At 38.6% G+C, this 115,343-nt stretch carries 111 protein-coding genes, 1 other RNA gene, 3 pseudogenes and 1 riboswitch (1 of these 116 only partly in view); of the genes and pseudogenes, 83 read left to right on the top strand and 32 right to left on the bottom strand.

The window, feature by feature from the left end; all coding sequences use genetic code 11:
• The 7 genes from ADM90_RS16800 to ADM90_RS16770 all read left to right on the top strand — a co-directional run.
• Positions 1–1,388, top strand: the 3' portion of a protein-coding gene (locus ADM90_RS16800) for a tetratricopeptide repeat-containing diguanylate cyclase (protein WP_235473639.1). Its footprint begins 40 nt before the window's first position; 1,388 of the gene's 1,428 nt are visible here — the last part of the coding sequence; its start codon lies beyond the left edge, outside the window; its stop codon occupies positions 1,386–1,388.
• 203 nt (positions 1,389–1,591) lie between these two features.
• On the top strand, positions 1,592–2,074 hold the full coding sequence (locus ADM90_RS16795) for a cell wall elongation regulator TseB-like domain-containing protein (RefSeq protein WP_053996081.1): 483 nt from the start codon (positions 1,592–1,594) through the stop codon (positions 2,072–2,074).
• A 16-nt stretch (positions 2,075–2,090) separates the two neighbouring features.
• Positions 2,091–3,284 (top strand): pyridoxal phosphate-dependent aminotransferase, encoded by a 1,194-nt coding sequence (locus ADM90_RS16790; RefSeq protein WP_053996080.1) that lies wholly within the window; start codon positions 2,091–2,093, stop codon positions 3,282–3,284.
• A 28-nt stretch (positions 3,285–3,312) separates the two neighbouring features.
• Positions 3,313–4,608, top strand: a complete 1,296-nt coding sequence (asnS, locus tag ADM90_RS16785) for an asparagine--tRNA ligase (protein ID WP_053996079.1) — start codon at positions 3,313–3,315, stop codon at positions 4,606–4,608.
• Between the two features lie 77 nt (positions 4,609–4,685).
• Positions 4,686–5,417 carry a DnaD domain-containing protein gene (locus ADM90_RS16780; RefSeq protein ID WP_053996078.1) on the top strand — a complete coding sequence of 244 codons (732 nt, stop codon included), beginning with the start codon at positions 4,686–4,688 and terminating at the stop codon, positions 5,415–5,417.
• Positions 5,418–5,429: 12 nt separating this feature from the next.
• Positions 5,430–6,092 carry an endonuclease III gene (nth, locus tag ADM90_RS16775; RefSeq protein ID WP_053996077.1) on the top strand — a complete coding sequence of 221 codons (663 nt, stop codon included), beginning with the start codon at positions 5,430–5,432 and terminating at the stop codon, positions 6,090–6,092.
• Entirely contained in the window at positions 6,089–6,403 is a 315-nt protein-coding gene (locus tag ADM90_RS16770; RefSeq protein ID WP_053996076.1) for a YpoC family protein, read from the top strand. Before nth ends, ADM90_RS16770 begins: the two co-directional genes overlap by 4 nt.
• An 80-nt stretch (positions 6,404–6,483) precedes the next feature.
• Here ADM90_RS16770 and ADM90_RS16765 read toward each other — a convergent pair whose 3' ends face one another.
• Complete coding sequence (locus ADM90_RS16765) at positions 6,484–9,135, bottom strand: penicillin-binding protein 1A (RefSeq protein WP_053996075.1); 2,652 nt, start codon at positions 9,133–9,135, stop codon at positions 6,484–6,486.
• Position 9,136: 1 nt separating this feature from the next.
• Positions 9,137–9,781 carry a Holliday junction resolvase RecU gene (recU, locus tag ADM90_RS16760; protein ID WP_053996074.1) on the bottom strand — a complete coding sequence of 215 codons (645 nt, stop codon included), beginning with the start codon at positions 9,779–9,781 and terminating at the stop codon, positions 9,137–9,139.
• A gap of 338 nt (positions 9,782–10,119) precedes the next feature.
• On the opposite strand from recU, the gene ADM90_RS16755 reads away from it, so the two are divergent.
• The 3 genes from ADM90_RS16755 to ADM90_RS16745 are packed head-to-tail and all read left to right on the top strand — an operon-like array spanning position 10,120 to position 13,023.
• Positions 10,120–10,314, top strand: a complete 195-nt coding sequence (locus ADM90_RS16755) for a hypothetical protein (RefSeq protein ID WP_053996073.1) — start codon at positions 10,120–10,122, stop codon at positions 10,312–10,314.
• Between the two features lie 56 nt (positions 10,315–10,370).
• Positions 10,371–10,754: a YppE family protein gene (locus ADM90_RS16750; RefSeq protein WP_053996072.1), complete on the top strand. Its 384-nt coding sequence runs from the start codon at positions 10,371–10,373 to the stop codon at positions 10,752–10,754.
• Positions 10,729–13,023, top strand: a complete 2,295-nt coding sequence (locus ADM90_RS16745; protein WP_053996071.1) for a DEAD/DEAH box helicase — start codon at positions 10,729–10,731, stop codon at positions 13,021–13,023. The genes ADM90_RS16750 and ADM90_RS16745 overlap by 26 nt, the downstream gene beginning before the upstream one ends.
• Before the next feature lie 482 nt (positions 13,024–13,505).
• Here the strand turns inward: ADM90_RS16745 and ADM90_RS25575 are convergent, their stop codons facing one another.
• On the bottom strand, positions 13,506–13,799 hold the full coding sequence (locus tag ADM90_RS25575; protein ID WP_200908564.1) for a Uma2 family endonuclease: 294 nt from the start codon (positions 13,797–13,799) through the stop codon (positions 13,506–13,508).
• Here ADM90_RS25575 and ADM90_RS16735 point away from each other — a divergent pair.
• The 24 genes and pseudogenes from ADM90_RS16735 to ADM90_RS16625 all read left to right on the top strand — a co-directional run.
• Positions 13,710–13,991, top strand: a pseudogene (locus ADM90_RS16735) (VWA domain-containing protein); the annotation flags it as partial. The gene ADM90_RS25575 and the pseudogene ADM90_RS16735 overlap by 90 nt on opposite strands.
• A gap of 325 nt (positions 13,992–14,316) precedes the next feature.
• Complete coding sequence (locus tag ADM90_RS16730) at positions 14,317–15,564, top strand: ribonuclease H-like domain-containing protein (RefSeq protein WP_053996069.1); 1,248 nt, start codon at positions 14,317–14,319, stop codon at positions 15,562–15,564.
• A gap of 121 nt (positions 15,565–15,685) precedes the next feature.
• The gene (gpsB, locus tag ADM90_RS16725) at positions 15,686–16,003 is read left to right on the top strand and encodes a cell division regulator GpsB (RefSeq protein WP_053996068.1); all 318 of its coding nucleotides are present in this window, start codon (positions 15,686–15,688) and stop codon (positions 16,001–16,003) included.
• 60 nt (positions 16,004–16,063) lie between these two features.
• An RNA gene (rnpB, locus tag ADM90_RS23960) (RNase P RNA component class B) lies at positions 16,064–16,445 on the top strand.
• A gap of 541 nt (positions 16,446–16,986) precedes the next feature.
• The gene (locus tag ADM90_RS16720; protein ID WP_053996067.1) at positions 16,987–18,732 is read left to right on the top strand and encodes a GGDEF domain-containing phosphodiesterase; all 1,746 of its coding nucleotides are present in this window, start codon (positions 16,987–16,989) and stop codon (positions 18,730–18,732) included.
• 3 nt (positions 18,733–18,735) lie between these two features.
• The gene (locus ADM90_RS16715; protein ID WP_053996066.1) at positions 18,736–19,872 is read left to right on the top strand and encodes a THUMP domain-containing class I SAM-dependent RNA methyltransferase; all 1,137 of its coding nucleotides are present in this window, start codon (positions 18,736–18,738) and stop codon (positions 19,870–19,872) included.
• 85 nt (positions 19,873–19,957) lie between these two features.
• A complete protein-coding gene (locus ADM90_RS16710; protein ID WP_053996065.1) occupies positions 19,958–21,865 on the top strand; it encodes an ATP-dependent DNA helicase in 1,908 nt (635 codons plus the stop codon).
• A gap of 284 nt (positions 21,866–22,149) precedes the next feature.
• Entirely contained in the window at positions 22,150–23,556 is a 1,407-nt protein-coding gene (locus tag ADM90_RS16705; RefSeq protein WP_053996064.1) for a sensor histidine kinase, read from the top strand.
• The gene (locus ADM90_RS16700; RefSeq protein ID WP_053996063.1) at positions 23,549–24,127 is read left to right on the top strand and encodes an ANTAR domain-containing response regulator; all 579 of its coding nucleotides are present in this window, start codon (positions 23,549–23,551) and stop codon (positions 24,125–24,127) included. Before ADM90_RS16705 ends, ADM90_RS16700 begins: the two co-directional genes overlap by 8 nt.
• Positions 24,128–24,210: 83 nt before the next feature.
• Positions 24,211–25,458 (top strand): ethanolamine utilization protein EutH, encoded by a 1,248-nt coding sequence (gene eutH / locus ADM90_RS16695; RefSeq protein WP_053996062.1) that lies wholly within the window; start codon positions 24,211–24,213, stop codon positions 25,456–25,458.
• 21 nt (positions 25,459–25,479) lie between these two features.
• Entirely contained in the window at positions 25,480–25,821 is a 342-nt protein-coding gene (gene eutS, locus ADM90_RS16690; protein WP_053996061.1) for an ethanolamine utilization microcompartment protein EutS, read from the top strand.
• A gap of 10 nt (positions 25,822–25,831) precedes the next feature.
• Entirely contained in the window at positions 25,832–26,329 is a 498-nt protein-coding gene (locus tag ADM90_RS16685; protein ID WP_053996060.1) for a EutP/PduV family microcompartment system protein, read from the top strand.
• Positions 26,330–26,348: 19 nt separating this feature from the next.
• A complete protein-coding gene (locus ADM90_RS16680) occupies positions 26,349–27,770 on the top strand; it encodes an ethanolamine ammonia-lyase reactivating factor EutA (RefSeq protein ID WP_053996059.1) in 1,422 nt (473 codons plus the stop codon).
• Positions 27,771–27,775: 5 nt separating this feature from the next.
• Positions 27,776–29,146: an ethanolamine ammonia-lyase subunit EutB gene (locus ADM90_RS16675; RefSeq protein ID WP_053996058.1), complete on the top strand. Its 1,371-nt coding sequence runs from the start codon at positions 27,776–27,778 to the stop codon at positions 29,144–29,146.
• A gap of 9 nt (positions 29,147–29,155) precedes the next feature.
• On the top strand, positions 29,156–30,154 hold the full coding sequence (gene eutC / locus ADM90_RS16670; RefSeq protein WP_053996057.1) for an ethanolamine ammonia-lyase subunit EutC: 999 nt from the start codon (positions 29,156–29,158) through the stop codon (positions 30,152–30,154).
• A 12-nt stretch (positions 30,155–30,166) separates the two neighbouring features.
• The gene (gene eutL, locus ADM90_RS16665; protein ID WP_053996056.1) at positions 30,167–30,817 is read left to right on the top strand and encodes an ethanolamine utilization microcompartment protein EutL; all 651 of its coding nucleotides are present in this window, start codon (positions 30,167–30,169) and stop codon (positions 30,815–30,817) included.
• A 15-nt stretch (positions 30,818–30,832) separates the two neighbouring features.
• Positions 30,833–32,323 carry an aldehyde dehydrogenase family protein gene (locus ADM90_RS16660; RefSeq protein WP_053996055.1) on the top strand — a complete coding sequence of 497 codons (1,491 nt, stop codon included), beginning with the start codon at positions 30,833–30,835 and terminating at the stop codon, positions 32,321–32,323.
• A 16-nt stretch (positions 32,324–32,339) separates the two neighbouring features.
• Positions 32,340–32,618, top strand: coding sequence for a BMC domain-containing protein (locus tag ADM90_RS16655; protein WP_053996054.1), 279 nt, complete (start codon positions 32,340–32,342; stop codon positions 32,616–32,618).
• 81 nt (positions 32,619–32,699) lie between these two features.
• Positions 32,700–33,290, top strand: coding sequence for a phosphate propanoyltransferase (locus ADM90_RS16650; protein WP_053996053.1), 591 nt, complete (start codon positions 32,700–32,702; stop codon positions 33,288–33,290).
• Positions 33,291–33,302: 12 nt separating this feature from the next.
• On the top strand, positions 33,303–34,172 hold the full coding sequence (locus tag ADM90_RS16645; RefSeq protein ID WP_053996052.1) for a phosphate propanoyltransferase: 870 nt from the start codon (positions 33,303–33,305) through the stop codon (positions 34,170–34,172).
• Between the two features lie 36 nt (positions 34,173–34,208).
• Complete coding sequence (locus ADM90_RS16640) at positions 34,209–34,493, top strand: EutN/CcmL family microcompartment protein (protein ID WP_053996051.1); 285 nt, start codon at positions 34,209–34,211, stop codon at positions 34,491–34,493.
• A complete protein-coding gene (locus ADM90_RS16635; RefSeq protein WP_053996050.1) occupies positions 34,486–34,842 on the top strand; it encodes a BMC domain-containing protein in 357 nt (118 codons plus the stop codon). Before ADM90_RS16640 ends, ADM90_RS16635 begins: the two co-directional genes overlap by 8 nt.
• Complete coding sequence (gene mdh / locus ADM90_RS16630) at positions 34,842–35,789, top strand: malate dehydrogenase (protein ID WP_053996049.1); 948 nt, start codon at positions 34,842–34,844, stop codon at positions 35,787–35,789. The genes ADM90_RS16635 and mdh overlap by 1 nt, the downstream gene beginning before the upstream one ends.
• 202 nt (positions 35,790–35,991) lie before the next feature.
• A pseudogene (locus ADM90_RS16625) lies at positions 35,992–36,480 on the top strand (carboxypeptidase M32); the annotation flags it as partial.
• A gap of 40 nt (positions 36,481–36,520) precedes the next feature.
• On the opposite strand, the gene ADM90_RS16620 reads toward ADM90_RS16625, so the two are convergent.
• The 6 genes from ADM90_RS16620 to ADM90_RS16600 all read right to left on the bottom strand — a co-directional run bounded on the left by ADM90_RS16620 (position 36,521) and on the right by ADM90_RS16600 (position 42,027).
• The gene (locus ADM90_RS16620; RefSeq protein WP_053996047.1) at positions 36,521–38,182 is read right to left on the bottom strand and encodes a b(o/a)3-type cytochrome-c oxidase subunit 1; all 1,662 of its coding nucleotides are present in this window, start codon (positions 38,180–38,182) and stop codon (positions 36,521–36,523) included.
• On the bottom strand, positions 38,169–38,660 hold the full coding sequence (locus ADM90_RS16615; protein WP_053996046.1) for a cupredoxin domain-containing protein: 492 nt from the start codon (positions 38,658–38,660) through the stop codon (positions 38,169–38,171). The genes ADM90_RS16620 and ADM90_RS16615 overlap by 14 nt, the downstream gene beginning before the upstream one ends.
• A gap of 24 nt (positions 38,661–38,684) precedes the next feature.
• The gene (locus ADM90_RS25390; RefSeq protein WP_268766642.1) at positions 38,685–38,807 is read right to left on the bottom strand and encodes a hypothetical protein; all 123 of its coding nucleotides are present in this window, start codon (positions 38,805–38,807) and stop codon (positions 38,685–38,687) included.
• 243 nt (positions 38,808–39,050) lie between these two features.
• Complete coding sequence (locus ADM90_RS16610) at positions 39,051–39,509, bottom strand: chemotaxis protein CheX (protein WP_053996045.1); 459 nt, start codon at positions 39,507–39,509, stop codon at positions 39,051–39,053.
• Between the two features lie 501 nt (positions 39,510–40,010).
• Positions 40,011–40,760: a LytR/AlgR family response regulator transcription factor gene (locus ADM90_RS16605; RefSeq protein ID WP_053996044.1), complete on the bottom strand. Its 750-nt coding sequence runs from the start codon at positions 40,758–40,760 to the stop codon at positions 40,011–40,013.
• Positions 40,741–42,027 (bottom strand): sensor histidine kinase, encoded by a 1,287-nt coding sequence (locus ADM90_RS16600; protein WP_053996043.1) that lies wholly within the window; start codon positions 42,025–42,027, stop codon positions 40,741–40,743. The genes ADM90_RS16605 and ADM90_RS16600 overlap by 20 nt, the downstream gene beginning before the upstream one ends.
• 145 nt (positions 42,028–42,172) lie before the next feature.
• On the opposite strand from ADM90_RS16600, the gene ccsB reads away from it, so the two are divergent.
• From ccsB to ADM90_RS16565, 7 genes are all read left to right on the top strand, one after another.
• Positions 42,173–43,315, top strand: a complete 1,143-nt coding sequence (ccsB, locus tag ADM90_RS16595; protein ID WP_053996042.1) for a c-type cytochrome biogenesis protein CcsB — start codon at positions 42,173–42,175, stop codon at positions 43,313–43,315.
• A 98-nt stretch (positions 43,316–43,413) separates the two neighbouring features.
• Positions 43,414–47,025, top strand: a complete 3,612-nt coding sequence (locus tag ADM90_RS16590; RefSeq protein WP_053996041.1) for a dynamin family protein — start codon at positions 43,414–43,416, stop codon at positions 47,023–47,025.
• Positions 47,026–47,035: 10 nt separating this feature from the next.
• Positions 47,036–47,830 (top strand): sulfurtransferase, encoded by a 795-nt coding sequence (locus tag ADM90_RS16585; protein WP_053996040.1) that lies wholly within the window; start codon positions 47,036–47,038, stop codon positions 47,828–47,830.
• Positions 47,831–48,156: 326 nt separating this feature from the next.
• A complete protein-coding gene (locus tag ADM90_RS16580; RefSeq protein ID WP_053996039.1) occupies positions 48,157–48,930 on the top strand; it encodes a hypothetical protein in 774 nt (257 codons plus the stop codon).
• Positions 48,914–49,468 (top strand): hypothetical protein, encoded by a 555-nt coding sequence (locus ADM90_RS16575; protein ID WP_053996038.1) that lies wholly within the window; start codon positions 48,914–48,916, stop codon positions 49,466–49,468. Before ADM90_RS16580 ends, ADM90_RS16575 begins: the two co-directional genes overlap by 17 nt.
• Before the next feature lie 52 nt (positions 49,469–49,520).
• Positions 49,521–50,351 (top strand): MBL fold metallo-hydrolase, encoded by an 831-nt coding sequence (locus tag ADM90_RS16570; RefSeq protein WP_053996037.1) that lies wholly within the window; start codon positions 49,521–49,523, stop codon positions 50,349–50,351.
• Positions 50,352–50,761: 410 nt separating this feature from the next.
• A complete protein-coding gene (locus ADM90_RS16565; RefSeq protein WP_053996036.1) occupies positions 50,762–51,964 on the top strand; it encodes an NAD(P)-dependent malic enzyme in 1,203 nt (400 codons plus the stop codon).
• Between the two features lie 47 nt (positions 51,965–52,011).
• Here ADM90_RS16565 and ADM90_RS16560 read toward each other — a convergent pair whose 3' ends face one another.
• The 3 genes from ADM90_RS16560 to gdhA form a co-directional block, all read right to left on the bottom strand.
• A complete protein-coding gene (locus ADM90_RS16560) occupies positions 52,012–52,665 on the bottom strand; it encodes a Yip1 family protein (protein ID WP_053996035.1) in 654 nt (217 codons plus the stop codon).
• A gap of 127 nt (positions 52,666–52,792) precedes the next feature.
• A complete protein-coding gene (locus tag ADM90_RS16555; protein ID WP_053996034.1) occupies positions 52,793–53,479 on the bottom strand; it encodes a phosphoribosylaminoimidazolesuccinocarboxamide synthase in 687 nt (228 codons plus the stop codon).
• A gap of 184 nt (positions 53,480–53,663) precedes the next feature.
• Positions 53,664–55,037, bottom strand: coding sequence for an NADP-specific glutamate dehydrogenase (gene gdhA / locus ADM90_RS16550; protein ID WP_053996033.1), 1,374 nt, complete (start codon positions 55,035–55,037; stop codon positions 53,664–53,666).
• A 173-nt stretch (positions 55,038–55,210) separates the two neighbouring features.
• Here gdhA and ADM90_RS16545 point away from each other — a divergent pair, with 173 nt between their 5' ends.
• Positions 55,211–55,684, top strand: coding sequence for a YaiI/YqxD family protein (locus tag ADM90_RS16545; protein WP_053996032.1), 474 nt, complete (start codon positions 55,211–55,213; stop codon positions 55,682–55,684).
• A complete protein-coding gene (locus tag ADM90_RS16540; RefSeq protein ID WP_053996031.1) occupies positions 55,677–56,993 on the top strand; it encodes a D-serine ammonia-lyase in 1,317 nt (438 codons plus the stop codon). Before ADM90_RS16545 ends, ADM90_RS16540 begins: the two co-directional genes overlap by 8 nt.
• A 306-nt stretch (positions 56,994–57,299) precedes the next feature.
• Here ADM90_RS16540 and ADM90_RS16535 read toward each other — a convergent pair whose 3' ends face one another.
• From ADM90_RS16535 to ADM90_RS16525, 3 genes are all read right to left on the bottom strand, one after another.
• Positions 57,300–58,460, bottom strand: coding sequence for a pyridoxal-phosphate-dependent aminotransferase family protein (locus ADM90_RS16535; RefSeq protein ID WP_083448632.1), 1,161 nt, complete (start codon positions 58,458–58,460; stop codon positions 57,300–57,302).
• 427 nt (positions 58,461–58,887) lie between these two features.
• Positions 58,888–59,376, bottom strand: coding sequence for a hypothetical protein (locus ADM90_RS16530; protein WP_053996029.1), 489 nt, complete (start codon positions 59,374–59,376; stop codon positions 58,888–58,890).
• A gap of 327 nt (positions 59,377–59,703) precedes the next feature.
• Entirely contained in the window at positions 59,704–60,330 is a 627-nt protein-coding gene (locus tag ADM90_RS16525; RefSeq protein ID WP_053996028.1) for a nitroreductase family protein, read from the bottom strand.
• Positions 60,331–60,510: 180 nt separating this feature from the next.
• Here ADM90_RS16525 and ADM90_RS16520 point away from each other — a divergent pair, with 180 nt between their 5' ends.
• Positions 60,511–60,999 carry a metal-dependent hydrolase gene (locus tag ADM90_RS16520; protein WP_053996027.1) on the top strand — a complete coding sequence of 163 codons (489 nt, stop codon included), beginning with the start codon at positions 60,511–60,513 and terminating at the stop codon, positions 60,997–60,999.
• A gap of 38 nt (positions 61,000–61,037) precedes the next feature.
• On the opposite strand, the gene ADM90_RS16515 is transcribed toward ADM90_RS16520, so the two are convergent.
• The gene (locus ADM90_RS16515; RefSeq protein WP_083448590.1) at positions 61,038–61,859 is read right to left on the bottom strand and encodes a squalene/phytoene synthase family protein; all 822 of its coding nucleotides are present in this window, start codon (positions 61,857–61,859) and stop codon (positions 61,038–61,040) included.
• A 182-nt stretch (positions 61,860–62,041) separates the two neighbouring features.
• On the opposite strand from ADM90_RS16515, the gene ADM90_RS16510 reads away from it, so the two are divergent.
• The 5 genes from ADM90_RS16510 (at position 62,042) to ADM90_RS16495 (ending at position 64,964) form a co-directional block, all read left to right on the top strand.
• On the top strand, positions 62,042–62,776 hold the full coding sequence (locus ADM90_RS16510; RefSeq protein ID WP_053996026.1) for an SDR family NAD(P)-dependent oxidoreductase: 735 nt from the start codon (positions 62,042–62,044) through the stop codon (positions 62,774–62,776).
• 401 nt (positions 62,777–63,177) lie between these two features.
• The gene (gene coaW / locus ADM90_RS16505; RefSeq protein WP_053996025.1) at positions 63,178–64,014 is read left to right on the top strand and encodes a type II pantothenate kinase; all 837 of its coding nucleotides are present in this window, start codon (positions 63,178–63,180) and stop codon (positions 64,012–64,014) included.
• A 183-nt stretch (positions 64,015–64,197) separates the two neighbouring features.
• Entirely contained in the window at positions 64,198–64,422 is a 225-nt protein-coding gene (locus ADM90_RS16500) for a hypothetical protein (RefSeq protein ID WP_083448589.1), read from the top strand.
• Between the two features lie 14 nt (positions 64,423–64,436).
• Positions 64,437–64,568, top strand: a complete 132-nt coding sequence (locus ADM90_RS25385; RefSeq protein WP_268766641.1) for a hypothetical protein — start codon at positions 64,437–64,439, stop codon at positions 64,566–64,568.
• 69 nt (positions 64,569–64,637) lie between these two features.
• Entirely contained in the window at positions 64,638–64,964 is a 327-nt protein-coding gene (locus ADM90_RS16495; RefSeq protein WP_053996023.1) for a DUF3889 domain-containing protein, read from the top strand.
• A gap of 20 nt (positions 64,965–64,984) precedes the next feature.
• Here ADM90_RS16495 and ADM90_RS16490 read toward each other — a convergent pair whose 3' ends face one another.
• Positions 64,985–65,539 (bottom strand): DJ-1/PfpI family protein, encoded by a 555-nt coding sequence (locus ADM90_RS16490; protein WP_053996022.1) that lies wholly within the window; start codon positions 65,537–65,539, stop codon positions 64,985–64,987.
• Positions 65,540–65,685: 146 nt separating this feature from the next.
• Between ADM90_RS16490 and ADM90_RS16485 the strand changes: the two genes are divergently transcribed.
• From ADM90_RS16485 to ADM90_RS16470, 5 genes are all read left to right on the top strand, one after another.
• Complete coding sequence (locus ADM90_RS16485) at positions 65,686–66,084, top strand: MarR family winged helix-turn-helix transcriptional regulator (RefSeq protein WP_053996021.1); 399 nt, start codon at positions 65,686–65,688, stop codon at positions 66,082–66,084.
• A gap of 5 nt (positions 66,085–66,089) precedes the next feature.
• Positions 66,090–67,277, top strand: coding sequence for an MFS transporter (locus tag ADM90_RS16480; protein WP_053996020.1), 1,188 nt, complete (start codon positions 66,090–66,092; stop codon positions 67,275–67,277).
• Positions 67,278–67,468: 191 nt separating this feature from the next.
• On the top strand, positions 67,469–67,630 hold the full coding sequence (locus ADM90_RS24580; protein WP_161804086.1) for a hypothetical protein: 162 nt from the start codon (positions 67,469–67,471) through the stop codon (positions 67,628–67,630).
• Between the two features lie 432 nt (positions 67,631–68,062).
• Complete coding sequence (locus tag ADM90_RS16475; protein WP_053996019.1) at positions 68,063–68,758, top strand: response regulator transcription factor; 696 nt, start codon at positions 68,063–68,065, stop codon at positions 68,756–68,758.
• On the top strand, positions 68,736–70,796 hold the full coding sequence (locus ADM90_RS16470; protein ID WP_053996018.1) for a HAMP domain-containing sensor histidine kinase: 2,061 nt from the start codon (positions 68,736–68,738) through the stop codon (positions 70,794–70,796). Before ADM90_RS16475 ends, ADM90_RS16470 begins: the two co-directional genes overlap by 23 nt.
• Before the next feature lie 64 nt (positions 70,797–70,860).
• Here ADM90_RS16470 and ADM90_RS16465 read toward each other — a convergent pair whose 3' ends face one another.
• The 4 genes from ADM90_RS16465 to ADM90_RS16450 form a co-directional block, all read right to left on the bottom strand.
• Positions 70,861–71,607 (bottom strand): amino acid ABC transporter ATP-binding protein, encoded by a 747-nt coding sequence (locus ADM90_RS16465; protein WP_053996017.1) that lies wholly within the window; start codon positions 71,605–71,607, stop codon positions 70,861–70,863.
• 11 nt (positions 71,608–71,618) lie between these two features.
• Positions 71,619–72,275 (bottom strand): amino acid ABC transporter permease, encoded by a 657-nt coding sequence (locus tag ADM90_RS16460; protein ID WP_053996016.1) that lies wholly within the window; start codon positions 72,273–72,275, stop codon positions 71,619–71,621.
• Between the two features lie 62 nt (positions 72,276–72,337).
• Positions 72,338–73,138, bottom strand: coding sequence for an amino acid ABC transporter substrate-binding protein (locus tag ADM90_RS16455; RefSeq protein WP_053996015.1), 801 nt, complete (start codon positions 73,136–73,138; stop codon positions 72,338–72,340).
• A 205-nt stretch (positions 73,139–73,343) separates the two neighbouring features.
• Positions 73,344–73,736: a ribonuclease HI family protein gene (locus ADM90_RS16450; RefSeq protein WP_053996014.1), complete on the bottom strand. Its 393-nt coding sequence runs from the start codon at positions 73,734–73,736 to the stop codon at positions 73,344–73,346.
• A gap of 160 nt (positions 73,737–73,896) precedes the next feature.
• Here ADM90_RS16450 and ADM90_RS16445 point away from each other — a divergent pair, with 160 nt between their 5' ends.
• Entirely contained in the window at positions 73,897–74,088 is a 192-nt protein-coding gene (locus ADM90_RS16445; RefSeq protein ID WP_053996013.1) for a zinc-finger domain-containing protein, read from the top strand.
• A 158-nt stretch (positions 74,089–74,246) separates the two neighbouring features.
• Here the strand turns inward: ADM90_RS16445 and ADM90_RS16440 are convergent, their stop codons facing one another.
• The gene (locus tag ADM90_RS16440; protein WP_053996012.1) at positions 74,247–74,753 is read right to left on the bottom strand and encodes a TetR family transcriptional regulator; all 507 of its coding nucleotides are present in this window, start codon (positions 74,751–74,753) and stop codon (positions 74,247–74,249) included.
• A 150-nt stretch (positions 74,754–74,903) separates the two neighbouring features.
• Between ADM90_RS16440 and ADM90_RS16435 the strand changes: the two genes are divergently transcribed.
• On the top strand, positions 74,904–75,827 hold the full coding sequence (locus ADM90_RS16435) for a ketopantoate reductase family protein (RefSeq protein ID WP_053996011.1): 924 nt from the start codon (positions 74,904–74,906) through the stop codon (positions 75,825–75,827).
• Between the two features lie 80 nt (positions 75,828–75,907).
• Positions 75,908–77,338, top strand: coding sequence for an IS4 family transposase (locus ADM90_RS16430; protein WP_053993818.1), 1,431 nt, complete (start codon positions 75,908–75,910; stop codon positions 77,336–77,338).
• A gap of 310 nt (positions 77,339–77,648) precedes the next feature.
• On the opposite strand, the gene ADM90_RS16425 is transcribed toward ADM90_RS16430, so the two are convergent.
• A complete protein-coding gene (locus ADM90_RS16425; protein WP_053996010.1) occupies positions 77,649–78,632 on the bottom strand; it encodes an SEC-C domain-containing protein in 984 nt (327 codons plus the stop codon).
• 218 nt (positions 78,633–78,850) lie between these two features.
• Positions 78,851–80,662, bottom strand: coding sequence for an oligoendopeptidase F (gene pepF, locus ADM90_RS16420; RefSeq protein ID WP_053996009.1), 1,812 nt, complete (start codon positions 80,660–80,662; stop codon positions 78,851–78,853).
• Between the two features lie 219 nt (positions 80,663–80,881).
• Here pepF and ADM90_RS16415 point away from each other — a divergent pair, with 219 nt between their 5' ends.
• The 3 genes from ADM90_RS16415 to ADM90_RS16405 all read left to right on the top strand — a co-directional run bounded on the left by ADM90_RS16415 (position 80,882) and on the right by ADM90_RS16405 (position 83,176).
• Complete coding sequence (locus ADM90_RS16415) at positions 80,882–81,322, top strand: Dps family protein (RefSeq protein WP_053996008.1); 441 nt, start codon at positions 80,882–80,884, stop codon at positions 81,320–81,322.
• A 159-nt stretch (positions 81,323–81,481) separates the two neighbouring features.
• Entirely contained in the window at positions 81,482–81,919 is a 438-nt protein-coding gene (locus tag ADM90_RS16410) for a general stress protein (protein WP_053996007.1), read from the top strand.
• A gap of 624 nt (positions 81,920–82,543) precedes the next feature.
• The gene (locus ADM90_RS16405; protein WP_053996006.1) at positions 82,544–83,176 is read left to right on the top strand and encodes a hypothetical protein; all 633 of its coding nucleotides are present in this window, start codon (positions 82,544–82,546) and stop codon (positions 83,174–83,176) included.
• Between the two features lie 95 nt (positions 83,177–83,271).
• On the opposite strand, the gene ADM90_RS16400 is transcribed toward ADM90_RS16405, so the two are convergent.
• Complete coding sequence (locus ADM90_RS16400; RefSeq protein WP_053996005.1) at positions 83,272–84,171, bottom strand: DMT family transporter; 900 nt, start codon at positions 84,169–84,171, stop codon at positions 83,272–83,274.
• Between the two features lie 134 nt (positions 84,172–84,305).
• On the opposite strand from ADM90_RS16400, the gene ADM90_RS16395 reads away from it, so the two are divergent.
• From ADM90_RS16395 to ADM90_RS23955, 3 genes are all read left to right on the top strand, one after another.
• Complete coding sequence (locus tag ADM90_RS16395; RefSeq protein ID WP_053996004.1) at positions 84,306–85,184, top strand: LysR family transcriptional regulator; 879 nt, start codon at positions 84,306–84,308, stop codon at positions 85,182–85,184.
• Positions 85,185–85,253: 69 nt separating this feature from the next.
• Positions 85,254–85,934: a phosphopantothenoylcysteine decarboxylase domain-containing protein gene (locus ADM90_RS16390; RefSeq protein WP_053996003.1), complete on the top strand. Its 681-nt coding sequence runs from the start codon at positions 85,254–85,256 to the stop codon at positions 85,932–85,934.
• 180 nt (positions 85,935–86,114) lie between these two features.
• A riboswitch (SAM riboswitch) is annotated at positions 86,115–86,201 on the top strand.
• 59 nt (positions 86,202–86,260) lie between these two features.
• A complete protein-coding gene (locus tag ADM90_RS23955; protein ID WP_004269393.1) occupies positions 86,261–86,416 on the top strand; it encodes a YezD family protein in 156 nt (51 codons plus the stop codon).
• 87 nt (positions 86,417–86,503) lie between these two features.
• On the opposite strand, the gene ADM90_RS16385 is transcribed toward ADM90_RS23955, so the two are convergent.
• The gene (locus tag ADM90_RS16385) at positions 86,504–86,989 is read right to left on the bottom strand and encodes a flavin reductase family protein (protein ID WP_053996002.1); all 486 of its coding nucleotides are present in this window, start codon (positions 86,987–86,989) and stop codon (positions 86,504–86,506) included.
• 115 nt (positions 86,990–87,104) lie between these two features.
• On the opposite strand from ADM90_RS16385, the gene ADM90_RS16380 reads away from it, so the two are divergent.
• Positions 87,105–87,890, top strand: a complete 786-nt coding sequence (locus ADM90_RS16380) for a VOC family protein (RefSeq protein ID WP_053996001.1) — start codon at positions 87,105–87,107, stop codon at positions 87,888–87,890.
• Positions 87,891–87,940: 50 nt separating this feature from the next.
• Here ADM90_RS16380 and ADM90_RS16375 read toward each other — a convergent pair whose 3' ends face one another.
• The gene (locus tag ADM90_RS16375) at positions 87,941–88,219 is read right to left on the bottom strand and encodes an amphi-Trp domain-containing protein (RefSeq protein WP_053996000.1); all 279 of its coding nucleotides are present in this window, start codon (positions 88,217–88,219) and stop codon (positions 87,941–87,943) included.
• 294 nt (positions 88,220–88,513) lie between these two features.
• Between ADM90_RS16375 and ADM90_RS16370 the strand changes: the two genes are divergently transcribed.
• From ADM90_RS16370 to pdxR, 3 genes are all read left to right on the top strand, one after another.
• Complete coding sequence (locus ADM90_RS16370; protein ID WP_053995999.1) at positions 88,514–89,272, top strand: NRDE family protein; 759 nt, start codon at positions 88,514–88,516, stop codon at positions 89,270–89,272.
• Positions 89,273–90,019: 747 nt separating this feature from the next.
• Positions 90,020–91,246, top strand: coding sequence for a benzoate/H(+) symporter BenE family transporter (locus ADM90_RS16365; protein WP_053996710.1), 1,227 nt, complete (start codon positions 90,020–90,022; stop codon positions 91,244–91,246).
• A 178-nt stretch (positions 91,247–91,424) separates the two neighbouring features.
• On the top strand, positions 91,425–92,855 hold the full coding sequence (gene pdxR, locus ADM90_RS16360; protein WP_053995998.1) for a MocR-like pyridoxine biosynthesis transcription factor PdxR: 1,431 nt from the start codon (positions 91,425–91,427) through the stop codon (positions 92,853–92,855).
• A 173-nt stretch (positions 92,856–93,028) separates the two neighbouring features.
• On the opposite strand, the gene ADM90_RS16355 is transcribed toward pdxR, so the two are convergent.
• Complete coding sequence (locus tag ADM90_RS16355; protein WP_004269397.1) at positions 93,029–93,229, bottom strand: cold-shock protein; 201 nt, start codon at positions 93,227–93,229, stop codon at positions 93,029–93,031.
• Between the two features lie 208 nt (positions 93,230–93,437).
• Between ADM90_RS16355 and ADM90_RS16350 the strand changes: the two genes are divergently transcribed.
• The 9 genes and pseudogenes from ADM90_RS16350 to ADM90_RS16305 all read left to right on the top strand — a co-directional run bounded on the left by ADM90_RS16350 (position 93,438) and on the right by ADM90_RS16305 (position 100,452).
• Positions 93,438–95,117, top strand: coding sequence for a formate--tetrahydrofolate ligase (locus ADM90_RS16350; RefSeq protein WP_053995997.1), 1,680 nt, complete (start codon positions 93,438–93,440; stop codon positions 95,115–95,117).
• An 81-nt stretch (positions 95,118–95,198) separates the two neighbouring features.
• Positions 95,199–95,459 carry a hypothetical protein gene (locus ADM90_RS16345; RefSeq protein ID WP_152928040.1) on the top strand — a complete coding sequence of 87 codons (261 nt, stop codon included), beginning with the start codon at positions 95,199–95,201 and terminating at the stop codon, positions 95,457–95,459.
• A gap of 75 nt (positions 95,460–95,534) precedes the next feature.
• On the top strand, positions 95,535–96,326 hold the full coding sequence (locus ADM90_RS16340) for a hypothetical protein (protein WP_053995995.1): 792 nt from the start codon (positions 95,535–95,537) through the stop codon (positions 96,324–96,326).
• A gap of 99 nt (positions 96,327–96,425) precedes the next feature.
• On the top strand, positions 96,426–96,725 hold the full coding sequence (locus ADM90_RS16335; protein WP_053995994.1) for a cupin domain-containing protein: 300 nt from the start codon (positions 96,426–96,428) through the stop codon (positions 96,723–96,725).
• Between the two features lie 74 nt (positions 96,726–96,799).
• Positions 96,800–97,479: pseudogene (locus tag ADM90_RS16330) on the top strand (response regulator transcription factor).
• Positions 97,463–97,693 carry a hypothetical protein gene (locus ADM90_RS16325; RefSeq protein ID WP_053995993.1) on the top strand — a complete coding sequence of 77 codons (231 nt, stop codon included), beginning with the start codon at positions 97,463–97,465 and terminating at the stop codon, positions 97,691–97,693. Before ADM90_RS16330 ends, ADM90_RS16325 begins: the two are co-directional and overlap by 17 nt.
• Positions 97,678–98,133, top strand: coding sequence for a hypothetical protein (locus ADM90_RS16320; RefSeq protein ID WP_053995992.1), 456 nt, complete (start codon positions 97,678–97,680; stop codon positions 98,131–98,133). Before ADM90_RS16325 ends, ADM90_RS16320 begins: the two co-directional genes overlap by 16 nt.
• A gap of 1,175 nt (positions 98,134–99,308) precedes the next feature.
• Entirely contained in the window at positions 99,309–99,674 is a 366-nt protein-coding gene (locus ADM90_RS16310) for a BlaI/MecI/CopY family transcriptional regulator (RefSeq protein ID WP_327037041.1), read from the top strand.
• Positions 99,675–100,125: 451 nt separating this feature from the next.
• Complete coding sequence (locus tag ADM90_RS16305; RefSeq protein WP_053995989.1) at positions 100,126–100,452, top strand: hypothetical protein; 327 nt, start codon at positions 100,126–100,128, stop codon at positions 100,450–100,452.
• A gap of 22 nt (positions 100,453–100,474) precedes the next feature.
• On the opposite strand, the gene ADM90_RS16300 is transcribed toward ADM90_RS16305, so the two are convergent.
• Positions 100,475–101,611 carry an IS4 family transposase gene (locus tag ADM90_RS16300; RefSeq protein ID WP_053995988.1) on the bottom strand — a complete coding sequence of 379 codons (1,137 nt, stop codon included), beginning with the start codon at positions 101,609–101,611 and terminating at the stop codon, positions 100,475–100,477.
• Between the two features lie 176 nt (positions 101,612–101,787).
• On the opposite strand from ADM90_RS16300, the gene ADM90_RS16295 reads away from it, so the two are divergent.
• Positions 101,788–103,140 (top strand): erythromycin esterase family protein, encoded by a 1,353-nt coding sequence (locus ADM90_RS16295; protein ID WP_053995987.1) that lies wholly within the window; start codon positions 101,788–101,790, stop codon positions 103,138–103,140.
• A gap of 74 nt (positions 103,141–103,214) precedes the next feature.
• Here the strand turns inward: ADM90_RS16295 and ADM90_RS16290 are convergent, their stop codons facing one another.
• Entirely contained in the window at positions 103,215–103,952 is a 738-nt protein-coding gene (locus ADM90_RS16290; RefSeq protein WP_053995986.1) for a hypothetical protein, read from the bottom strand.
• A 224-nt stretch (positions 103,953–104,176) separates the two neighbouring features.
• On the opposite strand from ADM90_RS16290, the gene ADM90_RS16285 reads away from it, so the two are divergent.
• The 5 genes from ADM90_RS16285 to ADM90_RS16265 all read left to right on the top strand — a co-directional run bounded on the left by ADM90_RS16285 (position 104,177) and on the right by ADM90_RS16265 (position 112,012).
• A complete protein-coding gene (locus ADM90_RS16285) occupies positions 104,177–106,213 on the top strand; it encodes a hydantoinase/oxoprolinase family protein (RefSeq protein ID WP_053995985.1) in 2,037 nt (678 codons plus the stop codon).
• Positions 106,214–106,216: 3 nt separating this feature from the next.
• Positions 106,217–107,896 (top strand): hydantoinase B/oxoprolinase family protein, encoded by a 1,680-nt coding sequence (locus tag ADM90_RS16280; RefSeq protein ID WP_053995984.1) that lies wholly within the window; start codon positions 106,217–106,219, stop codon positions 107,894–107,896.
• 159 nt (positions 107,897–108,055) lie between these two features.
• The gene (locus ADM90_RS16275) at positions 108,056–109,630 is read left to right on the top strand and encodes an OPT/YSL family transporter (RefSeq protein WP_053995983.1); all 1,575 of its coding nucleotides are present in this window, start codon (positions 108,056–108,058) and stop codon (positions 109,628–109,630) included.
• Positions 109,631–109,645: 15 nt separating this feature from the next.
• Positions 109,646–110,689: an S-methyl thiohydantoin desulfurase domain-containing protein gene (locus tag ADM90_RS16270; RefSeq protein ID WP_053995982.1), complete on the top strand. Its 1,044-nt coding sequence runs from the start codon at positions 109,646–109,648 to the stop codon at positions 110,687–110,689.
• 708 nt (positions 110,690–111,397) lie between these two features.
• A complete protein-coding gene (locus ADM90_RS16265; protein WP_053995981.1) occupies positions 111,398–112,012 on the top strand; it encodes an HD domain-containing protein in 615 nt (204 codons plus the stop codon).
• Positions 112,013–112,433: 421 nt separating this feature from the next.
• Here the strand turns inward: ADM90_RS16265 and ADM90_RS16260 are convergent, their stop codons facing one another.
• Positions 112,434–113,306, bottom strand: a complete 873-nt coding sequence (locus ADM90_RS16260; protein WP_053995980.1) for an NgoPII family restriction endonuclease — start codon at positions 113,304–113,306, stop codon at positions 112,434–112,436.
• A gap of 104 nt (positions 113,307–113,410) precedes the next feature.
• Here ADM90_RS16260 and ADM90_RS16255 point away from each other — a divergent pair, with 104 nt between their 5' ends.
• Complete coding sequence (locus tag ADM90_RS16255; protein ID WP_053995979.1) at positions 113,411–114,658, top strand: DNA cytosine methyltransferase; 1,248 nt, start codon at positions 113,411–113,413, stop codon at positions 114,656–114,658.
• A gap of 81 nt (positions 114,659–114,739) precedes the next feature.
• Here the strand turns inward: ADM90_RS16255 and ADM90_RS16250 are convergent.
• On the bottom strand, positions 114,740–115,343 hold a 604-nt coding region (locus ADM90_RS16250), incomplete at its 5' end, for a transposase (protein ID WP_152927999.1).

Below are 115,343 nucleotides of genomic sequence, written 5' to 3'. Positions count from 1 at the left end.
TGGAAATGCGCACACAGGGATATTTACCAAAAGCACTAAAATTAGCAGACCAAGGACTTTTAGTGGCAGTAGAAAGAAAAAATTATCCATATATGCTAGATTTATATTATCAAAAAATATTAATTTATCATTCGTTAGGAGATACATCGACAATGGTGAGCCTTATGCATGAATATGGAGCAATTTGTCAAAAACATGGCTCTAGTAAAAATTTTATGCATTACTATTTAGTCATGTCATTAATCTATGATTTAGTGGGTATAAGAGAAAAAACAGTGGAAATGACAAAAAAATCCATTGTCTATGCACAGGAATTACAGGATCTAGTGATGCTTGTAAGATGTCATAATAATTTATGCTATTTGGAGGTAGAGAAGGGCTGTTTAAAGGAGGCACTTCAAGCGGGATTGCAAGCAAGAGCGTATAATGAGCAGTTATCGAATATACTGCCTGATTTAGCCACATTACAAGATATTCGGATTAATAATAATTTAGCCGATGTTTATATTTTAGAGGGAGATTTTAACACAGGCCAGACGTTGTTAGATCACACATTAACCTCCAATATTATTCACAATCATAAACGTGAAAAAGTAGCGGCTTTATTTGGTTATGGTTTTTTATATGAAAAGCAGCATAGGCTGGAGGAGGCAATAGGCTATTATAAACAAGCCATCGCCCTTGCCCAATCTTATGGAGATAAGCAACTTATCAAAAAGGTAATGCGTCTACTGTTAGATGTTTTGTATCAATTAAATTGGCGAGATGAAATTTTTGATGTACAACGGAACTATATTGAGCTTACCGAAAAAATGAATGTCGATCATTTACTACAGCAAGTGATGAATTTAGAATTTAAACGTCAAAAAGAGAAGCTGGAGAAAAGGGCATATTATGATCCATTAACAGGTGTGTTCAATCGTTATTTTTTAGATTATCACCTACAGCAATGGTTAAATCGAGCTAAAACAATACAGTTCTATGTAGGTATGATCGTTTTGGATATTGATTACTTTAAAAAGTTTAATGATAGACACGGTCATTTGTTTGGAGATATGGCTTTGCAGCTTGTGGCAGATGGTCTAAAAACATTTTTATGTGAGGAAGATGTGAGAATTATTCGCTATGGTGGGGATGAGTTTATTGTTTGTTTAAAGCATGCTCAAAAGGACTATATCAAAACACTTGTGCAAAATATACATGGCTATTTACTGTCATTAACAGTAAAGGAGGCACAGCAGTCCTATCCATTAAAGGTAAGTATGGGGGTCTGTGTTAACAATCAAAAAAATTATCATTATAAGGATTTATTTAAGCAGGCAGATCACTGTTTATATCAAGCGAAAGAAAATGGTCGTGCAAACTATGTAATAGAAGAGCTTCTATAAACGTATAGCTAATTCAATCGTCGATATTCTATGAAATTAAGAAACACGACTATACAAAATTGTTGTATAATATTGTGGTATGAGGAAAGAAAGCAGGTTGACAAAATGAAAAGCAAAATGAATGGTACCGCAGCTATGCATACACTCAAACAGCGACTATATGTTATGCAAAATCAGCTTGACCGGAGACATAAGGTGATTGTATGAAAAACTGGTTGATTTTCATTTCTGTCTTTATTGTTTCGTTGTCACTGGTCATTAGCGTTTTAGTAATCTGGAAAGCCGAGGCTCCATTTCGTTCAATTGAAGAGCAGGCGAAACAGCTGGCACTTGAGGCCAAAGCTCTCGCAGTTGTATCGGAGTCCTACACATATAATGGTAAACATTCGTATGTTACTGTGTTCGGGGTAGACGAACATGGTGATAAAAAAGCTGTCTTTGTCCCAACGAATCTGGATGAGGATTCTATTCAGGAAGTGTTATTAGAAGATGGCATTACGGAGAAGCAAGCATTAGCGGTTTTTAAAAATGAAGGAAATGTACAAAAAGTCCTCCACATGAAATTAGGCTATGAGGAGCCTGGTCCAGTTTGGGAAATTACCTATCTAAATAGTCATGATCAGCTCAACTATGTCTATATTCTGTTTAAGGATGGCGATTGGTGGAAACGTATAACGAATTTATAAGAGGAGTAGATTTCGAATGAAAAATGTATTAGCAAACCGAGTAAAAACTTTAACACCATCTTCAACATTAGCCATTACTGCAAAAGCAAAAGCATTGAAAGAGCAAGGTATTGACGTAATCGGTCTAGGCGCTGGTGAACCAGACTTTAATACACCTCAAAATATTTTACATGCAGCCACTGAATCAATGGAAAAGGGTTATACAAAATATACACCTGCAGGCGGGCTTCCAGTTTTAAAACAAGCCATTATTGATAAGCTTCAACGTGATAATAGCCTTGCCTATCAACCAAATGAAGTGATCGTTGGTGTAGGGGCAAAGCATATTCTATACACACTATTCCAAGTTATTTTAAATGATGGTGATGAAGTCATTATTCCAATTCCTTACTGGGTCTCTTATCCTGAGCAAGTAAAGCTAGCAGGTGGTGTACCTGTATATGTAGAGGGATCACGTGAGCAGGACTATAAAATTACAGCCGACCAGCTACGTGCGGCTATTACAGAGAAAACAAAGGCCGTGATTATTAATTCCCCTAGCAATCCATCAGGCATGATTTATTCTCGTGAGGAGCTAGCAGAACTCGCTGCTGTTGCACAAGAAAAAGATATTTTAATCGTGTCAGATGAAATTTATGAGAAGCTTGTATACAATGGTATTGAGCATTTTTCAATTGCACAGCTTTCTGATGCAGTGAAAGCACGTACAATCGTTGTAAACGGTGTGGCAAAATCTCACTCTATGACAGGCTGGCGTATTGGCTATGCAGCAGGAGATGCTGCTATTATTAAAGCAATGACTGACCTAGCATCGCACTCTACATCTAATGCGACAACAACAGCCCAATATGCAACTGTGGAGGCGTACAATGGTTCACAAGACGCCGTAGAAGAAATGCGTCAGGCATTTGAATCCCGTCTCGAGAAAATTTATCCACAGGTAAGTGCAATTCCTGGCTTCCGTGTCTTAAAGCCACAGGGGGCATTCTACTTATTACCAGACGTAGCAGAAGCTATGGCGCATACTGGCTATGATTCAGTAGATGCATTTGCTGCGGATATTTTAACAGAAGCAAACGTAGCAGTGATTCCAGGTTCTGGTTTCGGCACACCAACTACAATGCGATTATCCTATGCTACATCTTTAGAATTATTAGAAGAGGCAGTCCGTCGTATTGATGCATTTGTAAAATCAAAATGGCAAGACTAATCCTTCTAATCGACTTTGGAGGATTTCTATGAAGAAAATTATGATTAAAGATATGCCACAGCATATCGGAGAAACGGTTAAAATTGGTGCTTGGCTGGCGAATAAACGTTCAAGCGGCAAAATCGCTTTCTTACAGCTACGAGATGGCTCTGGCTTTGTACAGGGCGTTGTTGTAAAAGAGGAAGTAGGCGAGGATATTTTTGCAGTAGCAAAAGGGATAACGCAGGAAACATCTATGTATATTACAGGCGAAGTAAAAGCGGACGAGCGTTCAAGCTTTGGCTGTGAGCTTGCTGTTACAGGCATTGAGGTGTTACATGCAGCAACAGATTTCCCGATTACGCCAAAAGAGCATGGTCCTGAATTTTTAATGGATAATCGTCATTTATGGCTGCGTTCTCGTAAGCAACATGCCATCATGAAAATCCGTAACGAAATTATTCGTGCCACATACGAATTTTTCAACAACAACGGTTTTACAAAAATGGATCCACCAATTTTAACAGGATCAGCACCTGAAGGGACATCTGAGCTATTCCATACAAAATATTTTGAGGAAGATGCCTATCTTTCGCAATCAGGGCAGCTTTATATGGAAGCGGCTGCGATGGCATTAGGCAAAGTATTTTCGTTTGGCCCAACATTCCGTGCCGAAAAATCAAAAACACGTCGCCATTTAATCGAGTTTTGGATGATTGAGCCTGAAATGGCATTTGTCGAATTTGAAGAAAATTTAGAAGTACAAGAGCAATATGTCGAGCATATCGTACAGTCTGTGCTAAAAAACTGTCAATTAGATTTAGAGCGACTTGGCCGTGATACATCGACGCTTGAAAATATCAAAGCGCCGTTCCCTCGTATTTCTTATGATGATGCGATTAAGCTTTTACATGAACAAGGTTTCGACGATATTGAGTGGGGCGATGATTTTGGTGCGCCGCATGAAACAGCGATTGCCAATACATTTGATAAACCAGTATTTATTACTTGCTACCCAGTAGGCATTAAACCGTTCTATATGCAACCACATCCAGATCGTGATGATGTTGTATTATGTGCTGATTTAATTGCACCAGAGGGCTATGGTGAAATTATTGGTGGCTCTGAGCGTATCCATGACTATGATTTATTAAAATCACGTCTCGAAGAGCATCACCTATCATTAGATGCTTATGCATGGTATTTGGAGCTTCGCAAGCAGGGTTCTGTCCCACATTCAGGCTTTGGCCTTGGACTGGAGCGAACAGTGGCATGGATTTCAGGTACAGAGCATATCCGTGAAACAATTCCATTCCCACGTTTATTAAATCGCTTATACCCATAAGCTAATCAATTTAAAAGTCGCGTAGTGGACAATCTACGCGGCTTTTCTACTTACTTAAAGAAGGAGTCTGGAGAACTATGAACGCAAATAATCATCGACTCCGTACATGGACTGAGCAGAGAATGATTTCGATTCCTCAACTTTTTTTTCAGTTTTATAAGGAGTTAAATATGGAGGATGAAGAGGCGTTAATTGTCATGCACTTATTAGCCTTTCATATGGAGGGGAATGATTTCCCAACACCAAGTGATTTAAAAAATCGTCTTACAATGTCTGATCATGATATTACTTCACGTTTACAGCGTTTAATGCAAAAGGGCTTCCTCGAAATTATACGCGATGTGGATGTCAGTGGTAGGCTCTATGAGAAATATGCAGTTTATCCACTATGGGAGCGAATTGTGCAGATGATGGATATGAAAGAGCAGCAAAAATCTACAGTGACACTTCAACAAGAGGAAGGAGATTTATTCCGACTATTTGAAGAGGAAATGGGGCGTCTGTTATCTCCTTTAGAACTTGAAAAAATAGGCTCTTGGCTTGATGAGGATAAGCATAGTCCAGCGCTTATTAAGGAGGCACTAAAGGAAGCGGTCTTTGCAGAAAAGCTAAGCATTCGATATATTGACCGCATTTTATTGGAGTGGAAAAAGAAAAATATTACAACACCTCAGGCTGCGCAAAAGCAAACTGAGCAGTTCCGTAAGCAACAAACATTAAATAGAACGCCAGCACGTACAGCGCAGCAAGAGATACCACCATCAACCAATAAAGTACCATTTTATAACTGGTTAGAAGAAAGAGAATAGGGGGTAGCTAGTTTGTTAACGAAAAAACAGTGGGAGCATTGCCTGGGGGAAATGGATCGAATGTTCCCGAATGCACATTGTGAGCTTGTGCATGAAAATGCCTTTGAGCTGACGATTGCTACATTATTGTCGGCACAATGTACAGATGTGCTTGTCAATAAAGTAACGAAAACACTATTTCAAAAATATAAAACACCTGAGGATTATTTAGCTGTACCATTGGAAGAATTGCAACAGGATATTCGCTCTATTGGTCTTTATCGCAATAAGGCGAAGAATATTCAGGCTTTATGTAGACGCTTGCTCGATGAATACCATGGCGAAATTCCCGCAACGAGAGAGGAGCTAGTGACATTACCTGGTGTAGGGCGTAAAACAGCAAATGTTGTATTATCTGTAGCCTTTGATATTCCAGCGTTAGCAGTCGATACCCATGTAGAGCGTGTCTCGAAGCGTTTAGGGCTATGCCGTTGGAAAGATTCCGTGCTTGAGGTGGAAGAAACGATTATGAAAAAAACACCAATGGTAGCATGGTCCAAAACGCATCATCAGTTAATTTTCTTTGGCCGTTACCATTGTAAGGCACAAAACCCTGGATGCCATGTCTGTCCTTTACTAAATGATTGTCGTGAAGGACAAAAGCGTTTAAAGAAAGGCTTGGTGAAGGAAGCGTGAATTTCGCGGCAATAGCAAAGAATCAAGTCGATGCTTGGTTTGCCCAATGGACAGCCTTGCAAGAAACGATTCATGCAGCCCATGATGCTAGAGACGGCACAGCAAAAGCATTAATGGAAGAAGCCATCGGGCTGTTTGAGCAGCTTGTACAAGCAGCAGGAGATGAGGTATTACCGATTAATGGGGTTGAACGGCTTGCCTTTATTAAAGCGAAGCCAGGTCAATATGCTTGTTATCGTCAGCTAGATGAACTATTTAAGGAGACAAAAAAGCGCACAGCACGCTTACGCATTCAAGCGACAAAAGAGTAGCTGACGGATAGAATTCATAAAGTGACGGATAATTTAAAAAGCCGGAAAGCATATTTTTTGGATATGCTTTCCGGCTTTTATTATTCTGTGCTTTGTTCTTCTTCTGTTGGGCTCAGCGGCTCAGTAGGGGGTGTTGGCGGCTGTTGATTAGGATCAATCGGACCATTAATATCCCCACTGTTATTGTTATTATTATTGTTGCCCTCGCCATTTTCACCATTATTTGTATCGGTTTCACTGCCATCCTGACCAGGGTCTATTGGCAGTTCAATATCTGGCTCCTCTACTTCCTCTGGCTCTTCGACATCTGGTTCTTCCTCCGTTGTGCCGACGATTTGGAAGGAGGTTGTGCCAGGTTCACTGCGCGTACCGTCCACAATAGCGACAACAGAGATGGTGTAATTACCCTCTTCTAGCGTATTGCTTACCGTTAAGCCTTTGCTATCTGTTGTACCAAGGGCCACACTTCCTCCGCCTTCACGAGTAGCAGATATTTCAAATGAAGTTGGTAGTGGTTCATCTGTTTCAGGATTAAGCATAGCATCATGCTCCCAAGAAATATTGATGGACTGACCCTCTAAGTCTAAGCTAGCCGTTACATTGTAAGGTGTTGATAATGATGGTACTTCGTAGACGCTAGACACCTCTGTTGGCTCATTACCACGCACAAATAGTTCTGTTTGACGTAACTCACTTGGTGTATAATCACTCGCCAAACGAAGAGGGTTCGAGCCTACTTCAATCGTTGCCTCTACAACCGTGCTTGGCTTTTTAAAGCTTGCTGTTTCAACGCTTGCTGAAATTTCTTGCATAATTGTTTTAAATAAATTTTGTGGTAATCGACGCTCTTCCCATGTTGTAATTGGATCGAAGTGTTTCTCATAGCCGCTCCAGATCGCAATGGAGTAGTTGGTTGTATAACCAGCAAACCATGAATCTGGCACACTTGTATTTGGTAAATTATATTTACTAAAATCTTCTGCTGAGTAGTTGGTTGTACCTGTTTTACCTGCAATATCTAAGCCAGGTACGTTGGCAGCAGTACCCGATGCATCAGGTTTATTACCAACTACATCACGCAGCATATCTGTTACCATATAAGCTGTATAATCGCTCATCGCAACTTTAGGTTCAGGTGTGTAGTTTTTAGATGTTTTGCCATCACGATAGACTATTTTTGTAATCGAATGTGGATCCGTGTAGACCCCGTTATTACCGAAAGCTGCATAAGAAGCTGCCATTTGGATAGGGGAGATCGTAATAGCACCTCCACCAATCGCATCCGATTCATAAAGATCATCTGTTTTAATGCCTAAACGTCCTACAAATTCCTTGGCTTTTTCAATTCCAACCTCTTGTAATGTTTTGACAGCAGGAACGTTACGTGAAGCATAAAGCGCTTTACGAGCAGTAATAGCCCCCATATAACGACCGTCCCAGTTAGTGATCGTCTGTTTTGTACCTGTGTAAGTAATTGGTTCATCTACCAGCGTTTGACCTGTCGACCATTTTAAATATTCAATGGCTGGACCATAATCAATTAATGGCTTCATTGTGGAACCTGGTTGATTATTTGTTAAGTCCTCGGCATAGTTCCAGCCACGTATAGCCCCATAATGGCGACCGCCACCAACCGCTTGAATGGCACCTGTTTTTGTATCAATGACAGCAACACCTGACTGAATATCTTCTGTTGGGAAATTGCTATCATCATTCATTGTATTTTCTACAATTTTTTGGGCATTTGGGTCAAGTGTTGTGTAAACCTTAATACCCTCTGCCATAGCGGTGCCATCGCCGTTTTCTTCTAGTTCATTAATCACAACATCAAGAAAGGCATCATATTTTGAGCCAGCAAATGATTGGCGTGTTGTATCATCTGCAAGACCTTCTTGCACATCCAATTGCTGTGCTTCTTCCATTTCAGCTTTAGAAATTTTGCCATGTTGATGCATTAATCCTAGCACCGTATTACGACGTTTTTTCGCCAGCTCAGGATTTTTTAATGGATTATAAGCATTCGGTCGTTGCACTAATCCTGCTAATAATGCTTCTTCGTCTAATGATAAATCTTTTAATTCTTTGCCATAGAAATATTGAGCTGCTGTACCAAAGCCATAAATACGACCAGACATCAGCATTTTATTAAAGTACATTTCAAAAATTTCTTCTTTTGAATATTTACGCTCTAATTGAAAGGCTAGCCATGCTTCCTGTGCTTTACGCTTTAATTTCTTCTCATTTTGTAAAAATGAGTTTTTAACAACTTGCTGTGTTAACGTAGATGCACCTTGTGCACCGAAACCATCACGGAAGTTGGCAAGGATGGCACCGCCTAAACGATAAAAATCCATCCCGTGATGCTCGAAAAAGCGTACATCTTCCGTTGCTAGAATCGCATTAACCATATCTTCTGGTATATCTTCATATTTTATATATTTACGGTTTTCAGCGCCGATTGTTGCAAATAGCTCACCGTTTTTATCGTAGAACTCTGAAGAAACAGGGTCTTTCAATAAATCTTCATCAAGCTCTGGTGCCGTGCTAGCATAGTAGGCAAATAACCCAGCTCCTCCAAGTAAACCTACCACCACAATGGTACATAGGGTTAGGAAGATGCGTTTAAACCAAGTTTTAGCGGTGGAAGCAGGTTTCTTTTTGTTCTTGTTCTTTTTATTTTTTTCAGCGAGAGCTTTTTGATGCTCTCCACGTGTTCGACGACGTTCAGTCATTCTATTTCTCCTCACTTTCAGACCTGTAGCATTTTGCGTCGATTAGTTGTTGGATAATGGGTAAATAATCGATACGTGGATAATAGTTTGTTGGAATTTCATATGCCTCTTGTTCAATTGTTGACAAGGGTATCGATTTACGATTGCCATTTTCCATTGCTTGCCAGGCCTTTTGTAAAACTTCATATGGCACAATAAAATATCGTTCATGAGCTGAAAAGCGAACGATAATAAAAGCCACACCATGTTGTTCCGTCACTTGCTGCATATGTGTCATTTGATGCTCATGAATATTTTTTAAAGGGAAACTAGTTTTGGAAGCAGTTTCCTTTGCATCAAAATCAATATAATGCCCATTCCAAACACCATTATAGTCGGTTGTAGACGGTGTGCGGAAATAAGCCTCACGAATAACAGCAGCACTACGTGAAGGGTACTCTACTTTGACGATTTGCACAGGAACAGGTTTCTTATGAATGATTGCAAGCCGCCTTTTTATATAATAGTCGTTTGCTTCATTAATTTCATCTTCTAGCGTCTTTCCGCGATTGCTAAAAGATAAATCTTTGTTATTACTTTTTTTCTCTGCTTTTTGTGCAGAATGATTCGGGGTATACAATTTCCCGTTTGGATAACGAATTGCCATTTAGCTCACCCTTTATTATACTGCATTTCTAGTCATTAGTTTACCATGTTTTAGTGGCTATTCTCTACTTCTATCAGTTAGACAATAATTTCATTTGCGTCGAAAAATCGCCAGCTTCCGAATACCTCGAATCGTCAAAATAACAGATAATTTTAAGCACGAAACAGAGGTATTTTCACACCTTTCATTAGATAATGATTTTTAAGGATGAATGTTCACACCTAAAATTTTATCGAAAATTTTCTTCTTTCAACTAACTTACGCTTATTTTGTCATGCTTGAAGGTAATTCTATATACGCAAGGAATACTAGAGTAAAGCATAAGAGGAGGCGTTATATTGAACAAGTTAGAGCAATTAATTGCACAGTTAGATCTGGTCAATCAGTTACTTTGCACGAGAGTGTCACTGGAAAACAATGCACACTGTATGCATTTTTTTATACAGCTTAAAGCAGTTAGCCAGAAAGTAAGCTTAGCAGAAAAGAACTGGCAAGTAAAGAATGCTTGTTCGCCTATTAGTAGTGAAAAATGATAGACTTTGGTACACTTATCTCATCAGCAATGAAAGGTAAGAGATGAGGTGCAAATATGTTAGTATGGAAACAAACAACGAAATTAATAGAGGAATGCGAGCAATGTGTGGCACGCTTTTGGCAAATGCGCGAGGAGGATCGTACACCAGATTTTTATGGAGAGGTGAAGCCACATGCGGATGAGATTCACATGCTTTTAACAGAATGGCAGCAAGAAGCCAATCAATGGATCCATAGACACCAACCAAAATATATGCATACACAACAAATTGCTTCAGTAAGTGAAGCCATGGAGCAATTTGTTGTGCAATCCTTTTATAAAGAAACAAGTAAAAAACGATTCTTAGATGCCATTCATTCTACCTCCTATACATTAAAAAACGTTGAACGCTTACTAAAGGAGGCCACACAGGATGCTATCGAAGAAACGAACGATTAGTGAGCTTTTAAATGAATGGCGCTATGATGAAGAACTAAAGGAGCGTATTTTACATTGGCAAACACTGGAGGGACGACCAGCCAAATATGCACCTTTTCCAGAAAATCTACATCCTTCTTTAGGAAAGGCATTACAAAAACGGGGTATTGAGCAGCTTTATACACATCAGCGAGAGGCTTTTGATTTAGCACAAGGCGGTTTTTCCTTTACAGCTATAACACCGACAGCCTCTGGTAAATCATACTGTTATCATTTACCCGTGTTGCAAAAAATATTGGAGGATAAAAATGCTCGTGCCATTTATTTATTTCCAACAAAGGCATTGGCACAGGATCAGAAAAATGACTTAAATGAGCTGATTGAGCAGAGTGGTGAGGAAATTTTAAGCTATACGTATGATGGTGATACAGCTCCAGGGATTCGTCAAAAAGTACGTAAGGCAGGACATATTGTGATGACGAATCCCGATATGCTGCATTCAGGTATATTGCCACATCATACAAAATGGGTGTCCCTCTTTGAAAATTTGCAATATATTGTGATAGATGAGTTGCATACATACAAAGGGGTATTTGGTTCACATGTGGCGCATGTTATTCGTAGATTAAAACGTATCTGTGAATTTTATGGCAGCCAGCCTGTGTTTATTTGTACATCAGCAACCATAAAAAATCCTCAGGAGCTTGCAGAGCTTTTAACGAACGAACCCCATCAGCTTATTACTGAATCAGGCGCTCCTGTTGGCAAAAAAACATTTCTATTTTACAATCCGCCTGTTATTCATAAAACATTTGGCGTGCGTAGAAGCGCTGTTTTAGAGGTCAGTGATTTAGCAAAAAGACTTTATACGGCAGGCATTCAATCGATTATTTTTGCGAAAAGTCGCGTGCGTGTTGAGATGATTGTTACCTATTTAAAGGAGCTAACGCGCAATAAACTGCTGGATGAATCTGTGCGTGGCTATCGAGGCGGCTATTTGCCATCTGAACGACGTGTGATTGAAAAGGGTTTACGGGATGGTACGATTCAAACAGTTGTTAGTACAAATGCATTAGAATTAGGGGTCGATATTGGTCAATTACAAGCATGTATCATGACAGGCTATCCCGGAAATATTGCCAGCGCTTGGCAGCAGGCAGGACGCGCGGGCAGAAGGCAGGATGAGGCATTAATTATTTATGTGGCACAATCATCTGCACTCGATCAATATGTTGTCAATCATCCATTGTTTTTACTTGGTAGTACACCTGAGGAGGCACGGATTTATCCTGAAAATATGTTGATTTTAATGGATCATTTAAAATGTGCAGCCTTTGAGCTACCGTTTTCTGTAGACGATACATATGGCGAATATGCCATTCAGGAATTACTGGCCTATTTAGCAGAAGAAGGGGTTGTCTTTAAAACAAGTGATAAATGGCATTGGATGAGCGAGCGTTTTCCGGCTCATGATATTAGCCTGCGCTCTGCCTCACAGGAAAATGTAGTGATTATTGATCTATCTATACCAGCACAAACAAAGGTGATTGGTGAAATGGATCGGCATAGTGCGATGACCTTATTGCATGAAGAAGCCATTTATTTACATCAAGGCATTCAATTTCAAGTGGAAAAGCTGGATTGGGAGGAGAAGAAAGCCTACGTACGTGAGGTAGATGTTGATTACTATACGGACGCAAATCTCGCAGTAGAAATGAAGGTGCTAGAGGAGGACCGTAGCCGACATCACACAGGTGGCACAATTAGCTTTGGGGATGTCGGCTTAGTCGCACAGGCAACGATTTTTAAAAAGATAAAGTTTGGTGGAAAACAGGACAATATCGGGTCGGGAACAATTCATTTACCACCTGATGAAATGCATACTAGCGCATCTTGGCTATCGTTTGATGCTCCAACGAAATGGTCAGAAGCGGAATTAGATGGAGCTATGGTTGGTGCTGCTTATGCCATCAATGCATTTATACCCATTTTCATTCGATGTGATAGTAGTGATGTCGCTGTCGTGCCACAAATAAAGGCTACACATAATGAGCTTCCAACATTTTTTGTCTATGACAAGTATCCTGGTGGTATTGGGCTAAGTGAAAAAGTCTACGATTTATGGGGGGAACTTTTGGACAAAACGCTACAACATGTATCAAGCTGTCCATGTGAAGCAGGTTGTCCATCTTGCATTGGCGTTCAAGACAGCTTGAATGAATCAAAAGGGTATGTTATAAAATTATTAAGCTATTTAGGGTCTCAATTAAATAATGAAAAGGAGCGTTGAGGGTGTGCCTTCAACGCTTTAAATTTTTCTCATGTATAACAATCACGTTTGATAAGTTTAAAATACACTAAGGCTTTGCGATTTTTATATTATTTTCTCGTAACAAATTTAAAAAAATGCCGAGATAATGCGTCACGTCTTGATAAATGGTCTTGTTCGATTCCTAATACAACATCTAATTTCCCATCTTCTACGTAATTTAGTAGCGATTCAAGAGCTGTTTTTTCGAAATTTGTACCTGAATCTGTATCTTTGAAAGTGATTTTCAACATAGCGAGTAAGTTCTAAAAGTTTGAGCTGATAAACTATAATAGTCTTCTTGCAAATTTTTTATGGATACAGGAATATAGGTGGCTGCTCTAAGTATGGTTCTTGTTAATGAGCCTGCTCCTTTTCGTAATTAATATTTTGTGCAAAAATATTAATGATTTTAGTAAGTAGTAACATTTCTAAATATATCTTTAATAGTGATAATGAAATCATCATAAAGCGATACTTTGAGAGTAAGGACGACTTCTGCTTTTTTCTTCTTCCGTCATCTCCTCCCAATCTTCATCAGGAAGCACGGTATAAACATCATCTAATTCATATTTATTATCTTTTAATAAATGAGCTTTAATGGATTTTGCGTCAGGGTCAATAATCCAGTATTCTTTTACATCGTGTTTCTCATAGAGTGCTTTTTTTCTTATATTGTTTTTATAAACGATGGAGGTTGTAAAGCAGGAATTAAGCGTTTTATTGTGGAAACGTCCAATAAGCCGATATTTTGGCAATTTGTAGGGATTGGCGATTCCAACTTCGATGTTTTACGTAAATTAGATACAATGGAGGGACGCTTTATTGACAATGCTAATTTCTTTCATTTGGATAACTTAGAAACGGTTAGCGATGCACAGTTATACGACCAGCTATTGGATGAATTCCCAAAGTGGTTGCAGGAAGCAAAAGATAAACATGTTCTTTAATCTAGCAAATGCACTACTATTTTTTCATGAATAAAAAGGTTAGAATGGAAAAATATCGCTATTAGCATGAAGAAAGGGTAGTTATTATCCAAGACACTGAAAAAGTCGATTTACCCCAATATTTTAGGCGTAAATCGACTTTTTATATACATAAAAATGTATCGGATAACGATTATAAATTTTTCAGTGTCCTCTTATTATTCTGTACTTTTTTCCTTAACGCAAGTGGATTTAATTGTAATTAAGAAAATTTTGAATGACATTATCAATCATGGTACGCTTATTTGTACGGTGAATGAATACATACAGAAAATGAGTGAAATAGATGTCATACGAAAATAAAATCCTACAAATGAAAAAGATGCTCGGTAAAAAATCAACGACTCAACCAAAAGCAGAACAGCCCGCTTATCAAAAGCCCGCAAACCCAAGCTATACGGAGCAATGGGAAAAGGCGGGGCTAACGGTTGTAGAGAATGACTTTGGTATTGTGTTTAAGCGTCAAGTCAATTATTCATTTTCTTATCAGCATGGTCATTATCAATTACAATCTTTTTTTGATGCTTTAAGAAAATGGCAGGACGCTGATTTTAACCATCCGTATGCACTTGATGGCAATGAGTCCGTATTATTTTTTGATACAGAAACGACAGGCTTAAAGGGCGTGGGCACACATATTTTTTTACTGGGTTTTTTAGAGATAACAAAAGAAGCCTTTGTGCTCACCCAGTATATTCTTGCTGATCCTGCTCACGAAGCGGCGCTGCTGTTTGAATCCAAGCTTTGGCAAAAAACAGCCACGATCATTACGTATAATGGGAAAAGCTTTGATTGGCCGCAGCTTGAAACACGTTGGACATTGCATAAAAAAACATTACCGAAATTACGTGCACAAAGGCAGATTGATTTATTGCATAGTTCGAAGCGTTTATGGAAAAATGATATGGAACGCTTAAAATTAAAAGCTGTGGAGGAAGAGAAGCTTGGTTTTTCTCGTGTCGGCGATATTCCGGGCTATCTCGCACCAATTATTTATTTAGATGCTGTGAAAAGCGGTATACCAGATGCTTTAATGAAGGTACTTCTTCACAATGAGTGGGATTTACTTTCATTGATTACGCTTTATAGTCATTCTACCCATTTATTATTTGAGGAAAATAAAGAGGAATCCGCCAAAACCTTTACCAATATTGGCAAATGGTATGGGGATTTAAAAGAAAGCACACAAAGTGTAAAGGTGTTAGAAAGAGTGACCACACAATTTGATGAGCTTGCAGCAGGTGATGCACAATATTATTTAGCGTTACAGCATAAAAAGAATAAACGTTATAGTGAAGCCATTGACGCTTTTGTAGCATCTCTCCATTTTGTGAAGCCAAGAACAAAGTTGCATGTCCTTGAGCAACTAGCCATACTTTATGAGCATCAACTAAAGGATTATCAACAGGCCCTTTATTATACGCAAGAAGGCATACAGCTAATTCAAAATAATGAGCAATGGAGTATGGAACAAAAACAAAAATGGGTAATTTCCTGGGAAAAGCGATGGCACAGACTAGGAAATAAGAAATAATTTCCTCGGTAAGCGCAAGAAACAGCAGCTTAAGCCTTACAATCGATGCTTTCAGCAGATATAATGTGAGGAAGTATGCTATAATGAATTCGTGTATGTAGTGTGAGGAAGGGCGATGTAAATGGACATTAAATTAACGTCAAAAATGATCCTTGAAAAGGAATTTAAAAAGAACTTTAAAGGCTACAATGTAGAAGAAGTAGATTCTTTTCTTGATGAAATTATTCAAGACTATGAAACGTTTGAAAAAGTGGTGGCCCAACTACGTGAAGAAAATGGACGATTAAAAGAAGAAAATCGACAACTAAAAGAAGAAATGGATAGTACGCCTAAACGACAACCAATTGCATCGGCAGCGGCTGGTACAACGAATTTTGATATTTTAAAACGTCTTTCTAATTTAGAGAAACATGTCTTTGGCAGTAAGCTATACGAATAAATTTGTTCAATTATATTGTGTTTAAGATAAAACTTTAGTATAATATTTTGTATCATCATGAAATTCTGGTAATCGCTGCGATGCTAGACATCGTAGAGGAAAGTCCATGCTCACACGGCTCTGAGATGACCGTAGTGTTCGTGCTTACTGAAAAAATAAGGTAAGGCAGCTATAAAGGCTGACGGCGGAAGGAAAACCTAAGTCTTCGGATATGGTTGACACTTCCTGAAAGTGCCACAGTGACGAAGCTTGCTTGGAAACTGGCAAGGTGGAACGAGGTAAACCCCACGAGTGAGAAACCCAAATTATGGTAGGGGCACTCTCTAAAAGGAATTCGAACGGATAGAGGGACAGAGTTTGCTCTGTAGATAGATGATTACCACCTGATCGTACGAGGCGCAAAGCTGTTTGAGTACCCAGGAACAAAACATGGCTTATGGAATTTTTTTGATGCTTATCTACAAAATAACAAGCGCTCTCCAATTCGGTGGAGAGCTTTTCTTTTGAGTTTATCTTGATTCAGCGAATGTTTTTGTATCGAAAGTGCAGCGGTAGATACTGGAGACGCTCACCTTTTTTGGTGGCGAAATGGATGCGATGTTATTGGCGATTCAAGGGGTGGATGAACCCTCGCTGAATCAAGATAAAGCTTCTGGCGGATGTACCTGACGCTAGCGCTTTCGGTACAGAAAACATTGTCATGGATTTTGAAGAGGCTTCACTCACGAGCTCTACTGAAAATCCAGACGCAGTTACGCTGAGGCATAATTGGTAAGGATCAATAACCTTGTCAATGAAGTCTTGGTATATGTGATACGTTTGAGAATCGACAAAATTATTAGTCAAATCCTTATCGCTACCTTCGAGTCATAACACCTAAAACGGTTATCGCATCAAAATAGGATGAATTTGTATACATACGAGTTGGTCTAGTGGAAATACCCTAATGAGGGGGAGTATAAAAAGATAGGATGGAGCGGGACATGAGCGGAGTGAATAATTGGGTAAGTAAGGATGACTTGAATTTGATTTCAAAATATCCTACTGCTTTAATCTTTAAAATCTTCGAAAATGTATCTGAAGGCATCATGATTACTGATGAAAATAAAAAAATAATAATGGTTAATCCTGCCTTTGAATTTGTAACAGGCTATACACGTGATGATGTAGCGGGGAAAACGCCAGCCGTTTTACAATCTGGTGTACACGAAGTGCCATTTTATTTAAAAATGTGGGAACAGATACGACAAGAAGGCATTTGGCAAGGGGAAATATGGAATCGCCGTAAAACAGGGGATGTATATCCTGAATGGCTAACTATTGTGCGCGTAAATGATGATAAGGGAGAGATTACAAATTATTGTGGTATTTTCACAGATTTGTCTGAACGTAAAATTGTAGAAAATGAATTAGAAAAGCGTTTGCTCACCGACTCATTAACAGATGTATCGAATCGATTTGCTTATATTGAGCGCATGGATAATTTGCTGGAATCGACGGCTACTGTTTCTCATTCAGTGCAGCATGCAGTTTATTTTTTAGATTTGGATCGCTTTAAGCAAATTAATGATACATTAGGCCATGCTGTTGGCGATTTCCTTTTGACGGAAGTGGCGAAACGTTTAAAAAAGCTATTGAAGAATAAAGATATTATTGCTAGATATGGCGGAGATGAGTTTGTCCTTACATTAACAAATGTGAAAAACGTGAAAGAAGCTGCAAAGTTCGCGGAGCAGATTATTCATACCATTGAGCAGCCAATAAAAGTAAATGATCAAGAGATTTTCATTTCCACAAGTGTAGGTATTAGTATTTACCCTACAGATGGTAAAAAAACAGAAGAGCTAATTAATCGTGCAGATAAGGCTATGAGCTATTCGAAAAACAATGGGGTGAATGGCTATTCCTTTTATTTTGATGAATTGCACACAGATGCACAGCGTGTTCTATTGTTAGATACAGAGCTAAGAAAAGCGATTGAAAGCCGTGAATTTGAACTCTACTTCCAGCCTAAAGTTACGATGGAAGACGAACAAATTCAAGGGTTAGAGGCGCTTGTGAGATGGCGTAATGATAAGCTAGGATTCGTTTCACCAGGCGAGTTCATTCCTTATGCGGAGGAGACAGGGTTAATTATCCCACTAAGTGAGGCCATTATTGAAAAAGCATGTGAAGCTGTGATTCAGATGCAGCAAAGTGGCTGGAAAATTCCTGTAGCCATTAATATTTCAAGTATTCACTTTAAACAGCAAAACTTTTTAGAATCTGTGCAGGCTATATTAGAGCGTTATAATATGCCAGCTAGCAATTTTGAAATCGAAGTGACAGAGCGCACGGTGATGAATAGCGCTAATGAAACTGTTAGTAAACTAGTTCGTCTAAAGCAATTAGGTTTTAAAATTTCCATTGATGATTTTGGCACAGGTTATTCATCTTTAAGCTATTTAGTACGCTTTCCATTGGATTGTTTAAAAATTGATCGCAGCTTTATTCAACATATTTGCTCACTCGCTGAAAAGCAGGCAGTTGTAGATGCCATTATTCAAATGGCCCATCGACTCAAAATGAAAGTTGTAGCAGAGGGTGTAGAACAGGCACAACAAGTGGATATACTACGTAAAATGAAATGCGATATTATCCAGGGTTATTATTACAGCAAACCACTCCCGTTAAATGAACTGATGGAGTTTATGGAGTATTGGGAAATTGAGCATCAAGGAAGGAAATAATGTATGGCAAACTATCAATTAGTAGCTACGTCAGCAATGGGCTTAGAAGCTATTGTGGCACAAGAAGTAAAAGCACTGGGCTATGAAACAACCGTTGACAATGGCAAAGTATATTTTGAAGGCGATGAAACGGCTATTGCACGTACCAATTTATGGTTGCGAGTAGCGGATCGGATAAAAATTGTCGTTGGACAATTCCCAGCGAAATCGTTTGAGCAATTATTCGAAAGTGTCAAAGCATTACCTTGGGAAAAATATTTACCAGTGGATGCTGCTTTCCCAGTTTCGGGGAAGTCTGTTAAATCGAAATTATTCAGTGTACCAGATTGCCAAGCAATTACGAAAAAAGCGATTGTTGAGCGTATGAAACAGCATTATAAACGCCTTGGGTTTTTAGATGAGTCGGGTGCGACTTACAAAATTGAGGTTTCAATTTTAAAAGATGTGGCGACACTAACAATTGATACGTCTGGCGCTGGCTTACATAAACGCGGCTATCGTCAGGTTCAAGGTGAGGCACCATTAAAAGAAACGCTGGCAGCAGCACTTGTACAAATATCGAGGTGGAATCCAAATCGTCCATTTGTTGATCCATTTTGCGGTTCTGGTACGATTGCATTGGAGGCGGCGATGCTTGGACAAAATATAGCACCAGGCTATAACCGCGAATTTATTTCAGAGGAATGGCCATGGATGAAAGCTGCAATCTGGGACACCGTTCGTGATGAAGCGGATAGTTTAGCGAACTATGAACAGCCGTTAGAAATTATTGGCTCAGATATTGATCATCGTATGGTCAGCATTGCGCAAGAAAATGCAATAGAAGCTGGCTTTGGGGAGTTAATTACGTTTAAGCAGATGCAGGCACGTGATTTTACGACTTTGTTAACTGATGGTGTGATGATTGGGAACCCACCATATGGAGAACGTATTGGTGATGTAGAAGTCGTGGAACAGGTGATTCGTGATTTAGGCAAAGTGATGAAAAACTATCCAACTTGGTCTGTCTATATGTTATCCTCCATGAAAAATTTTGAAGAATTATATGGACGTCAAGCTACGAAAAAACGTAAATTATTCAATGGCTTTATTGAAACAAATTATTATCAATTCTGGGGTCAAAAATCTAAAAGAGATTAACGAATGATAACGGAAGATAAGATTTTTTCTTATCTTCCGTTTCGTCGCGTATAATAGGAACAGATTGTTAGAGGAGGCACATCAATTGCGTAAATCTTTACCATTTGCATTATCAAAGGATCGTTCATTTTTCGAATCATTAGGTGATTGGATGGGCGATGTTCTTTATGATGAATTACCTGAAAAAGGCTTTGAATGCCGTGATGAGCAAATCTTTATGGCTTATCAAATAGAACAAGCACTAAAAGAAAAAAATGTACTCTTTGCAGAGGCGGGCGTAGGCACAGGAAAAACAATTGCTTATTTGCTGCCAGCTATTTCTTATGCGCGCTACACGGGCAAGCCTGCACTAATTGCCTGTGCAGATGAAACATTAATCGACCAGCTTGTCAAAGAAGGTGGCGATATTTATAAACTGCAACAAACATTAGGACTTACTATTGATGTTCGCCTTGCAAAATCGAGAGATCAATATTTATGCTTAAAACGTTTTGAAGAAACGGAAAAGGTGGAAACCGATGAATGGATTGATGATATTGCCTTTTCTATTCCTGATGGCGTCTATGCACAAGGCTCGATGATTGCTGTCCATCCATATGGGGAACGTAGCGGTTATCCCACGGTGAGTGATGAGGATTGGCAAAAGGTCAACTACAACGCAATTATGCAATGCTCTGTTTGTGACCTTCGTAATCGCTGTGGGCAAACATTACATCGTGCGCACTATCGTAAATCAACAGACCTTGTCATTTGCTCTCAAGATTTTTTAATGGAGCATTTGGCAACGAAAGAATCTCGTGAGCGAGAGGGACAGCTTGCTTTATTGCCCGAAGTCTCAATGATTGTACTGGATGAAGGACATCTGCTGGAATATGCAGCACAAAAGGCGATGACTTATAAGGTACAGGCGACGACAATTGTGAATTTATTAGAGCGCTTGATGGTGGATGGTGTGCGAGAGCGTACACTATATGCAATGGAAAAACTACAGGACGATCATGAGCTATTTTTCGACCAGCTACGTGATGATGTTGTTGCTTCTGACGAGGATCGTAAACGCATCAATAAATCAAAAACACTATTAGCGTATGGCAAGCAGCTCATAAATGATGTTGAAGTATTGATGGAGGAATTTGTCTTTGAATCAGAGATGTATATGATTCCCGAATACGAATTAAATATGGCGGAAGAGTATTTAGAGCAATATGAGGCTTCATTACGCATTTTTACCGCACAGGGAGATGCAGTAGATTGGTTAGAGGAAACAGATGGTGAGGAAACACTCGTTATTATGCCTCGACTCATTACAGAAGTTTTAGCAGAAAAATTATTTTCTAAGAAACTGCCAATTGTTTTTTCATCTGCAACATTAGCTGTCAACAAAGATTTCTCGTATATTGCCTATAGTTTAGGGATTCGAGAGTACCAATCATTTTCTGTTCCTTCGCCATTTGATTATGAAGAAGTAATGAAAATTTATTTACATGAACTTCCTCAAAATAAGAAAACAGCGCGTGTTCAGCAACTTCTACGCGATGGTGAACAAACATTGATTTTATTTAAGTCAAAGCAGGCGATGGTAAACTTTAAGGAGCAATTGCCGCTAATGGAGCGAATGTATGTTGCATTTGAAGGAGACCGAGAACTTTCAGCTATTGTACGAGATTTCCAAGAAGGAACGATTAAAACATTATGCTCCTATCATTTATGGGAAGGTTTAGATTTGCCGGAGGAGGCATTAACACGTGTCATTATTTATGACTTGCCATTCCCACCGCATGATCCGTTATTTGATGCGAAGCGTACGTTTGCCGAAAACCCATTTGAAGAAGTGGAATTGCCTTTTATGCAATTACGCTTGCAACAAGGGATGGGGCGTTTAATTCGTACTTCAAATGATCATGGTGATATTCATATTTTATTAAATGATGAAGAACAAAAACAGCGCACAGCCTTTGACAATATTTTAGCGGTTGCGCCAGAAATAAAGTAGTAAAAAAGCGAGTTTGCCTAAAAAGCAAGCTTGCTTTTTTATTATATCAAAATAATTAAATTCAAGTAGGTAAATAATGTTATTTTTAAGAAAGTGTTGAATATTTCTCTTTTAAACTATATAGTTCTTAGTTGTGTCATAAATTTTGATAAAATAAAATGTTTTTTGTATTGAAAATGATTTCACAAAAGGTTTATAATGATGACAAGAATTTTTTAAGAATAGTCATATTATTTGTCAACTATTCTTTGATAGGGGGCTAAATCCTGTCGAACGTTCAATCATTGTGTAGAAAATATACAAATCTAGCAGCGACAGATATTGAGAAGTTACTTGAACTAGAAGCTACATTAACGTACTATGCTGAGCTGACTGATTGTTATATGTTCATCGATTGTATGTTGGAAAATTTACCACATGCAATTGTAGTGGCAGAGGCATTCCCAAAGAAGGAAATTGGTTTATACGAAAAATCTGTTATTGGAAAATTCGTATTTGAAAGCTTTGAACCAGCTGTCTTCGCTGCGTTTAAACATAAAGAAAAATCATCCATCTCGAGAGCTGTTACGCAGGAAGGGATTACGGTAGAGCAGTATGTTGTACCAATTTTTAATGAGCAGCAACAAGTGATTGCGGTGTTGATTCAAGAAAAAATGGTCAGGATGCAAACAACACCAAAGGATGATTTTCACAATATGCCCTTTGCATTGATTGAGCATATTGTAGAGCCAAATTCTCAACCAATGCCAGTCGTTTCAGATTTATTAGTAGAGTCGATTATTTTAACAAATCATGAAAACAAAGTGATTTATAGTAATCCAGCAGGCTACCATTTTATTTCTGAGCTATCGGGATTGGAAAACTTTGATAATGTTGCATTGGATAAAATTTTACCCTTTTTGCAAGAGGTCTATGATCAAGGCGATGATGTCTTTTTCCTAGAAATTACGATTGATCGTAAATCCTTTATTGTTAAGAAAATCCCAATTCGCAGTCAATATGATAAAGTTACACTGTTGATTATTCATGATCTAACAGAGCTAAAGCTGAAAGAAAATGAACTGATGATGAAAACGTTTGCGATACGAGAAATTCATCATCGGGTGAAAAATAATCTTCAAACAGTGACAAGTCTATTACGCTTGCAAATGCGAAATGACTCATCTGCTGCAAATGCAAGTGCTTTTCAAGAGGCATTAAATCGAATCTATAGTATTTCATCTGTTTATGAGCTGATTTTAGAAAATGAGGAGAACGCTGAAGAAAAGGTAGATGTTATTGCATTAGCTAAAAAGATTGGTCATAAGATGATTGGCACATCCAATACAGCCAGAATTCAATTAGCCTTTCATCATCATAATATACAGTTATTTTGCCATTCGAAAAAGGCAGTATCCCTTGCACTTATTATTTGTGAGCTACTGCAAAATGCATTAAAGTATGCATTTATCGGCTGTGAGGAAGGAATCATTGATATTCAATTCCTACAGGAAGATTCCGATATAGCACTTCATATTTCTGACAACGGCGTTGGAATGCAAGAGGTGAAGGCATCTTTCGGTATGGAGATGATTACAAGGCTTGTCGAATATGATTTGGCCGGCTCATTTTCAATTATCCCTAGTGAAGAAGGTACACATACTCGAATTCAGTTTCCTGTAAGTGAGGAGGTATTTATCGTAAATGGCTAGGAAAGTTATGATTGTCGAAGATGAATCACTGATTGCAATTGATTTAAAGTTTATGCTAGAAGATAATGGCTACGAGGTTGTAGCGCAAGCGAGTAATGGTGAAACCGCTATTGAGCTCGCCTTTTTGCATAAGCCACAGTTAATTTTAATGGATATTAAAATGCCAAAACTGGATGGCTTAAAGGCAAGCAAGATCATTGAACAACAGCTTGGAATACCTGTTCTTTTTATCTCTGCTTACAGTGAAAAAGAATTGTTGCTATATATGAAACAAGATAATATATTAGGCTATGTCATGAAGCCATTTTCCGAAAAAAATGTGTTGCCTGTGCTAGAAGTTGCCTTTCATCAAATTGATAAATTCAACCGTCTCAATGGGGAGATCTTATATAAGCAAACACAATTAGATAAGCGAAAAGTCATTGAACGAGCAAAGGGCTTGCTTATGCAGGCTGAAAATATAAGCGAGGACGAGGCTTACCGTAAGATTCGCAATGAAAGCATGCAGACACAGCAGGAAATGGTGCACATTGCACAGCAAATTATTAATAACTTACAAGTCAATAGTTGAAGCAAAGGCGCTTTAAAGAGATTTCTTCTTTAAAGTGCCTTTTTTATATAAATTTATTAATGAAAAAAGGGGTGATGAGTAGGATGGCAATGATAGGAACGGTTATCGTTTATATTATTATGATTTGTGCAATTTTAGGGGCAATTGGAGCGATCCGAGATGCTGAGTATGGCATTGGTAAAGAATTTATGAATGGGATTCATACGGTTGGTCATATTTTTGTTCCTGCGGCAGGAATCATGGCAGCTATACCTTACTTAACGTGGTTTATTAGTCATTTTATTAGTCCGATTTTTGAATTTATTGGGGCAGATCCTGCGATTGCAGCGACGACGATTTTAGCTTCGGACATGGGTGGTTACCAATTAGCCAATGCTTTAAAGGAATCCTATGAGGGATGGGTGATGGCTCTCGTTGTTGGCTTTATGTCAGGTGCTACCATAGTCTTCTCGATTCCAATGGGGCTTGCGATGTTAGACAAGCGTGATCATAAATATATGGCGCTAGGTATTATGGCTGGCGTATTAACAATTCCGATTGGTGCATTTATTTCATCTGTTATGATCGTGCTATTTAACACGGAAGTACGCGAAGTCATTAGTACAACAGAGGCTCCTACATATGTATTTGCAATCTCTGTTTTACAAATATTAATTAATTTATTGCCTTTATTTATTTTTGTTATTTTAATCGCATTAGGCTTAAAGCTTGTGCCAAATGCAATGATTACGGGCTTTATGTTGTTCGGACGCATAATGGATGCAGGGATTAAGCTAGTGCTTGTCTTCTCGATTGTTGAAATTTTTACAGGTCTTTTTACTAAGATTTTTGGTGCATGGGGCTTCGATCCAATTATGGCTGATGAGCTTGACCAATTCCGTGCATTGGAAACAGCAGGCTATATCGGGATTATGCTAGCGGGAGCTTTCCCAATGGTGTATTTAATTCGAAAATATGCTTCGAAACCGCTTGAAGCTGCTGGTAAAAAATTGGGCTTATCCGCAGTAGGAAGTGCTGGAATATTAGCAACAGTCGCTAATATCCTTGCAATGTTTACACTTATTCGCCAGATGCCGCCAAAAGATAAAGTCATTAATATTGCATTTGGTGTATGTTCGGCATTCTTGTTAGGCGACCATTTATCATTTACAGCTAACTTCCAGCCAACGATTATTTTACCTGTGATTGCTGGTAAGTTTTTAGCGGGCGTTATTGCCATTATTTTAGCTTATAAGCTATCTGTTCCAACGGCTTTAAAGCTAGAGATTGAAGATCGCAAGGCAGGCATTATTAAAGAGGGCGAATATTTAACAGAGCAAAAATCTGAATAAAGAAGGGCAAGGTGATGGTAGGTGAGTGAAGAAAAGAAACGGTTTATTCAGGAGTTTGTCCCAGGAAAGCAGCTAACATTGAGCCATTTAATTGCCAATCCAGATCCTGATATGTTTCAAAAGCTTGGTATACAAGAAGCAGGCGCGCTTGGCATTATGACCTGTACGCCAAGTGAAACCGTCATTATCGCAGGAGATTTAGCGACAAAGGCTGCCAATGTTAAATTAGGCTTTTTAGATCGTTTTACAGGCAGTCTTGTTATTGTCGGGAGTGTGTCAGAGGTGGAAATGGCGATGCTAGAAATTAATCGTTTTTTATCTGAGGTATTAGGCTATACCCCATCGAGAATAACGAAGTCATAGGATGTGTCATATGAAAAATCGAGTAATGATAATAGGTGGTGTGCAGGCAGGAAAGTCAACATTGATGAATACCTTGCTAGGCAAAGAAAGCGCAGCCAATAAAACACAGGCACTCGTTTATGATGACTGGATTGTTGATACACCTGGTGAGTACATTGAAAATCCCATGTATTACAGAAATATTATGGCAACATCATTGGAAGTGACACATGTCATTTATTTGCAAGATGCAACATCAGCTAAAAGTGTGTTCCCGCCGCAATTTAGCTTAGGGATTCCTAAAATACAAATTGGCGTGATTACGAAAATTGATGCACATAATGCAGATGTTGAACGGGCTACAGCTTTATTGAAAAATGTGATTACGCAAGGTGCTATTGTCAAAACCTCTTCATGGCAAAAGCTTGGTGTGGAATTTATTGCCCCACTTATTGAGCTTCGTACTAACGAGGAAATTCGTCAGTATGTCAAGGATCGCGATAGTCCGTATCTCATGTATTACCCATAGTGGTGAGAGGAGGCGTAGGGTGAAAACTGAAAAAATCTATAGTGCAGGCATTGATATTGGAACAAGCACCACAAAAATGGTTGTCAGTCGTTTTCTATTAAAAAATGTGGCAGGCGTTACACATGTACCAAGAATTGAAATTATTGAGAAAACAGTGTTACATCAAAGTCCTATTATTAAAACACCATTTCTCAATAAAGACATGATTGATATGAAAAAAATTGAGGAATTTATTTTTCAGCAATATCAATTGGCACAAATTGCACCAACGGATATTTCAACAGGAGCCATTATTATTACAGGTGAATCTGCCACAAAGGAAAATGCACGGGAGGTTGTTCATACGATTGCAGATGGCGCTGGTCATTTTTTAGTTGCTACCGCGGGTCCTGATTTGGAGGGCATTATTGCTGCAAAAGGTGCAGGTACATTACAGCAATCAAAAAACTCTGCCAAGGTAATTGCCAATATTGATATTGGCGGGGGCACTGCCAATATTGCAGTAATGCAGTTTGGCGAAGTCATTGGCACTTGTACCTTACATGTTGGTGGCAGATTGATTGAGTTTCAGGATGGCAAAATTCAATCAATCTCTCTACCGCTCCTGCGATTGATGGAAAAATGGCCCCAGCCATTAGTTGTTGGTGATGCAGCAGATGATGCGCGAGTGTCACAATGTGTGGAAGAAATGGTTAAGATACTTTCCATGATTTTACATGGTCAATGTCAGGATGAAGGACATCCATTATTGCTAGGGCATTTACCAAATTGGTATAAACCAGTAGATGCCATCGTCTTTTCTGGTGGTGTAGCTTCCTGCATTTATGAACATGACTGCACACAGCGTCAATATGATGATATTGGTGAGAAATTAGCGAAGATGCTGCTACAGCATGAACAGCTCCAATCATTTTTATGGTTACAGCCAAAGGAAACAGCACGTGCCACAGTGACAGGTGCTGGCACACAAACAACTGACATTAGCGGAGCAACGATTCAGGTGGATGCCGACGTCTTACCACTAAAAAATGTACCTGTCTTTAACTGTCATATGGATGCATCAATAGACTTTCACACGACAGTGAAGACAGCCGTAGAGCGGGCAGATGATTTATTTGCCATACAGGATAATCGTTCACCATTTGCCCTTTATTTTAGTGAATTGCCGTATTTAAGCTTTCAGGATGTCCATGCATTGTGTCAGGCGATTTTGCAACATTTAGCAACAAAATGCGCCAAGGACATACCAATTATCATAGTCATTCAATCAGATTATGCAAAAATTATTGGCCAAACGATACAGGCAATTGATCCTACAGTACCAATACTGTGCATCGATCAAATTAAAGTGGATACAGGCGATTATATCGACATTGGCGAGGTTCTGCCATCTGGCGTTGTACCTGTTGTTGTTAAAACACTTGCCTTCCACTCAAAGTAAGGAGGATGAATGTGAATCTATCGGTGATATTTGGTGGAGAAAAATATAATTTTCAATCATTAAAAGATGTTATGGCGAAGGCCAATGAAGAAAAATCAGGTGATCAGTTAGCAGGTATTGCGGCTGAATCCGTGCAGCAACGCATTGCCGCAAAGGCTGTGCTCAGTGAGCTATTAGTAAAAGATATTCGAGAAAATCCATTAGTGCCACAGGAAAATGATGAGGTTTCACGCATTATTGAAGGTGATGTGAATGAGCAAATCTATGGCGAAATTAAAAACTGGAGCATTGAGCAGCTACGTGAATATATTTTATCAAATGACACAGGCGATCGTGAGCTAAAGCGTTTAAGCAAAGGCATGAATTCCGAAATGATTGCGGCTGTCACAAAGCTGATGTCCAATTTAGACCTTGTTCATGCTGCCAATAAAGTAGAAATTTTATCAACTTGTAATAGTACGATTGGGCAAAAGGGGACATTGTCTTCAAGGCTCCAACCAAATCATCCAACAGACAATATTGATGGCATTATTGCTTCATTAAAGGAAGGGCTATCCTATGGTATTGGTGATGCTGTTATTGGTATTAATCCTGTAGATGATTCTGTTGAAAGTGTTAAAAAGGTGTTGACTGCGACAAAGGAGTTTATCAATGAATGGTCGATTCCTACGCAAAACTGTGTATTGGCACATATTACAACACAGATGAAGGCGATTAAGCAGGGCGCGCCCGCAGATATGATTTTCCAAAGTATTGCTGGCACAGAAATTGCGAACCGTTCGTTCGGTATTTCTGCGGATTTAATTCGTGAAGCAGAGGAGCTTATTAAAAAGCAGGGGACAGGAACGGGTCCAAATCTATTTTATTTTGAAACAGGGCAAGGCTCAGAGCTATCAGCAGAGGCTCATATGGGCATTGACCAAGTAACATTGGAATCGCGTAATTATGGCTTTGCTAGACATTTCAATCCTTATATTGTCAATACAGTTGTTGGCTTTATCGGCCCAGAGTATTTGTACAACAATAAACAAGTGATTCGTGCAGGTCTTGAAGATCATTTTATGGGTAAGATGCACGGCATTCCTATGGGGGTAGATATTTGTTATACCAACCATATTAAGGCAGATCAAAATGATATTGAGGATTTAAGCGTGCTACTCACAGCAGCAGGCGTCAATTTTATTATTGCAGCACCAATGGGTGATGATATTATGCTGAACTATCAATCAATGAGCTTCCATGATGTGGCTACATTACTCCAAACATTTGGTAAAAAACCAGCACCGGCATTTTTAGCTTGGCTAGAGAAAATGGGCATTTATGAAAATGGGCAACTATCCGCAAGAGCTGGTGATTTATCCATTTTTGAAAGGTAGGTGAGTCGAGTGAATGAGCAACTAGTATCGATGATTACACAGCTTGTTATGGAGAAAATGGCGCAAAGTGCAGATAGTCAAACAGCTAAAGCAACGACGACTTCAACAGCACAGCCACTTATTCAATTTTATGATAAGCCAGCGAACTCGCAGCACAGTATAACAGAGCCTGAAGCAGTAGCATCCGAACCATTAATTAAGCTATACCAGCATGAGCAGGTTCATACAGCATCTACATCACTTGAACAGCCATTACCAGAAGCTGCACCAGCGCAGCCGTTTCAATTTGACACTGCGCCATTGAATGATAGTGTGCAGGCAGCTCAAACATATACACCAGCGCGAATTGGTGTAGGTAGGGCAGGAACACGACCAAAAACAAAAACATGGTTAAAATTCCGACTCGATCATGCAGCAGCAGTGGATGCTGTATATGGTGAAGTATCAGAGGAGCTACTACAAAAGCTGAATGTTTTTCAAGTAACAACAAAAGTGACAGATAAAGAGGAATATATTACAAGACCTGATTTAGGTCGTCGTTTATCGGATGAAGCAAAAGCATTGATTCAGCAAAAATGTAAACAGCAGCCAACTGTACAAATTATTATTTCCAATGGCTTAAGTGCCAGTGCCATTGAAGAAAATGTACAAGACGTTTACTTAGCCCTTCAGCAGAGCTTAAACAACTTAAATATTAATATGGGGACAACCTTCTATATTGATAAAGGTCGTGTTGCCTTAATGGATGAAATTGGCGAGATATTACAGCCAGATGTCGTTGTTTATTTAATTGGTGAGCGTCCTGGTCTTGTATCAGCTGAATCCATGAGCGCGTACTTATGCTATAAGCCAAGAATTGGCACGGTGGAGGCAGAGCGCATGGTTATTTCTAATATCCATAAAGGTGGTATTCCGCCATTAGAGGCTGGCGCTTATCTTGGAACAGTCGTACAAAAAATCTTGCATTATCAGGCAAGTGGTGTAGAGCTTGTCGCAAAAGAAGGTTAGGGGGCTAATAAGATGAATCCTCAAAAAATAATGGCACAAATTTTAGCGATGCAAACCATTCCAAGGGTCAATAGTGAATTAGCGCAGCAGCTAGATTTAAAGCCATCGCACCATAGTATTGGGCTTGTGACACTCACCATTGATGATGTTGCCTATGTGGCATTAGACGAAGCAACGAAAAAAGCAGATGTGGATGTTGTCTATGCGAAAAGCTTCTATGCTGGAGCAGCACATGCATCTGGCCCATTATCAGGCGAGGTAATTGGCATTATTGCTGGCAGTTCACCAGATGAGATTCGTAGTGGACTAGACGCCATTCAGCAAAAAATTCAATTTGATACGTACTTTGAAGCCATTAATAATAATGACAATCATGCATTGTTTGCACATACAGTAGCTAGCTGTGGTACGTATCTTGCTGAGGTGGCAAATGTCAAAGTGGGCACGCCTCTTGCGTATTTAATCGCACCCCCACTAGAGGCAGTTGTTGGCTTAGATGTAGCATTAAAGGCGGCAGATGTAGAGCTCAAGGTGTTCTTTGGCCCTCCATCAGAAACCAATTTTGGTGGCGGTTTACTAAGCGGCAGTCAATCGTCCTGCGAGGCTGCGGCGAATGCCTTTAGAGAAGCCATTGAACAAATAGCAAGAAACCCAGTGATATAGAAAGGAGGCGGCTTTATGGCCACATTAGATCAAGATTTATTAGCCATACAGGAAATGAGAGATGCCGTGAAGCAGGCGAATACAGCACAAGCTGCCTATATGCAGTTTTCACAGCAACAAGTAGATAGCATTGTAAAGGCAGTGGCAGATGCGGCATTTAAGGAAGCAGATCGTTTAGCTAAAATGGCTGTACAAGAAACAGGAATGGGTGTCCCCAATCATAAAAAAATAAAAAATGAAGTAGCTTCACGAGATGTCTTTGAAGATATTAAAGATTTAAAGACAGTTGGTATTGTTGGCTATGACCGCATGAAAAAAGTAGCGGAAATTGCGAGTCCCTTTGGCGTGATTGCAGGTATTGTACCAACGACAAACCCAACGTCTACAGCTATTTTTAAAACATTAATTTCATTAAAAACAAGAAATGCGCTTATTATTAGCCCGCACCCATATGCGGTGAAATGTACAAAGGAGGCTTTGGATATTTGCCGAGTAGCTGCAGAACAAGCAGGTGCACCAGAAGGCTTACTACACTGTTTAACAATGTCATCGATGGAAGCAACGCAGCAGCTAATGAAGCATCCTGATGTGCATTTAATTTTAGCAACTGGTGGTGGTGCACTTGTTAAAGCGGCCTATAGCTCAGGCAAGCCAGCTTACGGTGTAGGCCCAGGGAATGTCCCCGCTTATATTGAAAAATCGGCTACTATTCAAAAGGCTGTGCGCCAGCTTGTGCAAAGTAAATCATTTGATAATGGGACAATTTGCGCAACAGAGCAGTCCATTATTGTCGATAAAGCGATTGCTGAGGTCGTGCTAACAGAATTAAAGAATAATCATGCCTATATTTTAAATGCTGAGGAAAAAGCGAAAATGGAGCAGTTGATTTCGCCAGTTCCAGGGAGAGTAAATCCTAAAATTGTTGGTAAATCTGCCGTTAGCCTAGCACAATCAGCCGGCATTCCAGTACCAGCAGATACCAAAGTGCTTGTTGGTTTAGAAACAATGATTGGTAAAAATATACCGTTTTCACTTGAAAAGCTATCACCAATCTTTGCGCTTTATATAGTAGAAAATAGTACAGAAGCCAAGCAAGTCATGATTGACCTGTTAAATATTGGTGGACGTGGACATACATGCTCCATCCATACAGAAAATGCGGCATTAGCAGAACAATTCTCTGTTGAATTACCTGTATCTCGCATTGTGGTCAATACATTATCATCCATCGGTGCAGTGGGCGGTACAACTGGCTTAGCACCGTCCTTTACATTAGGCTGTGGTACATTTGGCGGCAATATTACGTCGGACAATATTACAGCAAGACATTTAATCAATATGAAACGTATGGCGTATGGCATTAAAGATGTTGATGTGCCAAAGCCAGACGTTGAAGTGCAGTCAGTCGTAGAGTCGGTTGTATCACAGGAGCCTGCTCTCGATACAGCAGTGGTGCAACAAATTGTTGACCAAGTATTAAAACAAATCACATTACAAAATAAATAATTTGGAGGAATGACAAATGAGTACAGCATTAGGAATGGTAGAAACAAAAGGTTTAGTAGGAGCAATTGAAGCAGCAGATGCAATGGTAAAGGCAGCAAGCGTTAATTTAGTAGGCAAAGTACATGTAGGTGGCGGTATTGTAACAGTTCTTGTACGGGGTGATGTAGGTGCAGTGAAAGCAGCAACAGATGCAGGTGCAGCAGCAGCACAACGTGTAGGAGAGCTATTATCTGTTCATGTAATTCCACGTCCACATCATGAATTAGAAATGATTTTACCAAAAGTAGAAGCGTAATGAATCAGTAGGGAGAGCTGATTCGATGATAGATCAGCTCTCGATCTATGAAACAATCAACTAGATATAGAGGTGGCTTGTGTGACAACAGCAATTAAAACATTTCCCGTTGCCATTTCGGCTCGTCATATCCATCTAAGTGAAGAGGATTTACAAGCACTTTTTGGCCCCAATGCAACACTTACAAAGGATTTCGACTTATCACAGCCAGGGCAATTTGCTGCCAAAGAGCGCGTTTCGATTGAAGGGCCTAAAGGCATTATTCACAATGTTCGTGTATTAGGTCCTGTAAGAGCAGCAACGCAGGTGGAGGTTAGCCGAACAGATGCGATGAAGCTAGGCATTTATCCGCCATTAAGACAATCTGGCGATATTGACAACTCTGCTGGTATTAAGCTGCTTTATGGAGAGCGTGAATTAGTGATTCCGCAGGGTGTGATTATTGCACAGGCACATATCCATATGACAGAGGAAGATGCGCAAGCATTAGCAGTACACAATAATGAAGTTGTAGCAGTGGAAGTTGTCAGCGAACGGCCTGTGACATTCCGTGGTGTCGTTGTACGTGTTTCCAACGATTTTAGCTTGGAAATGCATATTGATACAGATGAAGCGAATGCAGGCTTTATTGAACAGCAGGCACAAGGAAAATTAGTGAAAGCATCATTGTAAGGAGGAGGTAAGATGCAGGAACATTTAGTGCAAAAAATTGTGGAAGAAGTGCTACAGCAAGTATTAAAAAATCAATCTGCCCCTCCACATAACGGTAAAATTCCAATTGGTGTATCCGCTCGCCATGTTCATCTTGCACAGGCAGAGGTGGAGCAGCTATTTGGGAAGGGCTACGAGCTAACACCAAAGTTTGAGCTTTCCCAGCCAGGACAGTTTGCTGCGGAGGAAACCGTTGTTATTGCTGGACCAAAGGGGTCGATTGAACGTGTGCGTATTTTAGGTCCAGCCCGTTCGCTATCACAAGTGGAAGTAAGCTGGACAGATGCCATGAAATTAGGATTAAAGCCGCCATTAAGAATTTCAGGTGATATTCAAGGCTCTAGTCCTGTGACATTAATTGGTCCTAAGGGCAGTGTTGTTTTACAGGAAGGGCTGATTATTGCACAGGCACATATTCATATGTCACCAGCAGATAGTACGAGCTTTAATGTGGTCGATGGACAATCTGTACAGATCAAGGTAGCAGGAGTACGTCCACTTATTTTATCGAATGTGGTTATTCGTGTATCTGAGCGTTATCGTTTAGAAATGCATATTGATACAGATGAAGCGAATGCCGGCTTGATTCAACAAGGTACACTCGCTGAAATTGTTCACCATCAAGTGCATGAACAACCTATAGCTGTGAATGCACAGCCTTCAGTTGTTCAGCAAGTAGAGCAGCCATCTGTCTATTACTATGATAAAAAGCTGCTTTCACAACTAGACTTATTAGCAATAGAGGCACAGGAAATTGTTGTGCCAAAAAAAACCATTGTCACAGCACTGGCTTATGATAAATTACGAGAGTTAAATAAAACATTAACGGTTCGTTCAGAGTAAACAGACAAGCTGTGTAGCGTAAAGAGGGTGACGTTCATGCAAATGGGAAGAGTGATAGGCAGTGTATGGGCAACTCGCAAGGAGGAAGGGCTGAATGGTTTAAAATTATTAATCATTCAACCAATTGACGCCAATCAACAGCCGATTCGCACAGAAATGGTTGCAGCAGATCGTATAGGAGCAGGGATTGGCGATGATGTGCTTGTAACAAGCGGTGGATCATCACGCTATATTATGAAAGATAATCCGCTCCCGATTGATGCAGTTGTGATTGGTATTATTGATTCTACAGAAGTGATGCGAGGTGAGGATAATGAGTAGCGCAATGGGCATGATTGAAACCAAAGGATTGATCGGTTCTTATGAGGCAGCCGATGCGATGATTAAGGCAGCCGATGTCACAGTTGTGAAGCAGGAATTTGTGGATGGTGGCATTGTGACAGTGGTTGTCACAGGCGATGTTGGCTCTGTTCAAGCTGCGGTAGAAGCTGGTAAAGCCGCTGCCACAAGAGTCGGCGAATTATTGGGTGCACACGTAATTCCACGACCTGATGAAGATGTCTTCAAAATGGTGAAAGGACCAGAAGCGCCAAAGAAAAAGCCTGTATCAGCGCGTGCTAAAAAAGCAACAGAAACAACAGCAGCAACGGATAATCGAGGTGAGGCATAATGGCTTTTCGTAAAAGTAAAATTGCTGTAATTGGAGCAGGTCATACAGGCTCCACATTGAGTTTATTTTTAGCACAAAAGGAATTAGGTGATGTTGTGCTTGTCGATATTCCAGAGGCGGAAAATCCAACAAAAGGGAAGGCTTTGGACTTACTACAAACAGGCCCTATTGAAAAGTTTAATGTATCCATTAAAGGAACAAGCAGCTATGAGGATATTGCAGGTGCAGATATTGTTGTTATTACAGCAGGGCTACCTCGTAAACCGGGCATGAGTCGTGATGATTTAGTGACAACCAATGCTAAAATTATACAACAAGTATCAAGACAAATTAAACACTATGCACCAAATAGCATTGTCGTTGTGTTAAGCAACCCTGTTGATGCCATGACATATGTATGCTACAAAGAAACAGGCTTTGCGAAACATCGCATTATTGGTCAATCGGGTGTCTTAGATACAGCGCGTTTTAACACATTTGTTGCACAGGAGTTGCAAATTGCACCAGAGGATGTCTCAGGCTTTGTATTAGGCGGACATGGTGATGAAATGGTGCCATTAATTCGTTATTCCTATGCAGGTGGCATTCCATTAGAAAAATTGATTCCCCAAGATCGACTACAACAAATCGTTGAACGTACACGTAAAGGTGGTGGCGAAATTGTTGGTTTGCTAGGAAATGGTAGCGCCTATTATGCACCAGCGGCAGCGTGTGCACAAATGGTAGAAATCATTGTTAAAGATCAACGAAAAATTATCCCCTCTATTGCCCTATTAGAAGGAGAGTATGGCTACAACGATCTGTTTTTAGGTGTACCAACCATTTTAGGTGGCAATGGTATCGAATCTGTGATTGAATTACATTTAACACAAGAAGAACAAGCAGCACTTCAGCATTCTGCGGAGGCTGTACAGCAGGTCATTGCTATTTGCCAAAATATTGAATAGAGTAAACAGACTCTGTTCTTTGATAGAAAGAAAGTCTCCCCAACTTTCTTTCCATTGAAAGTGTATTGTAGCTCTTAAAAAATGTTTGATTGGAAACCGAACATGACTTGAAAGCTAGTTAACATCCCCCCAATAATATATAAAGCTCTCATTTGTGAGAGGATAGACTGTAGCAAGCTCAAAAGTTTGCTACAGTTTTTTTATTGTACATTCACAACCATTCATTCGCATTGAAGCGGATGAACTAACATATCCACTACATATTATGATTCGCCATGAGATTAAACGTGACCTGTTCAATGGGGATTTATAGGTGAAAGATTTACCACAAGCATGGAATGATAAATATGGGGAATATTTAGGAATTCGTCCTGCGTCTGTTGCTCAGGGTGTGCTACAAGATATGCATTGGTCAGGGGGCATGTTTGGCTATTTCCCATCCTATGCGCTTGGGATGATTTATGCAGCTCAGTGGAAGCATGCGATGGATCAAGATATTCCGAACTTTAATGAGCTATTAGCCAAGGGGGAGCTATTGCCTATTCGACAATGGCTCACAGATCATGTGCATCAGTACGGTGCATTGAAAAAGCCATTTGAATGGCTAAAAGAAGTGACAGGTGAGGGCTTAAATGCAGTATATTTAGCCAACTATTTACAAGATAAATATTCAAGACTTTATCAACTATAAAACAAAAGCGATTTCTCGTAGATGAGAAATCGCTTTATATTTACCACAATTGATAGCCCTTTGAGCCTGCTGGTGAATTTGAAATAATATCGATAATTGGCACTGTATAAGCAAATAAAATTAATGCTGCTAAAATAACAAGCCATACTTTAAAGTTTTCAAGCATTGCTGGTGTTGGACCGCTATGCTCATGGACATCACCTACAGGGAACTCTTCTTCACCTTTAGGGGCAAACCAAGCTAATTGCACTACGATATATATAATCACCAGGATGGCAATAAAGAGAATCGTTCCGCCAACAGCCTGTGCAATTTGATAGGGAATCCAATCATAGGCTTGCTGAGCACCGCCATATTCTGAGTAATCAGAACGTCGAGGTGCGCCAATTAGACCTGCTATATGCATCGCAGAGGACATAATTGTCATCCCAACAGCCCATAAAATACCTGAGAAATTACTAAGGCTATTTAAAGATTTTGTTAGTGTGCGACCTGTTAGATGTGGAATTAACCAGAACGCTGCACCAAAATACGTTAAGACAACAGCCGTTGCAATTGTTAAATGAAAGTGACCTGTTACCCAAATGGTATTATGAATTAATTGGTTCATTTGATAGGATGCATTGACAATCCCACCTGCACCTCCAGGAATAAAAGCAACCATACCGATAAATGGAACGAAGAAGCGTGTATCTTTCCATGGTAATTTTTTAAACCAACCAAATAGTCCTTTACCACCTAGCTCACGTCCACGTAATTCAAACATCGCAAACATAGAGAAGGCTGTCATTAAGGATGGGACGATTACCGCAAATGTTAAAACAACCTGTATAAATTTCCAAGTGCCATCAATACCAGGCTCTGTTAGCTGATGGTGAATCCCAACAGGAATCGAGAAGATTAAGAAGAGCATAAAGGAAAGTCTTGCTAGTGAATCAGAGAAAATTTTCCCGCCAATGACCTTTGGAATAATCGTATACCAAACCATATAGGCTGGTAGTAACCAGAAATACACAAGTGCATGACCGAAATACCAGAATAGTGTACGCGATAGAGCAACATCCACGCGCTCAATTAAACCCAATGACCATGGAAGCAACTGGAATAATACAGAAGCTGCTACACCAAGCGTTGCTGCAAACCACATCAAATTATTAACAACCACCATAAATGATAATAATGGGCTGTGTTGACCACTACCTTTATGCTCTTTGCGCCACTGGGCATAGCGTAAAATTTGACCTGCGCCGCCAACCCAAGAACCAACCACGACTAGAGTCAGGCCTAAGTAAAAAATCCAGTGTGCCTGTAGTGGCGCATAAAATGTATAAAGAACCGTTGCTTTATTTAATAAAACCATTGTGGCAGCTGCCGCTGTACCAATTGTCATTAACCAAAAACCGATCCAACCAAGCTTGCGTTGGCCATCTGTAAATGTTCCTGACGTGCGGCTGACACTAGCAATTTGGAAGCCATAAATAAAGAATGTAGTTAAAATAAGACCGAGTAGTACACCATGTACTGTTAAAACTTGATAATAGCCAATGCCTGCTGGTAATGTAAATTGACCAGAACGCACAAATACTTGTAATAATCCTGCAAGACCACCTAATAACAATGCGATAAATGCTACATAAATATGTGCCATAGCTAATTTCGCATCTCGACGATCTACCTTTGTCAATGAATTAGTGTGACTCATTTGGGTCCACCACCTTTAGCATAGAGTGCATCATCGTATGTCCTGTACCACAGTATTCATTACATACGATTAAAAACTCACCGACTTTATTGACTTCTGTTACATATTCTGAAATATAGCCAGGCTCAAGCATCATATTAATATTTGTGCCCGCCACCTGGAAACCGTGCATAACGTCCTCACTCGTTGCAATAAACTTTACCTTTGCGCCAAGCGGTACTTCTATTTCCATAGGGGTGTAGCTGAATGCAGCAGCAATCACAACTACTTCATAATCCCAATCTTTACCTTCGACTTTATGAACACCAGGATTATCGAAAGGTGCTGTCTCTTTTACTTTCTCATAATCTAGTGTTTTTTTACCATTATTCGGATGGGAGCCTTGGTGAAATGCTCCAACGCCGAGAATGATAAGGAATGCTACTAAGGTAGCGACTCCGAACACAAGCCAATACTTCTCATACTTATGTATGTGCATATGTTTCTGTCCCTTCTTCGTAGATTAAAACCGTCCAATGAATAAATCGAAGCAGTATACCCAAAGTAAAATAATGATGATCCCGATTCCAAAAACTGCATAGAGTGAACCTTTTAAATTCTCATCTGACTTCTTTTTATTTGCCATTTTTGCTCCTCCTACGCTCTTATTGTGATATTGCTTATTGACATCATATAAAAAACCATCCCATTTCGATGTGAAAAAAATCACACATCTAAGCAAATAATGTGAAAAAAGTGTGAAAAATTAACAACATAAAAAAGAAGCCATCTCAAAAATCTTTGAGATGACTTCAGGGCTGTTCCCCTTTTCTGCAAATATCTGGCTTGTTTCATACATAACCATGCAATAGCTTAGTTGGAATTAGCTTTACTCTTCTTCCTCAATTGTTAATAGAACTGTTAGAGCACCGATACTTGGAATTGACACAGGAATAGCGAATGCCTTTTCAAAGCCATATAATTTTGTGTTGCCGACCATGACAGTTGGCGGTGTAATATCAATTTCTAAGTTTTCTTGTCCAACAGCTGTACATAAATTTCCTGCAATCATATTGCCAAATTCGCCTGTAAAGGACTCTAGCATTTCGCCTTCTAGTGGCATTCCGAACATGATATTGCCAATCCCGCAAAATACTTCAGGAGAGGAATCAATGATGACACGGCCTTTTAAATCGCCAATTAAGCCAATTAATACACCCATTTGCTGCTGTTGAAAGGGTTCAGAAATAATGCTAGGTGACTTTACTTCGATATCCATAGGAAGAATCGATTTTAAAGCATGGATTGTCCCATTTAAAATAGTTTGAAAGTACTTCGAATTACTCATCATTACCGCATCCTTTTTCCGACTTTTCTACATCTTACCATGTAAAAAGGGTAAGATGAAAGTATGTCTTGACGAATTAACATGAAATTTATAAGATAATAGTGAGAATGATTTTCAAATTCATTATATATACATACAAAAGAATGCATTTTAATAGGAAAAGGGGCGATTAGCAATGACATTCGTATTGATTGGTGCGGCTGTAGCCATTTATATTGGGGTTGGGAAATACGTGGTAAAACAGGCAACTGCACATTTAAAATAAAGCTTTGAAAGACATAGTCCAAATACGGGCTATGTCTTTTTATATGGTAGCTAAGAATATTTTTAAAGTTGAACATTGCTGCCATTTATGTAGCTAAGTATATTGTATTTATAAACAAACATATCCACATGTATGATTTTTGTGGAGGTTTGTTGAGAAAAATAAAATTGAAAAAATTGAAAATGGCATAATGGTGAAAATAGCGGCGTTTCTCAATGATTTTACAGCCATCCACATCATGCAAAATCCTCTTTTAAGCTTTTTAACCTTTTTTGAAGCGGTACGATGAGTCGAAAGGCAATTGGGCAACGGCTGCCATTTTCCATTAACACGTAGCGGCTTTTAAAATTGAACTCCTTCACATTTTTTAAATGAATGATAAAGCTTTTATGGCAGCGGAAAAAATGGTCATCTAAATAGGCTAAATCCTTTAAAGCGCCATAAAAGGAATAGTGTCCATTGCGTTCATATAATTCAAGCTTATGGGGCTGGGAGGAAGTTTCAAAATAATAAATATCCTCTAATGCAATATTTTTTACCTTTTCGCCCATTTTCACCTGAAACCATTTTGTTGAGGCGGTAGTACCAAGCTGTGTATATTTAGTTAGCGCAGCCTGCAATGCCTCCACTACATCATGCTGCATTTGTGCAGGAGTAGCTTTCACGATAAAATCAAGTGCTGCTACTTTATATGTAAAGGTTAATTGTAAATAGTTGGAATAGCTGGTTATAAAAATAATATGGGCTAATGGGTCTTGGTCGCGTATTGCCTTGGCTATATCTAAGCCATTAATGGCATTACCTAGCTCAATATCTAGTATATAGCAGTCAATGGCTGTGGTGGCGATTTGTGCCAATAAATCAGCTGGCTGCTGTGTACAGAATACAATATCAATGCTAGGTGCCTGAAACAGCGCATAGTTTTGAATGGCTTCTATTATCAATTGTTGGTGAAATGGATCATCTTCACAGATCGCTACTCGCATGTTTTCTTGTCCTTTCGATACGTACCTCCTGCACAAACCACTCCTCCTCCATATAGGTATTGAGCGTTATGTTAGGGTAACGATGTAATAATTGCTTTATATTGTACAAGCCAAAGCCTCTTTTGTCCCCCTTGCTAGAGTAATTTTCTTGAAATAACTTTTCAATATCAGCATAACGCTCCTTTGTTGTATTGCGTATAATGATTAGCTGCTCATTTGTCTGGATGGACAATAGAGCAAGCTGTAGGTGTGGCTGTTGATGGTGAACCGTGGCTTCAATGGCATTGTCCATTAAAATGCCCACTAGCTTTACTAAATCAATGGATTCAATAAAGGAAGATTGGATAGGTTCAGGTATTTCAATATGGACAGCAATCGACTGAGTATGTGCTTGTAATAATTTGGCGCTTACAATGCCCTTTAATTCGAAAAGTTGAAGCTGCTCAAGCTGCTTCAAGCTTGCAATATATGGCTGCTGCTCTTGTGGTGCTATTTTTTCAAAATACTTTTTCAAGCCATAGAGATTATCCTTATCAAGAAACCCTCGAATGGATAATAATATATTGGCATAGTCATGCTGTACTTTTTGAATTTCACGATTAACATTTTCGAGCTGCCCCATATAGGTATATAAATCCTGCTGTGCAAGTGTCTGCTGCTGTGCCAATTGCTCCTTTTGAACGGCTTGTAGCAGCAGCCAGATCGTCAGAAAGAGAAATAGAAAATAACAGGCAAGCATCATAAGCTTTGACCAAGATGCTGCAACGATATCACTATGCATGGGAAGGAATACGATTAGATAAAAAACAATAATCGTCACAGTCGACAGAATTACAAGCAGTAACTCCACTTTTATTGGCAATGTTACTTGATGAAATGTTTTTTCAACAAATATTTTATAGAGCCAAAGAGCTAGCGTAAATAACACGATAATAAGCAAAATATGTAGAGAAGCTGCTAGCTGTAGCCTTTCAACTACAAATAAAGACATATATTCTATTAAAATAACTATGATTAATAGGCTGGCACTATGTAAAAAGGCAGTGCTTTTTTTGGTCATTCTATAAAAGAAGCCACCGTTTAGTAGCACGCTGCCTAACAGTGCGAGCCAAGGCAATGCTGAAAAATTGAGCGCTATCCATCCAAGGAAAGCATTGAGTATCAGGCAAACCATTAGCCTTTGAATGGTTGGACGGATATTGCATATATAAAATAATGAGCCAAAGAGCATCAAAAAATTAATGAAGCTAATCATGGAAAAGACCAATGCTATACCTCCTCTCTAGCTTTTATTATACTGTAATCAAACGTTGTGGAGTGATATTCGCACGTTTAGGATAAAGATCAGCTTTTTTCGACTGTCATTTTTATAATAAATACGAATATAAGGATGATCGAAAAGAGGGAAATGTATGGAATCTTATTTATGGCTAAGTCGCACAGCGTTATTACTTGCTTTTGTTCTTTTATTGATCGCTATTATTCCATTTGGTTTAGCGATTAAATCAAAAAAGCATAAAAGTGCTCAAATAGCGCTAATATTAACAGGGGTAGCCTTTGGTTTACAGCTTATTTATTTTATTGCTCGCTGGAAGGCTGTGGGTTATGCACCTGTCAGTAATATGTATGAGTTTATGACTTTTTTTAGCATAATGCTAATTGGGGCATTTTTACTTATGAGCACTTTATATAAGCAGTGGAGCATTGGCTTTTTTGCGATTCCCATTGCGTTATTACTGTTAGGCTATGGCAGTGTGTTTTCGAGTGAAGCCAAGCCACTTGTGCCTAGTCTGCAAAGTCATTGGCTAGCTGTCCATGTAATAACAGTGGCTGCCTCCAGTGCTATTTTATCGGTGTCATTTGTTACAAGTATGATGTATTTATTGCAAAGATTGGATGTAACAAAACGCACACGTAGCACAAAAAGTATGGAGTTTGTCCTTTGGAATTTAGTTGTGGTTTGTGGATTTGTGCTCGTATCCAGCTATTTTCATCTTACTTTTAGTCCAAAAACCGTAGCCTTTACAGCACAGGATGGCATAGCGGTCGAGGCTATCTATACAATGCCTATTCTTGTAGCAAATGATGTAAATGCAGGCTTTCTTGCGATACCGACGAATATTGATGCAAGGAAGTTCAATACAATTATATGGTCATATGGGGCAGGGACTCTATTATACATAGTGCTTCGTTTCGTATGGCGTAAACCACTTTATGTATTATTAAAGCCATTTACATTATCCATTCAGCCAAAATTATTAGATGAAATCTCCTATCGTGCTATTTTAATTGGCTACCCATTATTTTCACTAGGCGGCCTATTTTTTGCCATGATTTGGGCGCAAATTGCATGGGGAAGATATTGGGGATGGGACCCAAAGGAAGTATGGGCATTGATAACATGGCTATTTTATGCGGCCTTATTACATCTACGCCTTTCAAAGGGTTGGGGGGGAGAGCGCACAGCATGGCTAGCCATTATCGGCTTTGGCATTATTTTATTTAATCAAATATTTGTGAACTTAGTGATTGCAGGGCTTCATTCATACGCGTAATACAAACCGTTTGTTGTTAAATTAGTGTTATACATTGCAAGTCGAATCATGTAGAATACTAAATATGAATAATGAATAAAAAAGGGGTTACTATTCGTATGAAAGATTTTGAACAGCAATTGGAAGGGCTATTAAAGCAAGCCTCATTGCAATACATAATATATCAGCATAATGGTGATACAGAGCGCATGGATAAAACATCACTTTTTGCTCGAAAAATTCAGCAAAAAGAGTATGTGATTGGCTTTGCAGGCCATTTCTCTGCAGGGAAGTCAAGTATGATTAATGCGCTGTCTGGTGAAAATCTACTAGCATCTAGTCCAATTCCAACAAGTGCGAACATCGTAAAAGTTCATAAATCAGAGGAAGACTATGCAATTGTTTATATGCACAATGAAAAGCCCGTAAAATTTGAGGCTGGCTATGATTTTAAAACAGTAAAAGAGCTAAGTAAAAATGGGGATTTAGTGTCACAGATTGAGATTGGACACAGTGCCTCTACACTACCACTAGGTGTTACTGTAATGGATACGCCAGGGGTAGACTCCACAGATGATGCACATCGCATGTCAACGGAATCAGCATTACATATTGCCGATATCGTATTTTATACAATGGACTACAACCATGTGCAGTCGGAATTAAATTTCCAATTCACAAAGCAATTAATGAAATATAATCCAAATGTTTATTTAATTGTCAATATGATTGATAAGCATAAGGATAATGAATTGAGCTTCGAAGAATTTAAAGCAACTGTTCATCAGTCCTTTGCAGCATGGGGTGTTGTACCGAAGGGTGTTTTCTTTACATCATTAAGAGAGCCAGAGCATCCACATAATGATTTTGAGGCAGTAAAGAAAATCGTGATGGACAGTATGAATGACTGGCAGGAGCAGCTTGTGCAAACAGCTACGAATACATTGCGTTTATTGCAAAGCGAGCATGACAATTATTTAATGGAAGAAAGACAGGATCGTTTAGCAATTGATGAAGAAATTTTAAGTGCGGATGACTGGGCACACCATCAAGATATATTAGAGCAATACAATAAATTAAATCGTCAGGTTGAATTATTTTCAGTAGAAGCTTGGAACGAAACGTTTGAGGAGCAACGTAAGGATTTGCTCGCGAATGCTGCAATTATGCCAGCTGATTTACGCGATCACTTACGCCTTTATTTAGAAAGCATGCAGGAAGGCTTTAAAGTTGGAGGGCTCTTTACTGCAAAGAAAAAAACAGAGGAAGAGCGAAACAGACGTAAAGAAAATGCGTATAGTGCCTATCAAAATGTGGTCCATGCACAAATCACGGGGCATTTAAAAGGTCTTATGAAAAAGGCATTGAAGGACGTTGGTGCATTAAATGAGGAACGTGCCGCTGCCATTGATGCCCATACATTTGATTTACCATTTTCGTTGATTGAGCAACAGGTGCAAATAGGTGCAATATTAACAGGTGATGCCGTATTAAACTTTGCGAATCGTGTGGCAGAAGCAACAAAGCGCTACTTTATTCAGGAAACAGATCGTTGGAAAAATGAGCAGGCAACAACCCTTGAGACAGTAGCAACGGAAACTGCCGCACCATCCAAGTTAAAAATGGCAGCGATGCAAGCGAAGGTGGACGCAATTCATGCTGTGCTGGAAATCGAAGCCTATCAGCAATATAGTGCAAGCATTATGCATCAAGCGAGCAATGAAGTTCGTCAAATTGCTAATCAACAGCTTGTAACGTGGGAAAATACCTTTAAGCAAGATTTAGCGGATATTCGTTTATTTGATGAATCCATGCTGAAGCCAAAGGAAGAAGCTGTGCAGCAAGAAGAGGTACAGCAGGCAGTCAGCGCAACGACTCTACCAATCGATGGGGTCATTAATCGTGCACGCCATACAGCCAATGCGGTTAAAGAGGTGCAAGGCTTTGCCGAAGTTGCTCAATACCTTGAAAATAAAGTGGAACGTTTACAGAAAAAGGATTTTACGATTGCTTTGTTTGGTGCATTTAGTGCTGGGAAATCATCCTTCTCGAATGCTTTAATGGGCGCGAAGGTGTTACCTGTATCACCAAACCCAACAACTGCGGCCATCAATAAAATTCGTCCAGTTACACCTGAACACCCACATGAAACAGCGGATGTACAGCTTAAAACTGCGGAACAAATGCTAGAGGATATTCAAGGCTCCTATGCGGCGATTGGTTTGTCTGTATCGACATTGGAGGAAGCCTATAATCGTGCGGATGAAGGGCTTGCAGTTCAGCTAACGGACGAACGTTTAAATATTCATAAGTCATTTATTCGTGCCTATAAAGAAGGCTATCCAACCTTTAAGTCTGAGTTTGGTTCTATCCTTCGCGTAGACCGTGAAGAGTTTGAAAAATTTGTTGCACAAGAAAATAAATCATGCTTTGTTGACAATATCGACTTCTATTATGATAGTCCATTAACACGTATGGGCGTGACTCTTGTTGACACACCAGGAGCAGATTCTATTAATGCTCGCCATACAGGTGTAGCCTTTGAATATATTCGTAATGCTGATGCCATCCTATTTATTACGTACTATAACCATGCCTTTGCTAAAACTGACCGCGAGTTTTTAATTCAACTCGGTCGTGTAAAGGATGCATTTGAGCTTGACAAAATGTTCTTTATTGTCAATGCGATTGATTTGGCAACAACGGATGAAGAACAAGAAGATGTAAAAGGCTATGTACGCTCAGAGTTACAACGCTTTGGCATTCGCTTCCCACGATTGTATGGGGTATCCAGTCTTTTAGCGTTAAAAGAAAAGGTAGAAGGTGCCGATTTAACATCTGGTATGCCATCGTTTGAAGAAGATTTCCACACATTCTTAAACGATGAATTAAGTGCCTTGGCTGTCCAGGCACTTGCAGAGGAAGTCGATAAAACCGAGCAACGTCTAGCTGATTTAATTGCACAAACAGAGGATAACTTAAAGCGTAAGGATGAACGCTTAGAGGAATTAACAGCACTTGAACAACATATTCAATCGAAGTTCAGTGTACTGAATACGAGCATGTTAGAGAGTGAAACAAAACAAGAGCTTGATGAGCTACTCTATTATGTTCTTCAACGTGTTTATTATCGTTACCCTGAGTTCTTTAAGGAAGGCTACAACCCTTCGACATTTGCTGCCATGCCGGCACAGCAAGCGTTGGAGCATGCATTGAAAGAAGTAATGCAAAGCTTACGTTTTGATTTTACACAGGAAATGCGTGTCACAAACTTCCGCTTATCGCAATTTATTAGCAAAAAAATGCAGCAGCGCTTTAAGGATGAAGTACGTGAGCTAAAAGAACTAAACCGTAGCTTCTCATTTTTAGCCTTTGAATCGTCTGAGCCAAATTTACTTGATTTTGAAGGTCCGTTTACAGATATTTCAAAATACACAAATGTCAAATCGCACTTCCGTAATCAAAAAGCATTCTTTGAGAAAAATGAGAAAGTAAAATTAAGTGAGGCACTTGAAGCATTAACAAAACCGGATGCCCAAGAGTATTTAGATGCACAAAAGGTTGCACTCATGACATGGGCCATTACCTTTATTGCAGAGGAAGCAGAACATTTACGTCAATATATTTATCATCAAGCACTTGAACAAATTGACACAGAAAGACAGGCACTGCAAGAAGAAAGCCGTTTAGCTTCTTGGAAAGCCATTTATGCACAACTACAATACGCATGAGGTGATTCATTTGGGAAAAGTATTCAAATCAGTGGATGATATTCAACTTGATGGTGTCCGTTTTATCGATGCCCGTTATGATTTACAAAATAAAGAGGCAGGCAGAAAAGCGTTTGAAGAAGGACATGCAACAGGAGCCATTTATCTTGATTTAGAGCAACAGCTATCAGATATGGATAGTAAGGATGGACGTCATCCAATGCCAAGCAAGGAAAAGTTAACCTCTGTCTTTCAGGAGCTAGGCTTACGCTATGAGGATCAAATTGTTGTGTATGACCAAGGCGCTGCGCCGTTTGCCCCGCGTGCATGGTGGATGCTCACCTATGCTGGCTTTCCAAATGTGGTAATTGTTAATGGAGGTGTACCAGCATTAGAGGCCAAACTCCCTTTTACCAAGGATATTATTAAATATCCACCAACAAAGATTGACTTTGTATGGCGAGATGAGCTGTACGCGCCAAGACAAGCTGTTAAAGCCATTGTGGATGGCGAGGTACAAGCAACTTTACTTGATGCCCGTGCAGCTGAACGTTATCGCGGCGAAGTGGAGCCGTTGGACAAGGTAGCAGGGCATATTCCAACAGCGCAAAACTTCGATTGGGAGCAATTAAAGGTAGATGGACAATTAAAGGCCAACGATGCCTTGCGTCAAAAAGTTGCACGCGATGAGCATATCGTTGTCTATTGTGGTAGCGGTGTGACAGCCTCCCCTTTATATGCTGTGTTAGCAGATGAAGGCTATGAAAATATCCAATTATATGTAGGCAGCTTTAGTGATTGGATTACAGAATATGAAGTAGAATAAAAAAACGCTCACAGCCGTGAGCGTTTTTTTTATGAGAGGAGGCAGTGGCAGATAGCATCTTAAATGTGACGGATAGAACTGTCAGAGTGATGACTAGCCCCTGAAATTCACAGGATAGCATATAATAAAAGCTCTAATAGCAAGCCTTAGTAAGGGAAGCAGTGGATAGGACCTCAAATGTGACGGATAGACCTGCCAGAGTAATGGATAGCACCCCAAATTCGCAGGATAGCTTACGATAAAGGCTTTAGCATCAATTCGAAAAGTGGATAGAACTCCCAATTTGTATGATAAAATAGTAATGAGCACTAGAATAGGAGGGAACTATGGGTGATTTCAAACAGATGGTAGCGATTGGCATAATTATGCTGTTACTGCTTGGCAATAGTATAGTGTATTTTTATCATCAATTAGCACAGCCAATAACAGTGCCACTTATTCAAGATTTTTATCGTAGCAATGATAGCCATCATTTTAAAATTCATTATATAACAAATAAAAGTGACCCACGTTTAGTGACCCATTTAGAGGCAGGTCCTCTTATTTTACCAGAGGAAACAAACGGTACAGGAAATATAATAGAAGAAAAAGCGCATCAATTAGTACGGGTAGCATTTTTCAGTGGTGACCATCAGGAAATAGCAACTTTACTGCACAACAAGCAGGTATATTTAGTGCTAAATGATGGAGAACGGCTAGCAGCAACATTGCATTTAGCGTGGGAGGAGCCTAGTCAACAAAGTGATTATTTCTTGGCATCATCTGGAAGTAATAATGGTGATACCGCTGTAACCTATAAAGTAGCACAAGATACAAGTATTCACACAGTCCATATACCTGCCTGCTTAAAATCTCATGTTAACTTTGAACATGTAGAGGTCAATGGTGTGCGATATAAGGAAGAAAATTTTCCGATTTCTATGAAAAAGGGGCAAACGATGAAGATATCATTTCAAATTAATGAATCAGGAGCAGATGTTGCTGCAACGGTAAGTGTTAGGGGTTCAGATGAAGTATGGCCTGTATCGGTAATTCGAGATGCACCCTTTCAACTAGAAAGCATACAAAAGGAGTTGCAAAAGGATGATTGTTATAGATGATAGGCATCATCAATTACAGTTTTTGAAATGGTTATGGATTGTGCTAGGCTGCAAACTTGTGTTGTTGAATATGATACCCTTTGCTTATTGTCTGCAACAATTGATATTTTACGGTGCCTGCATAAAAATTTTCACGTATTGTCAGAGAAAAACATGGATGAAATATTTGCTTATTGGTGATATGGCCTTAATGATTATGTATCTATTGCCAATGACCACATTGACAAGTACATGGTATTTTGTGATAAGCCTGTTGCTGGAATTATTGATCATCATTGAATTAAGTAAAACGGTGGCAGAGATTGAAAAGCGTTATTATGTACAAGCTTCGACACCACACATTATGAAAAGCTATCAATGGGTTGTGCTAGTAGTAGCAGCGAGCTGGACATTTCTGATGAATAGTGACAACTCTTTTGTCTATCTTTTGATTCTAGTAGGAGGTATTTTACTATTTGCGGTGAATATCCGTTTACTTCTTCATATACGAGGTGTAAGGAAATATATAAGATCAGCTACACATGTTAAGGTTTCCTGAAAATGACTCATGATTCATTTTATGCTACACTTTTGTAAAAGGGGGAACATGGATGTTTAAACGTGAAACAAGCATAAAGGTAGAGCAACATCGCAATGTCCAATGTGCGCATGGAAAAATAGCCGTTCAAGGCTTTGGGATGGGTGTATATAGTTTTTTTGTGGATGGCTTATTAATTGATACAGGCTCTGCTTCCTTAGCGCAGGAATTTCAGCCATTTTTTAATGATTTACCAATTGAACAAATTGCATTAACCCATTCTCATGAAGATCATACGGGCAATGCTGCTTGGCTACAACAACAAAGGGATGTGCCTATTTATCTGCACCAAGAGTCAATCGAGAGCTGTGCAAAGGATGGGGTATATCCAATGTATCGTCAGGCATTATGGGGAGAGCGCCCAGGGTTTGTAGCACAATCCTTTGGCTCAACATTACAGACAAAAATGGCTGTATGGGACATTATTGAAACACCTGGTCATACAACCGATCACCTAGCTTTCTATAATCGTGAGACAGGCATGATGTTTACAGGCGATTTATATATTCAAACAAAAACAAAGGTTGTCTTGGATGAAGAAAATATTGTTCATACTTTAGCATCTTTGAAAAAATTATTAAACTATGATTTTCAGGAAGTTTATTGCTGTCATGCGGGTTATTTGGCAGATGGACGCAATCGAATAGATGAAAAAATTACGTATATTGAGGAAATGGAGGATAAGGTACGTCAGCTTTTTGAGCGTGGCTATTCTGTAGAGGAAATTACTAAAAGTATCTTTCCACGTGATTATCCTATAACACAAGTATCTGAGGAGCAATGGTCCTCCAAACATATGGTTACCGCTTTTATCAATCACTTTACACAAGAGTCCTTCCGATAGGGGCTCTTTTTTTTGTTAGCGTAGAAATAGGAATCACAGTTGCGTGCTATAACAAAAAACTTTGTGAAAAAATGTGAATAAATTGTGTCAAACTCAGTCACCACAATGGATACGCTTACATAAGTTTGTGAAAAATTTCTCAATTACATAAGAAAAATACTATGTGAAAAGCTGAACAGTTTAAATGGCTGTAATTGTACATTCACTTCGCATCATCCATTGGTATTTATTACTTTAAAATAATTGATTGTGAAAAACATAACTTGACAAAAAAATGTATTTAAGCTTGTGAAATCTTATGTTTTTAAAAGAAAAGAATAAATTTTCAGAATATTTGTTGACTATATTTTCACAAAGTATTATGATTCTGAAATATAATCACAATTCAAAAGGGAAAAGGATGGGATCGAATGGACGTAATGAAAAAGGCTATTGAAATGCATGCACACTATAATGGAAAATTAGAGGTGAATTCAAAGGTTCCTGTAAAGGATTCTTATGATCTTAGTCTTGCTTATTCACCTGGGGTAGCAGCACCATGTGTAGAAATTGAAAGAAATCCGTCACTTGTCTATGACTATACGATGAAGGGCAATATGGTGGCAGTTGTTTCGGATGGAACAGCGGTGTTAGGTTTAGGCGATATTGGGCCAAAAGCGGCATTACCAGTAATGGAAGGAAAGGCGATTTTATTAAAGCGTTTTGCCAATGTTGATGCTTTTCCAATTTGCTTAGATACAAAAAATCCGGATGAAATCGTCAGCATTGTGAAGGCGCTTGCTCCAACATTTGGTGCTGTCAACTTAGAAGATATTTCAGCACCAAGATGTTTTGAAATTGAAGATCGCCTGCGTCAGGAATGTGATATTCCTGTGTTCCATGACGATCAGCATGGCACAGCGATTGTTGTAGGGGCAGGAATGATTAATGCCAATCGTATTGTGAAAAAGGATGTAGCAACGATGAAGATTGTTATTAATGGTGCTGGTGCTGCAGGTATTGCCATTTTACGTATCCTTGTGCAAATGGGCTATAAAAATATTTTTATGTGCGATACAAAAGGCGTTATTTATGAGGGGCGTCCAGAGGGCATGAATCCAATTAAAGAAACGGTTGCCCATTTAACAAATCCAGAAAAAATCCAGGGTACGTTGGATGATGTACTTGTGGGGGCAGATGTCTTTATTGGTGTATCTGTTGCTAATCTATTAACAGAGGCTCATATTGCGTCTATGAATAACGATCCGATCGTGTTCGCTTTAGCTAATCCAAACCCTGAAATCACCTATGATAATGCGAGAAAATGGGGCGTGCGTGTGATGGGCACAGGTCGTTCAGATTATCCAAATCAAATTAATAATGTGCTAGCATTCCCAGGTATTTTCCGTGGTGCATTAGATGTGCGTGCAACAGATATTAATGAGGCAATGAAAATTGCTGCGGTAGAGGCTATTGCATCGCTTGTAAGTGACGAGGAATTAACAGAGGAATATATCGTACCAAAATCTTTAGATGAACGTGTAGTAGAAATTGTTTCACGTGCTGTCAGTGGTGCGGCTGTTGAATCGGGTGTATCAGAGCTATTCCAACAAAATATCGCATTATCGGTATAAGAAAAAATCTCCCCCTCTCATTCTTTCAGCGAGAGGGGGAGATTTTTTTACATCATGCCAATACCAACAAGCCCAATTATAATAATAAAAATAAAGACAAAGGCAAGAATACCTAACACAATTGAAGGGATTAAAATCGTAAAGAAAGCCATCCAATTGGAGAATTGGTGTGCCTCTGCGATTACAGCTATGGATATAATAAATGCCCAAATACTCACAACAATTGTTAGAATAATAGCTGGCCAAAAAATCCAAGGGAGTGGTCCTATGTAATCTGGATAGAATAAAGATTCTGGTGAAGTTATTAACCAAATAAGATAGAGCGGAATTAAAATAATAAATGGAATAGCTGTTAGGCTTAATCCTTTAAATAAGTCCGAATAAGTGCCAGTGCCTTTAAAAAGCTTACCAAATAGCCAGGCGATAAGGGCAGAAAAAGCTGTGCTGACTATGCCTACGATTGGGGCGGAAATAATACATATCAACACTAAGAGCCAAGGTGCCATACCACCTAAAAACTCTATATCCACTACTCCAGATAAAATAGAGCCAATATAGCCAATTGATAACACAAAAATCGCAAAGCCAATCGTTTTTTCACCAATTATATAACGAGCTGTTTGTTTTGGGTGTAGCCAAACGGATAAAAATGGATTTAGCTTTGGCCTTTCTTCTTGTGGTGTTTCATTATAGTTGTCCATTAAACTACCTCCAACCTGATAAAATCTTCTGTTTCATTACTATACGGCTTATGTAGGGAAAAGTTTCATAAAAAATTAGAAAGGACATGTCTCAAGATAACTTTTCAGACATGCCCTTATTTATTGCTTATTCAGCTAGCATAATTTTTTCAAGCTCTAATGGCTCAATATATTGTTCACCTTTGTAAGCGCGCATATTGCCACCAGAAATTTCATCTATTAGTAGAATTTCATTTGTTTGAGCATCACGACCGAACTCTAGTTTAATATCATACAGTGTTAGGCCTTTTTTTGCAAGCTCTGCTGCCACAAACTTTGAAATTTCAATTGTACGTTGTTTTAAAATGGCATATTCCTCGTGCGTTAGTAAGTTTAGCATCGCCAGTGCATCGTCAGAAATCGGAGGGTCTAGGCGGTCGTCATCTTTAATGGTTACTTCTACAAAGGCATCTAGTTCTTGCCCTTCCTTAACATAGGCACCATAGCGGCGTAGGAATGAACCGACTGCTCGAAAGCGGCAAATAACCTCTAAGCCATTACCAAAAACAGTTGCAGGTTTAACTGTCATCGTTGCGTCTTCAAAATTAGCGTCTACATAGTGCGTAGGAACACCTTGTTCGTTTAATTTAGCATAGAAATAAGAAGTTAAGCGCAAGCCAGCTAGGCCAGCCCCATCAATTGTTAAACCAACCGTATTCGCACCTGGATCAAATACACCGTTTTCTCCTGTAACATCATCTTTAAATTTTAATAAATAATGACCATCTTCTAACTTAAATACATTTTTCGTTTTTCCTGTATACAATAATTCCACAACAAGCCCTCCAATATTTCATAATATACTAAAATTATAACACGAATATTTTAAATATTTAATACGAAAAATGTTCGTTTAAATAGTTTTTTTCTATTATTTTTGATGTGATTGCTAGAAAAAAACAAGATAATAACGAATGATCGTCATCATCTTGTTTATTTGGAAATCATCTACAATGTGATTAATAAACGCCTTCTGTTAACATACCATCTGCTACTTTCACAAAGCCAGCAATGTTTGCACCAACAACAAGGTTACCTGGGAAGCCATATTTTTCAGCTGCTGCTTTGCTATCTGCATAAATATCTTTCATAATTTGATGAAGTTTCGCATCTACTTCTTCAAATGACCAAAATACGCGGCTTGAATCTTGTGCCATTTCAAGTGCAGATACAGCTACACCGCCAGCATTTGCAGCTTTGGCAGGACCAAATAATACGCCAGCCTCTAAGAACTCATTGATCGCTTCAAGATCTGATGGCATATTAGCACCTTCACCGATTGCTTTCACACCATTTGAAATTAATGTACGAGCTGACGCACCATTAATTTCATTTTGCGTCGCACAAGGTAGGGCAATATCACAAGGAATTGTCCAAATCCCTGTACAACCTTCTGTGAAAGTGGCATTTGGTCGGTAATTAACGTAAGTTGAAATACGGTCACCTTTTACTTCTTTGATTTCTTTAATAGCATCTAAATCTAAACCTTCTGGGTCATAGACATAGCCTGAGGAGTCAGAGCAAGCTACCACTTTTGCGCCATATTGCTGAGCTTTCTCAATCGCATAGATGGAAACATTACCAGAGCCTGAAACAACAACTGTTTTTCCTTCAAATGAATCATTTGTATCCTTTAACATTTCATTAACAAAATAAACAGTACCATAGCCAGTTGCTTCTTTACGTGCTAAAGAGCCACCATAACCAGGTGTTTTACCTGTTAATACACCTGTTTCACTAGCTTTTGTTAAACGCTTGTATTGGCCCCATAAATAGCCAACTTCGCGACCACCTACACCAATATCACCAGCAGGAACATCGACATCTGGCCCAATATGACGGTATAATTCAGTCATAAATGCTTGACAGAAGCGCATAATTTCTGCGTTTGATTTACCTTTTGGATCAAAGTTAGAGCCACCTTTACCGCCACCAATTGGCTGCCCTGTTAAAGCGTTTTTAAAGATTTGCTCAAAGCCTAGGAATTTAATGATTGATTCATTTACAGAAGGGTGGAAGCGAAGACCGCCTTTATAAGGCCCCATTACATTGCTATATTGAACACGATAACCACGATTCACTTGAACTTGGTTGTTATCATCTTGCCAAGCTACACGGAAGGAAATAATGCGGTCTGGCTCAACGATACGAGATAAAATATTTGCTTCAATATATTCAGGATGCTGTGCAAAGACAGGCACTAATGAAATAAAAACTTCTTCAGCTGCTTGTAAAAATTCTGCTTGATGACTGTTTTGCTGTTTTAATTGTTCAAATACACCATCTACGTACTCTTTTGCTACTTGTTCATTGTTTACCGTTGTGATTGTCATACTGAAAACCCCCATTTGATTTGATAGGTGTATCGTATATTTATTTTTCGAACTATTCAATAAAATATTTTTTGACTTTGTGAAAAATTGAGCAAGAGGATTTGTATAAAAATTATTTCAAAATAATTTATAGGTGATTGATTGATCTAATTATGAGAAAGGAATGATGCTTTATTGTAAAGGTTCTAATAGACGCTGATGCCTGTCCAGTAGTGGATTTGGCGCTATCTGTATCATCTGAGTTTGAGATTGAAACTATCTTGTTTTGCGATACATCCCACCGTATTGAACGTGATAATGTAATAACAATTATTGTACCCAAAGGTCCTGATTCAGTTGATTTTACGCTAGTGAATGCGCTTTCAAAACATGATATAGTCATTACACAAGATTATGGTTTAGCTGCCATGGTATTAGCGAGAGGTGGCTACCCAATTGACCAAAATGGACGAGAAATGTCCAATGATAATATCGAACGTTTGCTCGAAATGCGCCATGTTGGGCAAAAAATTAGACGTGCAGGAGGACGTACAAAGGGACCGAAAAAAAGGACACAAGAAAACAATATTTCGTTTGAAATGAAATTTCGACAAATTTGTGAACGAGCAATTTTAGCATCTAAAATGGAGGAAGCAACGGATGAATAGCAACGATCAGCATGAACTATTTCAGCAATTTCCACAGTTAAAAGAAGTAGCCAACCAACACACTGTATTGTGGGAAAATACAAATTGGCTAGCAAAACCAACCACATCTCTGTTTTCACTACAAGAAGTAGAAGAGGCACAAGAAACATTGCTGCGCTTTTCTTCTTATCTAAAAGTAACTTTTCCTGAACTTATGAAAAGCGATGGTTTGATTGAATCATCGATTAAGAGTATACCTGCAATGAAGCAAGCACTTGAAGAGGTGTTTGGAGTGACGATACCAGGTCAGCTATTGGTAAAATGCGACCATGCTTTGCCGATTTCTGGCTCGATCAAGGCGCGTGGGGGAGTTTATGAGGTATTAAAGCATGCAGAAAGGCTAGCATTAGCAAGTGGCAAACTAAAAGAAGAGGATAATTATGCCGTCCTAGCAACAGAGGAATGGCAGACGTTCTTCCAGCAGTATACGATTGCGGTTGGCTCTACAGGCAACTTAGGCTTAAGTATCGGCATTATGGGCAAGAAGCTTGGCTTTAATGTCGTTGTACATATGTCGAGTGATGCAAAGGAATGGAAAAAGGCTATGCTGCGTGAAAAGGGAGCGACAGTTATTGAATATCAGGCGGATTACAGTGTTGCCGTAGAACAGGGGCGACAGGAAGCTGTGCAAGATCCGATGTGCCATTTTATTGATGATGAAAATTCCAAGGACCTGTTTGCAGGCTATGCTGTTGCAGCCAAACGTTTGAAAGATCAATTAGAAGAGGCGGATATAGCTGTAGATAAGGCCCATCCCTTGTTCGTTTATTTACCGTGCGGGGTAGGGGGAGGTCCAGGAGGTGTTGCCTATGGGTTACGTGAATTATTTGGTGAGCATGTGCATATTTTCTTTGCAGAGCCAGTTGCCTCCCCTTGTATGACCATTGGCTTAATGACAGGTTTACATGATGCCATTAGTGTCGAGGATATTGGTCTTAACAATAAAACGGAAGCGGATGGCCTTGCTGTTGGGCGCGCATCGAAATTTGTAGGGAAGGTGATGGAACATTATATTAGCGGATGCTATACGGTGACAGATCAGGAGCTGTTTACTTCACTGAGCTTGGCGATGGAACGGGAGGGGTTATTTTTAGAGCCCTCCGCACATGCAGGAATGTTTGGCGCTAGTCGTTTATGGCAAAAGGGGCAATCCTATTTGGAGAAGCATAGCTTGGTAAATCACATGGACCAAGCAACACATCTTGTCTGGGCAACCGGCGGCAGTATGGTTCCCTCAGCAATGCGTACAGCGTATTTAGCCAAGCGTTAGGAGAGATTCGCTCAATCCGAGTATGTGAGTGATCAAAAGTGGAGAGATTCGCTCAATCTGAGTATGTGGGTGATCAAAAGTGGAGAGATTCGCTCAATCCGAGTATGTGAGTGATCAAAAGTGGAGAGATTCGCTCAATCTGAGTGTGTGAGTGATCAAAAGTGGAGAGATTCGCTCAATCCGAGTGTGTGAGTGATCAAAAGTAGAGAGATTCGCTCAATCTGAGTATGTGGGTGATCAAAACTAGGACTAATGCGTTCAATAAATAGGAGGAGCCACTTGCTATAATGGCTCCTCCTATATTTCTTATGCTTTTTGTTGTGCGGCTAAAAATACTTGTTGTGCGGCAACGACGCCTGCTCCTGGTTCAAAATCGTAGGAGAAATCTTTTAGCGCAGCTTCCATTAACGATACGGCTTGTAAAATATCACTTGGGAAGCAATAGCCCATATGACCGAATCTGAAAATTTGCCCTTGTAGATGACCAAGTCCCCCCGCAAAATCTACATGATAGTGCTGCTTAAGACGTGTTAAAAATTCGCCAAGGTCAATGCCTTGAGGTGTTTTAATGGCTGTAATAGTTGGAGAAGCATATTGATCCTCTGTTAAGGGTTCAATATTTAATGCCTTCATTGCACTACGCACCATATCTTTCATTAAAGCATGACGAGCAACCGTTTGGGCAAAGCCGCCCTCCTGCTCAATTAGCTTGCAAACCTCATGCAGTCCGTAAATCAACGTAATCGCAGGGGTATTTGGCGTCATACCCTTTTCTGCCCAGCTACGATAGCTTAATAAATTCAAATAATAGGATGGTGTTTGATTTTCTTCAATTACTTTCCATGCTCTTTCACTGACACTAACAAGCGAAAGCCCTGGAGGTAGCATCATTGCTTTTTGAGAACCTGTTACTAAAATATCAATGCCCCAAGCATCCATTTCAGCGGGTGCTCCACCAATACAGCTCACACCATCGACAATAACAAGAGCATCTGTTTCCTGACGAATCACTTGCGCTAATTCTGCAACTGGATTCAAAATGCCTGTAGATGTTTCATTGTATGTAACAAAAACAGCTTTAATATTATTTAAGGGCTGTAAAAATTCCCGTAGCTCCTCAGCCGTGCAAGCTTGGCCCCATTCTTTTGCCAGCTTATGTACATGGAAGCCATACTGCTCACAAATTGATACAAAATAGTCACCAAATGCGCCAACTGTAATGACAACAACTTCCTCACCCGCAGCTACTGTATTGACCGCCGCAGCCTCTAATGCAGCTGTTCCCCCTGACGGCAATAAGAGTATTTCTTGTGTTGTGCCAAAAATCGGCTTTACGAGTTCCGTTGTTTCACGGTATAATTCCACAAATTCTTGACTTCGATGACTAAAAATATCTTGATTCATTGCCAGCTGAACCTTTTTTGGAATAGGCGTTGGCCCTGGATGTCTTAAAATATTTTCATACACAATCATCATTCCCCTTTGCTTAATAGAAATTCTAAATTTTCTAACTAAATAATAACATATTTCTTGACCATGCTAACCGCTTTTTTGAAAAATGATGGAAAGCCTATTAATAATAATAGTAAAATCTGTTGAAAAGGGGAGATTGTGTGCAAACAAAAATGCGTTATCTATTTATTTATTTTTTACATTTTAAGCAAGATATTAGAGAAAAGGGTGGAGGGCAGGAGTATAGGCTTCCGCAGCATGAGTAGCTTGCAACAGCCCGTTGGAAGGACAATCTTTATGGAGCCCACAAGATCAATTAAATCAGCTTGTCGATTATATAGCAGAAGAAATGTCTAAATCGATGTGATATTACTTTTAAAATAACCGCAAAAACAAACCCCTCTTTCGTTTTAGAGCAGAGAAAGGGGTTCATTTGAATTAATTATGCAATAAATGGTCTGTTCATACGCATTAAGCCGTAAATCATAAAGAATAAACCACCTGTGAGGATTGTTAAAATAATGTAGAGGACAGCTTTACCTGTTTCTCCAGACCAGCGATAAAATAGGCGATACGTGAAATACAATGTAAAGCCAGCAGCCCCAATGGTAGCAATCCATCCAATAAACGGTATAAATGAAACGATAATTAAACCGGCATAAATAAGTATATTTCTTTTAGCTATGGCACGTACTGTTTCCTGGTCGTATCCATCGGCAGTTAACAGGAAAAGACTATAAACGTTAATAATAGGAATCCAAGCGATATAGGCCACATCTGCAAAACCATTTGCTTTTGATGCCATAAAATAAATAAGTGCAGTAATCACATAAGCGATTAATCCTATTACAAGGCTGATGAGAAGAATGACAAGAAATAAACCACCAAAGAATGCATCATAATCATTGTAATAATAAGAATCATAGTTCATTCACAAAACCTCCCTTCGAAAGTAAGTTCCTCTTAATCATAACAAGCTAAAACTATTAAAGCTATTATAATTTATCAGTGATATTTATTGAAAATCACACATTTGTACTAGAATAATTTCTAATTTTAAGTCTATCATGATGAATTTTTGCGTAGTTGATACAAAAAATGCAAAAAATATCCTTAGAAAATTTATGAAGCTAGTTTTAGGGAATCATTTTTACTTCGCCACTTACTGTAAAGCACTACTAGCATATGTCCGAATTACCTGAACATTCCCTTTTTCCTGAAAAAAGCCACCTCATTGAAAAGGTGGCTTGACGGATAGTTAGATAAATTTAGCGATATTGTTTAGCTCAATACGTGAAGAATTATAGGCTGGTGCTGCCGCTTTTCCAATCGCAATTAAAATGACTGGCACTATATGATCAGCTAGATCGAAATGTTTCGCAAAGGCTTCTTTTGAAAAGCCTCCCATTGGCACTGTATCATAGCCCATTTCTTTAGCCAACAGCATAATTTGCATAGAAATTAAGCCTGCATCAAATGTCACGATATTTGTTAAAGTTTCTTGTGGTAGCTGTGCATAGAGCTTATAGGAATTGTTAATCATAAAATCTTTTGTTGTTTCATTAATATAGCCAAGCTCGAAATTTTTTGTATAAACAGCTTCCGCATTTTCGTACATCTTTGTATCACCTAGAACGGCAATAATAGCAGAGGCTGTTTCCACTTGCTCTTGATTATTGGCGATAGTGCGTAGCTCTTTTTTGACAGCATCGTCTTGAATGACAAGGAAACGCCATGGCTGTAAGTTGCTAGATGAGGGAGCGGACGTTGCTTCTACAAGTAATTCTTCTAATTGTTCTTGCGGAATTTTAAAACTTGCATCATATTTACGAACAGATTTACGTTCATGCATCACTTTATGTAACTGGCTTTTTGTAATAGGCATTATTATGATCTCCTTTATTGTAAAATGTGTTTTTACTATACGATAAATAAAGTTATTTTCCAAGTGAATTGCTTGGGATAGAATTCGAGCGTGCGTTCGGAATATATGTTCTCTTTTGTGTGAAAGTATGGTACAGTAAATAGGAGAAAAAGATTAGGAAAGAAGGAGTGGATGTAGCTTATGGAAGGAAATACCCATATTGTTGGAGGCATTACAGCAGCACTTGCCTTTGCGCACTATTCAAATGACAATCCACTTATTTTAGTAGGGGCGGGTGCGATTGGTGCATTACTACCAGATATATGTCATAAAGGTAGTAAAATTGGTCGTACATTCCCGATGCTATCGAAGTTTGTCAATACATTATTTGGACATCGCTCTTTTACACATAGCTTACTATTTTTATTGTTAATGATGCTGGTATTACATACATTTATCCCCTATAGAGCGATTTCAGTTGGGATCATCATAGGAATGGCGAGTCATATTTTACTGGATATGTGCACAAAGAAAGGGGTTAAATTATTTTTCCCTGCCTCCATAGCTGTGCGCTTTCCATTGACTACAAAAACAGGCAGTAAGGTGGAAAATGTTGTACTTATGCTGCTTGTGATATGCTCGCTTTACTTTAGCTATCAATTAATAGTGGAATTTATAGCCTCTGCATAAAGAAAAGCCCTAGTTGTCATGGACTAGGGCTTGATTGATTAATCGGCTTGTATTTCTTCGACGGTTTGTTCAACCTCTGCGCGTGTCATTTTCTCTCGACCTTCCTGCATCGCTTTTAATGTTTTATGGGCTAATGCCAGTGGCAAACGACTGAATAGCAGAATAGTACGTTTATCGATGCTAGCTATATAAAGGTCTGCTTTAGCAAGATTTTCTTCTGCGTAAGCAAATAAATCCTCGCGTGTCCATCCATCAGGAACAAAGCTCACACCACGCTCCTCCAGATCCTCATGCTGATTGCGTAAAATATTGACAGCTTGCAACCCACGTCCGTAGCCAATTGCTAATTCACGATCAGTTTGCATATCTGCTCCCCATGCCCAAAGCTCTGATAACATTGTTCCGACAAGCCCTGCCACATAGTATGTATAATCGTCTAAATCTTCACGTGTACGTACTTGCCAATTTGCCTTTGCCCATTTTGCCATCCCAAAAGCCATTTCACTTGTAGAAGCTTGCACAATATGTCGTGATGCCTCAGGACAAAACGTTAGCCAATCAGCTAAGCGGAGTGATACTTCTGGTAATTGGTCTGCATAAGGTGCGAGTAACGCTTGATAGGCTTCTTCATTAAATGCATCTTTTAATAACTCACTCGTTGCTGATAGTAAATCAAATTTTACATCATTGGATAGTTTATCATGGTCTTCAATTTCATCAATCGCACGCATTGCTAAATAGGCGGCTGCTACTGATAGCTTTAAATCATTTTTTAAAAAAGTAATCGGTATATAAAAAGTACGGCTTGTATCCTTTAATACTTGCATTGCTTCTTTATAAAGTCTTTTTTGATCTTTCACTTATTATTCCTCCGTTCGAATGGTTCCACCTCTATAGTATATCGTATCCTAAATAGAAAGAAAGATAAAACAGATTGTTCGCAAATACAAAGATATTCTTTGAAAACGTTTACGACTAATGATATAGTTTAATTATAAACTATTTAAGACTATATGATTCAAAAGAAAGGAAGTTTAGAGAAATGGGACGGTTAGAACATAAAATCGCCATGATTACAGGGGGCGCATCTGGTATGGGTGCGGCGATGGCAAAGCTGTTTGCACAGGAAGGAGCAACGGTGATCGCAGCGGATATTAACGAGGAAAATCTAGCTAAAATTGCGGAGCTAGACAATGTAGAAGGAATGAAGCTAGATGTTTCTTCTGATGAAAATTGGGCGAGGGTAATGGAGGCGATTATTGATAAATATGGACGATTGGATATTTTAATTAATAATGCTGGCATTTCCTCTGAAAAAGGTCCAGATCAAATTTCACAGGCTGATTGGACAGTGATGCATAATATCAATGCATTCGGCCCATTCCTTGGTATTAAACATGCTTCTCAGTATATGAAGGAAGCGGGGAAAGGGTCGATAGTCAATACATCATCTTACACGGCAATTATTGGCGCAGGCTTTAATGCCTACACAGCATCAAAAGGATCCTTACGTGCGATGGCACGCGCAGCGGCAGCAGAGCTTGGCGCTTACAATATCCGTGTGAATACAGTATTCCCAGGGGTCATTGAAACACCTATGACAGCTAATTTATCGGAAGCAAAAGAAGCGATGGATATGTTAGTAAGAGCAACACCAATGGGGCGTCTTGGACAACCTGAAGAGGTGGCGAATGCTATTTTATTTTTAGCATCAGATGAAGCATCTTATATCACTGGTGGCGAGCTTGTTATTGATGGTGGTTATTCCGCACGTTAATGCAAAATAGTGGAAGGAAAGTGGAAATACCTAATGAAACAGGGTATTTTCACTTTTTTTGTTTTTTTAGTAAAATGATGATAAAGTTTTAGAAATTCAGCAAGAAATAGCTTTAAGATAGAAAAATTTTGATATTTTTCGTGATTTTTTCATGAAAATTTATGAAGTTATTGCACAATTATTTCAACAGCGTTAAAGTTTAGAAAGGGCGAAAGCGATTTGAAAGGTTGTATGGGGCGTTAAGCCTTTCTAGCACAAAGAGGGGAGTCAGGATTTTTGGATTTGCTTAAAAGCACCTCTGGCAAACTCTTGGCACCAAAGGGGCTTAAGCTTTAGCCAGCTTACATAATCATCATCTAATAAGCACGATGATATATGCAATAAAATCAAAGGAGAATGGTATGCCAAAGGCTATAGGGATTGATGCAGGTGGCACATTGACAAAGGTAGCTTATTTAGACAAAAGCAATGAACTAGTTTTAGTAACCTTTCCGTCGAATGATTTGCAAACTGTGAAAAAATGGATTATAGAGCATCCAGATATCGAGGATATTGGTGTGACGGGGGGACGTACTGAACAATTACTGGATGTCATTAAAACAATGAAATCGATTCATTATATCGTTGAATTTGAAGCAACCTTAAAGGGTGTCCGATTTTTGCTAAATAAAGAAGGATACTTTTTTGAACGTAGTATTATTACTAATATTGGTACAGGTACTTCCATTCATTATATGGAAGGTAATGCCCATATCCGTGTTGGTGGGACAGGCGTTGGTGGTGGGACATTAATCGGATTGTCAGCGCTTACAACAGGTATTACAGACTATAATAATATACGAGAAATGGCTGCGGGCGGCAATCGAGAAGGTGTTGATTTATTAGTCAAGGATATTTATCAAGGCATGGATACACCGATTGATGGCCATTTAACAGCTAGTAATTTTGGTAAGGTAGGTATTACCAAATCAACAAATCATCAAGCTGAGGATATTATCGCAACTGTGCAAGGGCTTGTAGGTGAGGTTATTACAACACTCAGTATTCAATATGCAGAGGAAAAAAATACACAGCATATTGTTTATATTGGTTCAACCTTAAGCAATAATGAGCATCTCACGTGCGTCATTGCTAATTATACACGCACGAAAAAGCATACACCTGTCTTTATTAATGACCATGGCTTTTCAGGAGCTGTTGGCGCATTACTAAATATTACAGAATATACACCTGTCTAGGGGCAAATATAAATGTACATGGCTAAAGTGAATTAGTCATGTACATTTTTTATTCGAAAGTGTAGCCTTAAGTACAGGTTGTAAGACCTTAATTAATTGAAAATTCACTTTATTGGTGTTGAAAAAATTACCTACATATAAACGCCTCTATCTGAACACATTACAGGTAGGAGGTGAATGGACGTGGGCAAACGAAATAATCGCAACAACAATAAGACGATGAATGTTAGAACGCATAATCCTTTTGGTACCTACAAAAGCAAAGACCTCGATCGCAGTAACAGCAATAATAATAATCCAAATGACAACTTAAACGAGGAGTTTGGCGCTGAATTTGATGCAAAGGCAAAAAATAAAAACAATAAAACCAATCATGATAAAAACCAGCAGTCCAATAAAACAAAATAAGGAGGGGCTTTGCAATGGCAAAAAAGAGTAAAACAAGCTTTAAAAAGAAGAAGCAAGAAAAAAATAATACCAAAAACAATCGTGAGGAATATTCCGCAGAGTTTAATCAAGTGATTCACAATAATCCCCAACAACCAAAATCATAAAAAAAGCTCCATAAGTAGGGTTAGTATACTTTTGGAGCTGTTATTTTATACAACAGGGAGGAAATTCAAATGAAAAAATTTTATTTGATGCTAGCCCTTCTTTTCGTTGGCTATATGGTCCCTGTACATATAGCCAATGCCGGGCAAGAAACACCAGCCTACGCTAAGTGGGGGCAGCTAGCGGTCAAAGAGGTGCAGGCGAAATATCCCACGGCAAAAATTATTGATTATTTGCATGAGGGCAAGGAAGTGCGAGGCGCGTCAACTATTGAAAAATTTAAGCTTTGGCTGAAACAATCTGATAAGGAATTTGGCGTATATGTTCGTATCAGCTATATAACTGCGTCACAGGAGATTGTTTGTATTGAAGTACAAGAAAGTAAAGAGGATGCCTGAAATTATGGCATCCTCCTTGATTATCCCTCTAATTTATGAATAAATTCACGCATTAAGTCTGGTAAATCAGGCCATGCATGTCCACTTACTAAATTACCATCTGTATGAAGATTAGCATCAATATAAGTGCCTCCTGCTACTTGCACCTCTGGCTTGCAGGCAATATAGGCTGTTAGCTCACGCCCCTTTAATACTTCAGGAATCGTCGCAAAAATTTGCGCTGCGTGGCAAACAGCTGCAATTGGTTTATTGGCCTCAAAGAAATGGCTAACGAGCGCTGGTACATGCTCATTTAAACGAATATACTCTGGCGCACGACCACCAGGGATAATCAATCCATCAAATTGTGCTGGATCAACCTCTGCAAATGCGACATGTGCTTCTAGCCCATAGGCAGGACGTTCGATATATGTATCGACGCCATCTACAAAATCGTGTAACACCGTTTGTAATTTCTTTGCGGACGGAGCTGCAATTGTTACATCATAGCCTGCCTCTAAACAACGATAGTACGGATAATAAATTTCTAAAGCCTCTACTGCATCTCCTGCTACGATTAAAACCTTTTTCCCCATGATTTCATCTCCCTTATATTGTGAGTCTACCTGCTAAATTCGACATGGCTAAAAAATTTCCTTCCTACTAAAGAAACCTTTACAAAGAAAAAAAGGAGGCGTATAGTATTTATTTAGCTAGTTAAATAAATAGAGGAGGCTACAAGATGAATCCAATATTCCATGCTTTATTTCAAAAAAGTCGCTATTTAACAAATTGCTTAAATGAAGTATTAAAGCAGCATCATTTATATAGCTCTCAGTGGGCGATTTTATATTGCTTACATAAAAACGGATCCATGACCTTAACACAAATTTGGAAATATTTAAACGTAGAAGCGCCAAGTATTACAAGAGCAATTACACGACTTGAAACATTGGGCTGGGTGGAACGCTTAGATGGCGAGGATAAGCGCGAAAAAATTGTCACCTTATCTGCACAGGCTGAGGAGCGTTTACCAGCGATTATGGACACCATTTTAGCATTTGAAGAAGAAATGGTTGGCTCACTCACTACGGAGGAACAACAGCAATTTATGATGTTATTGGAAAAAATGAAAGGTTGATAGTTATGCAGCAAGAGCAGACACAAATATGGACAAAGCGTTTTATAAGTCTATTTTTAACGAATATATCAGTATTTTTTGTTTTTTATGGGCTTGTGACCACTTTGCCGCTTTATGCTATTGGAGAACTTCATCAAACGGATAGGGAAGCGGGCCTATTATTATCTGGCTTTTTACTATCCGCTATTATTGTAAGGCCATTTTCAGGAAAATTATTAGATGTTTTTGGCAAGAAAAAGCTATTACTGTTATCATTAGCAGGTTATTTTATTTGTACAGTATTGTATGTAGTGATTTATCCATTTGGACTTTTACTTGGACTGCGATTTATTCAAGGGATTTTCTTTAGTATTATTACAACAGCAGCAGGGTCGTTAGCAGCAGATATTATTCCTGCTAAGCGTAAAGGGGCAGGACTTGGCTATTTCACGATGTCTACAAATCTAGCTGTCGTTATTGGTCCATTTATCGGACTATTATTAATACAATATAGTACCTTTAACATATTGTTTATCGTTATGAGTATTTGTATTCTAGCAGGAGGAATTCTAGCGTTAACGGTCAATACTGATGATTTACCGAAACCTGCACATGAAGGAAAACTAACCTTTAAATTTGATGATTTGTTTGAGCGAAAAGCGTTACCTGTTGCTGCGATTGCTAGTTTAGTAGCCTTTTCGTATGCCAGTGTTTTATCCTTTTTATCGGTCTATGCACAGCAAAAGGATTTAATGGCTGTGGCCAGTCTTTTTTATGCGGTGTTTGCTGCATCCATGTTAATTATGCGTCCGTACACAGGTAAACTTTATGATACGAAGGGACCACAATTTGTTATTATTCCCGGCATTATCTCCTTCGCCATCGGGCTCGTTATGCTCGCTTTTGTAGAGGGGCCCGTGTTATTTTTGAGTGCTGCTATTTTTGTAGGTTTCGGCTATGGTGCTGTGACGACAAGCTTGCAAGTATTAGCCGTTCAATCCACAGCCATCCAGCGAAGTGGCTATGCTACAGCAACCTATTTTACGATGTTTGACCTTGGAATCGCACTAGGTTCTTATATTTTAGGAATGGTAGCCGTGCAGGCAGGTTATGCTTCAGTCTATTTATCAGGTGCAGGCTTACTAGGCGTTGTCTTTATTATTTATCTATTACGCCTTGCAAAGATGAAACCGAAAAAAGTAGTGAATATATAGTAAAACAGTTGGGTCTGTCCCCAACTGTTTTTAATATTTTAAGCGATCATAGGATATGAAAATTCAATCATGCAGCGCAGTCGTTATTGACCAAAATATGGTATAATAAAAGAGTAACTAGATAGAGGTTTCATGGACGGTTGGCACAAATTTATCCTATCTCATTTAGCTTATTGAAGAGAAAGGAGTTGATGCCATTGACTATTTTTGAAGCAATGATGGCGGCAATAAGTCTTTCAACATTTATTGTTTCTGTACTTGCATGGTCATTTACTTTTATCACTTTGCAAATCGTCTTTGAAGCAATTCGTCTTATTTACTTATATACATCTTCAATAAAAATTATAACATAGATAAACGGTTTTTTTTAATAATGTAAAATTAATGGTCATGGGCTACAATTCATTTTTTGGGGAAATCAATTAGATCATATATAGGGGTTTTCATTATAGTATGGGAAATCCTAATGAATTCTCATACCGAAGGACTGTTATTGGATTCATGATAAAAATTGTATATTAGACGATTAAAGGGGAGCCGCTCAAGCCTGCTCTCCCTTTTTATATTCTTTTTATTTTATACCTAGACCTACCTCGAACCTTTCAGCATAACTAATTCCTAATTTCTCGATTTTGTATGCGGCACAAAGTGTGCATAAAGGAAAACACTAAGAAAATCTTAAGAATTGATGTCTGAGTTTGTTAAGATTTAATTAGTATTATATCCTTATACGAATCCTATAGGGGTGATGACATGAACCTAAAGCGGTGGAGGAGTGAATGTAGTTGAACATTTTGATTTGTGATGATGATAAAGAAATTGTTAGGGCGATTAGCATTTATTTAGAAAATGAGGGCTATCAAGTATTCAAAGCGTACAATGGGATAGAGGCAATCGATCTTATTCGAGATCACGTTATTCATCTTATTATTATGGATATTATGATGCCGAAAATGGATGGGATTACGGCGACGATGAAGATTCGGCAAGATAATATGATTCCGTTAATTATGCTTTCTGCTAAGTCGGAGGATTATGACAAAATACTTGGGTTAAATATCGGAGCAGATGATTATATGGCCAAGCCGTTTAATCCATTAGAACTTGTGGCTAGAGTGAAATCGCAGCTAAGAAGGTATACGATGTTTGGGAGTCTCGAGAGGAGTAGTGCTGTATTTCAAACGGGTGGGCTTGTGATTGATGATGAACAAAAAGTCATTACTGTTGATAAACAAGAGGTTCATTTGACACCAGTGCAATATAAAATCTTAAAGCTTCTGACAGCCAATGCTGGAAGAGTATTCACGATTGAAGAAATTTATGAAAAGGTATGGAATGTTAGGGCTATTAATCCTGAAAATACGGTTTCGGTTCATATTCGAAAGATTCGAGAAAAAATTGAAATTAATCCAAAAGAGCCGAAGTATTTAAAAGTTGTATGGGGAGTTGGGTATAAGGTTGAGAAAGTTGAGAAGTATTAGTCATGCACTTATTACGAAAGTAGTTGTGTTTCTAATTGCTGTCGCTTGTTTTACTGGTATCGCGAGAGTAATGATTAACATGGAATTTAATGAGATTCATCTTAGTAGTATAAATCAAGATACCTATTTTGAAAGCCGAGCATTCGCTGATGAAAGTTACAGCATTATTGCTCCTTTAGCGCAATTAATCGGAAAATACAAAAGTGAAGAATATATTTTAAGTGATAAGACACTAATAGAAGAGGATAATAGAAGAATCGAAGAAGAGTTATATTATGATTTCCGTAATTCTTATAGATATAATTCGAATTTGAGTGAAGAGGAAAATAAGCATAACTATCAAGAAATATATGCAAATGACATTGCTAGAATAAAAGATAAAAGTATGAATGAACAGGTAAGAAATTTTTACCGATTACGCAATACGCTAGAAGCCTATGAAGGAATTGTGTTTTATGCGAGTGACGGTGAACATGAGTTCTCCAATAGTGATCTCCATAAGAAAGAGCAATTTGAATCCTTTGATGCCTATATGTTATTTGAAAATTATCAACAAAAGCTTTATCCGAATGAAGTGAAAGAAAGTCAATACTTGGATTACTTTACACATGAAGTTGACATGTTGAACCCACAGACAGATGTTATGTATGTAGCGTTTAAAGATTCTTACTTACAACAAAAAATGTCGGAATGGGAAAAAGATAAAGCGACTGCCCAAAGCTTTCTGAATGAATTTATGGTATTTCTAGCAGGGTTTATTTTATCTTTTGTGTATTTAATCATAGTTATTGGAAGAACGTCATTTAAAGGTAAAGAAATTCATTTCCATGTCATTGACAAACTTTATAATGATCTCAATATTGTGCTAATCGGATGTTTAACAGCGATGTGGATCGCCATGATTGTGGAAGTATTCCATGATATGTACATGTTCTTCAGCGTGCCTATTTTTATCATTGCCTTACTATTGATTTTATCGCTCGTAAAGCATATTAAAAATAGATCGTTATTGCAGCATACACTCCTCTATCAACTTTTCAAAAAGCTATTTATTTTGGTGAAACATGTTTTTGACAGTGGTAGTACAGGCGTGAAAATTGTGCTGCTAGTCATTGGCTATCCATTAGTTGTGGCGGCAACATTTTTCATGTTTCCCATTACGATGGGGATAGCTGCCTGGTTGGCGCTGAGAAAGGTGAAGTCGTTTAACCGCATTAAAGAGGGTGTAGAGCAAATTAAAAATGGGGATCTTCATCATCGAATTGAAGTTGATGGAAAAGGGGAGTTTAGTCAACTTGCAGAAAATATAAATCGGATTACAGAGGGGTTGAAAAAGGCAGTGGATAGTGAAATCAAGAGTGAGCGTTTAAAAACAGAGCTTATTACGAATGTTTCGCATGATATCAGAACGCCTTTAACATCAATTATTACGTATGTTGATTTATTAAAATTAGAAAATGACCCTGAAATGATTGCTGAATATGTGGACGTGTTAGATCAAAAATCGAAAAGACTTCAGCACTTAACCGATGATTTATTTGAAGCGGCTAAAGCATCAAGTGGTAGTATACCTGTTCAGTTAGAACGGATTGATATCGTATCATTACTAACGCAAGGAATTGGAGAAATGGATGAAAAAATTGAAGCCTCGTCCTTAGATTTTAAGTTAGCCCATCCAACAGAAAAAGTGTATGTGAAGGCTGATGGTAAACTCTTGTGGCGCGCTATCGAAAATCTATTCTCGAATATTTTTAAATACGCACTGCCTACATCAAGGGTATATATTGGTGTTGAAGATGTAGGGAATGAAATACTTGTGACATTTAAAAATATTTCAGCCTACGAATTAAATATTTCAGTTGATGAGTTAATGGAACGCTTTAAACGCGGAGATGAATCAAGATCAAGTCAAGGTAGCGGATTAGGGTTGTCGATTGCTGAAAGCCTTATTCACATCCAGCACGGCAAATTCTTAGTGCAAGTAGATGGCGATTTATTTAAGGTCATGATTTATCTACCGAAATTCCCAAATGAATAATGTAATAAAGGAATAGGATACATGCGTGTCCTATTCCTTTTAACTATATAAAAAGAGAGCAAACTTAGTTAAGATTCTTTTGTAAAAACGCTTTTGTACGATCGTTTTGAGGGTTTGTAAAGAAGTTATCTGGATGATCAGATTCAATAATTTGACCACCATCCATAAAGACCACCTTATTTGCTACCTCTCGTGCAAAGCCCATTTCATGCGTAACAACAATCATCGTCATATGATCTTCTGCTAGGTTTTTCATGACCTTTAAGACCTCACCTGTAAGCTCAGGGTCAAGGGCGGAGGTTGGCTCATCAAATAATAAAATTTGTGGATTCATCATTAATGCACGGGCGATCGCTACACGCTGCTTTTGACCGCCTGATAGATTGGCAGGGTAAGCCGCCGCTTTATCAGCAAGTCCTGTTTTCTTTAATAAGTCATGGCAGCGACTCGAAATGGCTTCAACTGATTCCGTTTTTAATAGACGAGGCGCCATTTCAAGGTTTTGCTGAACTGTTAAATGAGGGAACAGGTTAAAGTGTTGAAAGACCATGCCCATTTTCGCCGTTAGGGCTTTAATGTCCTGTGACTTTGCATAGACCCCATCTTGCACAAGATAATCGCCATCCACTAAAATACTGCCACCATTGATTTCTTCCAAATGAATTAAGCTTCGTAGCATTGTGCTTTTGCCTGATCCAGAGGGACCGATAACAGCAATGACATCATTTTTCTCCACTGTAAATGTAATTTGTTTAAGAACCTCTACCTGATCAAAGGCTTTCTTTAAGTTTGTTACTTCTATCAATGCCATATGTATCACCTCTATTCAAATTTAAAGCGTTTTTCCAGCCATTTAAAGAACACTGTTAACACAAGTGTCATCAATAAATAAATAGCTCCAGCAATAAAGAATGGCGTAATCGTAAAGTCGCGATTGACGGCTGTTTGCGCAAAATGTAGTAGCTCTGGCACAGCGACCGCATAGAGAAGAGCCGTATCCTTAATTAATGTCACCGATTCATTTGATAATGCTGGCAATGCTACGCGAAACATTTGTGGCAAAATAACACGTGTTGTTGTGTGCCATTTTGATAAGCCAAGAACTTGGGCTGCCTCATACTGTCCTTTATCAATCGCAAGAAGTCCACCACGAAAAATTTCGGCAAAATAGGCAGCGTAATTTAAAATAAAGCCAAGGCAAGCGGCCACAAAGCGATCAAGCACTAAATACTCGCCGATTACTGGCAGCATCGGTAAACCGAAGCAAATTAATAATAATTGTAGTAATAGCGGTGTACCACGCATGATGTAAATGTATGTATGTGCAAGCCAAGAAAGTGGTTTAATACGACTTTTTACTGCGAGTGTGAGTAAAAAGCCGAATGGAATGGATACTAGAATTGCGATAATAAACAGTAAGACAGTCATTTTCGCGCCTTCTAGCATCGGCAATATCATAGTTTGCCAGTAATCCGCCATAACAATGTCCCTCCAAAAAGAGTAAGAGCTTCACAAAGGAAACTCTTACTAAAATCCTATCATTATTTTAATACTTTATCTTCACCAAACCATTTTGTAGAAATGTCAGCAGCCGTACCATCTTCATTCATTTTATCTAATGCGGCTTGTAGTTTTTCTAGCAATGCTTCATTGCCTGGCTTTACACCAATCCCATATTGCTCAGGTGCAAGCGATTCTTCTAATAGCTTAAATGTATCAGGCTGTTGTGTCATATAATATTCTGCTACCACAGCGTCAATAATAACAGCATCCACACGGCCTGTTTTTAAATCGGATAAAGCTAGCACATTATCCGCAAATTCTGTAATGTTTTTTACTTCTTTATGAATAGGGTTACTATTTAATGCATCTGCTGCAGAGGATAGGGATTGAAGCCCGATCTCTTTACCTGCTAAATCACTTAGCTGGGCCATCTTTGAATCTGCTTTTGTTGCCACCACTTGCGCATTTTCGAGATAAGGCTTTGTAAATAATACCTTTTCTTTACGCTCATCTGTAATTGTATAGCCATTCCAAATTAAATCAATACGTCCACTAAGCAGCTCTGCCTCTTTTGTTTTCCAATCGATTGGCTGGAACTCTACTTCTACGCCCATATGCTCTCCTGCTGCTCGTGCTAAATCAATATCAAAGCCGACAATGTCGTTTTTCTCATCACGGAAGCCCATTGGTGCAAATTTATCATCAATCCCAACAATGATTTTTTCTTTGTCAGTAGAGGATGATTGATCTTTCTCTGTTGAACTTTCTTTCGATGTACCGCATGCTGCTAACACAATCACTGCCATTAGCATCATGCATAAAGTTACTATACGTTTCATCGTTTATTTCCCCCTCAATACAATACGTTGCTTTCATCCACTAAATTACTAATGTGTTAAAAGGTTATCACCACGCTACAGGATTGTCAATATCGCCTAGGAGTAGTCAGAAAATTAAATGTATTTATCGGCGCTTTTTGAAAATAATATGACAGGGAATCATGAAAAAAGGGACTGTTTATAAAGGACAGCCTCAGTTTGTTCCTTATTTATGTTGGTTGTGAATAGCTTGGCGTGCTAAGGCATCTGCCGCCTTATTTTGTGCTTCTGGTATCCATTTAATAAAAAATAAATCAAAGCTTGCGGCAAGCGTTAAAGCTTTTTCGAGATAAGGTTTAAATTCCTCGTTTTTCACATATTCTTTTTCCATAGAGGCAACAACGATTTTGGAATCAGAGCGTACGGATACAAATGTGGAGCCTAGCTTTTGTGCCTCTTCAAGTCCACGGAGTAAAGCCGTAAATTCAGCAAGATGGTTGTTCGTCTGCCCGATATACTCACTTATTTGTAGATGGTGGCCTTCACCTTTAATAAAAAGTCCAATACCACTTGGGCCAGGGTTACCTGCACTTGCAGCATCGATATACACTTCTAACATATTATCCCTACTTTACAATTTAACTTCTCTGTTATTGTACAACAAGGGGAGGGGCATTGTTGAAAAAAATAAATAAAATAGTTGCTTGTTCAAAATGAACACTTCATAATAAAAAGAAGTGAATTTTAAACATATGTTAGGAAAGGAGCGAGAGTTCAATATGGATAAAGTGACGGTTATGAAGGATATCGACGAACTGCATGACACGTATTGTGCAGATTGTTTAGTGATTCAGCAGTTGCGTAAAGAGCGTGGAAAGCCAGGAGCTCATCGCTTCTGTATCGAATCCTGTTCAATTGGTGAAAAGCTACAGTTTTTAGGAGAAGAGCTTTTAAAGGTTTATCATAAATAAGCCATTTAAGCGTTGTATTCAAATAAAAGGGATATTTTGAACGGCTCACAGTCCTATCCCTACATTGATAGATAAAAAAGTACAGTGAACTGATACTATTTCTATTTTTAATGATTCCACCATTTATAGCTCCCATTTATTAACTTTTTTCTACTTCATTAAACAGTTGCTTTGACAATATTCCTTAACCTTTGAGATAGTATTTCTTTGGCTATATTTTCATTGTTAAACCAATAATCAATGACACCAATAACTCCTGCAGTAATGAAAGTAATCCCTACCTCATCCATGTTTGGCATAACGTTTTGAATGTTTGTCGATATTCTTGCAGATAGTTTTCTCTTAAAAAATTGTTCTTTATCAGCTTTCCAGATAATTTTCAGTGTATCTTTCTGTTTATCGAAGTAATCAAAGGTTACTTCAAACATGTTTTCATCAAAGGAATTGGCGGTTTCGCATACATGCTCTAAATCATTGAAAGAGCTTTCGATACACTTTTCAAGTAAATCATATTTATCTATGTAATGGAGATAAAAAGTTCCTCTACTCACATCTGCCATTTCAGCTATTTCACTAATTGAAATCTTTTCCACATCTTTTTTTGCCATCAGTTCCATGAAAGTGGACATGATGGCATTTTGTGTTTTTCTCTTTCTTCTATCCATGCGATCTTCCTGCTTTCTATACAATATTTTAGATTTGTTTATTAATGGTCATTTATTGGAAATCGATCATTGTCCCTCCCATAAAGCAATGCTATTGTAACATACAGATGTTCATAAATTAACATCTGTCTATAAAAAGGGAGGGAGCTTATGAAAATACTTATATATGGAGCGGGTGTGCAAGGAAGCTATCTTGCTCATATCCTATATCGATCAGGCAACCAAGTGGATGTGCTTGCTCGAAATAGCCGATATGACGAGCTGTCTGAACAAGGCATACGGTTAAATCATTATTTACAAAGAAAGCAGACGGAGGATCGAATAACAGTCATTTCAGCATTACCACGAGAAGCCTATTATGATTTTATTTTTGTGACCGCAAAGTTCTCTGATTTAACAGAGATTATAGAAGATGTAAAGGTGAACATCAGTAAAAATATTGTATTAGTAGGGAACAACATCGATACGCACAAATGGGAACATGATATTCTCCAATACGATTCTTCAAAAAAAATCCTCTTTGCCTTTCAACTTACTGGGGGTAAACGAATGAATGGTGACATCAATGTGCTACGATTTTTTAAAGGGCATATGCTCATTGGTTCTTTATCCAATCATCAAAAAGAAATCAATATATTAAAGAATATTATTAACCCAAAGCTTTATAGCATAAAAGTTAAGTCAGCTATGGAGGAGTGGCTCTTAACACATGCGGTAAATATTGTCACGATGACAGCTTTACAAGAAATTCATGCTTCAAATGTAAATGACTTAGTGAAAGATAAACATGGATGGAAGCTTGTTGCCAAGGCTCAAATAGATTTATATAAAATGCTTGAGAGGAGCGGCTATCAGATTAAACCAGCTTTACAAAAGAACTTGGTTCGTTCTCCAACACTGTTCACAATCGGCATGTCTTTACTCTATCGAATGCCTTTACTAGACATGATGCAGTCAACTGTGGAGGAAACAAATGAACTTTTTGATAGCTTTGAGATGAAAAGACAACAGTCAGGCATGGAGCTTAAGCATTTTTCAGAATTAAGGGGCATAACCACATATCCATCAAGCTAAGCACATCAATACCCCAAAAATGAAAAAAACGTTATTCTTTCTTTAACAGCAGTAGTTTACAAGAAAGGATGGCGTTTTTGATGAATCGAATCCTATCCAATGAACTGAATCTTTTTGCACAAGAGTTACGTGCGTGTTTATCTCCAACCGTGCTAAAAGACATTGCGAAACGCGTTGGCTTTGTAAAGCGCGCGAGTAAGTATCAAGCGAGTGAACTCATTGCCCTTTGTGTCTGGTTGAGTCAGGAAATTGGCAGTACATCCCTTACACAATTGTGTAGTCGGCTAGAAGCTTCAACTGGCGTATTGATGAGTGCAGAAGGTTTGAATCAACGCTTTAACCAGGCAGCTGTCGCTTATCTTAGAGAGGTCTTTCGCACGCTGCTTGCACAAAAGCTCTGTGCCAACCAATCACTCCCCGACACCTTGATGTCTCGGTTTAAGCGAATCCGTATTTTAGATGCGACCGTGTTTCAACTGCCAGATGCGTTCGCTCGTGAGTATCAAGGATCGGGTGGCAGTAGTAACACGGCGGGTGTAAAAATCCAATTGGAATACGACTTACTCAGTGGTCAATTTCTGAACGTACATGTTGGACCAGGAAAAAACAATGATAAAACGTACGGAACCATCTGTCTTCAAACGGTCGAGGCCGGCGATGTATGCCTGCGCGATCTTGGCTACTTCGATTTAGGCGACTTACAGGTCATTCATGAGAAAAAGGCGTACTATATCTCACGGCTGAAGCTCAATACACGGATTTATATCAAGAACCCTGCGCCAGAAACGTTCAAAAATGGGACGTTGAAAAAGCATACCGAATATATTCAACTCGATATGGCACAAATGATGGCTGAACTTACGCCTGGTGAAACAATTGAAATTCAGGAGGCTTACATTGGGCAAAATCAAAAGCTACCAGCACGTGTCATTATGCATCGTTTAACCGACGACCAAACGCAAACACGCTTGAAAAACCAAGCCATTCGTGAAAAGAAGAAGGGCATTGTCATGAAGGAGAAAAGTAAACGCTTAATGGGCATGAACGTCTACATCACGAACACATCACCTAAAGAAGTCCCAACGAAGGACGTGCATGCCCTGTATTCGCTTCGCTGGCAGATTGAAATTTTATTTAAAACGTGGAAGTCTTTTTTTGAAATTCATGCCTGTAAAACGATGAAAAGAGAACGCTTAGAATGCCATTTATACGGACAGCTCATTGCCATTCTCCTGTGTTCTTCGACGATGTTTCAAATGCGACAGCTCCTGCTCGAAAAGAAAAAGCAGGAGCTGAGTGAATACAAGGCGATTTATATGATTAAAGATTACTTTCCGTTATTCTTCCGAGCGATGGCAGCCGGTGCAGAAGAACTGGTAAAAATTTTGCATCGCTTGTATCAGCTACTCTCAAAGAACGGTCGGAAGTGTCATCGAGCTAAAAAGATGACGGTCTTTGATATTTTAGGTGTTGTGTATGAAACGACGGTGAAGCCTAGACAAGCTGCCTAGCGAAAAAAAACGCTTTTTTCGAGGCTTATTTGGCATGCTTGTTTTTCGTGCACTGGTTAGTTATCAGAAAGAAACGATTCGAATCTAGCTAGTTACGTTGTTAGATTGATGGGGATGGGGCATATTCAACAATCGTGTATTGCCACCAACATATATGGCAAATGCTAGTGTTGAAGGATGATAATATCATTGGGCATATGTACTTGAAAAATAGCAAGATTGAGAGAAAACATGTAAACAGGGCATTTTTCAAATAACCCTATAAAAGCTACCTTTGTGATTGCGCAAAGGTAGCTTTTTGAGATGGTCATTATTTTGTAGCAGCGTAGCTACTTAAATCTTGGTAATACTTTGTCAGGGAAGCCGCAGAAATCTCGAATGTCGCAGCAATTTCTTTTACTGTCATTGAGAGAGATTCAAAGAGCTCTTTTTCCTGACCATAGCGAATAGCACCAGCAGCAATAGCAGCCTCTTTACGAGCAGAAGGCTGTCCCTCGATTAGATAATCCTCTAAAAGCTCCAGCATTGGTGCTGTTTCACGCTGATTTTGCTCTAAGAAATCCTTTACCTGTGCTAGCACATTGCTTTCAAAGTTCGTGAATTCCTCTCCTTTATAACCATTCGAAACAAGTAGCTCCCAGAACGTTAGATGCTCATCTTTTAAGAATATGTTTACCTTCTTGTTAGATGCCTCAAAGTTTTTCTTAAATTCCTCAAATACTTTCGTGTGATCCTCTGGGAAGAAAATCAGTGTAGACACAGCTAAGTAGTGTGTCGATGTTGCTGTTCCATCAGGTAAAATAAAGGCAAAGACATGCATACCTTCAGGAATCGGTTTATCATTTTCACGACGAATATATAGCTCCTCATTTGTCAACAAATGTGTAGCTTTAAAATATTTTTCCTCAACAGCAGACACCATACCAATAAAGAGCGTTGGCTGAGACCAATTTTCTAGCACTTTGACAGTAGAAGGTCTTACCGCCTTTTTCTTTGTTTTCTTTAAATAGCCCTTCCAAATAGAGGGCTCTTGATGGAAGAAAAAGTCGTCTAGTGCAATGGCTTCAATGAGCTCACGCTGTAGAACACTCTCTAATTTAGGCTGCCATGTGCCCGCATGCTCGATATAAGCACGAACATCTTTACGCTCAGGGTATTCTAAATAAAATGTTTGTAACACACGCTCTAATTCTTCAACCTGTACAGCTTCTACTGTTACTTGTTGTTTGCCTTCACAACATTTTTTATATTTTTTGCCGCTACCGCATGGGCATGGATCATTACGTTTTACCATAATTAGAACACTTCCTTTGAAAATTGTTAATCAACTATTGCTAAATAATTTGCGCACTCTTAATAATAACGGTACTTTTGTGTGAAGAAAAATGATTGTCTATTTTGAAATATCTAAAAACATAGTGGGACGCCCTAATTCTAGTATATGTACTGCGTTTTCTACTTAGAACTAAAAAAGAAAACGAGCTGCGCAATTAGGCACAGCATCGTTTTCAATTATTGGGCAGCTTCAATTTCAAGTGTTAGTCGTTCAAGCTCATCAATTAAATGGCCAATATAAGCAATGGTATCTTTTAATGGCTGGTCTGTTGTAATATCCACACCTGCCATTTGCGCTAATTCTACAGGTGATTTTGTGCCACCAGCCTGTAACACGGCTAACCATTCTTGTACAGCTATATCACCTTCTTGTAAAATACGCTGAGACACCTGTGTAGAAATTGTTAAGCCAGCGCTATATGTGTATGGATACAGCCCCATATAATAGTGCGGCTGACGCATCCATGTAAGCTCAGCACCCGCAGAAATATCGACTGCATCACCCCAGAAACCTTCAAGGACAGAACGTTTTAATTGATTTAAACTATTGGCATTGACAGCCTCTCCAGCATCAATCAATTCATAAACTTTTCGTTGATAGGCAGCCTCTAGTAAATGTGTAACAAAGTTATGATAATACGTTTTCGATACAATATTCGAAATAACCCAACGTTTAAAGCGTATATCATCATGATGCGCTAATAAATAATTGGCCAGCAGCATTTCATTCATCGTAGATGGCGCTTCAATAAAATACAAAGAAGGGCGGCTATTAAAGTAGGATTGATGGGCATGTGCATTCGCAAAATGCCCTGCATGACCCAGCTCATGAATCAGCGTAAAGACCTCATTCATACGCTCATTCCATGATATTAAAATATAAGGATGACTGCCATATGGACTTGAACAAAAGGCACCCGTTGATTTCCCTTTGTTTGGGGCATAATCAATCCAGCGCTCAGCAAAGGCTCTATCCATTAAACGGTTATAATCCTCTCCCATAACAGCTAATGCCTTCTCTACATATTCCTTTGCCTCTGCCATTGATACGTGTGGATCATAGTCAGGGTCAAGCGCAATTTTTAAGTCGGCAAATGTCATTTGGTCAATGCCATTGGCTTGTTGAATTAATTTTGCATAGCGACGCATATGTGGTGCAAGCTCTGTTGTAATCAAATCTATTTGACGATTATAAAGTGAACGGTCCACATCTTGATTCAATAATAAATAATCAATAACGGAATCAAAGCCACGTAAATCCGCCATTGTTTTCTCCTGCTGGATATGTGTGTTATAGACTTGTGCTGTTGTATGCTGATAATCACGCAGCTTGCTTGAAAAGGCCTCAAATGCAGCACGACGTACATCTATGTTAGCTTCAAATTCCCAGTCATTTTCAAAGAGTACGAAGCTAAGTGGATGCTTTTCGCCATTGACTTCAAATTCCCCAAAGTTCATATCGACTAATTTGGTTGTGTTATAGGTTTCATATGGCGCATTAAATGTCGCACTAAAGGCGGCAAGTGCTTTTTCCACCTCAGGGTGTAGTTGATAAGGCTTGTATTTTAAAAGCTCTGCAATATAGTGCTGATATAGCGGGTTTACTGCTGCGGCTTCCTGTAAAATGGCTTCATCTAAGGCAAGTAGCTCACTGCGAACAAAAGCGATTGCACTACTAATTTTACTGATGGCTGAGCTATACTTAGCGGCACGCATTTGTGCTTTATCGTCTGTACGGTCTACTTGAAGATTTAAGCTAGCATATGTGCCAATAGGAACAATGCTTTTATAGAGCTCTTCAAAGGCTGTTAGTACAGCAATTACCTGCTGTGCATCTATAATTGTTCCTTGAAACTGTTGCTCAAACTGAAGTGCATCCTCTACAAGCTGTGCAAGCAGTGGGTCAAAATCAGCATCATTTTTTAATAAATGGGTTAAATCCCATGTTTCCTCTACTGCCACATCTTTGCGTAATGGTAAAACATCCATTTATAAACACCCCTTCGTATATAAGTGATTTCATTATAACGAACTATTTCGGAAAGTGAAATAATTAAATGGAATAGTTACACTATTCTTCATGAACATCCACTATTGCAAAATAAATGTTTGAAATACAATTGGTCGGGAACAATAGACATATAGCCCGTATCTTATGTAAGACATACGAATGGCTAAAACATTTGATATATTGGAGGAAACATACGTATGACACAAAATTTAAACAAACAATTAAATAAGTTAGTTGCCACATGGTCTGTGTTGTATACAAAGCTTCACAATTATCATTGGTATGTGACAGGTCATGCATTCTTTACCCTGCATGCCAAATTTGAAGAATTGTATAATGAAGCAACGTTGAATTTAGATGATATTGCTGAACGTGTGTTATCAAAGGATGGTAAACCAGTAGCAACCTTAAAAGAGCATCTTGAGCTGTCATATGTAGAAGAAGCGACAGGAAAAGAGACAACAGAAGAAATGGTCGCAACAACGATTGCAGACTTTGAAAAGCTAATGAAGGCTTTAAATTCGACGATGGAGCTTGCAGCAGAGGAAGGGGACGACCGCACAGAGGATTTACTGAATGCGATGTACCAATCCCTTGAAAAGCATACATGGATGCTAAAAGCCTTCCTTGACAAATAGCAGATGACAATAGGCATTTGGAGCTTTAGCAGCTCTGGATGTCTATTTTTCCTTTATCACAACTAGATTACAATTTGATTACAGTATAAAAAAGAGTGTTTGTTTAGAACAAGTAAGGGTATTAACTTAATAAGCCATATGAATTAGGAGGAATTGAACATGATGAATGAACAACACCCACAAATTGAAGTGGCTCATACAAAGGATGAAATGCTTCATATTTTAGAAAGTATGCGTTTGGAGGGATATCATAAAGAGGATATCCAGATTATTGCAAAGGATCCCGAACAGCTAGAGGATGTCAAATGGGATGATGATGTGCAAACACATGAGGCTGGTAATTGGCGAGACCAATTCAAATCATGGTTTACAGGCGATTCAGCTGTAGAAGAAGGCTTAAAACGCTTTAATTTTACGGAGGGTCAAACAGCCTACTATGCACATCTTGTAGAGCAGGGAAGCATTGTATTATTTGCGGAACATGATGATGACTTGCCTCCACTAGAAGCATCAGTCATGACAACTGAGGAACTAGATAAGCGTTTAGGGGAACAAAAACGTAATATCGAGGCAGAGCAATATCGACGATTTTTATAAAGCTCAAAAAACCAGAGTGAAGATGAACATTCACTCTGGTTTTCTTATGATATGTATGAGAGAAATATTGAAATCATCTATTTTACATATTTTAGATTTAACTTTAAAAGCATTTACAAATTTTTCATGTCCATATTATACTTAATAATAACAGCATGAACATACTTAATATGATGAATTAAAACTAAAATGGAAGAAAGAGTGTGTTATGAAAAAATAGCTGCATTTTTCTCAGTGTTAATGATGCCACAAATACAGAAGCAGCCTCAGCTTATAGCGCTGGTTTAAGTTCACCATCTTTTATTTATGCCTATAGCCGTAATTTATGAATCAAGCAGAGTTTCAGCCATGTAAGCTCTTTATTCCAGTTACAGCAGTAGTGGAAGGAGTTTTATTGGAAAATTATGATATTACCTGTAGTAAAACTTCTGTCGTATGATTTATAGAAAGTGGGACTGGTGATTGGATGGATTTAGATTCAATTGTACAGGTTATATACAGCCTGTGTTAACGCTATTACGAAAAGATTCTCTAAGTGCAACAGCTAGTACATCAAGAGTAAGTGAATCTGGCATACTTCTGGAGTAAGAAGAGCTCAAAATCGTTGAAAAGGAGGAATAGCGAATGAAACTTGCTTTTAATCCACTAAACAATTTAGGGATCGTTTCTACCTTTCAAGCAAAGCAAAGCCAGCAATCTTTTACTGTTGAAATGGATGAAGCTGACTCTAAACAAACTGAAATTGATGTATCACGTAAAAAATATGTAGAATTTGTACAATCTTGCAATGCAATTTATCAAAATGCAACACCAACTCAGCTTGTCGATCAACATGCTAATGCCATTCATATTGCTAATGGTGTTTACTACCATTTAGGCTTGGTAAATGGCAAACCTTTGAATGGCACGGCTTTAACGGGTGGCGGCTTTAATTCAAATTTCAGTCCGATGTTTAAAGATTCTGGAACAGGAACAAGGCTGACACCAGAACAAGAAGAAGCTCTTAGAAGACACCGCTCTTATTCACAAGCAGAGCGACAAGGCGCAAATGAATGGGTTGCTGTCTTTATGAATCTTTCGCGGTTAGCAGAGGGGAGACAATCTATAGCCAATGTCAATAATGATGCTATGTTTAAGCAGCATTTTCCTAAATTTGCACAAGGAATTGGACTTGATATACGTCAGCCTTTTACGATAAATGGCAAGTCATTTATTTATTCACAGGGGGCATTACAAGCAGTGAATGCGGAAGATTGACCATAGCAGATCGATAATAAGAATAAGAGCTATCTCAATCGTCAATCAAATGGACGATTAGGATAGTTCTCTTTATGTGCTAAAAATAGCATTGATTATGGCATCACTTTTTCGTGTGCCTCTTTTTTGATAAAGCGTAATAGATGGAAATGCTCTAATTGTGCCACTACATTCCCAATCAGAATAAAGCTACCACCAATCACTAATTTCATTGTTAACCCTTCGCCAATAAACAGCATCGCAAACATGGCTGCAAAAATAGGCTCTAAGGAAAAGATAAGACCTGTATGTGTAGCAGATGTATATTGTTGTGCTACAGTTTGACCCACGAAGCAAAAGGCACTACAAATAACGCCAAGCCCTAAAATTGCCATCCAAGATATTGGGGAATGAGGCAATGTCGGTGTTTCAAATAAACATGTTAAAATGAGTGCATATAATCCTGCAAAGCCGAGCTGATAAATCCCATAAGAAATGGATTCAACATTGCGCGTAAAAGAGCTATTTAACAGTAAATAAATAGAATAACATAGCGCTGCAATCGCCACTAATATATCACCTTTTTGGAAAGTAAACGAACCATTTGCTGTTAGCACTGTAATACCAATCATGGTGCAAATAACTGCAAAGCTAACGGCTCTTGAAGGTAATTTTTTATCAATAAAGCTACTGAAAATCGGCACTAGCACAACTGTAAGGCTTAAAATAAAGCCTGCATTTGATATGGAAGTGGATTGTAAACCAAATAAACTGAGCGCAAACACAATGAATAACAACAACCCTTGAATAGCCGCATATTTTAATGTTTGTCCATTTACTTTACTCATCCTTTTATAAAAAATAAGACCTGCGATTACAAATGCGATGATGCAACGCAATGCCACCACATTATAAACAGCCAATGTTTCAAGTCCCATTACCATAAAGGTATAGGATAACCCCCAAAACATTGTGACAATTACCATCAATATATTTGCTTTTCCTTGGATACTCATGATGTTCACCTACGATCTGTGTACTAAAACAGTTTGACTACTAAAAATTACTATATAGCTTGTCTTGTGATTAGTAAAACGAATGTTTATAATGAATAAGATTAAAAAAATTCATGTATATAGAGGGATAGCGGATGAGCCTAGTTAAATATGAAATTTTGACAAAGGTGGCAGAGGTAGCAAGCTTTACAAAAGCGGCAGAGGTACTTGGCTTAACACAGTCTGCTGTAAGTCATGCCGTGTCAAGCTTAGAAAAAGAATTTGGCTTTGCATTGATTCATCGCAGTCGTACAGGTGTGACACTAACGAGTGAGGGATATACAATGCTACGGGCGATGTGGCAGGTTTTAGATGCGCAGGAGCTATTGCAGCAGGAGGCTGCCCATATTTTAGGTGTCACAAGAGGCAAGGTGCGGATTGGTGTGATTTCAAGTATCTCTTCAAATTGGATGCCAGAAATTATTCGCATTATGGATCATCAGTTTCCGGGGATACAGGTGGAATTGCGTGAGGGCGATTATTATGAAATCGAGCAATGGCTACTAAGTGGTGAAATAGAGGCGGGATTTTTAAATGGTCAAAAGTCGGCACAATATCAATTTACGGAGTTGCAGCAGGACCCTTTGTTGTGCATTGTTTCGGCTAAAAGTCCTCTTTATGCTAAAACAGAGGTTGATATTGCGGATTTGGAGGATATGCCCTTTATTATGACCTCTTATAAGGGTACAAATGATGTGAAGGTTCTTTTAGAGCAATACCATGTGAAGCCAAATATTCGCTTTGAGCTATCAGAGGAAGTGGGGATTCTCTCCATGATTTCCCACCATCTTGGTATTAGTATTTTACCGCAGCTTGTTATTCATAATTTACCTTCAACTTTAAAGGCTATACCATTAAAACAAGGTGGCTATCGGACAATTGGTATTGCGATGAAGCATCATGCCTCTCCTGTAACGAAGAAATTTGCGGAAATTTTAAGTGCTTGGTTAAAGGAGCAAAACAGCGTGCTGTAGCTATTGAAGCCTATCCTTGCATTACGTTAGAATAAAGGTTGTTAGATATTGTAGAAAATAGGTGAGTGTATGGGGACATTACGAGGGAAAACCGTACTTATTACAAGTGGGGGAACGCTTGAAAAATGGGATCGTGTACGAGGGCACACGAATTTATCAAAGGGCACAATGGGCTGCTATTTAGCAGAGGCAGCACTTGCAGCAGGTGCTCATGTTTTGTATATGCATGGCTATTTTGCGCAGCTACCAGTTAATCATAGCAAAATGCAAACCATTAAATTTGAGGGTATTGAGGATTTAGGCGAGAAACTTCGTCATACTGTGCAAGAACAACAGGTGGATATTGTCATTATGGCAGCGGCTGGCTCTGATTGGGTCATTGATAAAGTGTATGACCAATCAGGCAATTTAATGGAGGAGGCAGGGAAAATGCCTTCTGATGAGCCCCCTATTATTCATTTTAAAAAAGCACCAAAACTATTAGGGCAAATAAAGGGCTGGCAACCAAATGTTACATTGGTAGGCTTTAAACTAGAGGCAACAGACGATGAGGCATTTTTACTTGCGCGTGCAAGATTACGTATGGAAACAGCACAGGCGCAGTTTATGGTGGCAAATAGCTCTCAATCGTTATATGGTGGAGACGAGCCTCATTGGATTGTACCAGCAGAGGGGCAGCCAATTAAGGTGATGGGCAAAGAACAAACAGCGCAAGCATTGATAACATGCTTACAACAAGGAACTGTGTAGAAGAGATACTTCTGCACAGTTTTTTAATAGCTAAGCAGCGCTAAATGGGTAATTGCCTGCATACAATGCTAAAAGAAATCGAGATAAATATCATATTACAAAGTATTCAACTAGGTTTTCTAATATTTTATATTGACAATTGTATAGCACAATTATAAAATTATTTCCAAGTAAGCAGTGCTCTTATCGAGAGAGGTGGAGGGATTTGGCCCAATGAAGCCTCGGCAACCAATAGAATAGATGCCAATAGTATCTAAAAGATAAAGGGGCTATCCATCAATTGAACTCTTTTGTAAAGGAAGCATGAAAAAGAAGGGGTGTATGATATGGCACAGTCGGTAAAAGTAGATGATAAGAAGTTAGAGGCTATCGCGAAGGCTATCCAAAATCTTGAATTTGGTGAAGTGCATATTACGATTCAGGATGGTGTAATTGTGCAAATTAACAGGCTAGAAAAACAGAGGTTTCCACAGAAAAAATAATGATCATTTCAGTTGAACGATGTCATAGGCCACAACTAAGTATAAAGAATGTCCTTTGCTTACAAGTGGCCCTTTTTTGTGTAGCGCTTAACGATAAAAGCTTTTTGGAATTTCACCAATATGACGGCGATGATACAGTAAAGGCTCTTTTGGTGAATTTGTAATATCTAGCACCTGCCCAATAAAAATAGTATGATCGCCAGCATCAACCTGTTGATATGTTTTACATTGTAAAATAGCTGCCGTATCATGTAAAATCGGTAGGTCGAAGGAGGACATAGACCACTTTGCCTGGGCAAAACGGTCAGGCACTTTGCTGGCAAATAACGTACATAAATGCTCTTGATCACTCGCTAAAATATTGACTGCAAATGTTGGCGCTGCTGTAAAATAGGAATGGAGCTGAGATTTTTTATCGAGTGACCATAAAATAAGGAGCGGGTCAATCGAAACAGATGCAAAGGAATTAACGGTTAAGCCAATCGGTTGTGTGTCATGGCATGTAGTCACAACCGTTACGCCTGTAGGGTAATTACCTAGTGCTAATTTAAAAGCAGTTACTTGATCTGTCATTCAAATCACCTCGTTATTATTGTCAATGAAATTAAATAGCTATCATTGTCTTGCATAAATTTTAAACGAATCCAGCATATAGGTAAAGGTAATCGGGAAAGAAAGGGGAATGACCATGACTTTATATTTCGATCATTTGGTTCAGCAAGTGGAATCACCAGAAAATATAAAGGTTTTCTTCAACAAACGAAATATTCATACAGTAAACGGTGGTCAACATACAATGTGGGGGACTTATAATACATTAAGCTATTTTGGCTTAAGCTATATTGAACAAATTGCGGTGTATGATCGTGATTTATTTGAGCGGGCAGCACAAAGTCCTTACACTCTTCATTATACGTTTAAACAGGACGGGGAGCGCCAAGGATTTTCACGAATTGCATTGCGCACAACAAATATAGAGGCAGAGGGTGAACGATTGCGTGCATTAGGCTTTGATGTTTATGGCCCTGATGCTTGTAGTCGTACAAGACCAGATGGCTCTGTTGTAGAGTGGAAGCTGTTGCATTTTGGTAAGCCTGACCTTTCCATTGACTTTCCATTTCTTATTGAATGGGCGGAGGATGATAAGGAGCGTTTTGCACAATTGCAGGCAAGTGGTGCGATTCATCAGCAGCAAAATATTACAATGGAAGCGGTGTTGTTTGTTGTAAAGGATGTACCGGCAACCGTTGAGCTTTGGCAGCAGGCATTGCAATTGCCAAAAGCAGAACAGCATGAGCAATATGTATCCTTACAGCTACCAAATATACGCTTGGATTTTTATGATGAGGCAGTTGCCACAGCTATGACACTTACACCTTTAAAGCAAGGTCCATTTGGCGTGCAATTAAAAGACCCATATCGCGTAAAAGAAACATTGGTTTGTCCAGGTGCTTTTTATTGGATTAATCGTTAAAAAAGCTACGGCAAGGGGAGTGTATAATGCCCCTTGCCGTAGCTTTTCAATTATTCAATCGTCATTTTTTTTGGTGCTTGTGTGCCTGTGTACCAATCAAATTCAATTTCAAAGGAATGTTTGTCGCCCTTTTTTGTATAGGAGTATTCGATTTTAAGTGGTTCTGTAGGGCTAACAATGGTTTGCTCTGTGCCTTGAACAAATGTAAATTCACCATTTTCTTTTAGTTTTTGAGCAATTGCTTCAAGCATTGTTGCAAATTCCACGACACTTTGCCGTTCCTTATGCTTTAGGACAACTTCCGTCATCGGCTTCATTTGTTTTTGCATCGAAATCCCTCCCCTATTGTCGTTACTTCTATTATAGCATAAAATGTTAACGCTACCATTTGCATTGCACTTGTTTATTGTGTGCTCTATACTATGTTCAATATCAATTACGCCTCAGCGTAATTACGTTCGGATTTTTGTACCGAAAGCACTAGCGTCAGGTACATCCGCTGGGGCTTTTGGTTCGGTGGGCGTTTGGACACCCACTGAACAGAGGTAAAAAAGCATTTATCCCCACCTTGTAGAGGAAGGGAGTCTTCTGCTGAACCAAGATAAAAAATAGGAGGGCGCGCTATGTGTATTATTGCCATTGGCTATCAGGTGCATCCACAGCATCCTTTACTGATTGCGGCAAATCGTGATGAATTTTATGCAAGACCAACTGAGTGCATGCACAACTGGCCAGATATGCCGCATATTTGGGCTGGTCGAGATTTAGAGAAAATGGGTACATGGCTAGCTGTGAGTAATAATGGGCGGTTTGCAGCAGTCACCAATTATCGCGATCCACAACTGCCAATTGTTGGTGAAAAATCGAGGGGAGTCGTTCCTATTGCGTTTATGAATAGCTCTGTAAGTGCACGAGATTTTACTGGACAGTTACAGCAGGAGCGTTGTTTATATGGCGGATTAAATGTACTGCTCTATGATGGAACAGAGCTTGTGCATTATAATAATGTACATAATGTGCAAACAATTATCCCACCAGGCGTTCATTGTATATCGAATGCAACCCTCAATACACCATGGCCTAAAGTGGAGCGTTTAAAAGAAGCTTTTGCTGAAACACTTCAACACACAACAGAGGAAGAATCATTACTAGCTATTTTAAAGGACCCAACCACAGCAGCAGCTAAAGATTTACCTACAACAGGTATACCGTTTGAACTGGAACAACAACTTTCCTCTGTTTTTATTGATATTGATGGCTACGGTACGCGTGCCTCGACAATTGTCAAGCAGCATCAGACAGGCTGGGATATCCTAGAACGAAGCTTTATCAATGGTAAATTTGCTGGGGATGTACGGCTAGAGGTATATAAGAAAGAATAAATAGCTTTGCCCATACTGGAAGCTACTCATCCGCTTCAAACGAAATATACGAATGATGAATGTACTTACATATTTTTAACGTAATCTGTCAAAAGTCGTCCACCTCAGTGAAGCAGAGTATGTAATGAATGGTGTTGGCAGGAGGGGGCATGCCGTTGTCGCTTCACTTTCACACAGCAGCATAAGTTTTTAGCCAATGTTTCATAGAAAAGCTCGGACTGTCGGAATAGATTTTTCTTTTCCGATAGTCTTTTTTGTGTTTATTCCCCTGGCAATTCCTTGATGCTGCAATATTGAGGGATAGAAGTTTTAGTAGAATGGATATGTGTCTTTCAGGGTATGTCTGCGTAGGACGTTTTTGAGCTTCAGATATTTTAGTCCTCTTTCTATTTTATTTCTATCAAGCTAAAGATAGGGATATAAGATTATCTGGTAATAGGGTAGTAAATAAAAAAGGATGTAAACAATTATGGACTGCTAGAAATTGAATTTTTGGATGTTTTTTCTCAATCCATAATTCGTTATGCTAAAAGTGTTCATGAATACAACTGACAAAGAACAAAAAGGAGGCATACTATGGTTTATTTAATTGAAGAAAATCTTCCAATCGCGAGAAGGCTAGTGGAATTAGCTTGCCAAGCCCCAGGTGATGAAGAATCTACATTTATAGGGAGTGTATGTGCCAAATGGGGATAGCTGGTGGAAAAACATGGTTTAAGATGATGAGAAGAGAGGAAGGGAATGCGTATGAACACAACATCAGCTTCACGGAGTGGTCGTGACTTGCTATCGCCCACCATAGCTGCCTTTATATCTGTCTTAGTTAATTATGGAGGTACTTTTATTTTAGTGTTTCAAGCTGCCAAAGTTGCTGGTCTGAATCCTGAAATGACCGCTTCATGGATATGGTCAATTTCCATCGGTGTAGGGATAACTGGTATTTGGCTAAGTTACCGTTATCGTGAACCCATTATTACAGCTTGGTCAACACCAGGTGTGGCATTTCTTGTTTCAGCTTTGGCCGTTACGCCCTATGCTGAAGCAATTGGGGCTTATATCATTTCTGCTGTCGCATTTGTTTTGTTAGGTTTATCGGGTATGTTTGAACGATTTGTCCAGCTTATTCCCCCAGGCATTGCATCTGGGCTGCTAGCAGGTATTTTATTGCAGTTTGGTATTTCTGCATTTGGTGGTGCGAAAGTTGACCCTTTACTTGTAATTGTCCTGTTTACTACATATATCCTCTTAAGACGATTTACATCTCGCTATGCCATCGTAGGTATTTTAGTAATGGGATTGATTTATTTGATCAGTATGGGGCAGGTAGATTTCAGCAATGTCAAATTGGCTATCGCATCTCCAGTATTTGTGGCCCCAACATTTTCCCTTCATGCTGTATTGGGTGTTGCTTTACCGCTTTTTATTATTACTTTGACGGGACAATACATGCCAGGAATGCTAGTGTTGCGAAATGATGGATTTAAAACAAGCGCCAATCCAATTTTGATTGTAACAGGATTAGGCTCACTCCTAATGGCACCGTTTGGCTCACATGCTTTTAACATAGCAGCGATTACAGCAGCAATTTGTACAGGGAAAGATGCTCATGAGGATCCAACAAAACGCTATATTGCAGGGATTGTCTGTGGTATTTTTTATATGATTGTCGGAATATTTGGGGTGACATTGGCCGCTTTGTTTTTAATTCTCCCTGCAACGTTTATTGCGACATTAGCGGGATTAGCATTGCTTGGTACAATTGGTAGTAGCCTTGCCAATGCTTTAACAAATCCTCATGGCCGCGAAACAGCCCTTATTACTTTTTTAGCAACAGCCGCAAATGTTACATTACTTGGAGTAGGAGGGGCATTTTGGGGGCTTGTAGCAGGTTTAGGAGCCCATTTATTGATGAATGGTCAATTTCTTAGAAAACAGCAAACGCTCAATGAAGTACAACAAATGAATCAAAAATAGACTACACGAACTAAAAGGAGTTAGTTAAGAAGAAGCAAAACAGTGATATTCTATAGAGAGACGATCATCGTTTTGCTTTTTTATGGCGTAATACATTAAGTGAATATTTCTTCATTCAGTTGTTTTCAAGTAGCAGATACCCGTTCATCATCTAAATTTTATACTGGAAGTGAATTGAATGCTAAAAGTTAACCGAAACGACAAAAACCCTATTTGGCAACAGTTACTTGACCAAGCTATTCATAATATTACAACAGGCAAATGGCCACCAGGCGAGCTACTTCCTCCATCTCGAGAACTGGCTTTATTAGTGGGTGTTTCACGTTCAACTATACAGATTGTTTATGAGGAATTATTCAGTCGGGGGTACACTATGACAAATTGGCGTGGTGGCACAAGAGTAAGTGAATGGGGCTATAAAACGCAGGTATCACAAGCGGTTTTTCCTCAAGGGCCATCCGCGCCAGAATTACCTTTATTAAACGCAGCAGTTGATGAGCTAAACAGTTGGCTTAGAGGCAAAGAAAATCAACAAGTAGAAATCGATTTTTCCCCTCATGAGCCCTATTTGGATGAGCATTTCCAAAAAATTTGGAGACAATCCTTTTTACAGGCATCAACCGAAGTAGATTTGATCAATTGGGGTTATGGCAATGCCTATGGTTTTATACCATTACGTGAACAGATTCAACGTTACTTAACATTTGAAAGGGGCGTTCATGTGGACGTCGACCAAATTATCTTAACTTCAGGTGCGCAACATAGCCTAGATTTAATTGCTCAGGCATTATTATATGAAGGAGAAACGGTTTCTGTTGAAGATCCTGGCTTTCCTGTTTCGTGGATGACCATGAAATATCGACGTATGAATGTTGTTCCTGTACCTGTTGATAAGTACGGACTTCAGGTAGATCGCATACATCCACAAACCAAACTTACTTTTGTTACGCCTTCGCACCAATGCGCAGTGGGCGTCATTATGTCTGAACCACGCAGGCAACAATTGCTTCAAAAGTCTGTGCAAGATCAATTTTGGATTGTAGAAGACGATTACGATGGCGAATTTAGACATCGTGGCAATCCGCTACCTACCTTGTTTAGCCAACAGCCTCACAATACATTGTATATGATGAGCTTTTCTAAAATGGCTGCTCCAGGCATACGAATTTCGGCAGTTGTTGGTCCAAAAGATGCCATTCGTCAACTTGCCCAGGTACAAGAACTAACCTATCGACACCTTCCTATTATGGAACAATTAACGCTTGCCCATTTTATTGAGCATGGTCATTTTATGCGTCATATGAGGAGAGCAAGAAATATATATCGCCGTAGACATGAAGCGATGACGAAGGCCATTATTGCAACTGGACTAGCTGAACGCTTCAAACTAAGCGGCATTGAAACAGGCTTACATATGCTTCTTGAGGCTGAAGAATTATTTGATGAAGAGACAATGACGAACTTAGCACTTGAAAAAGGAATCCGTATTTATCCACTGAGCAAATATTGTTTAGCAAGTAATCGCAAAGGATGGGTATTGGGGTTTGCTAAAGTAGATGAGACTGCAATTGAAGAAGGTATTTTTCGTCTCGCTGAGCTACTTTTATAACGTGAGGTTTAAGTAAACGGCTATGTATTTATTGTCCAAAGCTAGAATCTCTCGCATAGCAAGGGGTTTTCAAAAGATATAAAAATTAGGACCAGTGGAAAAGGTTTTCTTCCAATGGTCCTAACGTGTGTATGTCGTGGGATTAAGAGTTTTTCCACTAATCCACTTATCCTTTATAATTTCACCACATTTGATGCTTGTGGTCCACGGTTGCCTTCCACTACATCAAATGATACCTTTTGACCTTCTTCAAGTGTACGGAAGCCTTCCTCTTGTATGCCCGTAAAATGTACAAATACATCTTCTCCATCGTCACATTCAATAAAGCCGTAACCCTTTTCATTATTGAACCACTTTACGATTCCCTGTTGCATAAGCCATTCGCCTCCAATGCGCTTGAATGTAAAATAAAATTAGTCGTACTATTATTGAGAAAATGTGAAAAAATTGCATTTTCTCTTAGAACATACATGAATTAAACAAAGATGTCAATTGATTGTCGAAATACCGGTATAACTGCTTTCTTTTTTTTCACACTAAAGATTATAATGGAAATGAACAACATAGAAAGTAGGATGCCAAATGACAACGAAAAATCAACCATTAACAGATTTAGAAATCGCTAGTCAAGCAGTGATGAAACCAATTACGGAAATTGCTGATGCTGCGGGTATTCCAGCGGATGCCATTGAACAATATGGACGCTACAAAGCAAAGATTGACCCATTAAAAATTACAGCTCAAGGCGAGGATGCAAAGGTTGTGTTAGTGTCTGCTATTAGCCCAACTCCAGCAGGTGAAGGAAAGTCAACAGTGACTGTAGGACTTGCGGATGCCCTTCATCAATTAAATAAGAAAGTGATGGTAGCTTTACGTGAGCCTTCACTAGGTCCAGTAATGGGTGTAAAAGGCGGTGCAACAGGTGGAGGTTATGCACAGGTTGTACCGATGGAGGATATCAATTTACATTTCACTGGTGACCTTCATGCGATTACAACAGCCAATAATGCATTAGCAGCTTTTATTGATAATCATATCCATCAAGGCAATGCGTTAAACATTGATCCACGTCGTATTATTTGGAAGCGTGTGCTAGATATCAATGACCGCGCACTAAGAAAAGTAGTGATTGGCTTAGGTGGTCCTGTGCAAGGAATGCCGCGAGAGGATGGCTTTGATATTACCGTCGCCTCTGAAATTATGGCTGTGTTCTGTTTAGCAACAAGCATTGATGATTTACGCGAGCGTTTAGCAAGTATTGTCATTGGCTATACATTTGAGCGCGAGCCTGTCTTTGTGCGTGATTTACAAGTAGAAGGAGCACTTACATTATTATTGAAGGATGCCTTTAAGCCAAATCTTGTGCAAACATTAGAAGGGACACCTGCTATTATTCATGGCGGTCCATTTGCGAATATTGCCCATGGCTGTAATTCCATAATGGCTACACAAACAGCTCGTAAGCTAGCGGATATCGTTGTGACAGAAGCGGGCTTTGGCTCTGATTTAGGCGCTGAAAAATTTATGAATATTAAAGCGCGCAAAGCAGGCTTTAAGCCAAGTGCCGTTGTTATTGTGGCAACAATTCGTGCATTAAAAATGCATGGGGGTGTCGCGAAAACAGCGCTTGTCGATGAAAATGTTGAGGCACTTCTACAAGGAATTGCCAATCTTGAAAAGCATGTTGAAACGATTCGTACATTTGGTGTCGAACCCATTATTGCATTAAATCGCTTTATTACCGATACAGAGGCTGAGCTAGCGGCTGTCTTAAGCTGGTGTCAGAAGAAAAATGTGCGTATTGCTCGTACAAATGTTTGGGAAGAGGGCGGAAAGGGAGGTATCGCGCTAGCCGAGCAAGTGCTAGCCGTACTGGAGGATGAAAATACCTTCTCACCTTTATATGAGGTAACAGAATCTATTGAAGAAAAAGTTCGTAGCATTGTGCAAAAAGTGTACGGTGGGAAAGATGTCCAATTTACAGACCAAGCGAAAAAGCAAATTGCACAAATTGAAAAATTTGGCTGGGATTCTTTGCCGATTTGTATGGCAAAAACACAATATTCTTTATCCGATCAGCCAAGTTTACTTGGTCGTCCAGAAGGCTTTACAGTAACGATTCGCGAAGTGATTCCAAAGCTAGGCGCGGGCTTCCTTGTTTGTCTAACGGGCGATATTATGACAATGCCAGGTTTACCAAAAACACCAGCTGCTTTACGCATGAATGTTGATAACGGAGGGCATGCGGTAGGGCTGTTTTAAATGATGAAGAGAGGATTTCCATAATCTGCTGGGGAATCCTCTCTTTTTTGAATTCATAAAATAATAATGGAAAAGTTCTGGTTGTTGCCAATCGGAGCTTTTTTTGTTGTTATGTATTTGTGTTATTTGGCACAACAAAAAATGCTGTATTTAATGAGCCTTTTGCGCCTTGAATTACTTATGTGTAAATCAAGTTTTGCATACCAAGAGATACAAGAAAAACAACTGTCCATGTTTTTTCTGGGCGAAGCGACAGTAACAAACGCTTATTTTTTCTTTATGCTCCCCTGTCAATCGAGTGGCTCAAGGGCATTAAATAAATATATAGATGATTCTAGTTAATCAACATGTGTGATAAATTACTTAATTTTATGGAAATTCAGTCGATATTAAAGTCAATAAAAAGGGGGGATATATTTGAATATCACAAAATTAATGGGCGTTAATTGGGATAACGCAGTATCATTAAACAATTATTCCTCAAATAAAAGTGAAGAGTCAATAAAAATTGAAGAACAGATACGGGCGCATATAAAAAATATCCCTATTGATACCTTTGAAAGAGATCCCTCAGCAACTCCAGTAAAATTAACAGCAATAGAAGTTCCACCTGAGGGTCGAGAAAGATTTAAATTTATTGCTGGTATTAATGAACGAAGCATTGAGGAAAGAAAAAATATTATGAACTTGATTGAACAGAGTGTGAAAAATCCTAGTGCATGGTCAGGTGACTACTCTAAAATGTTTCGCGCTCAAACAGGTATGCAATTGCAAGTGATTGCAGAAAAATTAATTCCTAAAAAATATCAAGAGCAGATGGGACGGGCAATCAAAGAGTATCAAGAAGAAGGATATAAACGTGGATTTATCATACATGAAGCATTGCAAGCAGAATATAAGAAGATTTTGACAGAAACTGGTAGATCATCTAGTATCATAAAATCAGATTTTCAAGAAAAAGAGCACGCAATTAGAGGTTTCTACAGGGAATTAGACTTTTCGAATCCATCAAATTTTATCCAATCTTTCGAAAAAGTGCTAGAAAACTATAAAGATAGTCAAAAATCAGATAAAGACTATGATAAAGTGATTCGAGGTTATCAAGAAGATTTACGGACAAAATGGAATGAATTCGCTTCTATACTTGAAGAAATGCAGTCATTTAAGCTACCAACGACTAAAAATTCTCTTTATAATATTTTAATTTAGTTCTTTCACAAGAATGACAACAACTGTTTTCATGTTAACATGTATTTCGTAAGTCAATTTTAGCCATTTTAACGATAAAATAAAAAAGGAGATTTTTCCATGCAGCATATTCAAGTAGAGCAATTTTTGCAGGACAAGGTAAAGCATACAGAGAAAGTTGCCGCTGGTGTGGGCTATGATAGTATAAACATTCAGTTAAGAGCAGGGGAATCGGTGGCAGAGCATTCAGCATCTGGAGAGGTGTTGATTGTTTGTCGTAAAGGACGTGTAAAGTTTTATGTTGAAGGGCAAGTAACGGAGCTGGATGCTAATGCACTGTTAATGCTTGAGCCAAATGAAAAGCATCGTCTTGAAGCGGTAGAGGATTGCGAGATGATTGTTGTACGTTTGAAAAAATAATGGATGGAAAAGTTCTGATTGTTGCAAATCAGAGCTTTTTTTGTTATTTTCTGTGAGATAGAAGGGGGAGGCATATGGTACATATATTATATATAGAGGATGAAGTAGAAATTGGCAATTGGGTGTCACAGAAGCTGACGCAGCGCGGTTATGAGGTGACATGGCTGACGTCTGGTGAGGTGCTGAGCATTATGTGGAGCAAGTAGATATTGTTGTGTTGGATGTGATGCTACCAGGTTTAGATGGTTTTTCGATTGGGAAGCGTCTGAAAAATAAAAATGAACAGTTGCCAATTTTAATGCTTTCTGCACGGACAGCGGTGGAGGACAAGCTAGAGGGGATAAGCTTTGCGGACGATTATTTAACAAAACCCTTTCATCCAGATGAACTAATAGCGCGTGTGGAGGTGCTATTAAGATGCTTTCAAAAGTATGAGCATCAACTAATGATTAGACATTTAATGGTGTATACAAAAGATATGCGTATAATCAATCAGCAGACACAGGAGGAAATTCAATTAACGGGTAAGCAATATCATTTATTTCAATATTTTATTCGGCATTTGAATCAAATTTTAACAAAGGAGCAGCTTTACGAAAATGTGTGGGGCGAGGCATATATAGAAGGCGATCAAACGCTGATGGTACATATTCGCTATTTACGTGAAAAAATCGAAATCAATCCAGCACAGCCTCTAATTATCGAAACCATTCGTGGCATTGGCTATAGGGTGAAGGATGGAAGCTGTAAATAAAACAAAGGAACTAAAAGCTGTTAAAGATGGTGCTGAGCATGTTTCTGTAAAAACGGTTAAGGCATCAGAAATGCAAAAATGGATGGATAGTAGACTTAATGCTCTCGATAAACCACATAAGTACACAAAAATTCTACAGGGTATTTCTGTAAAAGAAAAAAATAGTAAGTATTATAATTTTGAAAGGTATAAATCTTTATGGAAAATGATTTAATCATATATTACTCGTATAATTTAAATTGGCACTTACCAAAAGCAATTCAAAATGAAGCAAAGGAATTTCTTTGCCAAATTACAAATGAGCAATTGCCACTTATATTTCCTAAATATGCAAAGGAATGCTGGGAAAATGCAGTAGATGTTATAATATCAGTCGGTTACCCCAATAATGAACTAGCGCTACCTAAACTATACGAATTATTCAGGGATTTAAATTGGCCAGGGGCAACAAAAGCATTAGAGTATCTTAAAGGTATGGAACTCTCTGTAAATATTAAGTATTTAGAAAATGCTTGTGTTGAAGCTATCAAAATAAATGATACAGAATGGTTGTATTTTTTATGTATGGTAAGTGAAGAACTCAATATTAGTAAAGATGATTTTAAAGATGTCAGTTTATATAATGCAATGAAAAAGGCATATGAAGAGGATTAATATAGATTAAAATAAACTTTGATATTTTGAAATCGCGTGAGTTTGTTTCAAAACTCTTGATGTAATGTATAATTTACGAACAGTCTTTTAAACAAACAGATGTCAACTAGAAAGAGAAAAGTTGACATCTGTTTTATGTGTCTAAAAACCTTACACCATCTGGTATGAACAGTTGTACTCCAGCCCTACTCATAGCTTGTGACGCTTTGAACGCTCGGACGGTGACTGTAGGGGGAGTATCATTATCTTATGGATGGGTTATAGCTCACAATCTTAGACAAAATAATTATCGCTCGTTCCAATTCGGAAGTCGTGGCGTACTTGTCAGGTAGCTAACCATGCATAAAAAACGTATCTGATTTTTGGTTATACTGTATGATGGTTTCTTTCATGCTTTCTTTGTCAAAGAGCAAAATGTATCAAAATTATCAATCACAAAAGATATGATGATTTTCCCTCTCATAACCTTCAACGGAATTTTTTCCAAAATGCCAAAGTTATAATGAAAAATTTTTGATATTCGAAATAAAAAATCTGATTAATCACATCATGATAGTATTTTGGGAATAAAGGAGTTATTTTCAAAACTTATTTGATTGACAATTGAGATAGCTCTTTTACTATTTATATTTCTTTTCTTTAAGTATTTGTACAACTTTAACTATTGTCTTTGATTTAAAACTATACGTTGTTACTGATGAATCATCTAAAACTAATGTACTTTCTGTTCCTATTTGATTGTTTGTATTTCGCAATTGAAAAATGAGCCACTTCGCAACTTTCAAATAGAGCCACTCTGTACACATGTGGAGAGGAACACTTTGTCTTCTTCTAGGCTTGACATGGAGCCTCTGTGAGCATGATTCCCTCATGAAAGGCTTGGCATCAGGTTTCATGTCCTAACCACGGTATCATGCTCACCTCTCCATGTAAAGCCGAGTTGTCCTTCTCAAAAGTACAGGGAATTTTTAGTGGCTCACCTTTTTGATTAATAAATGGCTCAGAATTAGGTTGCGATATACAATTGTTGATAAAACAGGAATTTCTAATTGATTTCTGAATCTTCTATCTCAAATATCATGTATTCACAAAAACTATGAAGTTATAGTAACATTTACTATATTATTGAAGTTTATAAAAAAAGGGTTCATAGAAAAGAGGTGAATTATTTGTCTGTGTTCCATAAATTAACGAATACCGAAATGGAAATTATGCAAATCATTTGGGAACTGAATCGTTCTGTTACATCAAGTGAATTATTAGAAATCTTTGTAGAAAAAGCTTGGAAAGGACAAACCATCAATACCTTTTTATCTCAATTAGTTGATAAAGGATTATTATCTGTAACAAGAGGAAAATGGCGCATGAATCATTATAGCCCTTGTATAACATTTAGAGAATACAAGAAAAGGGAAGCTAAAAGTATATTAGATACAATGTATCAAGGGTCTGTGAAAACCTTTTTAACGACACTCTACGGTGAGAGAGTAGTAGATGATGAATTGGAACAATGGCTTTCAGAGAAGCAGGTGAATAGATAGGTTAATGATAGGACTATAGGGCACTTCTCATATTATCACTATTTTGCCTGCGTTTTCGTAATAGTTAAATTTCCTTGGTCATCCTAAATCCACCATTTTCTTAAGGTGAAATAATTAATAGAATAGCTTTAATAAATGGTATATTTCACAAGTTATTTAACAATAATATTTATTGAATAATTTAGAAATTAATGATAAATTAGGAATATGTATTTGCAAAGAAAAAATACATAGTATTGCAATTACACAATGTTTTAACTTGACATGGAGCCTCTGTGGTTATGAGTACCAAGCTAAAAAGCTAGCTATATCAATGGCTGGCTTTGCCGAACAAGGCTATCATATGCCTACCACTCCAAGTAAAGTCACAACGCCAAGTTAGATTGCAATACTCTGCACTTTTATTTTGCAATACACAAATATATAGAATAAGGAGGTATTCAAGAGATTTATGAGCGATTCTAAATATTTGAGTGAAAGTGAAATTACAGAAATATTAGAAAGTAGACCTAGAAACATAGAAGGATTTGTGCAAAAAATAGAGGTTACTGATAGAGCTGCTTTAAGAGAATCATTAGAAAAAACACTAGAGGTATTTAAATTAGAAGAAAATTTTAATCGTATTGAGTTTTTTAATAATGTATTGAATAATTTTGAAAACACAACTTTTTTTATAGATTTTGCAGAGGGTAATTTTATGTTTTATTCTTTTGAAACGGTTAAAAATTCTACACACTACGAAATAAAAGACACTGGTTTTTTTAAACTTCCAAAATAATATAAAACATCAGGCGTGTTGATTAACCATAATTATACAGGTTTCCAGTTGCCAACCTCTGCTGCCAGTCGAGTGTCTCTCTGATTTCCAAACGCCATTCTACCGGTAAGGCACCGCAAAGAAGCAGGCGTAAAAAGCCAGCGAACGATAGGGTTTTGCAGTAGCTCCCCTTGTTACCTTGTGTATGCAAATATTTGAGCAGAACGTAGGCGATCAGCGCCGCAAACAGCTGGTTGAACACGGCGTTTTCTGTCGTGCCGAAGAGAGCCGGCACATTCAAATTCTGCTTCACCCAGCGGAAGAATGACTCAATCGCCCAGCGTGATTTGTACATTTCAGCTACTTCTTCCGCGGTTACACCCATCAGGCTGGTGATCACGCTGATCGTTTTTCCTTTATAATCGGTAAACTGCACGATACGATGCCGGTTTTTCGTTTGTTTCTGCGGCGTGCCCAGTGTGCAAGTGAAGTCAGCGGTCACGTTGGATCCTTCTGGACGGCTGCCCTGAAGTGATTTCTTTCGGTTGAAATGGATATTGTCCTTTAAACGAAAGACAAAATCCTGGTCACTTTTGAGATACCGGTCTACTTTATCAATCGAAAAGTACGCCCGGTCGCCAACCAAAATAAATCGTTCGTCTTCCAGCTCTTTTCCGATCGGACCATCATGTTTTAATCCCGTCGTCTCCACCACATGAAGCGGCATGCCGGTTTCATTCGAAAAGCCAACATGCAGCTTGATGCCTGCCCGCTCTCCATGATAGAGCGCCCAAGGCAACCGGGTTTTTCCGACGGTGATGGTCGTCGAATCAATCGACAGAAGGGCTTTCGGGAGTTTGATCTTGCGGCGGGCCGCGCGGTTCAGTTTGCCGATCACCACTTCCAGCACACGCTTCATGATCGCGTAATCCTGTCCTTTGAGATGCTTGGAAAGAGACGAGTGATCGACGGGTGTCAGTCCGATATGTTCACCGACATCCGCTGCGTGGCGCAAGCTTTTCCATTCATTCGCAGCTGAATGGATCAGATAGGAAAGAATCACGGAGACCGTGCATTTACGGGCTTTTTCTTCGTACTGAAACTCCTCCAGAATCTCTTGGAGTTCTTCTTTGGAAAGAAATTTTTGAATCAATGTCTCGAGCGTGGTATTCTTATTCATGAGAGATGACCTCGTTTCGTAAATGTTGGTTTGGACACTTACATTTTACGAGAGGCATCTCTTTTTTTCATGTATTAAGCTGGTAGTAGTTGGTTAATCAACACGCGTGACTATTTTTTATTGGCGGCTATATTTATTTTCAGCGTAAGGCTGTTTAAGGAAGGGGAGATGAACAATTGCTTAAAGCAAGAAAAATTTTACTATCTTTAACACTTGTTTTAGCAAGTGGTATTAGCCTATCAAATGCTTCTGCAGCAGTGCCAACAGTAGAGGAACAGCAGATACGCACAGCAAATGAAGCGGTGGCAGAATGGAAGGACTGGGTCAATGACCATGCGTATAAGCTAACATCTATTCAACGGACAACAGATTTTGACGATTTAGAGATGCTAAAGCCATTATTGCATGATAAACGGATGGTCTTTTTAGGTGAAAGCTCTCATGGGGTAGCGGAATTTAGCTTAGCCAAGACACGCCTTATTCAATTTTTACATCAAGAGATGGATTTCAATGTCCTAGCATTTGAAAGCGGGCTAGGTAATATAATGGATGCCTATGGAAACATAGACCAACAATCTGCTGAGCAGACGATGAAGGAAGCTATTTTTGGCGTATGGTGGACAAAGGAAACATTACCGTTATTTGACTATATAAAAGCATCACAAACGACCGACCAGCCATTATCGTTAGTGGGCTTTGATATGCAGCTACAGGGGATGTTTACAAATGGTGATTGGTTACAGAATAAGCAACTTGCTAAGCAATTTTTAACTGTAGAGGAACAGTTAGTAGATTGGAGCTCTAGTGAGGATATAGAGGGCTACCGACAGGCAAAACCGAAGTTGATTACCGTATATACAGATGTAAAGTCGCAGGTTAAACAGCAGGAGCAAGTATTGAAGGCAGCTTATCCAAACGAGCCACATATTGTGAAGTTAATGGAGCGTACTTTAGCTCAGCGTATTCACGTAGCGGAGGAATATATCGAGCTAAACATTCAGTCGAATATTGAACTGAAGCAAAATAACCCAACCACATTTTATAAAACAATGGAATGGCGTGACCAAGCCATGGTCGAAAATTTACTGTGGCTAGCAAACGACGTCTATCCGAATGAGAAATTTATTGTCTGGGCACATAATGATCATATACGTAAAGCGCATTCCGAAGTGATGGGAACGCCTTATCCTGTAAAAATGATGGGCGAGCTTTTGCCTGAAGCAAAGAAAAAATCGAGCTATGTATTAGGGCTTTATATGGGAAGTGGCGAAAGTGTAAGTAATGCTCGTGATGTGTTACCTGTTTTACCAGTAAAAAGAGGTTCAATGGAAGATATCCTTGCTGCTGCAAATGCACCCTATACATTTATTGATATGCGCTACCGTCAAAATGAACGAGGCAATTCATGGATGTTTGAACCGCGACTATCTTATAGCTGGGGATTGATTGAAGAAAGCTTTGTACCACAGGAACAATATGATGGCATTTTATTGATTGATAAAGCCACTCAACCGACTTATATCAAATAAAGTGTGTTAAATTAGCCTAAAAAGAGCGGAAAGCTGTAGGAAAAGTAGATTTTTCTTACAGCTTTTTGGCTTGCTCACTCTATTTCTAGTAGAGGGATATCGTGAATCGGAATAGTAATAGGGGTTGGATAGGCTTGTGTGTGATAGCTTGCCGTTTGTGATAGGCGTGGCTTTAAACAGATCATGCCATTTTTTACTGTAATGGAAGATACTAAATAATAAATATCCTCATACATATTCAAGTCTAAAAATGCAGCTTTTCTTGTGACACGCTTCTTATAATCATGGTATTCAATAATGGCTGTTGATTTCTCCTGTAAAGATTTAATTTGATAGGAGATGGTTACCTTGTACTGACTTGTTTCTTTTGATAGATGTTTTATTGCCATCTCACTGCCTAATTGAAGCATTATATGATAGACATCTAATATAAGGCTTAGTTGTTCTGTATTGCTAGCAATTTGCTGTAAAACATTGGAGATAAGCTTTAATAGATAAAGCTCTTTTTCCTGCTTCGTTTTTCTGTTAAAAGAATCGACTGCAACACCTACATCATAATATTTTACTCGCTGTTCAGTCCCTCGCACTGACTCCTGAATAATTTGCTCCCTCAGTAATGGTGTACTAACAATATAGAGATGATCAAAATTTCCTGTTATAAAACCTTTTTCTCGAAGCTTTCTGGCAAATCGTGTACAGATCAACCGAGTATCTTTTTCTAATTTGTATATTTCCCCCATGTAAGTAGGCAACGATTTTGTACGCGCTAATTCTTCAAATAGTCTAATATCTGCGATTTTTTTCTCTTTCATATTACCCTCCCCCTCTGACAACGTATTAGTTTTTTTATTCCTGATGAAAAATTTTTATCCATAGAGTCAATTTTAATTTGAGAAAAGTAAATTTTTCAATAGCATAAATTGTCAAATGAATTTTTATTGAAAAAATATTGAATTTTCTTTTTCTTTTCACTATAATTTACTTAATTCTAATTCGGAACACTGTACCGATAATAGGAACACGGAGGGATGAAGTCTTGAAAATCGCAACAGATATTGGCGGTACTTTTACCGACCTAGTTTTCACAGATGAAAAGGGAAATCTTCATTTTGATAAGGGACATACGACACCTGGTCATTTTGAGGACGGTATATTAAATGTATTAGAACGACATGTAACGGAGGATTCTTTAATTGAATCATTTATTCATGGATCGACGGTTATCATCAATACACTAACGGAACGAAAAGGGGGAGTAGTTGGGTTAATAACAACAAAAGGCTTCCGCGATGTCATAGAAATTGCACGTGGAAATCGACCAGACTTATATAATTTTAAATATAAAAAGCCAGAACCATTTGTAGAGCGTTATTTACGACAAGAAATTGATGAGCGAATCGATTTTAAAGGAAATATTATGAAAGCGCTTAATACCGAGGAAGTTGACGAGATCGTTCATAAATTTAAGGAATTGGGGGTTGAGGCGATTGCCATTTCCTTAATACACGGCTATAAAAATCCAATTCATGAACAACAGTTAAAGGAAGCCATTTTAAAAATTTGGCCTGAAGTATATATCACACTTTCAAGTGAAACGATTAAAGAATACCGTGAGTATGAAAGAACAAACACAACAGTCCTTAATTCTTATGTAAAGCCAATTGCACATGCCTACTTAAAAAGCCTAAAAGAGAAATTAAGCACAATTGGCATTACAGACCATTTAAAAATTATGCAATCGAATGGCGGGACTACAAGCTTTGATAAAGCAATGGAGCTACCAATCAACCTCGTTGAATCTGGACCTGTAGCAGGGATGTTTGGGGCAGCTAAATTAGGCCAACTTTTAAATGAATCGAATATCATAGCTTTTGATGTTGGTGGGACGACAGCAAAATGTTCACTTATTACAGATGGCAAAGTCAATGTCACAACAGATTACTATATTGAAAGAAATGAAAAATTTGCGGGCTATCCAATTAAAACACCTGTAGTAGATATTGTCGAAATCGGAAATGGTGGTGGCTCCATCGCACGTGTAGATCAGTTTGGCTCATTAAAGGTTGGACCAGATTCTGCGGGGGCAAATCCAGGACCTGTAGCATATGGCTTAGGGAATACACAGCCAACAATTACAGATGCCAATGTTTATTTAGGAAGATTATCCTTAGAAAACTTTGATAACCCAGTATCCATTAACAAAGTAGAGGAGGCTCTTGTTGAAGCAATTGCGAAACCATTTCATGTGTCAGCAGAAGAAGCAGCACAAGGTATTTTAGATATTGCAAACTCCAATATGTTAAACGCACTGAAGCTGATCTCTATTCGTAAAGGCTATGACCCTGAAGATTTTACTATGGTGGCATTTGGTGGAGGTGGTCCACTACATGCGATTAATTTAGCAGAAGAGCTTGGTATGAAAAAAGTCATTATTCCTTATGGTTCATCCGTCTTCTCAGCACTAGGAATGATGATGACTGAATACCGACAAGATTATATTCAAACAAGTTTAATGGGGTTCGATCATCATCATCTAGCGGCGATTCAAGAAAATATTGATCAAGTGATTGCCAATGCCTATGCAGATGCACCATTATCAAAGGATCATTATTATTTTGAAATTAATTATGATTTACGCTACAAAGGTCAAGAGCATGCCGTTAAATTAAATGCATCAACTATTACGCTTGATGAAGAGGGGCTACTTGAATTAGCTGAAGCCTTCCACATCAAACATAAACAAGAGTTTTCTTTTGATTTACCAGCTACGCCAATTGAGCTAGTCAACTTACATCTTACAATCTACGGTAAAGATGAGGCGGTTCAATTTAAAGAGCTAGACTTCTCTTCTATCGACGGTTCCACATGTGTCAAGGCACAACGCAATTTATATGTGAAGGGAACAGGTTGGGTAGAGGTCAATGTCTATGACCAACAAAAATTAGTACCTGGTTATGTCATTACGGGTCCTGCTATTGTGGAAAATCCAACATCTACGGTCGTAATCAATGACAAGCAATCGATTGAAATTGATAAATACGGCAATTTGATTGTAGAGATGGAGGGGAAATAAAATATGAAAAAAGATGTTTTTGCAGTAGAAATTATTCAAGATTCATTGCTAGCTATAGGCGATGAGATGTTTGTGGCCCTAGCACGCTCTTCTATGAGCCCAGTTATCTATGAAGTATTAGACTACGCTTGTGGTTTAACAGATGCCAAGGGAAATTTAATTAGTCAAGGGAACGGTGTAACGAGCTTTATTGGGATGTTAAGTCCAATGGTACAACGTGTTATTGAAAAGTTTGATAATGGGAAAAAACTACACGAAGGTGATGTCATTATTATCAATGACCCTTATGTTGGAGGTGGCTCGCATTTATCGGATGTGGGCTTAGTTCTACCTATTTTCTATAACGGTGAAATTATTGCGTACTCTGCCAATAAAGCACACTGGACAGAGGTAGGGGGCATGGACCCTGGTTCGTTTACAAGTAATTCTAATGAAATCTATCAGGAAGGTTTACAGCTACCAGGTGTCAAACTTTATCATCAAGGTGAACTGAACGATGCAGTCTATGAAATTATTTCTACGAATGTTCGTTTATCAGAGCTTTCAATCGGTGATATGTTTGCACAAGTAGCCGCCTTAAAAACAGGTGAAAAGCGAATTGCAGAGCTTTGTCAGAAGTTTGGTGCAGAATCGGTGAAATTGTCCATTCAAAAATTATTGGACAAGGGTGAGAAAATTGTAGAGCATGAGCTTCAACACCTACCTAAAGGTGAATTTTATGCGGAGGACTTTATTGAAGGGGACCCATTAAAAGGTGGACCTTATCCAATTAAAGTGAAAGTCACAATCAGTGATGAGGAATTTATTTGTGACTTCAGAGGCTCACATCCGGCGGTCAATGTACCAATGAACTGTTCGCAATTTGGTTTAATGGCAAGTGTGCGCGTTATGTTCCTAGCATTACTTGGCGATATTGACGTAATTAACGAGGGTGTTTTTAAACGCTTAACGATTATCACAGATGACAATTCCATTGTTTCGGCTAAACGTCCACATCCTGTATCGATGAACTTTGAGGCACGTATTGGGGCAGCTGATCTAATTTGGAAAGCTCTTGCACCGCATTTACCAGAACGATTATCAGCAGGGCATCTACAGTCTGTTTGTACGTTTATTCTCACTGGGAAAAATCCTGAAAATGATGAATCATTCCTAATTGTTGAGCCATCTGTTGGTGGCTGGGGCGCAGCGAATGATGAGGATGGTCAAAGTGGACAATACTGTATGGGAGATGGTGAAACATATAATCTTCCAGTTGAAATTGCCGAAACAAAATACGGTATTCAAATTGATGAATATAGCTTAAATTGTGACGGTGCTGGTGCTGGTCAATTTAGAGGTGGCTTAGGTGTGCGTCGCGTTTATACAGTCAATCATAACGGTCAAAAGGTTTCTGTAAACTTAGGTAGACATCAATTCGCGCCATTCGGTTTAAATGGTGGTGGAGAAGGCTCTCACAACTATTTAATCATTCATAAAAAGGATGGAACGAAAATTGGACCTGTTGGCGTACTTGCCAATTATGAATTGCAAAAAGGCGATCGTATTGAGCTTGTTACAGCAACTGGCGGTGGTTATGGTCATCCACATGAACGAAGCACGGAGGCCATTGAACGTGATTTATTGAATGAATATATTTCTGTAGAGGTAGCTAAACAACAATATGGCTATCACAATGCTTAAAAGGAGAAGTCCACGACAAGTAAGTCGGTATTTCTAAGCTTATATGGTGTCAGGATGCTAATAAGAAAGATATAATGCCATTTCTTGTGGATACTCAAAGGGAGAAATACATGCTTGAAACATGAAGTATCACATATTTCAAATAGGGGAGCTGACACTATGAATAATAAAGTATTACATCCTAGGGCCTTGGAGCCTGTTACATTACTAATGATTGTTTTCACATCTGTAATTGGGGCAATTATTGGGATACAGCTAATTACGACTTTAGGGATTTCTGCAAATACATCCATTGTTGGGGCAATATTTGCGATGATTCTAGGGAGAATTCCAATTGGCAAGCTAATTGCCTTTAAATCTATACATCGACAAAATATTGTGCAAACGGCGATATCAGCCGCTACATTTAGTGCAGCAAGTAGCTTAATGCTGCCAATTGGGATTCCATATGTATTAGGCTATGAAAATTTAGTATTACCATTATTTATTGGTGTAGTTTTAGCGATGTTTGTGGATGCTTTATTATTATATAAATTTTTTGATACAAAGGTTTTTCCAGCAGCAGGCACATGGCCGCCAGGAATTGCTACGGCTGAGGCGATTAAAGCAGGCGATAAAGGTGGTAAAAATGCCAAAGTATTAGTTGGTGGTGTCTTAATTGGTATTGTAGGGTCTGTTTTAAAAATACCGATGTCGGCTTTTGGCGTAGCGTTTATCGGTAATATTTGGGCACTAACAATGTTTGGTATTGGTCTGTTACTACGAGGCTATTCGGTTCAATTATTTAATATTGACTTAAATGACTATTATATTCCACATGGCATGATGGTTGGTGCTGGGATTGTGGCACTGTTCCAAGTAGGATTATCATTATTTACTAAAAGAGCTGCTAAGGAAGTAGAGGAAGTAAGGTATACGAAGGATGAAAAAGAAATTCGCCAAGGCTTTGGTGTAGGATTTATTGCTTATTTAGCGATTGCTTTATTAATTGCATTATTAGGCGGTTTAATTTCTCATATGTCCTTTGGGATGTTGCTTGGTTTCCTATTATTTGCGGCGATTGCGGCATTTGTACATGAGCTTATTGTTGGGATTGCGGCTATGCACGCTGGTTGGTTCCCTGCATTTGCTGTAGCATTTATTACACTGATTGTTGGTATTTTACTGGGCTTCCCAGCGCCAGCTCTTGCCCTATTAGCAGGCTATAGTGCAGCGACAGGGGTAGCTTTTGCAGATATGGGCTATGACTTAAAAACAGGCTTTATTTTACGTGGCAATGGTAGTGATCCAGCTTTAGAAAAAGAGGGACGCAAGCAGCAGCTCATTGCAGGTATGCTAGCCTTCGCCATTTCAGCGATTGTTGTGTTACTATCCTATAAATCTTATTTTGCGCAAGATTTAGTAGCACCTGTCAACCATGTTTATGCAGCAACGATTCAATCAGGCGTTACTGGTGATGTAGCGAAGCAATTAATGATTTGGGCGATTCCAGGCGCATTGATTCAATTGCTTGGTGGTGCAAAGCGTCAAATGGGTATTCTTTTTGCAACAGGCTTACTATTAGTTAACCCAATTGCTGGCTGGGCTGTATTAGTGGGGATTGTACTGCGTATTATTTTCACAGCTATGACAAAAGGGAAGAAAGAATCTGAAATGACTGTATTTGCAGCGGGGGTTATTGCTGGAGATGCCTTATACAGCTTCTTTACCTCTATTGTAAAAATCGGGAAGTAGAAAGGAGTATACTAAATGGTCAAAGGATTAACCTATAACGATGGCATTGCAGCGGTTTATGGAGGCGCAATCCTTGGCGGTGGCGGAGGTGGTCTGCTAGAGGAGGGACTAAAGCTAGTGGAAGAAATCTTTGCTGCTGGGGGGCCTCAATTAGTCGACATAACGGAATTAGATCATAAAGATCTAGTGGCTTGTGTAGCAATGGTGGGCGCGCCTTCAGCAGCCGATCAATATATTTCCAATGAGCAGCTTTGCTGGAGCTATCAAAGCATGGACATGTATATGAACCAACGTTTAAAAGGTATCATTACAAATGAAAATGGGGCAATTACAACGATTAATGGCTGGCTGCAATCTGTCTTATTAAATGTACCAGTCGTTGATGCTCCTTGTAATGGACGGGCACATCCAACGGGCATTATGGGCTCCTTAAATTTACACGAACAACAGGATTATCAATCTGTGCAATTTTATGCAGGAGGAAAAGATGACTTCGCCGTCCAAGGCTTTGTGGAAGGGAATTTATACAGCACCGCAAAGACAGCACGCCAAGCTTCTATTTTAGCAGGCGGGCTAGTAGGGGTCACTCGAAATCCTGTAACGATTGACTATTTACAAAAACATGGAGCACCAAAAGCGATCACTATGGCCATAGAGCTTGGCTATCGCTTCTTAAATGGGCAAACCTTTGAAGAAAAGCTAGCCCAAGTGTTGCAGTATCTGAATGGCGTGCACATCGTATCAGGTGCTGTCACAAATTATTCGTTAACAAAGGAAAATGGCTTCGATGTAGGGGAATTATCAATGGGTGATTACCATCTGACGTTCTGGAATGAGTATATGACATTAGCGAAGGAAGGGCAGGTACAATCCAAATTCCCAGACCTCATCATGACGTTCGATATCGAAAAAATGATGCCAGTGCCAAGTGCAAGTATTAAAGAGGGGATGCATGTCGCAGTGATTCATGTAGACCAGTCTAACTTAAAATTAAGTACAACTATGCAAAACGAAGCACTATTGCGGGAAATTGATGAAGTGATCAAAGGCGTTCTATAAAGTAAGAAAACAAAACAAAACAGTAAAAGCTGCCATCATCTACTTGAATGTAAGATGGGCAGCTTTTATTTGTCCTTCAGCGGGATGGTAATACATTTTATCACAATCGTTCCTACTTCCTTTTTCACTTCATACATTGATGGCTTAAATGAATTTTCTTACTGATTTGCACAACTCATCGAACGTGGTATTCACAAGCTGTAAGCAATTATCGTGTACGATTTTCATTAAAGGGAGGAGCTACGTTCATACATAATCAAGGAATTGACTAGAAGAAGGTAACAACCAGTAATGAAAAAACAATGCACTTCTGCTACAACCGGCGAAATCCTTTTGGTCATGTAACAAACTAACTTGTTGTTCACATTTTCGGCATGTACAGTTGGCTATGCGGGTTAAACAAAGAATTTCTAAGGGAAAGTGTTCACTTTTATTTATTTAGATGATAGGTTTTCAATACGCACGTCATCTTTTAAACAGGTTATTCAATTGTAAGCCCGCTGAAGTTAATGTTAAATCTGTTAAACACACAGCTGTTGTACATTGCTGAAAAATATGAGGTACAGAACAAATAGCTATTCTGTATGTTTACCATACAATATTCTGAAGAATTAGTCAATTGAAATGGATTTGATTTTTAATTTTGCTAGATTACCTCTTATATAATAAAATACAGTATAATTTGTAGGAAAGGAATGAGTGTAGACTATGAATCATTTAATGAATAAAGTACGCGAAATATATGAGCAATTTGACGCTAGTCATGATTTTCAACATATTGAACGTGTCTATCAAAATGCATTAGCTATCCTACATAGCGAGCCAACAGCAGATGAAGAAGTTGTGAAAATAGCGGTACTTTTACATGATGTCAGTGACAAAAAGTATACCGATAGCAAGGAAAAGGAAGAACAGCTTATTGCGGAATTACCTGTTAGCGAGGAAAAAAAGCAACATATTCGAGATTGCATCGCTCAAGTGTCATTTAATGGTGGGAATGAGCTAGAAGCAACATCATTGGAAGCGAAAATCGTCCGAGATGCAGATCGTTTAGATGCGATAGGTGCTATTGGCATTGCCAGAACATTTGCTTATGGTGGTGTAAAAGGTCGTAAGTTTTATGATAAGAAAGAAGAAGCACGCACAAATATGTCAGAGTCAGAATATCGTCAAAACAATACCGCGTCTGTTACTCATTTTTATGAGAAATTATTACTGCTAAAAGATTTAATGGTGACGGAAAAGGGCAAGCAAATGGCACTTGAACGTCATCAATTTATGGAAAGTTTTTTAAAGCAACTCCAGCACGAAATCGGTCAATAGCACATAGCACAAAAACCGCCTTTTCAATTTGAAGGGCGGTTTTTACCTGAGACTTCTCGTTAATTTTTGAAACTGTAACTAGATAGAGGTTTATTAACCCTAATTTTGGTTATTTTAAATAAATAAGTAAGATGTGTGTACAAATGTTTTGAAATTAATTTTGTTCGTAATATTATTATTTTTTCTATTGCAATATTCTATATCTTTGAAGTAAGCATTGTATTTAAAAATGTGCTCCGTTCTTATTGAAATATTTAGTGGGCTTTATTGATTTTTAATTGATTACCTAGTAAATAATCAAGGTATCCAGTATAATTTTTTGATATTTTATATCAAATAGTAAATTACCATGACTAATTACTTATAAACAGTTGAATGTCTTTCAATAATTTAATGAATATAGAGTCAGTTGCAATCACAATTAATCGGTCCAGCCCTCGAATAAAATTGCCTTGAGATATTCACTAGGGTTATTTGGATTAGGAATATGTATTTCAGTTATTTTCAGTTTCCCACTAGAGATATGTGTTGAAAAATCCGGCTTTTCTTCAAGTGCAATGTAATCTTCAATAAGCATAACTACAAATATTTTTGATGCATCATTAGGAATATCATCTCGGGTAATGTATTCGCTAAATACTTTATGAGGATGTTCTAATTCATACATTCCTCTAACTCTTAGATTTGATAATTTTAATGGATCAATACCCTTGGCACGAGCTAATTCCTTAGAAACAATCAATGTGGCGTTTGTACTTGCTACTGCGTCCCTAATTTCATCAATCAGGTTTAAATAAATAGAACGATCCGCTACCATTGTATTTCCGTAAACAAACCAAAGTGAAAGAAGCTTGTTATTTTGAGTATTTAAATTCCCAGTAACATAAATGACCTCTTTTCTGTCCCACTCTCCCTCGTTAATTTCTTTAGGTAAGTTCTGACTGTCTGGATAGATATAATCTTTAGGATATGAACTGTTTAAAGCTAGAGAAGAATAGCTATAATTATTTTGTTTTTTTGGTTCAACACCAACTCCACCTTTAATAATAAAATCAGGGAAGTTAGAAGAATTGCCTGTCCAACTTAAATATTCATTGTACTTTCTCATTTTTTCGTGTTCATATTGATATTGACTAGCCCCAGTGCAGAACATATCTTTCACAAAAAATTCTAGGCTATCTCCTGCCGCATTTGCTGAACCATTTGACCTAAAAATAGGTGTGAGAATACTAGAATTCCTGTCGAGAATGTTTTTTAAAGCTATCAGAATATTAGTTGTAGGTGTTTGTGCCATTTTATTTCTCCTTCTGTTTTTTCTCTATTTTCGCATAGAAATAAACCCTGGCCAAATCCAAAATATTATGGTAAGATGCTATATATTGAAAAGGAGTGATTCCTGTGGTAGTTACTGAAAGAGAAACAAGAACATTTGTGTCTTCGCTTACTTTCACGCCCGAAGAAGTACAGAATATTTTGTTCAAGAAAATTCGTGAAGAAAATGAACTTATTCAAACTAATATTACTGAACAAGACAGAATAGAAGAAATTGAATTGCTACAAAAACTACATTATGCTGAAGGGAAAACTAATATTGTATCATTATTTTCTGGTGCAGGGGGTTTAGATTTGGGAGTGGAACTTTCAGCTATGGTCGTTCAATTTGGAGAAGAAAGAGCTTACGAGGCTTTTAAAAGAAAAGAAGACTATTTTAATTTGCGCAGTGTTGTGAAATGCAATTTTGTTTATTCCAATGATATGTTTGCATCGGCAAACTCAACATACATTAATAATTTTTCATCTACTGTTACTAAAATTGCAAAGGATATTCGTAAAGTAGCAAAATTTCCAAACTGTAACCTTATGCTTGGTGGATTTCCTTGCCCTGGTTTTAGTAGTTCTGGTCCTAGATTACTAGATGATTCAAGGAATTTTCTATATGTACATTACATTCGTGCATTAGTTCAAAGTAGACCTGAGTTTTTTGTTGCTGAAAATGTAAAAGGTTTGATGACAATGGCCAGAGGGCAAGTTCTTAGTCAAATGATTGAAGATTTTAAAGCTGTAGGTTATCATGTTACTGTTCATTTAGTAAATGCACGCGATTACGGGGTCCCACAACTTCGTGAACGAGTATTCATTATAGGAATTCGTAATGACATTGGTGAAAAGTATGGTTTTAAATATGAAGTTCCCGAACCGACACATGGAGAAGGAAAGTTACCCTATGTCACTTTGAAAGATGCAATTAGTGATTTACCTTTAAATGCCAAAGATTTTTACGAAGGCTCATTCTCAAGTATGTACATGAGCCGTAACCGTAAAAAAAATTGGAACGAACAAAGCTTTACTATACAAGCTAGTGGTAGACAAGCTCCAATTCATCCTCACGGTGAACCTATGAAAAAAAAGGGGAAAGATTCATGGGAATTTCAAGGGGATTTTAATCGCCGCTTATCAGTTCGTGAAGTTGCCAGAATTCAAACTTTCCCTGATTGGTTCGAGTTTTCAAACGGTAATAAAGAAAATGTGACGACTAATCACAAACTTAATGAACAATACAAACAAATTGGCAATGCAGTGCCAGTTTTATTGGCAGAAAAAATGGTACGTCCAATTATTAAATTCTTATATGAAAAAATCATTTAAAAATACAAGTGAATCAATTTCATAAATCGATTTTTTCAAGAGCTTAGACTGCTCCTGTGTCTGATTTTTGTTTTTTAAAATTTAAGCTGCGTTGTTTTGTAGCTGTAAACGTACATTCATCCGATCGACTGCTAATTTGCAGGCATTATAAATAAACGTCACAAGGTTGAAGTGCAGTTTAGCTTTTCTACCGGTTTTGTGACGGACGTTGTTTAACTGAAAAAATTGCTTTAAATAAGCATTTACTCGTTCGACAGCTGTGCGTTCCTTGTAAAGTTTCTTCCATAGCTCGGAGCCACGTGCTGGAAACGTGTATTTGCGGATATCGGTTTCACACTTGATTTTAAACACCTTTTGACAGAGCGAGTCATCACGTAATGGACAGGTTGCGCAATCTTTTGGACGTGTGAACTTAAGCGTTTGATACTTTTCATCAAAGCTGTCGTAACAGTAGCTATGTTCACGCACACAGGTTGGACGGAAATGTTCATCAAAACCGATCATTTCGCCCTCACGTCTTTTCACATATGGAATCACAGCTTTCATCTCTTGTATTGAAATCTGGCGGTAAATTGCTTCATAGTCATAACCTGCATCGAAAATAGCCGTTGTGAAATGGTTAGGCATGATATGGTTCATCTTTTTTAGTAACGGAATCGCCGCTTTACTATCACTCAGATTGCCG

Source organism: Lysinibacillus macroides (assembly GCF_001281525.1).
GTDB lineage: Bacteria > Bacillota > Bacilli > Bacillales_A > Planococcaceae > Lysinibacillus > Lysinibacillus macroides.
This window is presented reverse-complemented; position numbering and strand designations above follow the sequence as displayed.

Bases quoted from the DNA above. Each gene is read 5' to 3' on its own strand.
- ADM90_RS16795 (WP_053996081.1), top strand. From the start codon at position 1,592: ATGAAAAACTGGTTGATTTTCATTTCTGTCTTTATTGTTTCGTTGTCA.
- ADM90_RS16790 (WP_053996080.1), top strand. From the start codon at position 2,091: ATGAAAAATGTATTAGCAAACCGAGTAAAAACTTTAACACCATCTTCA.
- asnS (WP_053996079.1), top strand. From the start codon at position 3,313: ATGAAGAAAATTATGATTAAAGATATGCCACAGCATATCGGAGAAACG.
- ADM90_RS16780 (WP_053996078.1), top strand. From the start codon at position 4,686: ATGAACGCAAATAATCATCGACTCCGTACATGGACTGAGCAGAGAATG.
- ADM90_RS16765 (WP_053996075.1), bottom strand. From the start codon at position 9,135: ATGACTGAACGTCGTCGAACACGTGGAGAGCATCAAAAAGCTCTCGCT.
- recU (WP_053996074.1), bottom strand. From the start codon at position 9,781: ATGGCAATTCGTTATCCAAACGGGAAATTGTATACCCCGAATCATTCT.
- ADM90_RS16750 (WP_053996072.1), top strand. From the start codon at position 10,371: ATGTTAGTATGGAAACAAACAACGAAATTAATAGAGGAATGCGAGCAA.
- ADM90_RS16745 (WP_053996071.1), top strand. From the start codon at position 10,729: ATGCTATCGAAGAAACGAACGATTAGTGAGCTTTTAAATGAATGGCGC.
- ADM90_RS16730 (WP_053996069.1), top strand. From the start codon at position 14,317: ATGTCATACGAAAATAAAATCCTACAAATGAAAAAGATGCTCGGTAAA.
- gpsB (WP_053996068.1), top strand. From the start codon at position 15,686: ATGGACATTAAATTAACGTCAAAAATGATCCTTGAAAAGGAATTTAAA.
- ADM90_RS16720 (WP_053996067.1), top strand. From the start codon at position 16,987: ATGAGCGGAGTGAATAATTGGGTAAGTAAGGATGACTTGAATTTGATT.
- ADM90_RS16715 (WP_053996066.1), top strand. From the start codon at position 18,736: ATGGCAAACTATCAATTAGTAGCTACGTCAGCAATGGGCTTAGAAGCT.
- ADM90_RS16700 (WP_053996063.1), top strand. From the start codon at position 23,549: ATGGCTAGGAAAGTTATGATTGTCGAAGATGAATCACTGATTGCAATT.
- eutH (WP_053996062.1), top strand. From the start codon at position 24,211: ATGGCAATGATAGGAACGGTTATCGTTTATATTATTATGATTTGTGCA.
- ADM90_RS16685 (WP_053996060.1), top strand. From the start codon at position 25,832: ATGAAAAATCGAGTAATGATAATAGGTGGTGTGCAGGCAGGAAAGTCA.
- ADM90_RS16675 (WP_053996058.1), top strand. From the start codon at position 27,776: ATGAATGTGAATCTATCGGTGATATTTGGTGGAGAAAAATATAATTTT.
- eutL (WP_053996056.1), top strand. From the start codon at position 30,167: ATGAATCCTCAAAAAATAATGGCACAAATTTTAGCGATGCAAACCATT.
- ADM90_RS16660 (WP_053996055.1), top strand. From the start codon at position 30,833: ATGGCCACATTAGATCAAGATTTATTAGCCATACAGGAAATGAGAGAT.
- ADM90_RS16655 (WP_053996054.1), top strand. From the start codon at position 32,340: ATGAGTACAGCATTAGGAATGGTAGAAACAAAAGGTTTAGTAGGAGCA.
- ADM90_RS16645 (WP_053996052.1), top strand. From the start codon at position 33,303: ATGCAGGAACATTTAGTGCAAAAAATTGTGGAAGAAGTGCTACAGCAA.
- ADM90_RS16640 (WP_053996051.1), top strand. From the start codon at position 34,209: ATGCAAATGGGAAGAGTGATAGGCAGTGTATGGGCAACTCGCAAGGAG.
- ADM90_RS16635 (WP_053996050.1), top strand. From the start codon at position 34,486: ATGAGTAGCGCAATGGGCATGATTGAAACCAAAGGATTGATCGGTTCT.
- mdh (WP_053996049.1), top strand. From the start codon at position 34,842: ATGGCTTTTCGTAAAAGTAAAATTGCTGTAATTGGAGCAGGTCATACA.
- ADM90_RS16620 (WP_053996047.1), bottom strand. From the start codon at position 38,182: ATGAGTCACACTAATTCATTGACAAAGGTAGATCGTCGAGATGCGAAA.
- ADM90_RS16615 (WP_053996046.1), bottom strand. From the start codon at position 38,660: ATGCACATACATAAGTATGAGAAGTATTGGCTTGTGTTCGGAGTCGCT.
- ADM90_RS25390 (WP_268766642.1), bottom strand. From the start codon at position 38,807: ATGGCAAATAAAAAGAAGTCAGATGAGAATTTAAAAGGTTCACTCTAT.
- ADM90_RS16610 (WP_053996045.1), bottom strand. From the start codon at position 39,509: ATGAGTAATTCGAAGTACTTTCAAACTATTTTAAATGGGACAATCCAT.
- ADM90_RS16605 (WP_053996044.1), bottom strand. From the start codon at position 40,760: ATGCGAGTAGCGATCTGTGAAGATGATCCATTTCACCAACAATTGATA.
- ccsB (WP_053996042.1), top strand. From the start codon at position 42,173: ATGGAATCTTATTTATGGCTAAGTCGCACAGCGTTATTACTTGCTTTT.
- ADM90_RS16590 (WP_053996041.1), top strand. From the start codon at position 43,414: ATGAAAGATTTTGAACAGCAATTGGAAGGGCTATTAAAGCAAGCCTCA.
- ADM90_RS16580 (WP_053996039.1), top strand. From the start codon at position 48,157: ATGGGTGATTTCAAACAGATGGTAGCGATTGGCATAATTATGCTGTTA.
- ADM90_RS16575 (WP_053996038.1), top strand. From the start codon at position 48,914: ATGATTGTTATAGATGATAGGCATCATCAATTACAGTTTTTGAAATGG.
- ADM90_RS16570 (WP_053996037.1), top strand. From the start codon at position 49,521: ATGTTTAAACGTGAAACAAGCATAAAGGTAGAGCAACATCGCAATGTC.
- ADM90_RS16565 (WP_053996036.1), top strand. From the start codon at position 50,762: ATGGACGTAATGAAAAAGGCTATTGAAATGCATGCACACTATAATGGA.
- ADM90_RS16560 (WP_053996035.1), bottom strand. From the start codon at position 52,665: ATGGACAACTATAATGAAACACCACAAGAAGAAAGGCCAAAGCTAAAT.
- gdhA (WP_053996033.1), bottom strand. From the start codon at position 55,037: ATGACAATCACAACGGTAAACAATGAACAAGTAGCAAAAGAGTACGTA.
- ADM90_RS16540 (WP_053996031.1), top strand. From the start codon at position 55,677: ATGAATAGCAACGATCAGCATGAACTATTTCAGCAATTTCCACAGTTA.
- ADM90_RS16530 (WP_053996029.1), bottom strand. From the start codon at position 59,376: ATGAACTATGATTCTTATTATTACAATGATTATGATGCATTCTTTGGT.
- ADM90_RS16525 (WP_053996028.1), bottom strand. From the start codon at position 60,330: ATGCCTATTACAAAAAGCCAGTTACATAAAGTGATGCATGAACGTAAA.
- ADM90_RS16520 (WP_053996027.1), top strand. From the start codon at position 60,511: ATGGAAGGAAATACCCATATTGTTGGAGGCATTACAGCAGCACTTGCC.
- ADM90_RS16510 (WP_053996026.1), top strand. From the start codon at position 62,042: ATGGGACGGTTAGAACATAAAATCGCCATGATTACAGGGGGCGCATCT.
- coaW (WP_053996025.1), top strand. From the start codon at position 63,178: ATGCCAAAGGCTATAGGGATTGATGCAGGTGGCACATTGACAAAGGTA.
- ADM90_RS25385 (WP_268766641.1), top strand. From the start codon at position 64,437: ATGGCAAAAAAGAGTAAAACAAGCTTTAAAAAGAAGAAGCAAGAAAAA.
- ADM90_RS16495 (WP_053996023.1), top strand. From the start codon at position 64,638: ATGAAAAAATTTTATTTGATGCTAGCCCTTCTTTTCGTTGGCTATATG.
- ADM90_RS16490 (WP_053996022.1), bottom strand. From the start codon at position 65,539: ATGGGGAAAAAGGTTTTAATCGTAGCAGGAGATGCAGTAGAGGCTTTA.
- ADM90_RS16485 (WP_053996021.1), top strand. From the start codon at position 65,686: ATGAATCCAATATTCCATGCTTTATTTCAAAAAAGTCGCTATTTAACA.
- ADM90_RS16480 (WP_053996020.1), top strand. From the start codon at position 66,090: ATGCAGCAAGAGCAGACACAAATATGGACAAAGCGTTTTATAAGTCTA.
- ADM90_RS24580 (WP_161804086.1), top strand. From the start codon at position 67,469: ATGCCATTGACTATTTTTGAAGCAATGATGGCGGCAATAAGTCTTTCA.
- ADM90_RS16465 (WP_053996017.1), bottom strand. From the start codon at position 71,607: ATGGCATTGATAGAAGTAACAAACTTAAAGAAAGCCTTTGATCAGGTA.
- ADM90_RS16460 (WP_053996016.1), bottom strand. From the start codon at position 72,275: ATGGCGGATTACTGGCAAACTATGATATTGCCGATGCTAGAAGGCGCG.
- ADM90_RS16455 (WP_053996015.1), bottom strand. From the start codon at position 73,138: ATGAAACGTATAGTAACTTTATGCATGATGCTAATGGCAGTGATTGTG.
- ADM90_RS16450 (WP_053996014.1), bottom strand. From the start codon at position 73,736: ATGTTAGAAGTGTATATCGATGCTGCAAGTGCAGGTAACCCTGGCCCA.
- ADM90_RS16445 (WP_053996013.1), top strand. From the start codon at position 73,897: ATGGATAAAGTGACGGTTATGAAGGATATCGACGAACTGCATGACACG.
- ADM90_RS16440 (WP_053996012.1), bottom strand. From the start codon at position 74,753: ATGGATAGAAGAAAGAGAAAAACACAAAATGCCATCATGTCCACTTTC.
- ADM90_RS16435 (WP_053996011.1), top strand. From the start codon at position 74,904: ATGAAAATACTTATATATGGAGCGGGTGTGCAAGGAAGCTATCTTGCT.
- ADM90_RS16430 (WP_053993818.1), top strand. From the start codon at position 75,908: ATGAATCGAATCCTATCCAATGAACTGAATCTTTTTGCACAAGAGTTA.
- ADM90_RS16425 (WP_053996010.1), bottom strand. From the start codon at position 78,632: ATGGTAAAACGTAATGATCCATGCCCATGCGGTAGCGGCAAAAAATAT.
- pepF (WP_053996009.1), bottom strand. From the start codon at position 80,662: ATGGATGTTTTACCATTACGCAAAGATGTGGCAGTAGAGGAAACATGG.
- ADM90_RS16415 (WP_053996008.1), top strand. From the start codon at position 80,882: ATGACACAAAATTTAAACAAACAATTAAATAAGTTAGTTGCCACATGG.
- ADM90_RS16410 (WP_053996007.1), top strand. From the start codon at position 81,482: ATGATGAATGAACAACACCCACAAATTGAAGTGGCTCATACAAAGGAT.
- ADM90_RS16405 (WP_053996006.1), top strand. From the start codon at position 82,544: ATGAAACTTGCTTTTAATCCACTAAACAATTTAGGGATCGTTTCTACC.
- ADM90_RS16400 (WP_053996005.1), bottom strand. From the start codon at position 84,171: ATGAGTATCCAAGGAAAAGCAAATATATTGATGGTAATTGTCACAATG.
- ADM90_RS16395 (WP_053996004.1), top strand. From the start codon at position 84,306: ATGAGCCTAGTTAAATATGAAATTTTGACAAAGGTGGCAGAGGTAGCA.
- ADM90_RS16390 (WP_053996003.1), top strand. From the start codon at position 85,254: ATGGGGACATTACGAGGGAAAACCGTACTTATTACAAGTGGGGGAACG.
- ADM90_RS23955 (WP_004269393.1), top strand. From the start codon at position 86,261: ATGGCACAGTCGGTAAAAGTAGATGATAAGAAGTTAGAGGCTATCGCG.
- ADM90_RS16385 (WP_053996002.1), bottom strand. From the start codon at position 86,989: ATGACAGATCAAGTAACTGCTTTTAAATTAGCACTAGGTAATTACCCT.
- ADM90_RS16380 (WP_053996001.1), top strand. From the start codon at position 87,105: ATGACTTTATATTTCGATCATTTGGTTCAGCAAGTGGAATCACCAGAA.
- ADM90_RS16375 (WP_053996000.1), bottom strand. From the start codon at position 88,219: ATGCAAAAACAAATGAAGCCGATGACGGAAGTTGTCCTAAAGCATAAG.
- ADM90_RS16370 (WP_053995999.1), top strand. From the start codon at position 88,514: ATGTGTATTATTGCCATTGGCTATCAGGTGCATCCACAGCATCCTTTA.
- ADM90_RS16365 (WP_053996710.1), top strand. From the start codon at position 90,020: ATGAACACAACATCAGCTTCACGGAGTGGTCGTGACTTGCTATCGCCC.
- pdxR (WP_053995998.1), top strand. From the start codon at position 91,425: ATGCTAAAAGTTAACCGAAACGACAAAAACCCTATTTGGCAACAGTTA.
- ADM90_RS16355 (WP_004269397.1), bottom strand. From the start codon at position 93,229: ATGCAACAGGGAATCGTAAAGTGGTTCAATAATGAAAAGGGTTACGGC.
- ADM90_RS16350 (WP_053995997.1), top strand. From the start codon at position 93,438: ATGACAACGAAAAATCAACCATTAACAGATTTAGAAATCGCTAGTCAA.
- ADM90_RS16335 (WP_053995994.1), top strand. From the start codon at position 96,426: ATGCAGCATATTCAAGTAGAGCAATTTTTGCAGGACAAGGTAAAGCAT.
- ADM90_RS16325 (WP_053995993.1), top strand. From the start codon at position 97,463: ATGGAAGCTGTAAATAAAACAAAGGAACTAAAAGCTGTTAAAGATGGT.
- ADM90_RS16320 (WP_053995992.1), top strand. From the start codon at position 97,678: ATGGAAAATGATTTAATCATATATTACTCGTATAATTTAAATTGGCAC.
- ADM90_RS16305 (WP_053995989.1), top strand. From the start codon at position 100,126: ATGAGCGATTCTAAATATTTGAGTGAAAGTGAAATTACAGAAATATTA.
- ADM90_RS16300 (WP_053995988.1), bottom strand. From the start codon at position 101,611: ATGAATAAGAATACCACGCTCGAGACATTGATTCAAAAATTTCTTTCC.
- ADM90_RS16290 (WP_053995986.1), bottom strand. From the start codon at position 103,952: ATGAAAGAGAAAAAAATCGCAGATATTAGACTATTTGAAGAATTAGCG.
- ADM90_RS16280 (WP_053995984.1), top strand. From the start codon at position 106,217: ATGAAAAAAGATGTTTTTGCAGTAGAAATTATTCAAGATTCATTGCTA.
- ADM90_RS16275 (WP_053995983.1), top strand. From the start codon at position 108,056: ATGAATAATAAAGTATTACATCCTAGGGCCTTGGAGCCTGTTACATTA.
- ADM90_RS16270 (WP_053995982.1), top strand. From the start codon at position 109,646: ATGGTCAAAGGATTAACCTATAACGATGGCATTGCAGCGGTTTATGGA.
- ADM90_RS16265 (WP_053995981.1), top strand. From the start codon at position 111,398: ATGAATCATTTAATGAATAAAGTACGCGAAATATATGAGCAATTTGAC.
- ADM90_RS16260 (WP_053995980.1), bottom strand. From the start codon at position 113,306: ATGGCACAAACACCTACAACTAATATTCTGATAGCTTTAAAAAACATT.